This window comes from Pseudomonas cannabina, from assembly GCF_900100365.1.
In the GTDB taxonomy this organism is placed as follows: Bacteria; Pseudomonadota; Gammaproteobacteria; order Pseudomonadales; family Pseudomonadaceae; genus Aquipseudomonas; species Aquipseudomonas cannabina.
Map to the genome: position 1 here is coordinate 3734773 of NZ_FNKU01000001.1, position 113614 is coordinate 3848386.

Annotated in this window: 117 protein-coding genes, 4 tRNA genes and 3 pseudogenes (2 of these 124 running past the window's edge); 41 read left to right on the forward strand and 83 right to left on the reverse strand. The window is 57.7% G+C overall.

Annotated elements, in window-relative coordinates:
* Positions 1-596, reverse strand: partial view of an RNA helicase RhlE1 gene (gene rhlE1, locus BLT55_RS17540; protein WP_054999832.1) — the start only. It extends 733 nt beyond the left edge of the window; only the first 596 of its 1329 coding nucleotides appear in the window; its start codon is at positions 594-596; its stop codon lies beyond the left edge, outside the window.
* A gap of 61 nt (positions 597-657) precedes the next feature.
* The gene (gene yedA / locus BLT55_RS17545) at positions 658-1572 is read right to left on the reverse strand and encodes a drug/metabolite exporter YedA (RefSeq protein WP_007252495.1); all 915 of its coding nucleotides are present in this window, start codon (positions 1570-1572) and stop codon (positions 658-660) included.
* A 167-nt stretch (positions 1573-1739) separates the two neighbouring features.
* Between yedA and BLT55_RS17550 the strand changes: the two genes are divergently transcribed.
* Entirely contained in the window at positions 1740-2225 is a 486-nt protein-coding gene (locus BLT55_RS17550; protein ID WP_007252496.1) for an Lrp/AsnC family transcriptional regulator, read from the forward strand.
* Here the strand turns inward: BLT55_RS17550 and BLT55_RS17555 are convergent.
* From BLT55_RS17555 to BLT55_RS17570, 3 genes are all read right to left on the reverse strand, one after another.
* Positions 2203-2814: a 3'-5' exonuclease gene (locus tag BLT55_RS17555; RefSeq protein ID WP_007252497.1), complete on the reverse strand. Its 612-nt coding sequence runs from the start codon at positions 2812-2814 to the stop codon at positions 2203-2205. The genes BLT55_RS17550 and BLT55_RS17555 overlap by 23 nt on opposite strands.
* A gap of 21 nt (positions 2815-2835) precedes the next feature.
* Positions 2836-3312, reverse strand: a complete 477-nt coding sequence (locus BLT55_RS17560) for an NYN domain-containing protein (RefSeq protein WP_003313837.1) — start codon at positions 3310-3312, stop codon at positions 2836-2838.
* Positions 3313-3550: 238 nt separating this feature from the next.
* Positions 3551-4246: a DUF2076 domain-containing protein gene (locus BLT55_RS17570; protein WP_054999831.1), complete on the reverse strand. Its 696-nt coding sequence runs from the start codon at positions 4244-4246 to the stop codon at positions 3551-3553.
* Between the two features lie 199 nt (positions 4247-4445).
* Between BLT55_RS17570 and BLT55_RS17575 the strand changes: the two genes are divergently transcribed.
* Together BLT55_RS17575 and BLT55_RS17580 are read left to right on the forward strand one after the other, a co-directional pair.
* Positions 4446-5108, forward strand: a complete 663-nt coding sequence (locus BLT55_RS17575; RefSeq protein WP_054999830.1) for a YciC family protein — start codon at positions 4446-4448, stop codon at positions 5106-5108.
* 39 nt (positions 5109-5147) lie between these two features.
* Positions 5148-6287: pseudogene (locus BLT55_RS17580) on the forward strand (endonuclease/exonuclease/phosphatase family protein).
* A 64-nt stretch (positions 6288-6351) separates the two neighbouring features.
* Here BLT55_RS17580 and BLT55_RS17585 read toward each other — a convergent pair.
* On the reverse strand, positions 6352-7227 hold the full coding sequence (locus tag BLT55_RS17585; RefSeq protein WP_054999828.1) for a LysR family transcriptional regulator: 876 nt from the start codon (positions 7225-7227) through the stop codon (positions 6352-6354).
* A 168-nt stretch (positions 7228-7395) separates the two neighbouring features.
* On the opposite strand from BLT55_RS17585, the gene BLT55_RS17590 reads away from it, so the two are divergent.
* From BLT55_RS17590 to BLT55_RS17600, 3 genes are all read left to right on the forward strand, one after another.
* The gene (locus tag BLT55_RS17590; RefSeq protein WP_054999827.1) at positions 7396-8265 is read left to right on the forward strand and encodes an NmrA/HSCARG family protein; all 870 of its coding nucleotides are present in this window, start codon (positions 7396-7398) and stop codon (positions 8263-8265) included.
* A 172-nt stretch (positions 8266-8437) separates the two neighbouring features.
* Complete coding sequence (locus BLT55_RS17595; RefSeq protein WP_054999826.1) at positions 8438-8794, forward strand: MmcQ/YjbR family DNA-binding protein; 357 nt, start codon at positions 8438-8440, stop codon at positions 8792-8794.
* A gap of 250 nt (positions 8795-9044) precedes the next feature.
* On the forward strand, positions 9045-9302 hold the full coding sequence (locus BLT55_RS17600; RefSeq protein WP_042914133.1) for a hypothetical protein: 258 nt from the start codon (positions 9045-9047) through the stop codon (positions 9300-9302).
* A 156-nt stretch (positions 9303-9458) separates the two neighbouring features.
* Here BLT55_RS17600 and BLT55_RS17605 read toward each other — a convergent pair whose 3' ends face one another.
* The 6 genes from BLT55_RS17605 to BLT55_RS17630 are packed head-to-tail and all read right to left on the reverse strand — an operon-like array spanning position 9459 to position 15620.
* Positions 9459-10454 carry a DMT family transporter gene (locus BLT55_RS17605; RefSeq protein ID WP_223862755.1) on the reverse strand — a complete coding sequence of 332 codons (996 nt, stop codon included), beginning with the start codon at positions 10452-10454 and terminating at the stop codon, positions 9459-9461.
* A gap of 3 nt (positions 10455-10457) precedes the next feature.
* On the reverse strand, positions 10458-11666 hold the full coding sequence (locus tag BLT55_RS17610) for an ATP-grasp domain-containing protein (RefSeq protein ID WP_223862754.1): 1209 nt from the start codon (positions 11664-11666) through the stop codon (positions 10458-10460).
* A gap of 51 nt (positions 11667-11717) precedes the next feature.
* A complete protein-coding gene (locus tag BLT55_RS17615; protein ID WP_054999824.1) occupies positions 11718-12593 on the reverse strand; it encodes a TauD/TfdA dioxygenase family protein in 876 nt (291 codons plus the stop codon).
* Positions 12584-13738 carry an NAD(P)/FAD-dependent oxidoreductase gene (locus tag BLT55_RS17620; RefSeq protein ID WP_169790197.1) on the reverse strand — a complete coding sequence of 385 codons (1155 nt, stop codon included), beginning with the start codon at positions 13736-13738 and terminating at the stop codon, positions 12584-12586. The genes BLT55_RS17615 and BLT55_RS17620 overlap by 10 nt, the downstream gene beginning before the upstream one ends.
* A gap of 11 nt (positions 13739-13749) precedes the next feature.
* Positions 13750-14877: a pyridoxal phosphate-dependent aminotransferase gene (locus BLT55_RS17625; protein WP_054999822.1), complete on the reverse strand. Its 1128-nt coding sequence runs from the start codon at positions 14875-14877 to the stop codon at positions 13750-13752.
* Positions 14878-14909: 32 nt separating this feature from the next.
* Entirely contained in the window at positions 14910-15620 is a 711-nt protein-coding gene (locus tag BLT55_RS17630; protein ID WP_054085993.1) for an iron-containing redox enzyme family protein, read from the reverse strand.
* 298 nt (positions 15621-15918) lie between these two features.
* Here BLT55_RS17630 and BLT55_RS17635 point away from each other — a divergent pair, with 298 nt between their 5' ends.
* The gene (locus BLT55_RS17635) at positions 15919-16476 is read left to right on the forward strand and encodes a helix-turn-helix domain-containing protein (RefSeq protein ID WP_074800714.1); all 558 of its coding nucleotides are present in this window, start codon (positions 15919-15921) and stop codon (positions 16474-16476) included.
* A gap of 150 nt (positions 16477-16626) precedes the next feature.
* Here the strand turns inward: BLT55_RS17635 and hrpB are convergent, their stop codons facing one another.
* The 4 genes and pseudogenes from hrpB to BLT55_RS17655 form a co-directional block, all read right to left on the reverse strand.
* Positions 16627-19161: an ATP-dependent helicase HrpB gene (gene hrpB / locus BLT55_RS17640; protein WP_054999821.1), complete on the reverse strand. Its 2535-nt coding sequence runs from the start codon at positions 19159-19161 to the stop codon at positions 16627-16629.
* 166 nt (positions 19162-19327) lie between these two features.
* Positions 19328-19645 (reverse strand): annotated as a pseudogene (locus BLT55_RS34535) (pyridoxal-phosphate dependent enzyme); the annotation flags it as partial.
* Positions 19646-19765: 120 nt separating this feature from the next.
* Entirely contained in the window at positions 19766-20869 is a 1104-nt protein-coding gene (locus BLT55_RS17650; RefSeq protein ID WP_004663854.1) for an IS5-like element ISPsy19 family transposase, read from the reverse strand.
* Between the two features lie 207 nt (positions 20870-21076).
* Positions 21077-22054 carry an IS5 family transposase gene (locus BLT55_RS17655; protein WP_007247761.1) on the reverse strand — a complete coding sequence of 326 codons (978 nt, stop codon included), beginning with the start codon at positions 22052-22054 and terminating at the stop codon, positions 21077-21079.
* A gap of 53 nt (positions 22055-22107) precedes the next feature.
* On the opposite strand from BLT55_RS17655, the pseudogene BLT55_RS17660 reads away from it, so the two are divergent.
* Both BLT55_RS17660 and BLT55_RS17665 read left to right on the forward strand, forming a co-directional pair.
* Positions 22108-22809: pseudogene (locus tag BLT55_RS17660) on the forward strand (tRNA (adenine(22)-N(1))-methyltransferase).
* A 71-nt stretch (positions 22810-22880) separates the two neighbouring features.
* Positions 22881-23420 (forward strand): DsbA family protein, encoded by a 540-nt coding sequence (locus BLT55_RS17665; protein WP_054999662.1) that lies wholly within the window; start codon positions 22881-22883, stop codon positions 23418-23420.
* A 9-nt stretch (positions 23421-23429) separates the two neighbouring features.
* Here the strand turns inward: BLT55_RS17665 and BLT55_RS17670 are convergent, their stop codons facing one another.
* On the reverse strand, positions 23430-24398 hold the full coding sequence (locus tag BLT55_RS17670) for an alpha/beta hydrolase (protein ID WP_054999661.1): 969 nt from the start codon (positions 24396-24398) through the stop codon (positions 23430-23432).
* 74 nt (positions 24399-24472) lie between these two features.
* A complete protein-coding gene (locus BLT55_RS17675) occupies positions 24473-25399 on the reverse strand; it encodes a Gfo/Idh/MocA family protein (protein WP_054999660.1) in 927 nt (308 codons plus the stop codon).
* 319 nt (positions 25400-25718) lie between these two features.
* Between BLT55_RS17675 and BLT55_RS17680 the strand changes: the two genes are divergently transcribed.
* Both BLT55_RS17680 and BLT55_RS17685 read left to right on the forward strand, forming a co-directional pair.
* A complete protein-coding gene (locus BLT55_RS17680; protein ID WP_007251049.1) occupies positions 25719-26138 on the forward strand; it encodes a hypothetical protein in 420 nt (139 codons plus the stop codon).
* Between the two features lie 25 nt (positions 26139-26163).
* On the forward strand, positions 26164-27057 hold the full coding sequence (locus tag BLT55_RS17685) for a cation diffusion facilitator family transporter (RefSeq protein WP_007251050.1): 894 nt from the start codon (positions 26164-26166) through the stop codon (positions 27055-27057).
* Between the two features lie 6 nt (positions 27058-27063).
* On the opposite strand, the gene BLT55_RS34540 is transcribed toward BLT55_RS17685, so the two are convergent.
* Entirely contained in the window at positions 27064-27555 is a 492-nt protein-coding gene (locus tag BLT55_RS34540) for a DUF6515 family protein (RefSeq protein WP_310886925.1), read from the reverse strand.
* A 168-nt stretch (positions 27556-27723) separates the two neighbouring features.
* On the opposite strand from BLT55_RS34540, the gene BLT55_RS34545 reads away from it, so the two are divergent.
* The 3 genes from BLT55_RS34545 to BLT55_RS17700 all read left to right on the forward strand — a co-directional run bounded on the left by BLT55_RS34545 (position 27724) and on the right by BLT55_RS17700 (position 30718).
* Positions 27724-28266 (forward strand): hypothetical protein, encoded by a 543-nt coding sequence (locus BLT55_RS34545; protein WP_310886924.1) that lies wholly within the window; start codon positions 27724-27726, stop codon positions 28264-28266.
* Between the two features lie 148 nt (positions 28267-28414).
* Positions 28415-29839 (forward strand): IS1182-like element ISPsy6 family transposase, encoded by a 1425-nt coding sequence (locus BLT55_RS17695; protein WP_055001182.1) that lies wholly within the window; start codon positions 28415-28417, stop codon positions 29837-29839.
* 399 nt (positions 29840-30238) lie between these two features.
* Positions 30239-30718, forward strand: a complete 480-nt coding sequence (locus BLT55_RS17700) for an Lrp/AsnC family transcriptional regulator (protein WP_007251053.1) — start codon at positions 30239-30241, stop codon at positions 30716-30718.
* 13 nt (positions 30719-30731) lie between these two features.
* On the opposite strand, the gene BLT55_RS17705 is transcribed toward BLT55_RS17700, so the two are convergent.
* From BLT55_RS17705 to BLT55_RS17720, 4 genes are all read right to left on the reverse strand, one after another.
* Positions 30732-31364, reverse strand: a complete 633-nt coding sequence (locus tag BLT55_RS17705; protein ID WP_007251054.1) for an rRNA large subunit pseudouridine synthase E — start codon at positions 31362-31364, stop codon at positions 30732-30734.
* 79 nt (positions 31365-31443) lie between these two features.
* Positions 31444-32940: an AMP nucleosidase gene (amn, locus tag BLT55_RS17710; RefSeq protein ID WP_162234961.1), complete on the reverse strand. Its 1497-nt coding sequence runs from the start codon at positions 32938-32940 to the stop codon at positions 31444-31446.
* A gap of 18 nt (positions 32941-32958) precedes the next feature.
* On the reverse strand, positions 32959-34608 hold the full coding sequence (locus BLT55_RS17715) for an acyl-CoA dehydrogenase family protein (protein ID WP_055000017.1): 1650 nt from the start codon (positions 34606-34608) through the stop codon (positions 32959-32961).
* A 124-nt stretch (positions 34609-34732) separates the two neighbouring features.
* A complete protein-coding gene (locus BLT55_RS17720; RefSeq protein ID WP_055000016.1) occupies positions 34733-36727 on the reverse strand; it encodes a 7TMR-DISM family protein in 1995 nt (664 codons plus the stop codon).
* Between the two features lie 364 nt (positions 36728-37091).
* On the opposite strand from BLT55_RS17720, the gene BLT55_RS17725 reads away from it, so the two are divergent.
* The 4 genes from BLT55_RS17725 to BLT55_RS17740 all read left to right on the forward strand — a co-directional run bounded on the left by BLT55_RS17725 (position 37092) and on the right by BLT55_RS17740 (position 40992).
* The gene (locus BLT55_RS17725) at positions 37092-37889 is read left to right on the forward strand and encodes a hydroxymethylpyrimidine/phosphomethylpyrimidine kinase (RefSeq protein ID WP_007251059.1); all 798 of its coding nucleotides are present in this window, start codon (positions 37092-37094) and stop codon (positions 37887-37889) included.
* A 23-nt stretch (positions 37890-37912) separates the two neighbouring features.
* Positions 37913-38530 carry a thiamine phosphate synthase gene (gene thiE / locus BLT55_RS17730; RefSeq protein WP_055000015.1) on the forward strand — a complete coding sequence of 206 codons (618 nt, stop codon included), beginning with the start codon at positions 37913-37915 and terminating at the stop codon, positions 38528-38530.
* Positions 38531-38863: 333 nt separating this feature from the next.
* Positions 38864-40147 carry a glutamate-1-semialdehyde 2,1-aminomutase gene (hemL, locus tag BLT55_RS17735; RefSeq protein WP_055000014.1) on the forward strand — a complete coding sequence of 428 codons (1284 nt, stop codon included), beginning with the start codon at positions 38864-38866 and terminating at the stop codon, positions 40145-40147.
* Positions 40148-40443: 296 nt separating this feature from the next.
* Positions 40444-40992, forward strand: a complete 549-nt coding sequence (locus BLT55_RS17740; protein WP_074800720.1) for a tetratricopeptide repeat protein — start codon at positions 40444-40446, stop codon at positions 40990-40992.
* Positions 40993-41034: 42 nt separating this feature from the next.
* On the opposite strand, the gene BLT55_RS17745 is transcribed toward BLT55_RS17740, so the two are convergent.
* Complete coding sequence (locus tag BLT55_RS17745) at positions 41035-41361, reverse strand: DUF1820 family protein (RefSeq protein WP_003313868.1); 327 nt, start codon at positions 41359-41361, stop codon at positions 41035-41037.
* 130 nt (positions 41362-41491) lie between these two features.
* On the opposite strand from BLT55_RS17745, the gene miaB reads away from it, so the two are divergent.
* From miaB to lnt, 5 genes are all read left to right on the forward strand, one after another.
* Positions 41492-42820 carry a tRNA (N6-isopentenyl adenosine(37)-C2)-methylthiotransferase MiaB gene (gene miaB / locus BLT55_RS17750; protein ID WP_055000013.1) on the forward strand — a complete coding sequence of 443 codons (1329 nt, stop codon included), beginning with the start codon at positions 41492-41494 and terminating at the stop codon, positions 42818-42820.
* A 194-nt stretch (positions 42821-43014) separates the two neighbouring features.
* Positions 43015-44037, forward strand: a complete 1023-nt coding sequence (locus BLT55_RS17755; protein WP_054086322.1) for a PhoH family protein — start codon at positions 43015-43017, stop codon at positions 44035-44037.
* On the forward strand, positions 44030-44530 hold the full coding sequence (gene ybeY / locus BLT55_RS17760; RefSeq protein WP_007251065.1) for an rRNA maturation RNase YbeY: 501 nt from the start codon (positions 44030-44032) through the stop codon (positions 44528-44530). Before BLT55_RS17755 ends, ybeY begins: the two co-directional genes overlap by 8 nt.
* A 5-nt stretch (positions 44531-44535) precedes the next feature.
* Entirely contained in the window at positions 44536-45378 is an 843-nt protein-coding gene (locus BLT55_RS17765; RefSeq protein ID WP_055000012.1) for an HlyC/CorC family transporter, read from the forward strand.
* Positions 45379-45419: 41 nt separating this feature from the next.
* Positions 45420-46940, forward strand: a complete 1521-nt coding sequence (gene lnt / locus BLT55_RS17770; RefSeq protein WP_055000011.1) for an apolipoprotein N-acyltransferase — start codon at positions 45420-45422, stop codon at positions 46938-46940.
* 45 nt (positions 46941-46985) lie between these two features.
* Here the strand turns inward: lnt and BLT55_RS17775 are convergent, their stop codons facing one another.
* Both BLT55_RS17775 and BLT55_RS17780 read right to left on the reverse strand, forming a co-directional pair.
* Positions 46986-47756, reverse strand: coding sequence for a YdcF family protein (locus BLT55_RS17775; RefSeq protein WP_055000010.1), 771 nt, complete (start codon positions 47754-47756; stop codon positions 46986-46988).
* A gap of 118 nt (positions 47757-47874) precedes the next feature.
* On the reverse strand, positions 47875-48225 hold the full coding sequence (locus tag BLT55_RS17780; RefSeq protein WP_007251069.1) for a hypothetical protein: 351 nt from the start codon (positions 48223-48225) through the stop codon (positions 47875-47877).
* Between the two features lie 309 nt (positions 48226-48534).
* On the opposite strand from BLT55_RS17780, the gene leuS reads away from it, so the two are divergent.
* The 6 genes from leuS to BLT55_RS17815 all read left to right on the forward strand — a co-directional run bounded on the left by leuS (position 48535) and on the right by BLT55_RS17815 (position 55284).
* The gene (gene leuS, locus BLT55_RS17785) at positions 48535-51141 is read left to right on the forward strand and encodes a leucine--tRNA ligase (protein ID WP_055000009.1); all 2607 of its coding nucleotides are present in this window, start codon (positions 48535-48537) and stop codon (positions 51139-51141) included.
* 89 nt (positions 51142-51230) lie between these two features.
* Positions 51231-51842 (forward strand): LPS-assembly lipoprotein LptE, encoded by a 612-nt coding sequence (locus BLT55_RS17790; protein WP_055000018.1) that lies wholly within the window; start codon positions 51231-51233, stop codon positions 51840-51842.
* Positions 51843-51883: 41 nt separating this feature from the next.
* Positions 51884-52921, forward strand: a complete 1038-nt coding sequence (gene holA, locus BLT55_RS17795; RefSeq protein WP_003368796.1) for a DNA polymerase III subunit delta — start codon at positions 51884-51886, stop codon at positions 52919-52921.
* A gap of 5 nt (positions 52922-52926) precedes the next feature.
* A complete protein-coding gene (locus BLT55_RS17800) occupies positions 52927-53139 on the forward strand; it encodes a hypothetical protein (RefSeq protein WP_055000008.1) in 213 nt (70 codons plus the stop codon).
* Positions 53140-53707: 568 nt separating this feature from the next.
* The gene (gene arfA / locus BLT55_RS17810; RefSeq protein WP_003376569.1) at positions 53708-53863 is read left to right on the forward strand and encodes an alternative ribosome rescue factor ArfA; all 156 of its coding nucleotides are present in this window, start codon (positions 53708-53710) and stop codon (positions 53861-53863) included.
* A gap of 83 nt (positions 53864-53946) precedes the next feature.
* Complete coding sequence (locus BLT55_RS17815; RefSeq protein ID WP_055000007.1) at positions 53947-55284, forward strand: lytic murein transglycosylase; 1338 nt, start codon at positions 53947-53949, stop codon at positions 55282-55284.
* Positions 55285-55359: 75 nt separating this feature from the next.
* On the opposite strand, the gene BLT55_RS17820 is transcribed toward BLT55_RS17815, so the two are convergent.
* The 3 genes from BLT55_RS17820 to BLT55_RS17830 all read right to left on the reverse strand — a co-directional run bounded on the left by BLT55_RS17820 (position 55360) and on the right by BLT55_RS17830 (position 59636).
* A complete protein-coding gene (locus BLT55_RS17820; protein WP_055000006.1) occupies positions 55360-56289 on the reverse strand; it encodes an NAD-dependent epimerase/dehydratase family protein in 930 nt (309 codons plus the stop codon).
* Positions 56282-57166, reverse strand: a complete 885-nt coding sequence (locus BLT55_RS17825; protein WP_074800723.1) for a sugar nucleotide-binding protein — start codon at positions 57164-57166, stop codon at positions 56282-56284. Before BLT55_RS17825 ends, BLT55_RS17820 begins: the two co-directional genes overlap by 8 nt.
* A 163-nt stretch (positions 57167-57329) precedes the next feature.
* Entirely contained in the window at positions 57330-59636 is a 2307-nt protein-coding gene (locus BLT55_RS17830; protein WP_055000004.1) for a mechanosensitive ion channel family protein, read from the reverse strand.
* Positions 59637-59956: 320 nt separating this feature from the next.
* On the opposite strand from BLT55_RS17830, the gene BLT55_RS17835 reads away from it, so the two are divergent.
* The 3 genes from BLT55_RS17835 (at position 59957) to BLT55_RS17850 (ending at position 63956) form a co-directional block, all read left to right on the forward strand.
* Positions 59957-60775, forward strand: coding sequence for an alpha/beta fold hydrolase (locus BLT55_RS17835; protein ID WP_055000003.1), 819 nt, complete (start codon positions 59957-59959; stop codon positions 60773-60775).
* Positions 60776-61201: 426 nt separating this feature from the next.
* On the forward strand, positions 61202-63508 hold the full coding sequence (locus tag BLT55_RS17845) for a TonB-dependent receptor (RefSeq protein WP_055000002.1): 2307 nt from the start codon (positions 61202-61204) through the stop codon (positions 63506-63508).
* 208 nt (positions 63509-63716) lie between these two features.
* Positions 63717-63956 (forward strand): hypothetical protein, encoded by a 240-nt coding sequence (locus BLT55_RS17850; RefSeq protein ID WP_005768979.1) that lies wholly within the window; start codon positions 63717-63719, stop codon positions 63954-63956.
* 378 nt (positions 63957-64334) lie between these two features.
* Here the strand turns inward: BLT55_RS17850 and BLT55_RS17855 are convergent, their stop codons facing one another.
* The 4 genes from BLT55_RS17855 to BLT55_RS17870 all read right to left on the reverse strand — a co-directional run bounded on the left by BLT55_RS17855 (position 64335) and on the right by BLT55_RS17870 (position 67838).
* The gene (locus tag BLT55_RS17855) at positions 64335-64913 is read right to left on the reverse strand and encodes a hypothetical protein (protein ID WP_055000001.1); all 579 of its coding nucleotides are present in this window, start codon (positions 64911-64913) and stop codon (positions 64335-64337) included.
* A 10-nt stretch (positions 64914-64923) separates the two neighbouring features.
* The gene (locus BLT55_RS17860; RefSeq protein WP_055000000.1) at positions 64924-65361 is read right to left on the reverse strand and encodes a DUF3592 domain-containing protein; all 438 of its coding nucleotides are present in this window, start codon (positions 65359-65361) and stop codon (positions 64924-64926) included.
* A gap of 218 nt (positions 65362-65579) precedes the next feature.
* Positions 65580-66350 (reverse strand): SDR family NAD(P)-dependent oxidoreductase, encoded by a 771-nt coding sequence (locus BLT55_RS17865; protein ID WP_054999999.1) that lies wholly within the window; start codon positions 66348-66350, stop codon positions 65580-65582.
* Positions 66351-66713: 363 nt separating this feature from the next.
* Positions 66714-67838 (reverse strand): ROK family transcriptional regulator, encoded by a 1125-nt coding sequence (locus tag BLT55_RS17870; RefSeq protein WP_054079755.1) that lies wholly within the window; start codon positions 67836-67838, stop codon positions 66714-66716.
* A gap of 165 nt (positions 67839-68003) precedes the next feature.
* Here BLT55_RS17870 and BLT55_RS17875 point away from each other — a divergent pair, with 165 nt between their 5' ends.
* From BLT55_RS17875 to BLT55_RS17900, 6 genes are read left to right on the forward strand one after another with little or no spacing between them, the layout of a single operon-like run.
* Positions 68004-69320 carry an extracellular solute-binding protein gene (locus BLT55_RS17875; RefSeq protein WP_054999998.1) on the forward strand — a complete coding sequence of 439 codons (1317 nt, stop codon included), beginning with the start codon at positions 68004-68006 and terminating at the stop codon, positions 69318-69320.
* A complete protein-coding gene (locus BLT55_RS17880; protein WP_054999997.1) occupies positions 69317-70210 on the forward strand; it encodes a carbohydrate ABC transporter permease in 894 nt (297 codons plus the stop codon). The genes BLT55_RS17875 and BLT55_RS17880 overlap by 4 nt, the downstream gene beginning before the upstream one ends.
* On the forward strand, positions 70207-71100 hold the full coding sequence (locus tag BLT55_RS17885; protein ID WP_054999996.1) for an ABC transporter permease subunit: 894 nt from the start codon (positions 70207-70209) through the stop codon (positions 71098-71100). The genes BLT55_RS17880 and BLT55_RS17885 overlap by 4 nt, the downstream gene beginning before the upstream one ends.
* Positions 71097-72203 (forward strand): ABC transporter ATP-binding protein, encoded by a 1107-nt coding sequence (locus BLT55_RS17890; protein WP_054999995.1) that lies wholly within the window; start codon positions 71097-71099, stop codon positions 72201-72203. The genes BLT55_RS17885 and BLT55_RS17890 overlap by 4 nt, the downstream gene beginning before the upstream one ends.
* 6 nt (positions 72204-72209) lie before the next feature.
* Positions 72210-72971, forward strand: a complete 762-nt coding sequence (locus tag BLT55_RS17895) for a glycerophosphoryl diester phosphodiesterase (RefSeq protein WP_054999994.1) — start codon at positions 72210-72212, stop codon at positions 72969-72971.
* Positions 72968-73711, forward strand: a complete 744-nt coding sequence (locus tag BLT55_RS17900) for an inositol monophosphatase family protein (protein ID WP_054999993.1) — start codon at positions 72968-72970, stop codon at positions 73709-73711. Before BLT55_RS17895 ends, BLT55_RS17900 begins: the two co-directional genes overlap by 4 nt.
* A 117-nt stretch (positions 73712-73828) precedes the next feature.
* On the opposite strand, the gene BLT55_RS17905 is transcribed toward BLT55_RS17900, so the two are convergent.
* Entirely contained in the window at positions 73829-74863 is a 1035-nt protein-coding gene (locus BLT55_RS17905) for a fatty acid desaturase (RefSeq protein ID WP_054999992.1), read from the reverse strand.
* Positions 74864-75106: 243 nt separating this feature from the next.
* On the opposite strand from BLT55_RS17905, the gene BLT55_RS17910 reads away from it, so the two are divergent.
* Positions 75107-75406, forward strand: a complete 300-nt coding sequence (locus BLT55_RS17910) for a hypothetical protein (protein WP_007251097.1) — start codon at positions 75107-75109, stop codon at positions 75404-75406.
* Positions 75407-75573: 167 nt separating this feature from the next.
* Entirely contained in the window at positions 75574-76038 is a 465-nt protein-coding gene (gene alaE, locus BLT55_RS17915; protein ID WP_054999991.1) for an L-alanine exporter AlaE, read from the forward strand.
* 211 nt (positions 76039-76249) lie between these two features.
* Here the strand turns inward: alaE and BLT55_RS17920 are convergent, their stop codons facing one another.
* Both BLT55_RS17920 and BLT55_RS17925 read right to left on the reverse strand, forming a co-directional pair.
* Entirely contained in the window at positions 76250-76819 is a 570-nt protein-coding gene (locus BLT55_RS17920) for a single-stranded DNA-binding protein (RefSeq protein WP_024646123.1), read from the reverse strand.
* A 9-nt stretch (positions 76820-76828) separates the two neighbouring features.
* Positions 76829-78223 carry an MFS transporter gene (locus BLT55_RS17925; protein ID WP_054086299.1) on the reverse strand — a complete coding sequence of 465 codons (1395 nt, stop codon included), beginning with the start codon at positions 78221-78223 and terminating at the stop codon, positions 76829-76831.
* A 129-nt stretch (positions 78224-78352) separates the two neighbouring features.
* On the opposite strand from BLT55_RS17925, the gene uvrA reads away from it, so the two are divergent.
* On the forward strand, positions 78353-81187 hold the full coding sequence (gene uvrA, locus BLT55_RS17930) for an excinuclease ABC subunit UvrA (protein WP_054999990.1): 2835 nt from the start codon (positions 78353-78355) through the stop codon (positions 81185-81187).
* Positions 81188-81280: 93 nt separating this feature from the next.
* Here uvrA and bfr read toward each other — a convergent pair whose 3' ends face one another.
* The 47 genes from bfr to BLT55_RS18165 form a co-directional block, all read right to left on the reverse strand.
* Entirely contained in the window at positions 81281-81745 is a 465-nt protein-coding gene (gene bfr, locus BLT55_RS17935) for a bacterioferritin (RefSeq protein WP_005614296.1), read from the reverse strand.
* 262 nt (positions 81746-82007) lie between these two features.
* Positions 82008-82394, reverse strand: a complete 387-nt coding sequence (gene rplQ / locus BLT55_RS17940; protein ID WP_003317096.1) for a 50S ribosomal protein L17 — start codon at positions 82392-82394, stop codon at positions 82008-82010.
* A gap of 41 nt (positions 82395-82435) precedes the next feature.
* Positions 82436-83437: a DNA-directed RNA polymerase subunit alpha gene (locus BLT55_RS17945; protein ID WP_054999989.1), complete on the reverse strand. Its 1002-nt coding sequence runs from the start codon at positions 83435-83437 to the stop codon at positions 82436-82438.
* Positions 83438-83459: 22 nt separating this feature from the next.
* Positions 83460-84080 carry a 30S ribosomal protein S4 gene (gene rpsD / locus BLT55_RS17950; protein ID WP_002555465.1) on the reverse strand — a complete coding sequence of 207 codons (621 nt, stop codon included), beginning with the start codon at positions 84078-84080 and terminating at the stop codon, positions 83460-83462.
* 18 nt (positions 84081-84098) lie between these two features.
* The gene (gene rpsK, locus BLT55_RS17955) at positions 84099-84488 is read right to left on the reverse strand and encodes a 30S ribosomal protein S11 (RefSeq protein WP_002555466.1); all 390 of its coding nucleotides are present in this window, start codon (positions 84486-84488) and stop codon (positions 84099-84101) included.
* A gap of 30 nt (positions 84489-84518) precedes the next feature.
* Positions 84519-84875 carry a 30S ribosomal protein S13 gene (gene rpsM, locus BLT55_RS17960; protein ID WP_002555467.1) on the reverse strand — a complete coding sequence of 119 codons (357 nt, stop codon included), beginning with the start codon at positions 84873-84875 and terminating at the stop codon, positions 84519-84521.
* A 130-nt stretch (positions 84876-85005) separates the two neighbouring features.
* On the reverse strand, positions 85006-85122 hold the full coding sequence (rpmJ, locus tag BLT55_RS17965) for a 50S ribosomal protein L36 (RefSeq protein ID WP_002555468.1): 117 nt from the start codon (positions 85120-85122) through the stop codon (positions 85006-85008).
* Positions 85123-85150: 28 nt separating this feature from the next.
* Positions 85151-86485, reverse strand: coding sequence for a preprotein translocase subunit SecY (gene secY / locus BLT55_RS17970; RefSeq protein ID WP_002555469.1), 1335 nt, complete (start codon positions 86483-86485; stop codon positions 85151-85153).
* Complete coding sequence (gene rplO, locus BLT55_RS17975) at positions 86486-86920, reverse strand: 50S ribosomal protein L15 (protein ID WP_002555470.1); 435 nt, start codon at positions 86918-86920, stop codon at positions 86486-86488.
* Between the two features lie 3 nt (positions 86921-86923).
* Positions 86924-87100 (reverse strand): 50S ribosomal protein L30, encoded by a 177-nt coding sequence (gene rpmD, locus BLT55_RS17980; RefSeq protein ID WP_002555471.1) that lies wholly within the window; start codon positions 87098-87100, stop codon positions 86924-86926.
* 2 nt (positions 87101-87102) lie between these two features.
* A complete protein-coding gene (rpsE, locus tag BLT55_RS17985; protein ID WP_003317099.1) occupies positions 87103-87603 on the reverse strand; it encodes a 30S ribosomal protein S5 in 501 nt (166 codons plus the stop codon).
* A 3-nt stretch (positions 87604-87606) separates the two neighbouring features.
* Positions 87607-87957 carry a 50S ribosomal protein L18 gene (gene rplR, locus BLT55_RS17990; protein ID WP_054999988.1) on the reverse strand — a complete coding sequence of 117 codons (351 nt, stop codon included), beginning with the start codon at positions 87955-87957 and terminating at the stop codon, positions 87607-87609.
* A gap of 10 nt (positions 87958-87967) precedes the next feature.
* On the reverse strand, positions 87968-88501 hold the full coding sequence (gene rplF / locus BLT55_RS17995; RefSeq protein WP_016982032.1) for a 50S ribosomal protein L6: 534 nt from the start codon (positions 88499-88501) through the stop codon (positions 87968-87970).
* Between the two features lie 12 nt (positions 88502-88513).
* On the reverse strand, positions 88514-88906 hold the full coding sequence (gene rpsH / locus BLT55_RS18000) for a 30S ribosomal protein S8 (RefSeq protein WP_002555475.1): 393 nt from the start codon (positions 88904-88906) through the stop codon (positions 88514-88516).
* A 215-nt stretch (positions 88907-89121) separates the two neighbouring features.
* Entirely contained in the window at positions 89122-89427 is a 306-nt protein-coding gene (rpsN, locus tag BLT55_RS18005) for a 30S ribosomal protein S14 (RefSeq protein WP_003400428.1), read from the reverse strand.
* A 13-nt stretch (positions 89428-89440) separates the two neighbouring features.
* Positions 89441-89980: a 50S ribosomal protein L5 gene (gene rplE, locus BLT55_RS18010; RefSeq protein WP_002555477.1), complete on the reverse strand. Its 540-nt coding sequence runs from the start codon at positions 89978-89980 to the stop codon at positions 89441-89443.
* 20 nt (positions 89981-90000) lie between these two features.
* Positions 90001-90315, reverse strand: a complete 315-nt coding sequence (gene rplX / locus BLT55_RS18015) for a 50S ribosomal protein L24 (RefSeq protein ID WP_002555478.1) — start codon at positions 90313-90315, stop codon at positions 90001-90003.
* A gap of 11 nt (positions 90316-90326) precedes the next feature.
* On the reverse strand, positions 90327-90695 hold the full coding sequence (gene rplN / locus BLT55_RS18020) for a 50S ribosomal protein L14 (protein WP_002555479.1): 369 nt from the start codon (positions 90693-90695) through the stop codon (positions 90327-90329).
* A gap of 23 nt (positions 90696-90718) precedes the next feature.
* Positions 90719-90985 carry a 30S ribosomal protein S17 gene (gene rpsQ, locus BLT55_RS18025; protein ID WP_002555480.1) on the reverse strand — a complete coding sequence of 89 codons (267 nt, stop codon included), beginning with the start codon at positions 90983-90985 and terminating at the stop codon, positions 90719-90721.
* Between the two features lie 2 nt (positions 90986-90987).
* Complete coding sequence (gene rpmC / locus BLT55_RS18030; protein ID WP_002555481.1) at positions 90988-91179, reverse strand: 50S ribosomal protein L29; 192 nt, start codon at positions 91177-91179, stop codon at positions 90988-90990.
* A complete protein-coding gene (gene rplP, locus BLT55_RS18035) occupies positions 91179-91592 on the reverse strand; it encodes a 50S ribosomal protein L16 (RefSeq protein WP_002555482.1) in 414 nt (137 codons plus the stop codon). Before rplP ends, rpmC begins: the two co-directional genes overlap by 1 nt.
* 12 nt (positions 91593-91604) lie before the next feature.
* Positions 91605-92291 (reverse strand): 30S ribosomal protein S3, encoded by a 687-nt coding sequence (rpsC, locus tag BLT55_RS18040; RefSeq protein WP_003176422.1) that lies wholly within the window; start codon positions 92289-92291, stop codon positions 91605-91607.
* A gap of 13 nt (positions 92292-92304) precedes the next feature.
* Positions 92305-92637, reverse strand: coding sequence for a 50S ribosomal protein L22 (rplV, locus tag BLT55_RS18045; protein ID WP_002555485.1), 333 nt, complete (start codon positions 92635-92637; stop codon positions 92305-92307).
* Between the two features lie 13 nt (positions 92638-92650).
* A complete protein-coding gene (gene rpsS, locus BLT55_RS18050) occupies positions 92651-92926 on the reverse strand; it encodes a 30S ribosomal protein S19 (RefSeq protein WP_002555486.1) in 276 nt (91 codons plus the stop codon).
* Positions 92927-92942: 16 nt separating this feature from the next.
* Positions 92943-93767, reverse strand: coding sequence for a 50S ribosomal protein L2 (gene rplB, locus BLT55_RS18055; protein ID WP_024646118.1), 825 nt, complete (start codon positions 93765-93767; stop codon positions 92943-92945).
* 14 nt (positions 93768-93781) lie between these two features.
* Positions 93782-94081, reverse strand: a complete 300-nt coding sequence (gene rplW, locus BLT55_RS18060; RefSeq protein WP_054999987.1) for a 50S ribosomal protein L23 — start codon at positions 94079-94081, stop codon at positions 93782-93784.
* Positions 94078-94680 carry a 50S ribosomal protein L4 gene (gene rplD / locus BLT55_RS18065; protein ID WP_002555489.1) on the reverse strand — a complete coding sequence of 201 codons (603 nt, stop codon included), beginning with the start codon at positions 94678-94680 and terminating at the stop codon, positions 94078-94080. The genes rplW and rplD overlap by 4 nt, the downstream gene beginning before the upstream one ends.
* Before the next feature lie 12 nt (positions 94681-94692).
* A complete protein-coding gene (rplC, locus tag BLT55_RS18070) occupies positions 94693-95328 on the reverse strand; it encodes a 50S ribosomal protein L3 (RefSeq protein ID WP_007253310.1) in 636 nt (211 codons plus the stop codon).
* A gap of 81 nt (positions 95329-95409) precedes the next feature.
* Positions 95410-95721 (reverse strand): 30S ribosomal protein S10, encoded by a 312-nt coding sequence (gene rpsJ / locus BLT55_RS18075; protein WP_054999986.1) that lies wholly within the window; start codon positions 95719-95721, stop codon positions 95410-95412.
* A gap of 141 nt (positions 95722-95862) precedes the next feature.
* A complete protein-coding gene (gene tuf, locus BLT55_RS18080; RefSeq protein WP_007245455.1) occupies positions 95863-97056 on the reverse strand; it encodes an elongation factor Tu in 1194 nt (397 codons plus the stop codon).
* Positions 97057-97087: 31 nt separating this feature from the next.
* Positions 97088-99193, reverse strand: coding sequence for an elongation factor G (gene fusA / locus BLT55_RS18085; protein ID WP_007253312.1), 2106 nt, complete (start codon positions 99191-99193; stop codon positions 97088-97090).
* A 30-nt stretch (positions 99194-99223) separates the two neighbouring features.
* Entirely contained in the window at positions 99224-99694 is a 471-nt protein-coding gene (gene rpsG / locus BLT55_RS18090) for a 30S ribosomal protein S7 (RefSeq protein WP_002555493.1), read from the reverse strand.
* A 122-nt stretch (positions 99695-99816) separates the two neighbouring features.
* Entirely contained in the window at positions 99817-100188 is a 372-nt protein-coding gene (gene rpsL, locus BLT55_RS18095; RefSeq protein WP_002555494.1) for a 30S ribosomal protein S12, read from the reverse strand.
* A gap of 197 nt (positions 100189-100385) precedes the next feature.
* Complete coding sequence (gene rpoC / locus BLT55_RS18100) at positions 100386-104585, reverse strand: DNA-directed RNA polymerase subunit beta' (RefSeq protein ID WP_054086296.1); 4200 nt, start codon at positions 104583-104585, stop codon at positions 100386-100388.
* 63 nt (positions 104586-104648) lie between these two features.
* Positions 104649-108722 carry a DNA-directed RNA polymerase subunit beta gene (gene rpoB / locus BLT55_RS18105; RefSeq protein ID WP_054999985.1) on the reverse strand — a complete coding sequence of 1358 codons (4074 nt, stop codon included), beginning with the start codon at positions 108720-108722 and terminating at the stop codon, positions 104649-104651.
* A 221-nt stretch (positions 108723-108943) separates the two neighbouring features.
* Positions 108944-109309 (reverse strand): 50S ribosomal protein L7/L12, encoded by a 366-nt coding sequence (gene rplL, locus BLT55_RS18110; RefSeq protein WP_002555497.1) that lies wholly within the window; start codon positions 109307-109309, stop codon positions 108944-108946.
* A 79-nt stretch (positions 109310-109388) separates the two neighbouring features.
* The gene (rplJ, locus tag BLT55_RS18115) at positions 109389-109889 is read right to left on the reverse strand and encodes a 50S ribosomal protein L10 (RefSeq protein WP_054999984.1); all 501 of its coding nucleotides are present in this window, start codon (positions 109887-109889) and stop codon (positions 109389-109391) included.
* 193 nt (positions 109890-110082) lie between these two features.
* Positions 110083-110778 carry a 50S ribosomal protein L1 gene (gene rplA / locus BLT55_RS18120; protein ID WP_007253317.1) on the reverse strand — a complete coding sequence of 232 codons (696 nt, stop codon included), beginning with the start codon at positions 110776-110778 and terminating at the stop codon, positions 110083-110085.
* Complete coding sequence (rplK, locus tag BLT55_RS18125; RefSeq protein WP_002555500.1) at positions 110778-111209, reverse strand: 50S ribosomal protein L11; 432 nt, start codon at positions 111207-111209, stop codon at positions 110778-110780. Before rplK ends, rplA begins: the two co-directional genes overlap by 1 nt.
* 118 nt (positions 111210-111327) lie before the next feature.
* Complete coding sequence (nusG, locus tag BLT55_RS18130; protein ID WP_003186097.1) at positions 111328-111861, reverse strand: transcription termination/antitermination protein NusG; 534 nt, start codon at positions 111859-111861, stop codon at positions 111328-111330.
* A gap of 9 nt (positions 111862-111870) precedes the next feature.
* Positions 111871-112239, reverse strand: coding sequence for a preprotein translocase subunit SecE (gene secE / locus BLT55_RS18135; protein WP_005887064.1), 369 nt, complete (start codon positions 112237-112239; stop codon positions 111871-111873).
* Positions 112240-112285: 46 nt separating this feature from the next.
* Positions 112286-112361 (reverse strand) — tRNA-Trp (locus tag BLT55_RS18140).
* 167 nt (positions 112362-112528) lie between these two features.
* Positions 112529-112604: transfer RNA gene (locus BLT55_RS18145), tRNA-Thr, on the reverse strand.
* Positions 112605-112630: 26 nt separating this feature from the next.
* Positions 112631-112704, reverse strand: a tRNA-Gly gene (locus tag BLT55_RS18150).
* Between the two features lie 24 nt (positions 112705-112728).
* Positions 112729-112813 (reverse strand) — tRNA-Tyr (locus BLT55_RS18155).
* Positions 112814-112955: 142 nt separating this feature from the next.
* On the reverse strand, positions 112956-113384 hold the full coding sequence (locus tag BLT55_RS18160; protein ID WP_054999983.1) for a hypothetical protein: 429 nt from the start codon (positions 113382-113384) through the stop codon (positions 112956-112958).
* 7 nt (positions 113385-113391) lie between these two features.
* Positions 113392-113614, reverse strand: the final stretch of a protein-coding gene (locus BLT55_RS18165; RefSeq protein ID WP_054999982.1) for a pantothenate kinase. 527 nt of this gene lie beyond the right edge of the window; the window shows 223 of its 750 coding nt (coding positions 528-750); its start codon lies beyond the right edge, outside the window — the gene reads right to left on this strand; the stop codon is at positions 113392-113394.

Sequence of the window (113614 nt, forward strand, 5' to 3'; positions counted from 1 at the left end):
TGCGCGGCCAGCAGGCGAATCTCGTCGGAGAAGGTCGCGGAGAACAGCAGCGTCTGGCGCTGCTTGGGCAGCACGGCATAGATGCCGCGCAATTCCTCGGCAAAGCCCAGATCGAGCATGCGGTCCGCTTCGTCGAGAATCAGGGTTTGCAACTGAGAAAACTTGATCGCTTTCTGGCGGTACAGATCGAGCAGGCGGCCCGGCGTCGCGACCAGCACGTCCACGCCCTTGCGCAGCTTCATCATCTGCGGGTTGATGCTCACACCGCCGTAAGCGGCATAGGTGCTCAGCGGCAGGTGCTCGGCGTACTGACGAATACTCTCGTGAACCTGATCGGCCAGCTCGCGGGTCGGTGCCAGCACCAGCGCACGAATCGAGTTGGGTGCAACCTTGGGGCCTTCCATGGTCAGGCGTTGCAGCAGCGGCAGGGCAAAACCGGCGGTCTTGCCAGTGCCGGTCTGGGCCGCAGCCATCAGATCGCGGCCCGCCAGTACCGGAGGAATGGCCTGTGTCTGTACAGGCGTCGGAGTCTGGTAACCGAGCGCTTCGAGGGCGCGCAGCAAGGGTTCGATCAGGCCGAGAGAGGCGAATGTCATGGGGATACCGTAAGAAAAATTCACGCAAGGCGCGCAGTTTACCCTGTCCGGCCCGCCTCGGTTAGCGTGTGCGTGTCGATCCGGCTTCGCGCGGCGGCGACCTGCGCCATTGCGGCAGGCCAATCAGCACCACACCGCTGATGATCACCACCATCGCCATGCACTCTTCAACACCAATAATCTCGCCCGCAAACACCACCCCCAGCATCACCGCCACTGCCGGATTGACATAGGCATAGCTAGTGGCAGCCGCCGGGCGCACATTCTTTAGCAGGTACATGTAAGCACTGAACGCGACGATGGAGCCAAACACCACCAGATACAGCAGCGCGCCCCAGCCCGCCGCCGTCGGCATGTGCGTCAGGCGCTCGCCACTGAGTGCGCTGCCGATCAGCAGCGTCGCCCCGGCAGTCAGCATCTCGGCAGCACTCGCCATCGGTCCTTTGGGCAGCGGCATATGCTTGCTCAAGACCGAGCCGAACGCCCATGACGCAGCAGCAAAAATCACCAACGCCGCACCGTAGGGGCTGGATTGCAGGTTGGAACCGAGATTCAACAGGCCGATGCCGATCAGGCCCAGCACAATCCCCGCCCATTCAAGGTTTGTGGTGCGATTGCCCCAGAACAGGCCGAAAAGCAAGGTAAACAGCGGCATGGTCGCCACCGCCAACGCTGTAACGCCCGAAGCGACACCCGCATGCTCGGCCAGCGTCACGCCGCCATTGCCGCACGCCAGCAGCAGGAAACCGATCACGAACGCAGCTTTCCACTCGGCCCAGGTCGGCGCAGGCACGCCACGAAAACGCAAAAAGCCATACATCAGGCACCCGGCAATCATGAAACGCACGCCAGCCATCATCAACGGCGGCCATGACTCAACGCCAATGCGGATCACCAGATAGGTAGACCCCCAGATCAGATACAACGCCAGAAAGGCACCGATGAGCAATGGCGAAATACGAAGTGACTGCGGCATGGTCAGGCTCTGGGATCATTATTATGGTTGACCTATTGTATGAAGGCCAAAAGCGGATATTAAGCAGAAAACCCTGTTTAATCCGCTCCATAACTTTTGAATCAATGCTTGTCAGGCACCATGACCTTTTATTTGAAAATCATTCACTGCGCTGTGAGAGGCACCCCATGACACTGGATAAATACGACCGGATTCTGCTCGATGAGCTGTTGAAAAACGGCCGGGCTTCTTTTGCGCAACTGGCTAAACAGGTCAACTTGTCCGCCCCGGCGGTAGCCGAACGGGTCGCCAAGCTGGAAGCCAGTGGCGTGATCACTGGCTACGAAGCCAAGGTTGATCTGTCGAAAGTCGGTTTGCCGATCCAGTGCATCATCGAACTGCGCATGGGCAGTCACGGCAATCAGCAGGCGTACAAAGAATTGTGGAAGATTCCCGAACTGATCCAGTGCTACCGGGTAACGGGCGACCCATGCGTGATCATGCGGGCGGCAGTTGATTCGATGCCGCATCTGGAGGACCTGATCAACCGGATCGCGAAGTTCGGTTTCAGCAAGACATCAATCGTGCTTTCCACCGCAGTCGAACGCAGCCTGCCGTCCGATTACCTGACGAGGCAAGAGAAGCCCGAAATCAAAAACCGCGCTGACGCTTGAGGGTTTCGCTGATTTTGGCGGCGGGGACTTTCTGCAGCGAGCACAGCATCTGGTGGGAAATACCGGCAATACCGTGGGTATTGCGCAGTTCGTTGGTCAGGTACGCCGTCAGGTTGGCGGCCATTTCCGCATCGGCCATGGCCCGGTGAGCCTTGCCGGTGTTGGGCAGGCGCGCATAGCTGGTCAGCGTGCCGAGCTTGTGATTCGGGGCGCCGGGCATCAGGCGGCGGGCCAGCAGCATGGAACAGGCGAAGCTCTGTTCGCGTTTGCGCTGGATACGGGAGAGTTCGTAATCCCAGAATTTCTGGTCGAACGAGGCATTGTGCGCCACCAGCGGCGTCGCGCCGACGAAGTCCGCCACATCACCCATCACCCGCTCGGCACTGGGCGCGGTGCGAATCATGTTGTTGCTGATCCCGGTCAACCCTTCGATGAACGCCGGGATTCGTACACCGGCATTCATCAAGCTTTGAAAGCGCTCGACGATACGCCCCTGCTCCATGATCACCACCGCAATCTCGGTCGCCCGGCAGCTGTGGTTCGGAGAGATTCCGGTGGTTTCAAAGTCGATGACTGCAATACGTTCCAACACTGGCCTGGTCCTATGAATTCATTTCAGCAACAACGCGCCTTCGATGGGCACATACCGGCTGGCCGCACGGATCAACGAGTTCGCGGTCAGCCCCGGCACCCCGTAGGCCACCGCTTCGACGCCGTGTTTGCTGATCACGCGTTCGAGCAGCATATCGAAGTCGCCATCACCTGACGCCAGCACTATTTCGTCGACTTGCGGCGCGAAGTCCATGATGTCGATGGTGATGCCCACATCCCAGTCGCCTTTGGCCGAGCCGTCGCTGCGCTGAATGTAAGGCTTGAGCCTGACAGTGAAGCCCAGATTGCGCAGGATCTGCTGGAACTGCTGCTGCTTGCTGTCGCCCCGGTCGATGGCGTACGCAAAGGCGTGAACAATCTCGCCGCGCTTACTGATATCCGCCCACAGTGCGGCGTAATTGAAATGACAGCCATGCGCCTGGCGCACGGTGTAGTACAGGTTCTGCACGTCGGCGAACACCGCAATCTTCTTCACCGCAATTCCTCATGGCGGGCAATGCCCACTGGTTACAGCGATCCGGAATGTGAATCGGCGACCAGTATGCCAGCTTGAGAAAGGAAGTGAGCTTCAACTATCGTGCGACGCTCCGCGTCGCATGCATTTCTGGACGCTCCGCGTCCGGTCTCAAGTATGCGGCGCAGCGCAGACCTGTGACGCGGAGCGTCACCCAGGGCATTCCCACACTGGAGCGAGCGGAACGATCATCGCCGTCTCAAACGAACGAATCGTCATCCGAAAACAGGTCACCGCCATCATCGAAGCTGTCATCGGCCGTGAACTGCTGATCCGGCTGGCCCCAGTTGCCTTGATCATTGAACGAGCCGGTGTCCTGCACGGGCGGCGCGTCATGAATGACTTCGACAATCTCCTGCGGCTGGCTGTGATGGCTGAACATACTGCTGATACCTTCGGCCAACAGCACGCCACCCGCGACACCGGCCGCTGTCTTCAATGCGCCGCCAAGGAAACCGCTACCGGCAGCAGGCGCGGCATACCCGCCCTGTGGCGCTGCGGGTGCAGGCGCTGGATTGAACCCGCCGCCATCACGCCAGCCGCCGGTAGCCTGACTCGGTTGCGATTGAGGTGCACGCGCGGTGCTGCCGCCAAAAATATTCGACAAAAACCCGCCACTGGCTGGTGCCGATGAGGATTGCCCCTTGGCTTGCTGAAGCTCGGCCTGCAATTGCTGAATCTGCTCGTCGCGCTGTTTGACCTGCTGATTCAGCTGATTGACCGCGGCTTCCTGCACCAGAATCGCCTGCGTCATGTAATACGGCGCGGCGGGCTGGCGAGCCAGATGTTCCTTGATACGCGCCTCGGCCGCCGCATCGCGCGGGGCCGATGCCGCTTCGGCATCTTTCAGTTTCGAAAAAAGACCGTCGATCAGGGTTTGCTCTTCGCTGTTCATGACCACCTCACTGAGTTGCCACTTAACTTCTTCCCTGCCGCGATGACAGGACCATGCTCAGGAAATGGGGCCTCCTCCACGCGCTTCAATGACATGAAAAAAAAGATAACCAGCCGCGCCGCCGCACGCCCGCTGCGCTTGGTTCGGCCAGGGTCATGGGCTAAAGTGGCGACCTGCTTTTAGCCTGTGATCTATCCACATGAACCCGTTGACCGTCATCCAGGATTCGCTCTACTTTTTCCGCCGCCACCTAGGCGGCATTCTGGTGCTGTGCCTGCCGCTGGTGATTCTCGAAGTCCTCGCCAAGCAAGCCTTGAGCAGCGCCATGTCCGCCGAAACCTCACCGGCCTACACCCTGGTGATCGGGTTGTTCTTCTACCCGATCTACACCGCCGCGCTGATCCTGTTTCTCGACGCCCGCAGCCGCGGCGAAGAGGCGCAAACCCGCGACCTGCTGGCCATGGCCTTGCTCCTGTGGCCAACTTTCGCGGTGCTCTCGGCCATGAGCACCCTGCTGATCATGTTCGGTCTCTCGCTGCTCGTCGTCCCCGGCCTCTGGGTGATGGTCAAACTGGCGTTCAGCGAATACTTGCTGGTCCTGCGCAAACTCACACCGTTCATGGCCATGCGCGAAAGCATGCAGATGACCAACGGGCATTTCACGCGCATTCTGGTCTGCGTACTGGGCGTCTACATTCCGCTGTGGCTGCTCGAAGGCGTCAGCCTGTACGTGTTTCCCGAACCACAGAGCCTGCCGGTTTCGGTGGCCATCGACAGCCTCAGCAGCTTTCTGCAACTGTTCACCACCATCGTGATGTTTCGCTTGTTCATGCTGGTCAGCGAGCCTGTGCACAGGGCCTGAGTCATAGGCAAGGGCTGACGTCAGACGCACCGATTCGGTATGCTCGACGCCGAATCCCTCACCGAGCGCCAGGCGCTCCAAGTCGAGCCGATGCCCCGTGTCCTGATACGTCTGACTTTGTCCTTTCTGCTGTTGATCGTCGTGTTGCTGGTGCTGGTTTACCAGATGACCTAGCGCCCGCCCGCGCACGAGTTACTCGCCGCCACCTGTAACCCGGCGGTTCAGGCCCCGAAGCTGGTGCCCGGCCAGGCCCTGAAAGTCATGACCTGGAACATTCAGTATCTGGCGGGCAAGCGCTACGTGTTCTGGTACGACATGGCCGACGGCAGCGGCCCGGACGAACGCTCGACGCCTGAGGACCTGGCCTACAACCTGGATGAAGTCGCCCGGGTGATCCGCGATGAACAGCCGGACATCGTGCTGCTTCAAGGCGTCGATGACGGTGCCAAAAACTCTGATTATCAGGACCAGTTGAAGCTGCTCGAGGAGCGCCTGATCGACCTCTACCCGTGCAGCACCCAGGCGTTCTACTGGAAAGCGGAATTCGTGCCCAACCCGCATATCTGGGGCAGCGTCGGCAGAAAACTCGCCACCCTCAGCCGCTTCCACATCGACAGCGCCGAACGCCTGCAACTGCCGGTGCCCGACGCCAACCTCGTCAGCCGTCAGTTTCAGCCTCGGAATGCCCTGCTGGTCAGCTATCTGCCCCTGCGCGACGGAGGAAAACTGGCCGTCATCAATACCAGCCTGACCACCACAAAACGCGACGGCGCCGCGCAAAAGCAGATCGCCGCCACCGAAACACTACTGGACAAACTGGAAGGCGGCGGCACCCCCTGGCTGATCGGCGGCGACTTCAACCTGCTGCCGCTGGGCCAGTACCAGCGCCTCCCCGAACCGCAGCGCCTCGGTTATGCAGCCGACAGCGAGCTGCACAAGCTGTGGGAAAAATACCCGATGATCCCCTCCAATGCAGAGTCCAGCGGCATTGATCGCAGCAAATGGCTGACCCGCTTTCCCAACGACAGCCGCATCAACGGGCCGGACAGGACAGTGGATTATCTGTTTTACAGCCCGGCCTTGAAGCGCGTCAGCGCAAGAGTGCGCAGGGATGACACGCTGCTGATATCTGATCACTTGCCGGTGATCGGGCGGTTTTTGTTGCCGGTTTTGCCTTGAAACGTTAACAGGCAGTACGACGTTTGCAGCATGCATACAAAAACTGCGAAGAACGGTAGTACCGCTATCCGTCCAGGACCAGAGACAGGTCCGGGTAACGGGCGCACATGAAATCGACAAACGCACGGACCTTTGGAGCCGCCAGGCGCCTGGACGTGTGCAGGACCCAGAGCGCCGGCTCGACACCCAACACCGTGCCCCACTGAACCAGCTCACCCTGGGCAAGCTGTTTCCATGCAATGGACTGTGGAATGAGAGCGGCACCACCCCCGGCGATGGCAGCGTCGCGGACCATCAGCAACGAAGGGAACTGCAGCTTCGGGAGAGGCTCCAGAACCAGCGCCCCGTCATCAAGCGTCCAGTAAACAGGCTGGAAACTCGACGTGACGATGCCGGGGACTGACCGGATCGAGCACGGCGACGGCTTGATCACCTCAGGCGCGGCGACCACCACCATCCGGTCCTTTGCGAAGCAGCGCCCGACCAGATTGCTGTCCTGACTCGGGTTGATCCGAATGGCGACGTCAAATTGCTCTTCAACAAGGTCCACCATACGGTCTTCCGCTACGACTTCGATCACGACTTCAGGGTAGGCCGCACAAAAATCAGCGCCGATGCGGCCCATCGCAAGCTGAGAAAACAAAATGGGGGCGGCGACACGCAGACGTCCACGCGGCGTCAGAACACCCTCCCTCGCCGCGACCATTGCGTCAGCCACCTCGCTCAGAGGGCCTTCCGCGCGTGACACCAGCAACTCGCCGGCTTCGGTGAGTTTCAGCCCGCGAGCGCTGCGCTCGATCAGCCTGACGCCCAGTTGATTTTCAAGGTCGGCGATGCGGCGCGACAACGTGGCTTTGGAAATACCGCTCGCACGGCTCGCCTTTCCAAGCCCCTCGTTGGTTGCGACAAGCATGAAGTCGATCAGCGCGTTGAGGTTCATGGTGTTCCATTTATGAAACGAGGTGTCTGAATTTTGTGGTCTTCGTTTTATTAGTGCAACGGAATACTTTCTCTTCAGCGGAACGCACTCACACCGTTTTATAGACGGACCAGATTGTTGCGGCCGTTATTCGCTGCTCCCTCACTCTTTCATACCGGAGTTTCAACTATGAGCATTCTTGTTATTGGTGCCACGGGCACTATTGGCGCCCTCGTCACCCAACGCCTTGCTGACGCAGGTGCCGAAGTCAAAGCCCTGGTACGCCAGGCCGGTAAACGTGAATTCCCTGCGGGTGTCACTGAAATCGTTGGCGACCTGACCGATGTAGCGTCGATGCGCGTTGCCTTGTCGTCGGTGCGCACGTTGTTCCTGCTCAACGCAGTAACGCCTGACGAAGTGACCCAGGCGCTCATCACGCTTAACCTCGCTCGCGAAGCGGGCATTGAGCAGATCGTTTACCTGTCGGTGATTCATGCCGATACGTTCACCAACGTCCCGCACTTCACCGGCAAGTACGCGGTCGAGCGCATGATCGAGCGTCTCGATATTCCGGCAACGATTCTGCGTCCCGCTTACTTCATGCAGAACGACCGCATGGTCCAACAGACCATTCAGAACTACTCGGTATACCCGATGCCGATCGGTTCGGTCGGCGTTTCGATGATTGATACACGCGATATCGCAGATGTCGCCGTTGCAGAGTTACTGCGACGTGACAAGGCATCGTCTGCACTGGACCGCGTGACGCTGGAGTTGGTGGGGCCGCAGGCGCTTACCGGTGCATCGGTAGCCAGGGTCTGGAGTTCGGCTCTGGGTCGCGAGGTCGCTTACGGGGGTGATGATGTCGCCGCTTTCGAAGCGCAACTGGCCTCATACGCCCCCAATTGGCTGGCTTATGACATGCGCTTGATGATGGCGGGCATCCAGACCTTTGGCATGCAGTCAGTTGACGGAACCGTCGAAAAGCTCCAGACCCTCATCGGACACCCGCTGCGCACTTACGAAGCATTTGTGCACGAGGCAGTCGCCAACGTTTGAACGGGCAAGCCAGACAGGGTGGAGTCGACTCCGTTAGTGCACTGCACACGCCAACGGTAATAAGCGAAGCCTTGTCCCCTGCCAGGAATTTAGCGTACCTGGCCTTGTCACAATTTCCGTGGCAGGAGTAATCTCGCCAGCGGTCGACTCACCCCCATCACAGGAGAAGCGTGTGACCTCCAGACAATCCTTATTGAATCATGTCGCCAAAACGCTCGATACTCGGCCCGATTTCCCTTGGAGTAAATTTCCGGATTATGCCGTTCTTCGGCATGCTGGCTCCGAGAAGTGGTTTGGAATAGTGATGAACGTCCCGAAAGAAAAACTCGGGCTCAAAGGCGAGGGAGAGCTTGATATTCTGGATGTGAAATGTCGTCCGGAAAAAGCCGGCTCACTGCGTCAAATGGAAGGAATTTACCCTGGCTATCACATGAACAAAGAGCACTGGATCAGCGTAGCGCTGGACGGCTCGGTGCCAGCCAAACATATACATGAGCTTATTCAGGATAGCCATGATCTGACCAGATAGCAGGAAGCCGGGCAATACAGGCGTATGCCCGGACGCGTAGCGCTGACGGTATGATCATTGGCTCGGAAATCTGTCCAGATTAGTCGGCCTTGAATACCTTGGTGAGCTGACCAGGCGCCAACCATCTGAATGTCGTCCTCGCGCAGCCAATGTGACAAAACAGTTTGAACCGTTTCTGGACGCGCTCGCCTAATGATTAGCCTGCGGATACTTCCATAGGCTGCGTGCCAATATCGGCATACTTCAAAGGGTGATGAACGTGGCTAAAGACGAAAAGAAAAGCAAAGGTGAAGCCTCGAAAGCCAGCAAGGACTTGAAAGACAAAAAGGCCTCCCCGGAAAAGAAATCAGCAGCAGCCTCGACGCTTTCTAAATCCTCCGAAAAGAAAGACAAGAAAAAAGATGCTGAGCCAAAGAAAACTGCAAAAAAAGCTGACAGCAAGCCAGAAAAGGCCAAGAAGTCAGACAAGGTAGAGAAAGCAGAAAAGCCGGCGAAAAAGAAAAAGTGATGTCTGCTGCCTGCCAGGGCGTTACGCCCTGGCGTCTTCCGGGTCTGTTGCCCCGAGTCTGTTGCCCCGGGTCTGTTGCCATAGATATCCAACATCATGCGTTTGCTATTGCCAATGCTGACTTGAGCGGCACCCTGAACACCTGAAGTTTCAACGTTACTTCGGAGCCACTGCCAAAGGTGCCACAACGCTCGGTGTGCGGCTGACGCGTGTGAACCAGACGTTTGACAAAAACACCGCGACGCAGACCGCGGTCACCAGAAATGGAACCCAGAACGTGTGCCAGGCGGACAACATGAACTCGGCGGCGAGTGCAATGACAGGCACGCAAGGCGTCAGAATCGAGACTCGCCCTCCTCCCAGTTGCTGGATTGAATACTGAAGGCTGAACACCGGGATCAATACCGAAACGACGGCCAGTCCGACTAACTGGAACAACATCTGTGTATCAAGCGTAAACAGTTGGACAAGCCCTTCCCTGCCGACCCATCCGGTAACGAGCATCAGCAGAAAAAACCGCGTACAGAGGATATCCATGGCGCTGTACTGCTTGCCAAGGTTAAGACGTCCCGAACAATACACATAAACACCACCGGTAATCCCTGCCACTGTTGCCAGCGCAATGCCCTCATACAGACGTTCGACGCTGACCATCGCAGTCGCCCCTAGAAGCACGCGAACGATCACCAGCCCCAAAAGTGAGGCAAGTATCAACAGCGCGCCTATCCAGCGGAAACGACTGATCGGCGTCTTCAAGGCGATGGCTTCGCAGATCAATACAACCAACGGCATCCACCCTTGATAAATCGCCGACTCGACGGAAGCTTCTATTCGTTGAAGGGCCATGAACATGAACCACCAGCTGAACAGCGTCAGGACATTGATCAATACCACCGCACGCCATTTCTCTCGCAGAAGACGAAGCGGATCATGACCTCGCAGCAAATGAACGATATAGAACGTCGCCCATGCCATCAGAAAAGTGATGAATGTCAGTGTCGCACCGCTGATGCGAGAGAACGCAAACATTACCCACACTGCTGAAAGGGCAGTCGACAGGCAGTACACCGCCATGCTGAAAGCCCCAAGATACCCTGCGTTCATGATCCCTCCCGGTGCGCGATTCTGGTAGTCAACACGTTGTTCATCCAACCCTTAAAGTGCTTCGACCTGGGTGGGCTGATAACCCTGAAGCGCATCGAAATCCGCACGTAGAGACTTGGGATCAAGGTTATAGAACGTCAGAATTCCCGCGTTATCCGCCAGTGATTTCGAATCAACCACCATGCCGGGAGACACTTTCCACTCAATGACGAATTCACTGGAAATCGGCGGATTGTTCAAATGGCTTATCTTGCCCTTGCGCAAAGGCAACAATGCGGACACGACATTGTTTTTCGAATGCGGCTGGATGGTGTTCAGTTTTTCAGAGCCTGCCGTCAGGTAAAGGTTGGCGTCGATCAGATTGATGTCACTGTTTTTCTCGTGGTAAGGCACACCGATACCACCCGGAACTCGCGCGGCTATTTCAAGAAAAACAGGTTCGCCACTCTCATGATCGACAAAGACTTCGTGATGCGTCGAGCCGTTACGAAAATTCAACGACGCAATCACATCCCGGTTGAATGCCTCCAGACGGGACTTCAGCGCCGGGTCGAGTACAGGAATGACGCTCAGCGGTTTACCCTGAACAAAGTCAAAGTTGGTGCAGCCCAGTTCAAGCACGCCGCAGTACCTGACTTCGCCGTCTACAACGAACGAATCGCACTGGAACATCTGCCCATTGATGAACTCGTCGACCTCGTATTCAAAGTGAAACAGCGAAGCCGTTATCTGGTCGCGAGTCGCCAGAAAACCGGATTTGTCGTGAACGATGGAAACTTCAAAGCTGCCGGCAGAGTTCACAGGTTTGATCACCAGTGGCAACCCGAAAGCAGCACACAGCTCGGTGTAATAGCCATCGGGATCTTGCGTCAGACGTGCCTGGTCCAGCTTTGCAAACGCCGGGATACGAATGCCTTTGCTGCTGACCGCACCTTTCATACGTACTTTGTCACGGAAGTTTGATACGACGTCCAGAGTGTCGCCTTCAATACCGAACTCTTCTCTGAGCAGCGCAGCCAACTCGACATGGCATTCTTCCTGGCAGAAAATCCTGATCGCCGACGAATCTCCCCCGAGCCTGCGCAACTCGTCACTGACAACAAGACGGCACTGTTCATGGTCCAGCAGTGTACGAATGTTGCGATGCGGATCGCCGTCGGCACGAATAACCACCGACATATGCGACTCGATCTTGTCGAGCAAGACATCCGCACGATCGGCGACCAGTACCGTTCTGCACGTGTCATGCAGCGTTTTCAAGGCCGTGACACTGGCGAAGTTCAGGTAGTGGGGGTCAGGAAAACAATTGTTTTAACCATGATGGCTGTCCTCGATAAAGTCGACGTTCATGCGGTAGAGAAGACGAGCGTCATCGCCGCCCACACTTTTGGGAATGACCGGGCCTCGGTGCATCGTCGAAAGGTTGTCCCAGATGACGATATCGCCGGGCTGATATTTGTGCTCGTAACGAGGGGCGTGAAGCACCAGAAAGTCCAGTAATGTATCCAGAACCCGGTGGGCAAGAGCATCCGGCAAGCCCTTGATACGCATTGAAGTCCCGGCAGTGGCGTACAGGGAATGCGCGCCGGAGAGAGGATGTACCGTGACCAGTGGATGCAGAACTGCGCCGTTTACGTGCTGAATCTCACTGTCATTCAAGGACTGCGATTTGGCATCGGTGTTACGTAGCACGTCGCGGTTGCCGAAGACGTGATAAACATCCAGCGCATCGAGATCCAGCGCCTGAATGAATTCCGGGCATTCACGACTGTTCATCCATTGCTGCACCGCTTGCAACCCGGCAACACAATCCATGAACTCGGTCTGGCCGCCCAACACAGGAACATGCACCGATAACATGGAGGTGAACACCGTGTTTGCGCTCTTGTACGACATGTCCGTATGCCAATAAGCCCCGCCGTCATGCACACCCAGTGGCTGGTCGTCTTTGTAGACGTTGGTAATGGCCAGCACTTCGCGATAATCGCTCAGGCAGAACTTCTCCAGAACATGCAGCACTGGCGTTCCCAAGCGACGGATCAACCTCACATAGGGCTCAACGGCAACATCCTTATTCGCAATGACAACGACTTTGCTTTGAGCGACCTCGTGACGCAACTCTGTATCCGACATGTGTAGCGCGTCACCTAGCTGCAAGCGCAGTGGTGCGAACTCTCTCACGCCCATGACACACGCTCCTGCGCCCGAGGCTGCCCGATACTCGCGTTAGCGGAGGGAATCATTGTATTGACCGATGCATACCCTGACGCAGCACCTGCCACGTAAAGTCCATCGACAGGACTTTGGCCGTTCTGATGTGCGGCGAAGCCGGTGCCTTGATCCAAAAGATGCGGCCAGTCCGTCGCCGGCAACTGCGCGGTAATACCTGTCGCGGAAACCAGGCTGCAATCGTCTCTCAGGTAATCAATGCGCAATTCGTATCCCGGCGCGTCACTCAGGCGGCTCAACAGCCCCTCATTGGCCGACGCTTCACAGGAGCCTTTCAACAGCGGATGACTGTTCAGCTCTTCAGTCAGTATCAGCCTCAACGAGCTGTCCACTGCCTGGAGTTCGCTGTAGGCGTGCAACCAGAGACGCGCCCGGCTGGCGGCCGAATGATTATTGAGCGGGCCTTCACACGTGTTCAGGGTGGACTTGGCAATCATTTCCAGCGTGCGCTGACTAAGCGAGCGCAAGGCAAAACGATTGTCGGTCTCCTGCGGATAAAGCCCGAGGTAAGACTTGACCAGAATGGTGATATTGCGAGCCAGGGGCGCCAGTAACAGGGCAATTTGAAACGCACTGTTACCGCTCCCGAATATGAAGACGTCTTTGTCCCGGTAATTTTCTATCTGTTCGCAACTGGCTTCGCTGTAAACGTCGAAACAGCTTTTCCATGGCTTCCCTTCCAATGGGATCGGCACAGACTTTGGCCTTATGCCGGTGGCCAGAATGACCCGAGAGGCCCTGAGAATACGTTTGTTTGGGGTGTCGCCCAGCACCATCTCGAATACATCGGCATTTTTCTTCAACCTCAGCACACGGTCCTGAACAAGGACGAAGGGCAGCGCTTCAAAGTTGCCTTTGATGTAATCGGCATATTCTCTGCCGGTCGGGCTGATCGACAGATGCTGCATGAAATTCTTGAGCGGAAGCGGAGCGCCCGCTATTTCCAGCTCATTGCAATACGACTGCAACGGCAAATCCCCCATCATGCCCATGCAACCGCCGAAGAAATCACTGACTACAGCGACCTTCAGATCTTTGCCAAGCAGTCTTATCGACTCACTCAGACCTGCCGGACCACCACCAATTACGATGACATCGAACATGCACTGATCCATTACATTGCCTCCATACGTCTGCAGGCCTCGTCCAGAACGGGTCTCGACGCTGAGAATGAAAATCTGACTTGGCTATGGCTGCCTTCCACATAAAACGGACTTGCCGCCAGCGGCATGACCCCCACGTGCTCGGCCATGTGCTGGCTGAATCGATGGGCATCCATCTGCGGCGCAATGTGTGAGTAGTCGGCCATGATGTAATGGCCGCCTGCAGGAAGGCCGATCTGGAAGCCCGCAGCTGTCAGCGTTCGGGCCAGACGGTCACGCTTGTCTCGATAAAGTTTTTGCAGTTCATCAACTCGCTGTGGAGTCAACTTGTCCAGTAACAGCGCAACAGCACCCTGCAGCGGACGAGGCTGGCAGTAGCTGAGATACAGGTGACATGCATAAGCACTTTCTACCAGTTGAGTATCCCCGAGCAGCCAGCCGATACGAACGCCTGTCATGGACAGCATTTTGGATGCGCTCCCCGCACTCAACCATTTGAATGTTCTTTCGGGAAGGTCGCCGGAATCTATCGTTTCATAGCTGTAATATTTGTAGGCCTCGTCCAGAATGACCAGAAAATCATAGGTAGCCGAGAACATCTCCAGTTGCTTCCAGTCTTCATCGCCCATGCACCAACCGGTAGGGTTGTGCGGCGTGTTGAGCAACAGGATTCGGACGCCGTCACGAAGTTGTGCTTCGACCTGCCCCCAATCAGGACCACCACCCGAGGACACAGACGCAAGCGGTACGGTGACGAAATCCATTCCGCAGAGACTGGCGAGCCCCGGATAATAAGGATAAAACGGCTCGAAAAAGATGATGCTATTGCCAAACTCTGATCGCGCCGCCATCAGCGCAAGAAATAATGCTTCCGTGCATCCCGACGTGACCAATACACCTGTATCAGTACCGCCTTCCGGTAAAAAGCGCCGTGCAATTCGTTCACGAAGCATCCCCTCCCCGCGAGGGTCGGCGTATTGCCAACCCTCTACAAGTTGGGTGACCAATACACTATTCATTTCATCGTCAAACAGCGGTTCAGGAAGCCCTTGGGACAAGTTTACCGCGTGCATCTGACGGGCGTAGTTGCTGGCCTCTTTAAACAAGGCAGCACGGCCGACTAACTCCAAGAGTTCCATAGTGCCTGGCTTCCTTCACATGAATAACGAACTTATGAATGCGTGGCGATGCGATCGAGCCCCTTCCAGAACTGTGTCAGCAGCCCGAGTACATCGTGAGCGCCCTCAAGAATGTCACCGCCTCTGTCACTGTATTTGGCTGCTTCCATCACCGCTTCGCTGATCCATTCCACATGATCCGTTTCGACCAGCATGTGCAGGTAGAAATACGTGAAGTCTTCATGCTTCCAGCCCTCGTAGAGCCTGAAACCCTCGTAAAGATTGGCGATCATGGGGAAGCCGAACTCTTCGATGATGTAGTGGGCACCGATGGCATGCTCAGTCGACCCTTCGAGGAAAATCCGCTTCAGGCCATCCACGAGCTTGTGAGCCTCGGGAATGTAATCGACGGTTTGCCAATCATCGAGTTCGACGCCTACCCCTTTGAGCACACGTTGGAACATCAGAAAATGTGGCTCGCCTACCCCATCGCCCAACTCGGAAACGACGGTACGCGCCAGTTTCATTCTGATTAATTCATTCTCAGTACGGTGAGAAGTGCCCGCCAGAATCTGAGGGAAGGTACGAATGTAATAAAAGTACTGTTGAAAGACGCGCTTTAAAACAGGCTGAGCCAAGGGGGCTTTGCGAAAAGTCTTGTAGAAGACATTTTCATTGATCCCTGACTCATCAATCATTTGCTTCATCGAAAGAATGATTTCTTCACCGGTAAGACTGTCCGACTCTTTTCTCTGGGCCAGCATAGGTACCTCCAGTAGGATAAGGTTGTCTGAATGGCTGAGACGACGGTCACCGCTTGTTTCATATAGCAAACATCGCTATGCTTAGAGCCAATTGATTGTTGCAATGGTCAACGAGTTACCGATATACAAAATCTGAAATTGGATCCTCTTTTTCATTTTTATCTTTTCAAATCAAAAGCTTGAAAATAATAGGGCGCGGAGCAGCTCGCACAAAAGGTAAGCTTGCTAACCTTTTAAAATAAAGGACGCACGAGGGGAATACCTTCAAAAGCCTTTGAATTAACTGGGATTTCTTATAGTGAACAAGAATTTTGTAGATATCGCGTGCGTCATCAGGACGGAGCGCGCTGCGCGAGGCTGGTCAATCGGGACCCTGAGCGAGAATTCAGGCGTTTCCAAGGCGATGATCAGCAAGATCGAAAATGCCCAGACAAGCCCGACCTCCAGCATTCTGGGCAAGCTCTCCGGAGCGTTCGGGTTGCCTCTCTCCACACTGCTTCACCGAGCAGAAGGCCGCTCCGGACTGCTGTCAAAGGCAAGTGAGCAACCCATCTGGGTCGACCCCGAAACCGGCTATAGCCGCCAGAAGGTTTCACCCCCTGAAGGATGGCCGCTCGAACTGGTCAACGTGAAAATCCCGCCTGGCGTCAGCATCAGCTACCCGGCAACCGCCTACGCGTTCCTCCACCAGCAGGTATGGGTCACTCAAGGGCAGTTGACGTTTACCAAGGGACAGATCACGTACCTGCTTGAAAAGGGCGATTGCCTGCAACTGGGCTCGCCCGAGGAGAAGTGCACGTTCAGTAATGAGACTGACGAGACGTGTGAGTATGTGGTGGCGCTGGTTTATCGGTGAGTGAGGAGGCGGATCGGTTATCGCATCAGGTGGCTGAGCCACCTCGCCAGTGACAGCCGCATCAATGTCCGGATCCCGGCGAGGATGACTCGTTGTGTGGTCGAGGTTGAAGCGGTCTGTGCGATATAGAGCGCTCACCCTGACACACTGTTACGTCCCCCTCGGCTTAACCCGCGCCGTCGCTTCCGCCACCAACGGATCATCCGGCCAGTAATGCTTCGGATAGCGCCCCTTCAAATCCTTCTTTACCTCAGTGTAAGTAGACCGCCAAAAGTTAGCCAGGTCCTGTGTAACCTGCACCGGACGACGCGCCGGGGACAGCAGATGCAGCTTCAGCACTTGCCGCCCATTGGCAATGCGTGGCGTATCGGACAATCCAAACAGCTCTTGCAGCCGCACCGACAAAATCGGCGGGTGTTCGCTGTAGTCGATGCGGATATTCGAGCCGGAGGGCACTTGCAAGGTCTGCGGGGCCTGTGCTTCCAGTTGTTGCGGCATGGGCCATGGCAGCAAGTTGCGCAGGATGGATGACAGGTCGAGCTGGCTGAAATGGCTGAGCCGGGTGACTTTGCCGAGGTAGGGCATCAGCCAGTTTTCGAGTGTCGCCAGCAGTTGCGGGTCGCTCAGATCGGGCCATTCGCTCGGGCCGTTTTTGTCGATGTCCAGGTTGCGCAGCAGCGCGATACGCGCCTGCCACTGACGCAGTTCCGGGGTCCATGGCAGCAGTTCCAGGCCTTTGCGACGCACCAGTGCGAGCAGCGCCTGGCTGCGGGCTGCGTCGTCGAGGCCGGTGAGTGGTTCGCGGCTGATAATCAGCTCGCCCGCTTTGCGCTGTCGCTCGGCGCGGAACACGCCTTCGCGTTCGTCCCAGTCTATCTGGTCAACGGTGATGACCTGCTCGGCCAGTACGGACTCGAACAGCGCCGGATCGAACTCGGCGGCAAGGTAGATGCGTTCTTCGCGCTGGCCCTGACGACTGCCCAAATCTGCGATGACCAGCCACGGCTGTTTCATCAGTGCGTCGGCCTCGGCAAACAGTGCCGCACGACCATTGGCCAAGCGATATTCAGCACCGCCGGGGCGACGTTGTTGTGCCACGCGATCCGGGTAGGCCAGCGCCAGCAGAGCGCCCAGCCAGCGTGAATGATCAGGATCGCTGACCGGGCTTTTCGCAGTGCCGCGCAGGTATCCGCGATATTGCCGTGCCAGCTGTTTAGCTCGCTGCACGCCGCCCTGTGCGCCACGCGCAGCACGCTCGGTGCCCGCCAGCAAGGTCAGGCGGCTGTGCAGGTCCGCGCCGCCACCGCGCAGGATGTCGCGTTCGCCCAACAGCGCAGCCACGTCACAGGCCAGTTCGCCCAGGCCCAAGGCATGGCCGCGCAACAGCAAATGAGCGATACGTGGATGGGCAGGCAACTCGGCCATCGCCTGACCGTGGGGCGTCAGCGCTGGCGGTTGACCCGGTTGATTGCTCAGCGCCTCAAGCCGCACCAGCAGGTCCTGCGCCTGTGCATAAGCTGCTGCGGGCGGCACGTCGAGCCACACCAGTTGCGCAGGCGTAACCCCCCAGCGCGCCAGTTGCAGGGCGAGCCCGGCGAGGTCAGCCTGCAGAATTTCAGCCGCCCCGTAGGCGGCCAGTTGATCGTGTTGCGCCTCGGACCACAGCCGGTAACACACACCCGGCTCCAGTCGCCCTGCCCGCCCGGCCCGCTGGGTGGCGCTGGCGCGGGAAATGCGCTGCGTGTCGAGGCGCGTCATGCCACTGCCCGGATCGAAACGCGGCACTCGCGCCAGCCCGGCATCAATCACCACACGCACACCGTCGATGGTCAGGCTGGTTTCCGCGATATTGGTCGCCAGCACCACCTTGCGCGTGCCCTTGGGCGCCGGTTCGATGGCCGCACGCTGCGCACTGAGATCCAGTTCGCCATGCAACGGGCAGAGCAGAATATCGGCGCGCTCGCCCAACGCTTCCGCCAGTTGCTGGTTGACCCGACGAATCTCGGCCTGCCCCGGCAGAAAAACCAGCAGGCTGCCGGACTCGCTGCCCAGCGCATCCAGCACCGTCTGCACGACGCGCGGTTCGACAAACTCACCGGGCTGAAAAGGACGTCCCCACTGCATCGTCACGGGAAACATCCGCCCGTCGCTGCGTACCACCGGCGCATCGTCCAGCAACGCTGCCAGTCGCTCGCCTTCCAGCGTTGCCGACATCAGCAGAATCTTCAGCGGCTGGTCGTCACGAAACAACTCGCGACCATTGAGGCTCAGGGCCAGCGCCAGATCAGCGTCCAGGCTGCGCTCGTGAAATTCGTCAAAAATCAACAGCCCGACGCCTTCCAAAGCCGGGTCGTCCTGCAAGCGACGCGTAAGAATCCCCTCGGTGACCACTTCAATACGCGTCTTCGGGCCGACTCGGCTTTCCAGACGAATGCGATACCCCACGGTTTCGCCCACCTTCTCCCCCAGCTCACTGGCCAACCGTTCCGCCGCCGCACGCGCGGCAAGACGGCGCGGCTCCAGCATCAGAATGGTCTGCCCGGCCAGCCAGGTTTCCTCAAGCAGCGCGAGCGGCACACGCGTGGTCTTGCCCGCGCCGGGAGGGGCTTCGAGCACGGCTTCATGGCGTGTGGTCAGGGCCTGGCGCAGGGCTGGCAGGACGGCATCGATGGGTAACGAAATCATGGGGGCTCCCGGAGAGACGCGGGGAGTATACCGAGTGGGGATTCTGGGGGAGTGAGTAACCCGCTGGCGGGGGAGTAAAAAAAGCGGGCGAATGACAGATTCCTGTTAACCGTCCCGCCTACACAAGCCAACGCACTGTAGTTCAATCTGACTCATTCAGCGTCAGCTACGGTGCAATAAAACAGCGGTCAGCCTCACAGTTTTTTTGCAAATCTGGATACCAAAGCCCCGCGTCGTAGGCAATGGTTACCAGAGTTGTATCAGAATACTCAGGACGCCTAGCCAGACTCCGAGCAACTGACAGACAAGCAGCGGAGGTATTACCAACGAAAGTGCCACTTTGCATATAGAACCATCGCTGCGCAGATAGCATCTCAGCATGTTTTACATGGCTTCGAGCGCTCACTAAAGACCAGTCCAGAAAAGGCGGACAGACGCCAACCGCCACGCCTTCAAGACGATGATCCAAAAAAACACCTTCCTTAGGGAGGCGCTGATTTATTCGATTTTTCGTCCCTGCAACGCTCTGGAGGCCTTGATTTATCTGGGGGCAACAGCTGGGTTTTAGAATAAATCAGCGTCTCCTTAGAGGGTGTAGACAAAATCATGTAGTGAGTCGGCGCGCGAGTATTCGAGCCTCGGCCAACCAAACCCATGCCTCGCTTACCGCAAAAAGGCGATCATGATGCATGATCAGTCGCCGAGCTCTCTCATTCCAGGCATGAGTTCGCTCCACTACCCATCGCTTGGGCATGACCACAAATCCAGTCTGAACAGGCTCCACGGAAAATAGATCGCCTTGTTCAGAGTGCCATTGCCCTGTTCTTCTGTTATTCGGGCCACGGATCACTTGAACATCGATAGCGTGCAGTTGATGGGTGCGCTGTGCCCATTTTCCTGCGTACGCACTATCAACAAAAAGCGTGCTCAGTGACGGATATTTTTCCTTCGAGTACGCCACCGCATCATCCGCCGCGTCACGATCCTGCACGCTTGCAGCACTGATACTGACAGCCAGCAGCAGGCCCAATGTATCGACAATCAGACTTCGTTTACGCCCCTTCACTTTTTTGCCTGCGTCGTAGCCGCTGTCACCGCCTTGAGGAGAACTGCGGGTCGACTGTGAATCCAGGATCGCTGCTGACGGGCTGTCAGCGCGTTCTTCCCGCTCACGCCATTGAGCTCGCAAGCGATCATGCATTTGCTCGAACTTGCCTTGAGCGCTCCACCGGCGGAACGTTTTGTAGACATTGTCCCAATGAGGAAAATCGCGGGGTAGCATTCGCCATGAGCACCCCGTGCGTACGACATAGCAACAGGCTTCCAGCAACGTGCGCCGAGAGTGAAGCGGTGGCACTCCTCGTCCGCCCTGGCTTTCAAACAGGTCGGCGACCAGTGCCCACTCGGTATCTGTCAAGCAACTCGGATATAGCTGCTCCGGCAGTTGGCGGCGATGGGTTTCATTGTAGCCATAGGCTTTATTAGGTTCAGGTGACTGAAAACTTCCCTTGGCCCGCTGCTTTACACGCGTAATCCCTGCCATTTTCAACGCTTTTGCAAAGGTGTCGGGATGCGCAGTGATACCGGTTTCGGCGAAGAATACGAGCGCCAATTCGGCCTGGCTGGAATAGGGCTGTGCATGAGCGAGTTTCACCAGCACGGGATAGTGCTCGGCGGCAATCGAGCGAGGACGTCCGGTTTTAGGCATGGCTTGAGGGCTATTCAGACAAGGGAGTGAAAGTTTAATTTATTTTGTCTACACCCTCTTAGGGAGACGCTGAACAATTAACCCGTTCGCACCGTCCCCATTTCCAAGCCGGTTTTTTTCAACCTGCCGGCCTTATTTTACGTTTCTCGAGCAGATTTCTGCCCTCATTTTGCTGAAAGGCGGGCCAGTCCCGCCTTTCAGACGGATTTATCCTGCCGTCTGTTGTAAATACCGCTTGGCCAGCATCAGATTGGCCAACCCAAACAAACTGAACAACTGCGCTGTATTCTTTTCCAGCCCACGGTAGCGAACCTTGCGATGATTGAAGCGCACCTTGATTACCTGGAAGGGGTGCTCGACCTTGGCACGCAGTTGCGCCTTGGCATATTCAATTTTGCGCTTGACCCGATACAGCACGCTGCCTTCGCCGTGCTGCTTGTAACTGCTTGGCCGTTCTGCAATCGACCAGATAACGTCCCGTTCAGCATGCTCCGGTCGCTTGGCCGCACCGGTGTATCCAGCGTCACCCGAAACATAGGTTTCGTCACCGTGAAGCAACTGGCCAACCTGGGTGACATCCGCCACGTTAGCGGCCGTCCCTACTACGCTGTGCACCAGCCCCGACGTGGCGTCTACACCAATGTGGGCCTTCATCCCAAAGTGCCATTGATTGCCTTTCCTGGCCTGATGCATCTCAGGATCACGCTTGCCTTCTCGGTTCTTGACCGAGGGCGGCGCGGCGATCAGAGTAGCGTCGACGATAGTGCCTTCCTTGAGCAGCAGCCCCCGGCTGGCCAGATGCTGGTTAATCGTTTCAAACAGCAGCCGGGTTAGCTGATGGACTTCCAGCAAGCGGCGAAAACGCAGCAAGGTGGTGGCATCCGGTGCAGACTCGCGACCCAGGTCGATACCCATAAAACCGCGGATGGCCTGGCTGTCGTAGACGGCATCTTCGCAACCTTCATCGGAGAAACCGAAACACTGCTGCACGACGTACATGCGCAACATGCGCGACACCCCTATCGCAGGGCGTCCGCGCTTGCCTGCGGTGTTGCTATAAAACGGCGCCACTTGCGCCTCCAGCAGGGCCCAGGGCACCAACTGTTCAAGGTCAGCCAGGAAGCGATCTCGGCGAGTCTGCTTTTTCTTGCCGGTATATTCGAGTTCGGAGAAGGTCTTCTGCACGCGCGTAACGCTCACGGAGAGGGAGGCTGTTGAAGGAACTTAGTGTGCCAAGGGTGGGGACAGTTGGCTATTTTTGCAGCGCCTCCCTAGAGCGCGTCGCCTCGCATGTGCCGACCGGTGCGCGATTGGCCGATATCGGCTCAGACCACGGCTATCTGCCAGTGGCGCTGATGAAGCGTGGCGTCATCACGGCGGCGGTGGCGGGCGAAGTCGCGTTGACACCGTTCTGTGCGGCCGAGCGCACCGTGCGTGAAAACGACCTTGATCAGCGGATCATTGTGCGCCTGGCCAATGGCCTGGCGGCAATCGAACCGGGCGATGGCATCACGGCGGTGAGCATCTGCGGCATGGGCGGTGAGACGATTCGTGACATTCTCGACAGCGGCAAAGCACGGCTGAATGGGAGGGAACGGCTGATCCTGCAACCCAACGGCGGCGAACAACCGTTGCGTGTGTGGCTGATGGAAAATGGCTACCGCATCGTCTGCGAGGAAGTGCTGCGGGAAAACCGTTTTGACTACGAGATCATCATCGCAGAACCTGAGGGGCCTGTGACGTAAACTGCTCAAGAGCTGTACTTCGGCCCGCTGCAGATGCAGGCTCGCAGCCCGGCGTTCCTGCTCAAGTGGCAGCGCTTGCTGGGCAAGAAGCAGAAGACCCTGAGCGGCTTAGCCCGAGCGCAGAAAACTGTACCGGAAGAAAAACTGCTGAGCATCGCGCAGAAGGTGCAATGGATTACCGAGTTGCTGGGTTGAGCATGCCAATCGAACTCATGCCCCGACCCGCTCTCAAAACGGCATGATCAACCGACGGGAGCAACACGACCATGCATTCAGACACACTTTCCTGGGGCCACGGGCCTCGTCTGTTCGAAGTGTTTCTCGAACCCACCTGCCCTTTTTCAGTGAAGGCGTTCTTCAAGCTCGATGACTTGCTGGCGCAAGCCGGCGAAGACAAGGTCACGGTCAAAATCCGCCTGCAATCGCAGCCCTGGCATATGTTTTCAGGCGTCATCGTGCGCTGCATTCTGGCGGCAGCAACGCTGGAAAGCGGCAAGGAAAGCGCCAAGGCGGTCATGACGGCGGTTGCGTCACACCGCGAGGAGTTCGAGTTCGAACACCACGCGGGCGGACCGAATCTCGACGCCACACCCAATGACATCATTGCGCGCATCGAGCACTACAGCGGCCTGGCGCTGGCTGAGGCGTTCACCAACCCCGACCTTGAGCACGCAGTGAAATGGCACGCCAAATACGCGCGACAGAACGGTATTCACGTTTCACCGACCTTTATGATCGATGGTCTGGTGCAGCCCGCGTTGAGCAGTGGCGATCCGGTGTCCAAGTGGGTGTCGGAGATTGGCTGAAGCGCAGGCTCACACTGCCGCAGTGATCCGCTCATTGATCCACTCATGACTGCGCGCCAGTGCCTTGCGCGCCAATGCTGTCGGGAAGTGTATGAAACCGTGCGGAGACTCCGGCATAAGGTGCATTTCCACGTCTGCCGAGTTCGCCCAACGCTTGGCCATTTGCAGTGTGTCGTCCAGAAGAGGATCGATCTCCCCGACAAACATCAGCGCTGGCGGCAGGTCGGTCAAATCGCCATACAGCGGTGAAAGTGGCGCTTCGCGGCGTTTTTCGTCACTGATGTCAGGTGTCAGCAAGCGCATTGCGCTGACCATGCCGGGGCCGTCCAGCACCAGTGTGTCCGGGCCCGCAGTGCGGACGCTCGGCGTACCTGTCAGGTCGTAAACGCCGTAATACAGGACCGTACCCACCACACGTTCAAGCAGTTCAGGTCTGGCTTTCAACTTCAGCAGAGTCGCGGCGGCAAGATGCCCACCCGCCGATTCGCCGACGACGATGACAGGCAGCCCGGCAAACTCTTCGCAGTCGTTCAGTAGCCAGCACGCGGCAGAGAAACAGTCGTCCATCAGGCCTTCGACCGGGGTCGACACGGCAAGCCGGTAATCCACGGACACGATTGCCACGTCGCACTGATTGAGCATGCCGATGTTCAGATCGTCATTCATCTGCGCGTTGCCGATCACCCAGCCGCCGCCATGGATGTCGAATACGACGCCTTTGGGTTTGCCTTTCGGCCTGATGATGCGCACGGGCACCGGCACCCTGTTGGCGCTGATAATTCTTTTTTCAGCCCGAAGCCCTTGCTTGCCGAGCTTGAACGCTCCTCCCACCTGCCCCACTCGCAACAGCGCCTGAATCACCAGCGGTGCGACGCGATTGCGGATACGAAAACGTGGCAGGCGCGCGAGGGTCTTGTTGAACCGTCGCACTTGCGCCAACTCCTCCTCGCTGGAAGGCCAAAGCTTTTTAGTGTCCAATTTCTGCTCTCTCGTCAGGCTCGGATGTGCGCGAGCATGTGCAGCACGTGCCCCCGCTTATACCTGAGAGGTCGCTAATCGTAGAACGGTTCAACCGCCGCACGACTGCCGACAAAAAAACTGTCCGCAACCAGGCGTAACGGCTGCAGATCAAGATCGCTGGTTTTGGTGGCAATCAACTGGTGAAAGTGTCGATACACCGCCGCGTACTCGCCTTCCTCCGAAACCGTCTGGCGCACACCCTCGATGCTCAACAGCGCACCGCCGTTGTCCAGACGCAACGTACCTTCGGCGCAGCGAATTTCGATGCTCCAGAGTTCGTCATGACCGTGGTCGAAATCGAACTCCGCGCGGATATCGAGGTGGCGTGCGTCAGACATCTTGATCGATGCGGCGATAGGCGACTGGCAGTTGCCGGGTACGCGCAGTTCGGCAGATTCCACGAACATCGGCAATGGCAACAGATGGGTCGCGATCGACAAGGCGTTGATACCCGGATCGAATACGCCGAGGCCGCCAGGCTGCCAGATCCATGCCTGACCCGGATGCCATTTGCGCACGTCTTCTTTCCAGTCGATCTGTACGCTTTGCAGGGTACGCGTGGCGAGCCATTCGCGGGCAACTGCAATACCGGGCGCGTAACGCGAGTGCCAGGCGAACAGACCGCTGACGCCCTGCTCCGCTACCTGATCGACCAGTGCCATCGCTTCGCCCAGCGTGGCGCACGGCGGCTTTTCCACCAGCACATGCTTGCCAGCAGCCAGCGCCTGTTGCACCAAAGCGAATCGGCCTTGCGGCGGCGTGCAGAACGCAATCGCATCGACATGCAACCCGCTTTCGAGCAACTCACCCAAAGACTTGAAATTCTCTACCCCGGCGCAGGGTTGCCCTTGTGTTGCGACGGCCACCAGCTGAAAAGCGGGGTTAGCGCGGATGGCAGGCACGTGCTGATCCTGAGCAATCTTGCCGTAACCCACCAGACCGAGACGAATCGGTTGCATACATGACTCCTGCGTTTTTGTAATTATCGTGGGGCACAGTAAACCAGATGTTAATCGTGGTCGGTAAGAGGCATCAGCCGGACGATGTGCAGACAGCATTTAAAACGGAATCTTGGTTAAGCCTGATACCGTGCACAGCTTCAGATCTGTGACGCGGAGCGTCACGGGATGCATTGCCAATGCATTGGCAAGAGAGTCCGGTGATTTTATGTACAACAGGCACGATGATCAATTCACGCAGAACCACCCCATCACTCAATAGTCTTAGCCTGGCAGCCATTGCCTTGTATAGTTGCCCTCTTCATCTCAGGAGCTTTCCATGCGCATTCCTTCTCGCTTGATCGGTGGCGTTCTGGTCGCCACGTTGCTGACTCAGCTTTCTGCCTGCGGCAGTATTTTCTATCCGGACCGTCGTGGTCAGATCGATGGCAAGGTTGATCCGGCCATTGCGGCGCTGGATGCGTTTGCGTTGCTGTTCTACATCGTGCCGGGCGTGATCGCGTTCGCGGTGGATTTTGCCACCGGGGCGATCTATTACGGGCCGGGCGAGCATGCGCAGATCGATCCGCAGAAGCTGCAACCAGCGATCAAGGCGGACGGCAGCGTCGACAACATCAAGCTGCAAGCCATCATTGAAACCGAGCTGGGCCGATCCTTGCCGCTGAATGACCCGCGCCTGATCCAGCACAAAGGCAGCGTCGAACAGCTGGCTGCGCTGGGCCTGGTTCCTGCGGCCTGATCACCCTACGACTCAAGGAAGCGTCATGAGCACCACTGCCGAACATTCCCGACTGTTGCGTCTGGCGACGCGGGCCTCGCTGTCGGTTGCCGTGACGCTGATTCTGGCCAAGGGCGTAGCCTGGTGGCTGAGCGGTTCGGTGAGCCTGTTGGCGGGACTGACCGACTCGCTGCTCGATGGCGCGGCTTCTTTTCTCAATCTGTTAGCGGTGCATTACGCGTTGCGGCCGGCCGACGATGATCATCGCTATGGTCACGGCAAGGCGGAAGCCCTGTCGGGCATGGCGCAAGCACTGTTCATCACCGTCAGTGGCGTGCTGATTGCCGTTCAGGCCGTCGAGCGCATCCAGAACCCGGAGCCACTCGGCGCGCCACTGCTGGGCATGGTGGTGATGGTCGTGTCTATCGGTCTGACGCTTGCGCTGCTTACCCTGCAATACCGGGTGATTAAGGCGACGGGGTCGGCGGCGATTCGTGCTGACTCGCTGCACTACCGCTCTGACCTGCTGCTCAATGCCAGCATTCTGGTGGCCCTGACGTTGGCGTATTTTGGTTGGCAACAACTGGACGCTTATTTCGGGCTGGGCATCGCGGTTTACATTCTGTGGAGCGCCTTGCAGATTGCCCGTGAAACGGTGTCAGTGTTGATGGATGAAGAGCTGCCGACCGACGTCAGCGCGCGCATGCTGGAGCTGGCGTGCAGTGTGCCGGGCGTACTCGGCGCCCATGATCTGCGCACGCGGATTTCCGGTAATCGCTGGTTTGTGCAGATGCACCTGGAACTGCCGGGAACGCTCACCCTGTCAGTGGCCCACGCGCTCTGCGACAGGGTGGCCGACGCCATTCATGAGCAGTTCCCGAAGGCCGAGGTGCTGGTGCACGCCGACCCTCAGGAAGTCGTCATGAAAACCGACGCCTGACCGACCTCAGTTGACGCTGTAACCACGCCCGGCCAGACAGGCGCTCATCGACCGGCGATACTCGTCCACCACCTCAGGCGGCGGTTGGCCTGAGAAATTGGCCGGATCAAAGCCACTCTCATCGGCGGCCCAGCGATAGCACTGGTAACGATCCAGTTCGACCTGCTGCGGGCTCTGGCCGTTGGCAGGATAGGCAACCGGGTCGTAGCCATTGCCCTGCTGCTGAGGCGCGGACTGATAAACCGTTTCGTTCTGCGGCGGATTGACCACCACATATTCCTGAGTTTCAGGCTGATAAGCGTAATAAGTACCCGCCGCCAGAAACAGCAGGCTGCTGCCGATCCACACTTCCTGAGAATACGACGGCAGCCTGCTCACCCGAACGCCATAAGGCGGGTTCACCACCACATAGCGCGGGCCCTCCGGGCGATACCAATAGCCTTGCGAATAGAAATAATCCTGACCGCGATAAGGAATGCGCGAATATCCGCCCGGCACACGATCTATCGCATAGCCCGGTCGGTACTGCGGGCCCGGTCCCCAGCCATTGCCATGCCCGTCCGGACGACCTTCCCAACGATCGTTGGGGCGACCGTTGCCAGCCTGCCAGTTGCGGTTGTTGCCACGCGGGATGTCCTGATAGTAGCCCTGACGCGGCGGCTGGGTTTGCCGGGCCTCTCTCGGTCCACCCTGGATCGGCAGGTTGTCCTGATTTTGTTGCAACTGCTGACGCTGCTGATTTTGCTGCTGAATCTGACGCTGCTGGTCACTTTGCTGCTGCTCGATCTGCTGTTGTTGCTGACGCTCGACATTGCGCTGCTGGCGTTGTTGCTGCTGGATCTGCTGCTGTTGCTGGCGTTCGACCTGACGCTGCTGGTTCTGCTGTTCCTGAATCTGGCGTTGCTGATTGTTCTGCTGCTGGTTGATCTGCTGTTGCTGCTGACGCTCGACCTGGCGCTGCTGATTCTGTTGTTGCTGAATCTGACGCTGCTGGTTGTTCTGCTCTTGCCGAAGCTCTTGTTGCTGACGCTGTTGCACGTTCCCGGCTGGACCGCCGTTGGGCGGGTTCTGCCGAGAATCATCACGCTCGTCGGCCAGCGCCTGAGCACTGATGCTCAAACTCAGCAGACTTACACCCGCAAACTGCCAGATGCCAGATTTCATGCTTTCCTCACTAGGACGCGGGTCGATGTCATTAAGACTGCGTAAGCGTAGCGCCGTTCTCGCACTTTATCAGCAGACCACTTGTTCAGCAGACAAAGAAAAGGGGACCAGAACAGACTGTGTGAAAACCTAGCAATCTGCGCAGCGCTCAAAGAAAATGCTCCGTATCGAAAGATACAGAGCATTTTTCGTTATGGCCTACATCCAAGGTGAGTCCCGCAGCCAGACCAGCCTATTCCCGGTCTCGCTGGAAGAGTTGATCCCCGAGGATCACCTCGTTCGTGTCATTGACCTGTACGTTGCCAGGCTCGATCTGGTGCAACTGGGCTTCGATAAAGCGATTCCAAAAAGCACGGGGCGCCCTGCTTATGATCCCGCCGATCAGCTAAAACTCTACCTCTACGGCTATTTTCAGCGGATTCGCTCATCGCGACGTCTTGAAGCCGAGTGTCAGCGCAACATCGAAGTGATGTGGCTGATCAACCGGCTCAAGCCCGACTTCAAGACCATCGCCGATTTTCGCAAGAACAATAAACCCGCCTTCATCGCGACCTGCCGTGCTTTCGTTCGGTTTTGTCGCACGGCAGGCTTGATCGCCGGTGAGTTGGTGGCCATCGACGGCAGCAAGTTTCAGGCGGTCGCATCCTCACGGCGTCATGTGAATTTGAAGCAGCTCAAGCGCCAGGAAGAAAAACTGGATAAGCGCATCGCTCAGTATCTGGCCGAGCTGGATGAGGCCGACAAGGCTGAAACCACAGATTCAATTGATCGCAGCGCAATCAAGGTAGCCCTGGCACAGCTTGAGGCTCGACAACAGGATAATCAGAGTTGCCAGGCACTGATGCGTTCGATGGGCATCGAGCAGTTCAACACCCATGAAAGCGATGCCCGAATGATGCGCACGGCCAAAGGGCCACGTGTGGCCTACAACGTGCAAACCGTCGTGGACGCCGAGCATTGCCTGATTTTGCATCATGAGGTCACCCAAGATGGCGATGACCGAAAGCAACTGGAGCCGATGGCCAAGGCCGCCAAAGCAGAGTTACAGCAAGATGATCTGACGGTCACTGCCGATGCCGGCTACTCCAATGGCAAGCAGTTTCAGGCCTGCGAGGATGCTTCGATTACGGCCTATGTACCGCCCAATCGTTCGAAAAACCCTGGCAGTCAGGAAGAGCAGCTCTTTGAGCGAAAAGACTTTATCTATGAGACCGGACACGATCGTTTCCAGTGTCCGGCAGGCAAATGGTTAACGCTAAAACAGCACAACAAAGGTGATCGGATCTATCAGGCTGAGGTCGATGACTGCGCCAACTGCGCGCTGAAAACGCAATGCACTCGAGCCCGGCGCCGTTATGTCTCACGACATGCCCATGAAGAGGCTTTCGAGCGGATGGAGCAAAGAATGCAGGCGCATCCTGAGATGATGGCCAACCGAAGATCCATCGTTGAGCACCCCTTCGGCAACCTCAAGCAATGGCTATTTGGTAATGGCCGTTTCTTGCTGCGACAACTGGAGGGTACAAAAGCTGAAATGGCCTTGGCGGTGAATGCCTATAACCTGAAACGAGCGATTAAAGTGCTCGGTGTGCGCCATCTGATGGCTTTGATGGGCTGAGCGGACATTTTTTTCGTCTGCTGCCAATACAAAAAAAACGCCCCGAACAAGTCGGGGCGTTTGCTTGGGCCTTCATCAGTGTGTTTTCACACAGTCTGAGAAGGCCCCCTTGAGATATTTCGTCGTCCTGCGCAACGCTTTTGACGTTGGCTCACCGCATGCCGTCTTCTGGACAGTATGTAGCCCGGGGGCCTGGCACACCCGGTGGGGTGGGAGGCCGCGACCGGCCTGATTGGGCGGGTCGCGCTGGACGCTGTGTCCGGGCAGTGATTCTGTTTAAAAGAATAGGCCTGAGGCGGTGGCGGAAGATTGCTAATATTGCCGATTAAAACATCACTTGCGCAATTTTTGACTTCAGATGAATAATCCAGCGCAATTGAACTCATTAAGGGATGCATCGTGAGCAAGCTCGACAGATATGACCTGAGCATTTTGGCGGAACTGCAACGTGACGCGCGTATTTCCAACCAGGAATTGGCCGAGCGCATTGGTCTGTCACCGTCGCCATGCTCGCGCCGGGTCAAACAACTTGAAGACGATGGCTACATCGTGCGCCAGGTCGCACTGCTGGATCGCAAGAAACTCGGCCTGAACCTGACCGCCTACGTACTGATCGGCATGGACCGGCACACGCCAGAGCGCTTCGAGAACTTCGAGCAGCACATCCGCAACCTGCCGCAGGTGCTGGAATGCAGCCTGGTCACCGGTATGGACGCGGACTATCAGCTGAAAGTGGTGGTGCCGGACATGGATCATTACCAGAAACTGCTGCTGGGGCACCTGACCCGCATCGAAGGCGTGACCAGCGTCAAATCGAGCTTCGTGCTCAATCAAGTGCTGGCCAGTACGGAAATGCCGCTGACTCATTTGCGCAACTGAGCGGCCACGGACCTCACAGCTTTGCGACGACTTCCCGATACTGGCCCTGATCCAGACCGTCGAGCGTCCAGTCGCCAATCCTGACCCGTACCAGCCGCAAGGTAGGCAGCCCGACGGCTGCGGTCATGCGCCGCACTTGCCGGTTGCGGCCTTCCTTGATGACCAGCTCCAGCCAGCTGGTCGGCACGCTCTTGCGAAAGCGCACCGGCGGATTGCGCGGCCAGAGTTGCGGTTCGTCCAGTTGCCGCGCTTCGGCGGGCAAGGTCGGGCCATCATTGAGTTGTACGCCGTCGCGCAATTGCTGCAACTGCTCCTCGCTCGGTTCGCCCTCGACCTGCACCCAGTAAGTCTTGGCCAGTTTGTGTTTCGGGTCGGCAATCCGCGCCTGTAACTGGCCATCATTGGTCAGCAGCAACAAGCCTTCGCTGTCTCGGTCCAGCCGCCCGGCCGGGTAGATACCGGGAATATCGATAAAGTCCTTGAGCGTGGCCCGCCCGCCTTCGTCACTGAACTGTGTCAGCACGTCGAACGGCTTGTTGAACAGGATCAGTTTCGGTTCGGCCGGGGGTGCTTTGGCGACGCGACGGGCAGCACTCGCAGGGCCGGGGGCAGGACGACGGGAGGTGGGACGTTGAATGCGGGACATGGGAATTCGGTAATCGGAAAACAGAAAGGGCCACTTTAGTGGCCCTTTCGGCAAATACCAATCTATTAACGAGCGGCCATCAACGGAATGGCGGCTCGTCGAAGCTGCGCAGTTTGCGTGAGTGCAACGAGTTCAGTTGCGTGCGCATCAGGTCCAGCGCGGCGATGCCGATCTTCAAATGCTGGCTGACTGCACGTTCGTAGAACGCGTTGGCCGAACCCGGCATCTTGATCTCGCTGTGCAATGGCTTGTCGGAAACGCAGAGCAGCGTGCCGTAAGGCACCCGCAAGCGATAACCCTGAGCCGCAATGGTGCCGCTTTCCATGTCTACGGCAACTGCGCGCGACAGGTTGATCAGCGGTCGCTCCTGTGCCCAGCGCAATTCCCAGTTGCGGTCGTCGTAAGTCAAAACGGTGCCGGTGCGCAGGCGATTCTTGAGCTCTTCGCCCCGTTCGCCAGTGATCTGCGCTGCGGATTCCTGCAAGGCCAGTTGCACCTCGGCCAGGGCCGGAATCGGGATATGCGGCGGCAGCACGCGGTCGAGAATCCCGTCGCGCCGCATGTAGGCGTGGGCCAGCACGTAATCGCCAATGGTCTGCGACTGCCGCAGGCCGCCGCAGTGGCCGATCATCAGCCAGCAATGCGGACGCAGCACGGCCAGGTGGTCGGTGATGTTCTTGGCATTGGACGGGCCGACGCCGATATTGACCAGGGTCACGCCGTGACCGTCTTCGGCGATCAGGTGATAGGCCGGCATCTGAAAGCGATGCCAGACCACACTGGCAACGATCGCCTGCGCTTCGTCGACGACCATACTCTTGTCGACCACCACGTTGCCCGGCAAGACCATGCGCACGAAACGCGGGTCTTCGCGGAGTTTTTCCAAGCCATGCAGAATGAACTGGTCAACGTAACGGTGATAGTTGGTCAGCAGAATCCACGGCTGTACGTGGCGCCAGTCGCTGCCGGTGTAATGCACCAGACGGCGCAGCGAGAAATCCACCCGTGCGGCGTCGAACAGCGCCAGTGGCAGCGGATCGACATTGGCCCAGTCATACAGGCCGTCGGCAATACCGTCGGTTGCGGCCGACAGGTCGGTGCTCGGAAACACCCGCGCCAGCGCCGCAGCGGTCACGCCGGTGCCCGCCAGCTCATCGCCCTGCTCGACCACGTAGGGGTAAGGAATACTCTGCGCGCTCATGCCGACTTCGACCGTCACGGTGAAATCGCTCATCAGCGGAACAAGCTGCTCCAGCAGGTACTTTTTGAAGGCTTTCGGTTGCGTGACGGTGACGCTGTACGTGCCGGGCAGTTGCACCTTGGCGTAGGCGCGAGTGGTCAGCGGCACTTCACCGTGGCATTTGTAGACCAGACGCAGTTCCGGGTAATTGAACTGCGCTCGCTCTTCGGCAGTTGGCTCGACGCGGTCTTTCAGGTAGCGCTTGAGCGCCTGACTCAGCGCGCTGGTGGCGCGCTCATGCAGCTCGGCAAGCCGCTCGACGGCTTGCTCGGCAGTGTCTACGACAACAAAGGCTTGGGTCACGATTATGTCCTGTGTGATCTGGCAGACGTGCATCGTAACGGGTTCGTGTGCTCATGCCACCTGTGGCGACGACCTTCGCAGCAATGTTTCGACCTCGACGCCTCTGGGCAATGCGCCATACACCCGCCCGCCGGACGCAATCCGACCGGCAATGAAGCCATCACTGACCGCCGCGTTGCCCGCTTCCAGCAGCAGCTTGCCCTGCAAGGCGACGGCGATGTCTTCGGTCAGTTGCCGGGCGCGATACTGGATGTCGCGGGTGTCCTGAAACGCAGCCTTGAGGTTGTTGATATGCGCCGCCAGGTGGCGGTTGCCGTGCCCGTCACCCAATTCGTCAAACAGTGCATCAAGCGCGCCGGGCTCTTTGGACAGGGTGCGCAGCACATCCAGGCACTGCACGTTGCCGGAGCCCTCCCAGGTCGAGTTGACCGGTGCCTCGCGATACAGCCGGGGCAAAATGCTGTCTTCGACATAGCCCGCGCCGCCCAGGCACTCGGCCGCTTCGTTGATCATGGCCGGGGCGCGTTTGCAGATCCAGTATTTGCCCACCGCCGTGACCAGCCGGACCAACCGTTTTTCGTGATCATCGTACAGGTGATCCAGCGCCCGGCCCATGCGCAAGGTCAGGGCCAGCGCGGCTTCGCTCTCAAGCGCTAGATCGGCCAGCACGTTCTGCATCAACGGCTGTTCGGTGAGCACTCGGCCACTGACGGAGCGGTGCGCGCAATGATGAACGGCCTGGGTCAGCGCCTGACGCATCAAGGCGCTGGAGCCGATCATGCAGTCGAAGCGGGTCATGGCGACCATTTCGAGAATCGTCGGCACGCCACGCCCTTCCTCACCGATCATCCACGCCAGCGCGCCGCGAAACTCCACTTCGCTCGAGGCGTTTGACGCGTTGCCCAGCTTGTCTTTCAGCCGCTGGATATAGAACTCGTTGCGGGTGTCGTCCGGACGATGACGCGGCAGCAGAAAACAGCTCAGCCCTTGGTCAGTCTGCGCCAGGGTCAGAAACGCATCGCACATCGGTGCGGAGCAGAACCACTTGTGCCCGACCAATTCGTAGGCCTGACCGGGCCCGCCTGCGCCCACGGCGAACGCGCGGGTGGTGTTGGCGCGCACATCGGTACCGCCCTGCTTTTCGGTCATTGCCATGCCGAGGGTTGCACCGGTCTTGTGCGCAATGCCGATGTTGCGAGGGTCGTAGCGGGTGGACAGCACTTTGGGCAACCAGATTTCAGCCAGATCCGGTTGCAGCCTGAGCGTCGGCACGCTGGCGAAGGTCATGGTCAATGGGCAGCCAGTCCCGGGCTCGGCCTGCGTGTGCAGGTAACTCATGGCGGCGCGCGCGACATGCGCACCGGGCTGTGGATCGGTCCACGGTAATGACGGAATGCCATGCTCGATGGCGGCGCTCATCAACTGGTGATACGCCGGGTGAAACTCGACCAGATCGATGCGATGGCCATAGCGGTCATGGCTGGCGAAGACGGGCTTGTGCCGGTTGGCCAGAAAACCTGCTTCCATCAACGGGCCGCCCGCCAGCGCGCCATAGGCGTCGATCCGCGACTCTGCCCAGCCTGCGCCGAAGCGCTGGCTCCATTCCTGAAGCGGCACGTCGATACGGTAGAGGTTTACCTCGCCCAACGGCGGCGGCTGGTTAGTCACCTCGTGGGTTTCGGCGAAAGCTTTCAGGTTCATGTTCATCTCCTGCCTGCGAGCACGCGCAGCCTGACAGGCAGTGAATCACGCACGCGTCCCGGGCAAAAGTGCCGTAGCCGCCTAAACAGCGGCGTGATTGCTCTGGCGCTTATTCAACGCTTGTTCAACGGCCCCACTGGGCTTTCAGCTCCGGGGTTTTGCGCACAGCCCCCGGCACGACCATCAGGACCGGCAGACTCAGGGTAAAGCAGCTACCCTTGCCAGGCTCCGAACGATGGCTCAGTTCCCCGCCCTGCAATTCGACCAGTTTCCGGCAGATCGCCAGGCCGATGCCCAGCCCGCCGTATTCGCGGGTCATGGAGCCGTCGACCTGAAAGAAGTGCTGATAGAGGACGGCTTCGTCGAGGTGCCCGAAGCCGATACCGCTGTCCATCACTTCGATGCGCAAGTGCATGCGCTCCAGATCCTGCGGCTGACCACTGAAGCGCACCTGCACCGCGCCTTTACGGGTGAACTTGATCGCGTTGTCCACCAGGCACTCGATACACTGGTACAACTTGCCGACATCCCCGCGCACGCTGGGCGGCAGCTTATCGTTAAGGTCCAGCGTCAGAATCAGGCCCTTGGCGTGCGCAGCAGTGCTGAAACGCTCGCGCAGTCTGTCGACCAGATCGTCGAGCACAAACGCGTCGCACTCGGCGTACAGCACGCCGGCCTGCAGTTCGGTCAGGGTCAGGATACCGTTGATCATGGTCATCATGTCCCGCGCCGAACTGGCCGCAGTCTGGTGATACATCTCCACTTCGTCGTCCATGTCGAGCGTCTGCATGACTTCCAGCGAACCGATCACGCCGTTCATGGGCGTGCGCAATTCGTGGGTCAGGGTGGCGAGAAACTCGTCCTTCAGGCGGTTACTGGTGGCCAGTTGCTTGTTCAGGCGCTCCAGATCCTGACCGGCTGCCAACAACGTTTGCGCCTGCTGACGCCGGGCGTTATTGATACGGTCTGCCAGCGCCATGGAAAGAAAGGCCATTTCCAGCACGGTGCCGATGTGAATGGCATACATGGTCAGGAACGTATTGGGCAGATAGCCAAGCAACATCAGCGTGAACACGACGCCGCTGCCCAGGAATACCGACCAGGCGAGCACAAAGTAGCGGCCGACCCGCTCGCCCTTGACCACGGCGACGATACCCGCCAGATAAATCGATAAGGTTCCCGTCAGAATCAGATAGGTCGCAGCGCGCAACGCAGGTCCATAAACGAGAAACAAGGCAATGCCCATCACCAGCAATGCCGCGCCGATAATAGCCATCAGTAACCGGTCAAGCCAGCGGCTCAAACGGGCGGTCATCAGAAAGCTGCGCGTGAACTGACAGGCGAATAGCATGGCCATTGACATCAAAAATGGCGTGGACGCATTGGCCCACCACGGGCTGTCAGGCCACAGGTATTCGATTGCGACCCCGTTGATCGACATCTGATACAGCCCGAACGAGGCGACATACAGCAGGTAATAAAGGTAATCCGCTTCGCGGACGCTGATGTAAATGAACAGGTTGTAGACCAGCATCCCCAGCAACACACCGTAGATCAGGCCGAACACGTAGATCTTGGTCGGTTGCGCCTCGATGTAGGCGTGGGTGGACCAGAGATTCAGCGGTGCCTGAACCGACCCGGCGCTACTGACGCGCAAATACAGGGTGCGCGTCTGGACCGGCGGCAGATCCAGCTGGAACAGGTAGTTGTTCTGGGCGAACTGACGAGTGGAGAACGGCAGCATGTCGCCGGTCCGCCAGGCGAGTTTCAGGTTGCCATCAGCATCCGGCTCGTAGAAGTCGATGCGATCCATCGGCGGATAGGCCAGCTCCAGCAGCCAGTCGTTGTGCTTCTGAGCGTCCACCGGGTTATAGGTGAGTTCGACTTTCAGCCAGAAAGCAGATTGCGAATAGCCGGCATTGAAGGTGCCTGCATTCAAATCGCGAAATGCACTTTTCCCGGCCGCAGAGCTGACGCTCTCGATGGTGGCCTCACCGGTCTTGTCTTCAAACACCTGAATGGCACGCCCCAGAGGCATGAACCGGGTGCTCTCATCAAACTCGACCGCGTGCACCTGCAACGGCAGCCAAAGAGCCAGAATGATCAACAGATAGCGCATTGAAGCCCCAAGGTAGGTCGTCGATTTCAATCCATCCGTTGATTACGACGTCCGCTAATTTCTATCCTTGAAACAGGCTAATGATTCAAAACAGACCTTTTAACGTGAACAGGCAGGCTTCAGCACAAGAGAAGTTACAAACTCGCTACATTCTGCCTCACCGGTGAAGCATAGCCGCTAATAGCTTAAAGCCATTATCGTCTTCAAAATCAAAGCAATAGCTCTATATCGGCCATTTCAAAGCAAACATGAAATTTTTTTCCGGTCCGTACGGGAATCGGGACAAGCCTGAGCCATTGATCCGCGCAATAAAAAGCGGGGCCGGCAAGCGGCTTACGAAAGGTTAGTGATAAGCTCGCACACCATGAATATCTATAGCTCCCGCCCCGTTGTCCTCTGCCTCTCCGGCCACGATCCCAGTGGTGGTGCCGGTTTGCAGGCTGATATAGAAGCCCTGCTCGCCCAGGGTTGCCACGCCGCTCCGGCGATTACCGCGCTGACCGTGCAAGACACCGTGAATGTCAGTGACTTCCGGGTGCTCGATCGTGAATGGGTGATGGCTCAAGCCAACGCCGTTCTCAACGATTCATGTGTGGCAGCCGTCAAGCTGGGCATGCTCGGTTCTCTGGAGATGGTCGACACGGTGGTCGAACTGCTGCTGGCTCACCCGCATCTGCCGATGGTCTGCGATCCGGTATTGCGGGCCGGGGGCGGCGGAACGCTGGGCAAGGATGAAGTCGGTTACGCCATGCGTGAACGGCTGCTGCCGCTGTCGATCATCGCCACGCCGAACCTGCCTGAAGCACGCATTCTGGCGGAGCTGCCGGAGGGCACTGCGGATGAATGCGCGCACAAGCTGCTGCCCTTCTGCGAACACCTGCTGATCACCGGCGGGCATGGCGACGAACAGCAGATCCACAACCGCCTGTACGTGCGCAACGGGCAGACGCACACCTTTGTCTGCGAACGTTTGCCGGGCAGCTATCATGGCTCGGGTTGCACACTGGCCAGCGCGCTAGCCGGGCGTATCGCGCAGGGCGAAGAACTGGTCAGCGCCGTGAAGTCGGCGCTGGATTACACCTGGCGAACATTGCGTGACGCCGAACAGCTGGGCAAGGGGCAATTTGTGCCTCGTCGTCTGCCACTGGACTTTTGTTCGTAACACGCTGCCATGGGGCTTGATTGATGAAACTACGTGGCCTGTATGCCATTACCGACAGCCAGTTGCTGAGCGGGAAATTTCTTTCCTACGTTGAAGCGGCACTCGATGGCGGCGTTACCCTGCTGCAATACCGTGACAAGACCGGCGATGACTCGCGCCGCCTGCGCGAGGCCACTGAACTGCTCAAGCTGTGCGAGCGCTACAAGACCCGTCTGATCATCAACGACGATGCCGAACTGGCTGCACGATTGGGCGTCGGCGTGCACCTGGGCCAGACCGACGGCTCGCTGGCGGATGCCCGCGCACTGTTGGGTCACAAGGCGATTGTCGGGGCGACCTGTCACGGCCAGCTGGAGCTGGCGGAACGCGCCAAGGCCGATGGCGCGACCTACGTAGCGTTCGGCAGGTTTTTCAACTCCCAGACCAAACCCGGCGCACCGGCGGTGCCGCTGGACCTTATCGCTCAGGTTCGCGCCAAGGTCCACCTGCCCATCGCCGTGATCGGCGGTATCACCTTGGAAAACGCCCCGCAGCTGGTCGAGCACGGCGCGGATTTGCTTGCCGTGGTTCACGGCTTGTTCGGTGCCGAAAGCACTCAGGAAGTCACCCGCCGGGCGAAAGCGTTTATGGCATTGCTGTAGAGCGGAATCGCTGTGGGAGCCAGGTAATTCGGTGCCCATGTGGGAGTGAGCTTGCTCACGAAGAGGCCCTTGGGACCGCCGAAGATTTATGCTGATGCCAGTCCGCCTTCCAGAGCAAGCGAAGCGTCGCCCGGCTCGCTCCCACAAGACTCGTGCTCACATGCTCGAAGCATTGGCATGAGAGTCATATGTGTGCGCAGCATTTGATATAGTGCGCGTTCCTACGCCTGCTCTGGCTCATGCCACTCAATAAAGCAGCCCGCCTTGAAGCTGCCCGCCTCGGCTGACCCCAGCGTAGACACGAATTCCCCGTTTCAAAGCAGAGACCCGATCATGTCCCGTTCCGAAACACTGTTCGCCAACGCCCAAAAACACATCCCCGGTGGTGTCAATTCGCCGGTTCGCGCTTTCAAGAGTGTGGGTGGCACGCCGCTGTTCTTTAAGCATGCTGCTGGCGCTTACGTGACTGACGAAGACGACAAACGCTACGTTGACTACGTCGGCTCGTGGGGCCCGATGATTCTCGGCCACAGCCATCCGGACGTGCTCGACGCCGTGCGCAGCCAACTGGAGCACGGCCTGTCGTATGGCGCGCCGACCGCGATGGAAACCGAAATGGCCGATCTGGTCTGCGAACTGGTGCCGTCCATGGAAATGGTGCGCATGGTCAGCTCGGGCACCGAGGCGACCATGAGTGCGATTCGTCTGGCCCGTGGTTTCACCGGCCGCGACAGCATCATCAAGTTCGAAGGCTGCTACCACGGCCATTCCGACAGCCTGCTGGTCAAGGCCGGTTCCGGCGCGCTGACCCTCGGCGTGCCAAGCTCACCGGGCGTGCCGGCTGCGTTCGCCAAACACACCCTGACCGTACCGTTCAACGACCTGAATGCCGTGCGTGAACTACTGGCCGAAGTCGGTCAGGAAGTTGCCTGCATCATCGTCGAACCCGTGGCTGGCAACATGAATTGCGTACCGCCTGCGCCGGGCTATCTGCAAGGGCTGCGCACTCTGTGCGACGAGCATGGCGTGGTGTTGATCTTCGACGAAGTGATGACTGGCTTCCGCGTGGCCCTTGGCGGCGCGCAGGCTTATTACGACGTGAAACCCGACCTGAGCACGTTCGGCAAGATCATCGGTGGCGGCATGCCGGTCGGCTGCTTTGGCGGCAAGCGCGAGATCATGTCGCACATCGCCCCGCTCGGCCCGGTCTATCAGGCGGGTACGTTGTCCGGCAACCCGCTGGCCATGGCCGCTGGCCTGACCACCCTGCGCCTGATTAGCCGTCCAGGCTTCCACGCTGAACTGAGCGACTACACCCGTCGCCTGCTCGAAGGCCTGCAGCAGCGCGCCGACGCCGCCGGCATTCCGTTCGTGACCACTCAGGCGGGCGGTATGTTCGGCCTGTACTTTAGCGAAGCGCGCGAAATCGTTACGTTCGAAGACGTGATGACCAGCGACGCAGAGCGCTTCAAACGTTTCTTCCACTTGATGTTGGACGGCGGCGTGTACTTGGCGCCCAGCGCGTTCGAGGCTGGTTTCACTTCCATTGCCCATGGCAATGCCGAATTGCAACTCACCCTGGATGCTGCTGAAAAGGCCTTTGCCGCTCTGAAATAAACCCGCCGGATTCACGTGTGCCGGGTGTCATTGAACCGGCACCTGTGATGTCCACACATGAAACAGCGCGATAACCCCGTATTTTCCTTCTACAATGCACTGCGATAACTGCAAACGCGGGGTTGCTGGAAGTTTTGTTTCGGGTCACAGCCTGGTAAACAAGGTTATTTCGCAGCCGCGCAGCAGAAAATCCGTAAAGACTTTGTAAGGTTGGCTCTGCTTATTTCATAATGCGCAGCCAGCACGTTTAGCTGGTCGGGCCTGCCCGCACCTTTTTCAGAGGTAAGTCGACTCCCATGAACCGCACCGGCCGCACCCTTGTATTGGGCTGCCTGTTGCTTGTCTATCCCCTGCTGGCGACTGCCGGCGGCAACTCGTTGCTAGTCCCGGCGATGGGCCGTTGCACCCTGAATACTCAGCCCGAAAACCTGCCCGCTGCCCTCGCAGCCTGTCAGCAGGCCGCTCAGGGTGGGGATGCGCAGGCGCAATACGAGTTGGGTGAGTTCTATTACGAGGGCAAGAATGCACCTCGCGATTTGCCGCAGGCGCTGAATTACTTCGAACAGGCTTCCTTGCAGGGCCATGCCCAGGCGCAGTATCAACTGGGCCTGATGTTCAGCCGTGGCGAGGGCGTGCAGGCCAATAACATTCAGGCGTACATCGTGCTGAAAATGGCTGCGGTCAATGGCTCGGAAGATGCGCTGGACGCTGCCGACGAAGTATCGGCGAAGATGAAGCGCGATGAACTGGAAGTTGCCACTCAGGTACTGAGCCAGATTTTCCGCAAGTACCTGCTCGAACTGCAAACCGCCGAAGGTCGCAGTCCGTTCTCCCTATTGCCCTGATCCGGTTTCGCTCAGGGCAATCGCTGTTCAGTTCCCCGTTATCTATTTTTCCGGCATCGGCATGGGAAACGGCATCACGTTGCTGGTGCCGCGCGCCTCGCTGATCTTCGGCGTGCCCATGCGCTCGACTTCGTCGATGCGCACAATCGAATGCATCGGCACAAAACTGCGCACCACGCCTTCGAACTGCGCCTTGAGTTTCTCTTCGCTCGGGTCTACCACAACGGTCGTGCGCTCGCCGAAAACGAACTCTTCCACTTCCAGAAAGCCCCACAGATCACTTTGATAGATCTGCTTGGCGTACATTTCGAACACCTGTCCCTGGTTGAGAAAAATCACCTTGTAGATTGGAGCTTCGCGTTTGGTCATAACGGGCGGGTAACGATCAGAGATGAAAAAGGGGCGCGGACTATAGCATGTCCATCAGACAGCCAACGCTAGGAACCCGAGCCCTTCGTCCCTATAATGCGCGGTTCACTGAATCGGTTGATGATCACGCATGGCCAAAAAGCTTTACATCGAAACCCACGGTTGCCAGATGAACGAGTACGACAGCTCGCGCATGGTCGACCTGCTGGGCGAACATCAGGCTCTGGAAGTCACCGCGCGCGCGGAAGACGCCGACGTGATCCTGCTGAACACCTGCTCGATTCGCGAACGCGCCCAGGACCGAGTGTATTCGCAGCTCGGCCGCTGGCGTGAGCTGAAGCTGGCCAACCCGGAGATGGTGATTGCCGTCGGCGGCTGTGTTGCCAGCCAGGAGGGCGCGGCCATCCGCGACCGCGCGCCCTATGTAGACGTGGTCTTCGGCCCGCAGACCCTGCACCGCCTGCCGGAAATGATCGACGCGGCACGCATCACCCGCCTGCCGCAGGTCGATGTTTCATTCCCCGAAATCGAAAAATTCGACCACCTGCCTGAGCCGCGCGTCGATGGCCCGAGCGCCTACGTGTCGGTGATGGAAGGCTGCAGCAAGTACTGCACGTTCTGCGTGGTGCCTTACACCCGCGGCGAAGAAGTCAGCCGCCCGTTCGACGACGTGCTCAGCGAGGTCATCCACCTTGCAGAGAACGGCGTGCGTGAAGTCACGCTGCTCGGGCAGAACGTCAACGGCTATCGCGGCACCACCCATGACGGGCGGGTCGCGGACCTGGCCGATTTGATCCGCGTCGTTGCCGCAGTCGACGGTATCGACCGCATTCGTTACACCACCTCGCATCCGCTCGAGTTCTCCGACAGCCTGATCCAGGCTCACGCCGAAGTGCCGGAGCTGGTCAAGCACCTGCACTTGCCGGTGCAATCGGGCTCGGACCGCATTCTGGCGGCGATGAAGCGCAACCACACCACGCAGGAATACAAGTCCAGACTGCGCAAGCTGCGGGCGGCAGTGCCGGGGATCAGTATCAGTTCCGATTTCATCGTCGGCTTCCCCGGCGAGACCGAAAAAGACTTCGACAACACCATGAAGCTGATCGCGGACGTGGGTTTCGACTTCTCTTTCTCGTTCATCTACAGCCCGCGCCCCGGCACACCGGCCGCCGATTTGAAAGACGACACGCCGGAAGCCCTGAAAAAAGAGCGGCTGGCCGCCTTGCAGCATCGCCTCAACCAACAGGGTTTCGAGATCAGCCGACAGATGGTCGGCAGCATCCAGCGCATTCTGGTCACCGATTACTCGAAAAAAGACCCCGGCGAGCTTCAAGGCCGGACCGAGAACAACCGGATCGTCAATTTCCGCTGCAATAATCCAAAACTGATCGGGCAATTTGCCGACGTGCACATCGATGACGCGCAACCGCACTCATTGCGTGGCTCGCTGCTACAGTAACCTTGCGTGGCTGCATGAGCCTCGCGTCCCGCGCAGAGACGAAGATCCGAATGAATTCGTTTCTGCGCGGTCCCTACTCTTGAGCACGGTGAAACCTCCAGCGCGGCCTGTAACAAGGCAAAGCTTTCGCACGACCACCGCTAGAGGTATTCTTCAACACATCTCAATTGCCGCCGGACGGCCATTAAAAAACCTTGAACGCACCCATAGAACCTCATCGTTTCACCCTCGAACCTTTCGAGGCCCATCGTTTCGCCAATCTGTGCGGGCAACTCGACGAGCACTTGCGCCTGATCGAACAACGCCTGGACATCGAGATCCGCAATCGCGGCAATCAATTCGAGCTTATTGGCGCGACCACTCAAACCCAATCCGCCGAAAACCTTCTGCGCCGCCTGTACCGGGAAACCAAAGGTACCGAGCTGACGCCGGACATGGTTCACCTGTTTCTTCAGGAATCAGGCGTTGACGGCCTCGACAATCACCCTGCCGCCGAAGTCGGCGTCTCGCTGCGCACCAAAAAGGGCATGATTCGCCCGCGCGGCCTGAATCAGCAGCGTTACGTCAAGGAAGTCCTCAGCAACGATATCAACTTCGGCATCGGCCCTGCGGGTACCGGCAAGACCTATCTGGCCGTCGCCTGCGCAGTCGATGCGCTCGAACGCGAGCAGATACGCCGTATCCTGCTCGTGCGACCGGCCGTCGAGGCGGGCGAGAAGCTCGGCTTCCTGCCGGGTGACCTGGCGCAGAAAATCGACCCGTACCTGCGCCCGCTGTATGACGCGCTGTACGAGATGCTCGGCTTCGAATATGTCGCCAAACTGATCGAGAAACAGGTTATTGAAGTGGCACCGCTGGCTTACATGCGCGGACGCACCCTTAATAACAGCTTCATCATTCTCGACGAAAGTCAGAACACCACCGTAGAGCAGATGAAGATGTTCCTGACCCGTATCGGCTTTGGCTCTACCGCCGTGATCACCGGCGACATCACTCAGGTCGACCTGCCCAAGGGCACCCGGTCGGGCCTGACGCATGTCATCGATGTGCTTAAGGACGTGCCAGGCATCAGTTTCACGCATTTCAAGCCAAAGGATGTAGTTCGCCACCCGCTGGTGCAGCGCATCGTTGAAGCCTATGAGCGCTTCGATGACCAGCTCAGCGATGGCCCGTCGGGCAACAACGGTTACTCACGGGACAAGAATCGCAATGCTTGAGCTGGACCTGCAGGTTGCGAGCGAAACGCCAGCCCCCCGTGAAGACCAATTGCGCCTGTGGTGCGAGATGGGCCTGCGCCAGCGCAGTGCCGATTCCGAGCTGACGATCCGGCTGGTTGACGAAACCGAAGGCCGTGAGCTCAATCACACCTGGCGGCACAAGGACTACGCGACCAATGTGCTGTCGTTCCCGGCCGATGTTCCGGATGACATGCTGGATATCCCGCTGCTGGGTGATCTGGTCATCTGTGTGCCGGTGGTGAACCGCGAGGCGGCGGAACAAGGCAAACTGATCGATGCGCATTGGGCGCACATGGTCATTCATGGCTGCCTTCATCTGCTGGGTTACGACCACCTCGACGATGAAGAAGCCGAAGAAATGGAAGCGCTGGAACGAACGTTGCTTGAGGAGCTGGGCTACCCCGATCCTTACGCCGACGACGAAAGCGCCGACCTCCCACATTCAGACACACCCAGCAAGGACCACGAGTAAGGGCTATGAGCGAAGACCGATCGAGCAACGGACAAAAGTCATGGTTGGGTAAACTCACCCAGGCCTTTGTCCATGAGCCGAAAAACCGCCAGGAGCTGCTTGAGCTGCTGCGCGAAGCCCACCAGAACAAACTGCTGGACAGTGAAGCGCTGGCCATCGTCGAAGGGGCCATTCAGGTGGCTGACCTGCAAGTACGCGACATTATGGTGCCGCGCTCGCAGATGATCAGCATCAGGGCCACCCAGACACCCCGCGAATTCCTGCCCGCTGTCATCGATGCCGCGCACTCGCGCTACCCGGTGATCGGCGAGAGCCACGACGACGTGCTCGGCGTGCTGCTGGCCAAGGATCTGCTGCCGTTGATCCTCAAGGCCGACGGCGACAGCGATGACGTCAAGAAGCTGCTGCGCCCGGCCACCTTCGTGCCCGAGTCCAAGCGCCTCAACGTGCTGCTGCGTGAATTCCGCGCCAACCACAACCACATGGCCATCGTCATCGACGAGTACGGCGGTGTGGCCGGTCTGGTGACCATTGAAGACGTGCTGGAACAGATCGTCGGCGATATCGAAGACGAGCACGACGTCGAGGAAGACAGCTACATCAAACCGCTGCCCAGCGGCGACTTCCTGGTCAAGGCCCTGACGCCGGTCGAGAACTTCAACGAGTTCTTCGACAGCAGCTTTTCCGACGACGAGTTCGACACGGTCGGCGACCTGGTGATGAATGCCTTCGGTCATCTGCCCAAGCGCAACGAAATCACCGAGATCGGCGCCTATCGTTTCCGCATCCTGAGCGCTGACAGCCGTCGCATCCACTTGCTGCGCGTGAGCCCTATTTCACGTCCGTAATCATTGTCCGCAAACACCTGATGTCGCTCTAAGGAATTTACATGCGCTGGATAACCCGCCCCGGCTGGCCCGGTAACCTGCTGGCCCTGGCGGCTGGCGGACTGACGACCCTGGCCTTGGCGCCCTTCGACCTCTGGCCGTTGGTGCTGGTGGCGGTAGCGATGTTCTATCTGGGTTTGCGCGAGCTGAGCCCGCGCCAGGCCCTCGCTCGCGGCTGGTGCTACGGCTTCGGCCTGTACGGCGCGGGCACCAGCTGGATCTACGTGAGCATCCACACCTACGGCGGCGCTTCGGCGTTGCTGGCGGGCTTGTTGATGCTGCTGTTCATCGCCGCCATCGCGCTGTTCTTCGCCCTGCCCGCCTTTGTCTGGGCGCGCTGGTTACGCCGCAACGAAGCCCCGCTGGCCGACGCGCTCGCGTTTGCTGCCCTGTGGCTGGGCCAGGAAGCGTTTCGCGGCTGGTTTCTCACCGGGTTCCCGTGGCTTTACTCCGGTTACAGCCAGCTCGACGGACCGCTGGCCGGGCTTGCCCCGGTGGGTGGCGTATGGCTGATCTCGTTTGCACTGGGCCTGACTGCCGCCTTGTTGTGCAACCTGCACCGCTTGCGGGCGCGCACATCGTTTCTGGCCATGGCCGTGCTGTTGCTGCTGGCACCGTGGATCGCAGGGTTGGCACTGAAGGATCATGCCTGGACGTCACCGTCCGGCCCGCCGCTGAAAGTCGCGGCGCTGCAAGGCAATATCGAACAAAGCATGAAATGGGACCCGCAGAAGCTCAATGATCAATTGGCGCTGTATCGGGACATGACCTTTCGCTCCCGACAGGCCGATCTGATCGTCTGGCCGGAAACCGCAGTCCCGGTGCTCAAGGAGAGTGCCGAAGGTTACCTGTCGATGATGGGCAAGTTTGCCTCGGACCGGGGCGCGGCGCTGATTACCGGGGTTCCGGTGCGCGAGCCGAACGGGCGTGGCGAGTACCGTTATTACAACGGCATCACGGTCACGGGTCAGGGCGACGGCACCTATTACAAGCAGAAGCTCGTTCCGTTCGGTGAATACGTGCCGCTGCAAGACCTGCTGCGCGGGCTGATCTCGTTCTTCGACCTGCCGATGTCGGACTTCGCACGCGGCCCGAACGATCAGGCGCTGTTGCAGGCCAAGGGTTATCAGATCGCGCCGTTCATCTGCTACGAAGTGGTCTATCCGGAGTTCGCTGCGGGCCTTTCAGCACAAAGCGACCTGCTGCTGACGGTCAGCAATGACACGTGGTTCGGCACCTCGATCGGCCCTTTGCAGCATTTGCAGATGGCCCAGATGCGCGCGCTTGAAGCGGGCCGCTGGATGATTCGCGCCACCAACAATGGCGTGACGGCGCTGATCGACCCGTTCGGCAAAATCACGGTACAGATTCCGCAATTCGAACGCGGCGTGCTGTACGGCGAAGTGGTGCCGATGCATGAACTCACGCCTTACCTGCACTGGCGTTCGTGGCCACTGGCGATTGTCTGCCTGCTGCTGTTTGGCTGGGCGCTGATGGCGGCACGGATTTCCAAGACGGCCTGAGCACAAAGCCGATTCCGCCTGTTCTCAGGCGGGATCTACTCCCGTTCAATGGCCGCTCCTGTAGATCCATGGATAAACCAGCAAACCTGCCGCTTCATTGAGCAGCACCCCACTCTGCGTAAATACCCGACTTTCCGGCAACCAGCCGCCGAAAGGCCGGGCATTGTCTACGCCAAGAAAGCCGACCGGCGCGCCCACCACCGTGAAACCCGCCTGTTCGAAACTCCAGCGCGCCCGCGGCATGTGCCAGGCCTGCGTGACCAGTACCACGCGCTTGATACCCAACGGCTGCAACACGTTGGCGGTCAGGGTGGCGTTTTCCCAGGTCGTGCGACTCAATCCCTCCTGCCAGCGCACGGTCACACCGAAGTCCTGTTGCAGCGACTGCGCCATGATGGCCGCCTCGCTCGGCGGCTGGTCAAAGTGCAAACCGCCGGTGGTCAGGATCGGCAGACCGGATTCTTTCGCCAGGCGCGCCGCCAGCCGCAGCCGTTCCAGCCCGAGACCGGTCGGTGTATCGGCGCCCCAAGTGGGTGAATTGCGCTCGCGACCGTTACCAAGCACCACAATCGCGTCAGCCTGCTGCGCCAGTATTGCCCATTGTCGCTGCGGCAAGGGCGGCACCTGCTCCAGTTGGCGGGCGGAAAACTCCACGACCACGGGCAGGCTCATCAACCATAACCCGCCCAGCCCGAGAACAAAGCAGCCAGCCGCCAGACGCGGACGTGAACGACGCAGCCACCAGGCAGCGAGCAGCAGCAGAAACAGGATGCCAGGCGGCAACAACAGGGTTTTGAGCAGATAGCGCAACGGCATCAGGGCATCTCCAGAGATGCCCGCAGCCTAAAATGTTTGAAGCCTGACAACAATGTCCAGGCAACGCCTGGCAAGCAAACAGTCCCGCGCGCCTGCGTATGAAAGCAGGCATGGGGCGCTAGCTGCTGCGGCCTAATCTGAGAGAGGCTTTAGCCCGCCGCTTGTCTTTCAGCCAGATAATGGTCGCTGATTGCCTCGGAGCCCTGAGCAATCGGTCATGCTCCGGCACAATCGCCTCAGTGGCCGCTGACGCAGTCGTGAAAGCGTTGTGCGCCATCACAGAATCCTTCTCAAGATAGGCCTCTATCAGCTCGAACTCGGCCGAACTCAAGCCCTTGAGCTCAAGCTCGGCGGGCGACTCGTTGCGCAGCCGAACCGATGTGCTCGCCGTTTCAAGGGCAAGCCCCAGACGATCGATCAAACGCCCATACAGCTCGGATGTGCTGACTACGTGCTGCAACTCTGTCATCCGCTCACCTCCTCGAAGATAATCATCACCCTCGGGTTGAGCTTAGCGCCGCTTTAAAAACAGGTCGGAGGCTGCGACCAACGGCCAGATAGAGCGGTCAGGCGGGCTTTGCCTTCGCGAGAGGCAATCAGGGTTTCCCTCGGTAGACGGCCCTCATGTATGCTACGGCGCTTCCTGTAATTCCACTTCCGCGCGCTTGAGCCCGAACGCACCGCACAGACAGATACAATTGTCCGGCAAGCGGTGCCAACCTGACTCGGCAAAGCAACGAAGGGGTCAAGGGTCACTAATCTTTAGCAAAAAGTAGCCATGCACGAACTCTATCAGCCCCGCGAAATCGAAGCCGCCGTCCAGACCTTCTGGGATGAGCAAAAGTCTTTTGAAGTCAGTGAACAGCCAGGCAAGGACACGTTCTATTGCCTGTCGATGTTTCCTTACCCGAGCGGCAAGCTGCACATGGGCCATGTGCGCAACTACACCATTGGTGACGTGATCTCCCGCTATCAGCGCATGCTGGGCAAGAATGTCCTGCAACCGCTGGGCTGGGATGCGTTCGGCATGCCGGCGGAAAACGCCGCGATCGACAACAATGTCGCACCGGCCAAGTGGACCTACGAAAACATCGCCTACATGAAGAACCAGCTCAAGAGCCTGGGTCTGGCGGTCGACTGGTCTCGCGAAGTCACTACCTGCAAGCCCGATTACTATCGCTGGGAACAATGGCTGTTCACTCGCCTGTTCGAAAAAGGCGTGATCTACCGCAAGAACGGTACCGTCAACTGGGACCCGGTCGACCAGACCGTACTCGCCAACGAGCAGGTCATCGACGGCCGTGGCTGGCGTTCCGGGGCGCTGATCGAAAAGCGCGAAATCCCGATGTACTACTTCAAGATCACGGCCTACGCCGACGAGCTGCTGGAAAGCCTCGACGAGTTGCCGGGCTGGCCTGAACAGGTCAAGACCATGCAGCGCAACTGGATCGGCAGATCGCGCGGCATGGAAGTGCAGTTCCCCTACGATCAGGCGTCAATTGGCGAAGCCGGCGCGCTTAAAGTGTTTACCACTCGCCCTGACACGCTGATGGGCGCGACTTACGTCGCCGTTGCCGCCGAGCACCCGCTGGCCACCCTCGCAGCGCAAGGCAACTCTGCACTGCAAGCGTTCATCGATGAATGCAAGGGCGGCAGCGTCGCCGAAGCCGATGTCGCCACGCAGGACAAGAAAGGTCAGCCGACCTCGCTGTTCGTCGAACATCCACTGACCGGTGAAAAACTGCCGGTGTGGGTCGCCAATTATGTGCTGATGCACTATGGCGACGGCGCCGTCATGGCGGTACCTGCGCACGATGAGCGTGATTTCGAATTCGCCACCCAGTACGGCCTGCCGATCAAGCCGGTTGTACGCACCAGCGCGGGCGATGAAACGCCTGCACCGTGGCAGGCTGCGTATGGCGAACACGGCGAACTGATCAATTCCGGCGAATTCAACGGCCTGAATTTACAGGACGCGTTCGATGCTATCGAAGCTGCGCTGGTCAAGAAATCTTTGGGCCAGTCCCGCACCCAGTTCCGTCTGCGTGACTGGGGCATCAGCCGTCAGCGTTACTGGGGCTGCCCGATCCCGATCGTGCATTGCGACACCTGTGGTGACGTGCCGGTCCCGGAAGACCAGTTGCCTGTCGTGCTGCCGGAAGACGTCGTACCCGACGGCGCCGGCTCGCCGCTGGCGCGCATGCCTGAGTTCTACGAGTGCAGTTGCCCGAAATGCGGCGCACCGGCCAAGCGTGAAACCGACACCATGGACACCTTCGTCGAGTCCTCCTGGTACTACGCACGTTATGCCTCGCCGCATTACGAAGGTGGTCTGGTCGAGCCAAACGCGGCCAACCACTGGTTGCCGGTCGATCAATACATCGGCGGTATCGAACACGCGATTCTGCACCTGCTTTACGCGCGCTTCTTCCACAAGCTGATGCGCGATGAAGGCCTGGTGACCTCGAACGAACCGTTCAAGAACCTGCTGACCCAGGGCATGGTCAACGCCGAAACCTATTTCCGCATGGAAACCAGCGGCAAGAAGACCTGGATCAACCCGGCCGACGTGACCCTCGAAAGAGACGCCAAGGCCAAGGTCATCAGCGCCACGCTGACCAGCGACGGTCTGCCGGTGGAAATCGGTGGCACGGAAAAGATGTCGAAGTCGAAGAAGAACGGCATCGACCCGCAGACCATGATCGATCAGTACGGCGCAGACACCTGCCGTCTGTTCATGATGTTCGCTTCCCCGCCTGACATGAGCCTGGAATGGTCCGACTCGGGCGTCGAGGGTTCGCATCGCTTCCTGCGTCGCGTCTGGCGTCTGGCCCAGAGCCATGTTGCTCAAGGTCCGGCGACCGTGCTGGACATTGCTGCGTTGACCGATGAGCAAAAGGCGATCCGCCGTTCGATCCATCAGGCCATCAAGCAGGCGAGCCAGGATATTGGCCAGAACCAGAAATTCAACACCGCTGTCGCGCAAGTGATGACGCTGATGAATGTGCTGGAAAAGGCCCCGCAAGCTACGCCGCAAGACCGTGCGCTGCTGCAGGAAGGCCTGGAAACGGTCACTCTGCTGCTGGCACCGATCACGCCGCACATCAGCCATGAGCTGTGGACCGAGCTGGGCCATAGCGAACCCGTCATCGATGCAGGCTGGCCGGTTTTCGATGCCAGTGCGCTGGTGCAGGACAGCCTGCAACTGGTCATTCAGGTCAACGGCAAGCTGCGCGGCCATATCGAAATGCCCGCCAGTGCCAGCCGTGAAGAAGTCGAAGCGGCCGCACGCCTCAACGAAAACGTATTGCGCTTCACTGATGGCCTGACCATTCGCAAGGTGATCGTCGTACCTGGCAAGCTGGTCAACATCGTCGCAAGCTGATTGGATCGGGCGCTCGGCAGATGCCGGGCGTCGAACATATTTTCAGGGTACGCCATGTCGGCCCAAACGGATTCAAGGGGAGCATCAAGATGATCAAACGCAATCTGCTGGTAATGGGCCTGGCCGTTCTGTTGAGTGCCTGTGGCTTCCAGCTGCGTGGCACCGGCACCACCGAGCTGGCGCTCAAGGAGCTGGACGTCAGCGCACGAAATGCCTACGGCGAAACCGTGACCCAGCTCACTCGCCTGCTGACCAGTTCAGGCGTCAAGGTCTACACTGGCGCGCCTTACAAGCTGATCCTGACCAACGAAGCTGAAAACCAGCGCACCGCCAGCTATTCCGGTTCGGGCCGTTCGGCAGAGTATCAGTTGACCACCACGCTCAACTACGAAATCCACGGCGACAGAGACCGCCTGCTGCTGGACAGCAAGGTCACCGCAGACCGCTCCTACGTGCATGATGGCAACAACCTGACCGGTTCTGACCAGGAAGCGGCGCAGGTTCGTCAGGAAATGCGCAACGACCTGATCCAGAAGCTGATCGCGCGCCTGCAACAACTGACGCCGGCCCGTCTGGAAGAGCTTCAGGCCAAGGCCGACGCGGTTGCCAAGGCCGAAGCCGAAGCCGATGCACTGGAAGCCGCTCAGCGCATCCGCGACGCGACGCCTCAGCAGTCGCCTGTCGAAATTCCAACCAGGTAAGTGTCCGGGGCCAGGCATCTGGCCCCGACATCCTCTGACTCATGAAACTCGCCCCCGCCCAACTCGGCAAGCACTTGCAAGGCACGCTCGCGCCCGTCTACGTGATCAGCGGCGATGACCCGCTGCTCTGCCAGGAAGCCGCCGACGCCATCCGCGCGGCTGCGCGCCAGCAAGGCTTCGACGAACGTCAGGTATTCAGCGCCGACGCCAGCTTCGACTGGGGCACCTTGCTCCAGGCGGGTGCCAGCATGTCGTTGTTTGCCGAGCGCCGGCTTCTGGAGCTGCGTCTGCCTTCTGGCAAACCCGGTGACAAAGGTGCTGCGGCGCTCATGGAATACTGCGCCAGACCCGCCGAAGACACCCTGCTGCTGATCAGCCTGCCCAAGCTTGACGGCAGCGCGCAGAAGACCAAATGGGGCAAGGCGCTGGTTGAAGGCGCACAGACTCAGTTCGTGCAGATCTGGCCGGTGGATATCGGCCAGTTGCCGCAATGGATTCGTCAGCGTCTTTCTCAGGCCGGGCTGGCTGCCACGCAGGATGCCGTCGAACTGATCGCCGCCCGGGTCGAGGGCAACCTGCTGGCTGCCGCGCAAGAAATCGAAAAGCTCAAACTGATGGCCGAAGAAGGTCAGATCACTGTCGAAACGGTGCAGGCGGCAGTGGCCGACAGTGCACGCTTCGACGTCTTCGGCCTGACCGATGCGGTGCTCAATGGCGAGGCAGCCCACGCCCTGCGCATGCTGGAAGGCCTGCGCGGCGAAGGAGTCGAAACGCCCGTGATTCTCTGGGCGCTGACCCGCGAGCTGCGGGCGCTGGCCAACATGTCCCAGCAATTCAGCCAGGGCGTGCCACTGGACAAAGTGTTCAGCTCGGCACGCCCGCCGATCTGGGACAAGCGCAAACCGTTGATGAGCAAAGCCCTGCAACGCCACTCGGCGAAACGCTGGAGCCAGTTGCTGATGGACGCGCAGCGCATCGACGCGCAGATCAAAGGCCAGGCGGCAGGCTCGCCGTGGAGCAGCCTGAGCCGGCTGGCGCTGCTGATGGCGGGACAGAGGCTGGCGTTGCCTGCGGAGTGAGCCCCATGTGCGACATACCAGCAGGTCTGTTTGAAGTCGTCGGTCGTGCCATTTTCTATCCTGTCGGATGGCCGATCGTAAAACTCCTGACGCTTGGCAAATACCCCTTGAAAGACTCCTGGTTCAAAGAAACCCCGGATGCAAACTGGACCGTTGCGATAGGCCTCGCCGTCCTGGTCATCACCATGATGGCCTTCTTCCACCAATTCGATTTTTGATCGACGCCCATCCTTGTGGGAGCGAACTTGTTCGCGAAGACGGTGTTTCAGACGACGAATTTTCGGCGATTATAGGGGCCCTTTCGCGAACAAGTTCGCTCCCACGGCCTCCGGCCAGCATCAAAAGCTGAGTTGTATAACGCTGAGCAACTCTGCGCCCACCCTTGTGGGAGCGAACTTGTTCGCGAAGACGGGGTTTCAGACGACGAATTTTCAGCGATTATAGGGCCCTTTCGCGAACAAGTTCGCTCCCACGGCCTCCGGCCAGCATCAAAAGCTGACTTGTATAACGCTGAGCAACTCTGCGCCCACCCTTGTGGGAGCGAACTTGTTCGCGAAGACGGTGTTTCAGACGACGAATTTTCGGCGATTATAGGGCCCTTTCGCGAACAAGTTCGCTCCCACGGCCTCCGGCCAGCATCAAAAGCTGACTTGTATAACGCTGAGCAACTCTGCGTGGTAGTGCATTTCAAGGCGCTCAGCGCCATAGCACACCACTATTGGACACGACCGCCAGTCTGCCCGATGATTTGCGTTGCGTTACAACCCCCATCAGGAGCACCTCGCCATGAGCAAGCCAAAGCGGCCGAACAAGGCCAAATCCATCATCGCCCAGCCCTTGTTCCGCAGTCGTCAGGAACAACCTTCCAAGGGCAAAGGCAGCTACCGCCGCGAAGCCTTCCAGTCTAAAAGCTGGGAGGCTTCCTGCTTTATGGCGGCCTGATATCGAGCAACATCTCCGAGGCGCTTTCAACCGCTTAGCCGTGTTATGGTCTGCACCTAACGGTAATACCCTTGGACTCAAGCATGCCTTCTCGTTTTACCCATCGCCCGCAGCTGCGCCAACTCATCGCTGCCTCCAGTCTGATTGCCCTGGTAGCCTGCGCAGAAAAACCCACTGCAGCCGATGCCACGCCTCTTCAACCCGGCAAAGTACAGACCAACCCTCCCGCTGTAGCGCCTACGCCAGCGTTGATCGTTGATGACTCCCTCACGATTCAGCCCGCCGTCAGCTTCAGCGAGTGGCAGGCCGGTTTTCGTGCCCAGGCACTGAAGGCCGGGATTCGAGCGGATGTGTTCGATCAGGCGTTTGCCGGCGTCACGCCGGACATGAGCGTCGTGAAGGCCGACCGCAGCCAGCCCGAGTTCAGCCGCCCGGTCTGGGAATACCTCGACGGCGCCATCTCTGCGGCCCGCGTGCGCAAGGGTCAGGCATTGCTGTCGCAGTACGCTGACGATCTGCAGAAGATCGAACAGCAGTACGGCGTGGACCGTCAGGCGCTGGTCGCGGTGTGGGGGATGGAGAGTAATTTCGGGTCGTTCCAGGGTACGCAATCCGTCATTCGCTCACTGGCAACGCTGGCCTACGAAGGTCGTCGTCCCGGCTTCGCGCAAAGCCAGTTGCTGGCCGCACTGGAGATCATCCAGCATGGCGATATCACCCCAGACAAGATGCTCGGCTCGTGGGCCGGCGCAATGGGTCAGACCCAGTTCATCCCGACCACCTACAACACCCACGCCGTGGACTTTGACGGCGATGGCCGTCGCGATATCTGGAACACCCCGGCTGACGCCCTCGCCTCCACGGCGCATTACCTGCAAAGCTCCGGCTGGCAGCGTGGTCAGCCTTGGGGCTTCGAGGTGGTGCTCGGCACGGGCTTCGATTACTCGCTGGCCAATTCGACGACGCGCAAGAGCCTCGCTGAATGGCAGCAAATGGGCCTGAAACAGCCAGACGGATCGGCAATTCCGGTCGCCGCCAGCCAGCAACAGGCCGCATTGCTGTTGCCCGCCGGTTACCGTGGGCCAGCCTTCCTGGTGCTGGACAACTTCCGCGCGATCCTCAAGTACAACAACTCCACGTCCTACGCGCTGGCGATCAGTCTGCTTTCCGACCGATTCAAGGGCGCCGGGTACGTGGTAGGTGCGTGGCCACGTGGAGACCTGCCGCTGAGTCGTTCTGAGCGCATCGAGTTGCAAACCCTGCTATCGGCCCGCCAATACGATGCAGGCGCGCCAGACGGCATTATCGGCGCCAATACGCGCAAAGCGATCCGCAGCGCCCAGCAATCATTCGGCTGGCCGGCAGACGGTTATCCGACGCATGAACTGCTGGAAAATCTGCGCAAACCCGTTGGGCAGTAATCAGCGATTGCCTTGAAACCGGAATGACGCCCGGTGGGGACAACCATCAGGCGTGTATCACGGAGAGCGTCAGGCTCACTGCCCCATCAACAGCCCAAGCCCGCGCTTCAAGGGAGTTGGCGCGTCGAGGGTGAAGTGTTCCAGCAAGCGCTGGTTGCTGGCGCGGGAGTGCTTGATGTCGCCCGAGCGCGGTGCCTGATAGGTGACGTCCGGTTTTTTACCCACCACGTCCGCAAGCGCTGACAGCAACTCATTGAGCGATGTGGTCTGGTTCAACCCGACATTGATTGCGCCTTCGATGGCGTTTTCCCGCGACAAGGCTTGCAACAGCAGTTTGAGCAAGTCACCCACGTAGAAGAAATCGCGCGTTTGCTCGCCGTCGCCAAACACACTGATCGGCAGGCCGTTCTGAAGGCGTTCGGCGAAGATGCTGATCACGCCGGAGTACGGCGAAGACGGGTCCTGGCGCGGCCCGAAGATATTGAAGAAGCGAAAGATCACCGATTCCAGACCATGCTGGCGACGGTAGAAGTCCAGATAATACTCACTGGCCAGCTTGTCAGACGCGTAAGGGGTCAACGGGGCTTTGGTGGTGTCTTCGGTGATCGCCTCACCTTCGCCATTGTTGCCATAGACCGCTGCGCTGGAGGCGAAGATCACCCGCTTGATGCCGGCTTCACGCATCGCTTCGCAGACATTCAGCGTACCGATGAAGTTACTCTGGTGAGTCCGCACCGGGTCATCCACCGACGCTTGCACCGACGCCACAGCGGCCAGATGCACAACGGCCTGGCAACCCTGCGCCGCACGCTTGACCAGCGCGGCGTCGGCGACGTCACCGACGATCAGCTCTAGCCGCGGGTTGTCGAGCGGCAGATTGCTGCGCTTGCCCGCCGAGAGATTGTCGAGGACACGCACGCTGTGCCCGTTTGCGAGCAACGCGTCAGCCAGGTGCGAGCCAATGAAACCAGCGCCTCCGGTGATCAGAACAGGAGCGTCAGACATGTCGATAATACCGATCCAGAAGGCTTGGCAAGCCGGCCCGCCAGGCGCGGGGCTTGATGCCGAAAGTATGAAGAATTTTCTTGCAGGCCAGCACCGCGTGTTGCGGTTCTTCGGCTGCGTCGGGACGTGCAGCGTGTGCCTGCGCGTTCGGCGATTCAATCGCCAGTTCGCGCAACAGGCGCGCTTCGGTGAGTACTGCCTGGCCAAGCGCCAGCGGCGTGGTCGCCTCGTGCCCGGCGTAGTGGTAAGTGCCCCACAGCGGCGCTTCGCAGTCGAGTTGCTTGACGATTGAAATGATCACCCGCGCCGCGTCATCGACCGGCGTCGGGTTGCCCCGTCGGTCATCGGCAAGCAGCAACTCTCCGGGGTCTTTGGCGCGCGACAGAAAGCGCCCCAATACGCCGTCGGCGCTGTCATCCAATAGCCAGCCGAAGCGGACCAGCACATGTTGCGGGCATGTGGCGCGCACGCTTTGTTCGATCCGCCACAATGCCTGGCCGCGCAGCCCCAACGGCACCGGCTCGTCCTTTTCGCTGTAGGCGGTCGCCCGCGAACCATCGAAAACACGATAACTGGACGGCTGAACCAGCGTGATGTTGTGGTGCTGACACAGTTCGGCCAAGCGCTCGACGGAGCGTTCCTGGTGAGTCAGACGCGCTTCGCTCACGGTCTCCGCCTGAAACCAGTCGAAGTAGTAAGCAAGGTTTATCAGGGCATCGGGACGGGTGTCATCGAGCAGTTGCGTCAGGCTTGCCACGTCCCAGCCGTCTTGCGGGGGACGTGGTGCGAGAAAGCCAATGTCTTCCTCGGCACCCAGACGAATCAGCGCCTGCCCGAGGGCATTCCCGCCGCCCAACAGCATAAGGCGCATACGCATAGAGTCAGCAGGCTCGGTATCAGAGTAATCAAACGAACAATTGAAAAACGCCTGCAAACATAACACGTTGGCTGCCAACCCCCAACAGTTGCGCAGCCTGTCCGGTCATCGACGCCGCAACAAGGCGTTGCAGCGTCTCACGCCTGAGGTCTTGCCGGATCAACTACTGAGCAGCAGGCCCCGGCGGGTTGGCACCCTTGGGCAGACCGAGCGGTGCAGGTGCCGGCGCTGAAGGCGTGGCCGCAGCCGGGTCCGACGGCGCAGGCGGCCCTTCGGCTTCCGTGCCCGCCTGCGGGTTATTCAAGCCCGGCGCCATGACCATCTGTGGATAAGTCTGCGCAAAGCGCACGTTCGGATTCTTATCCACAAGCCGCTTGAGACGCTCGTTGAATGCGCGCCCCACAGCGTACTGACCGCCGGAGGAGGTACGGAACTGCGCGGTCAACACCATGCCGTTGAGGTCCATGCTGTCGACACCGAACACTTCCAGCGGCCCTTGCAGGTTGTGCTTGAGCAGGATGTCTTCGCTGATCGACTGACCGGTTTCACGGATCAGCGCCAGTGCGTCGTCAATGTCGGAGTCATAGGTAAACCGCACCGAGAAAAACGCATACGCAAATTGCCGAGACTGATTGGTAACCGCCTTGATCTGCCCGAACGGCACCGAGTGCACAAAACCCTTGCCGTCGCGCAGGCGCACGGTCCGGATCGTCAGGCTTTCGACCGTCCCGGAATGGCCGGTGCTGAGTACCACCCAGTCGCCGACCGAGAAGGTGTCTTCAATGATGATGAACAGCCCGGTGATCACATCCTGAACCAGTTGCTGTGAACCAAAGCCGATGGCCAGACCGACCACACCGGCACCGGCCAGCAGCGGCGCGACGTTGATCCCCAGATTGGCCATGGTGGTGATGGCGCAGATCACCACCAGGATGATTTTCACCGCATTGCGCAGCAGCGGCAGAATGGTCTTGATGCGCGTGCTCGGCTGGCGCCCGCTGCGTTGGTTTACGGGCGGTTTGAGGGCTTCTTGAATCGCCGTGTCGAGCACCACCCACAACAGCCAGGTGATCACGAATATCAGGCCGATGCTGCTCAGCGAATCACTGATCACCCGGCCAAGGGTATTGCGCTGGGCGAACTCGAACATCGAGAAACCCCAGATACGCCCCAGCACTTCGATGAACGTGATCGCCAGCGCGATGCGCAACACTGCGTACACAAGGCTCAGCAGCCGCGCCTTATAGACGTGCCCGCCGCGCCCAAGGGATTCGGCCGGTTTGAACATGTGCTGAAACACAGTGCTCAGGAACACCGTTGCGATCAGCAAAATGGTGGTGAACAGCGCGCAGCGCAGCGCTTCCTGGCTGTCTTCGCCGGCACCGATCAGGTTGATCGCCGAGACCAGAATCATCAGCAGGATCGGCAAGTGCCACAGGTTCGAAAATATCTTCAGCGATTGTTGCAGCGCAGGCCGGTGCAGGCGACTGCTCAGTGAGCGGTTGCGAATCAGGTGCGCCACCGGGCGACGCACTTTGATGATCAGCATGCAGAACACCACCGACGCGAACAGCCCGGTAAACACCGCGACGCTGGTGGTGACGTTGCTGCCCAGTTGGCGGGCGATCTGCGGGCTGGTCAGCGCATCGCTGAGCGCCGCCAGGAAGCCCACCACGAACAACGGCTTTGGCGCGTAGCGACGAATCATGCGCACGGCTGCGCGCTTGTGACCGGAGTTGAACATCACGATCACGCACAGCAGCACCGACGTCGAAACGATGCCGCTGCTGGTGGCGTAAGCGAAACACAGCGCCAGCGCCCGGCCGACCGAGGACGGCATGAAGTGGCTGACGTACAGCGTCAGCGGCAAGCAGATGATCGCCGGCAAGGTGAACGGCAATACGTATTTGAGCAGCGCCTGGCTGCGTTCACGCACCCGGATGAACGCCGTCCGGCACAAGCGCACGGCGGCGAAGCGGCCCAACGTTGTCAGCACCGCGAACGACCCGATCCACACGAACGACAGGGCCAGGAAGTCGCCGACCACGCTCCAGGGAGAACGCGTGGTGCGCTTGTTGACCAGCTTTTCCAGCTCGTCGGCCGCACGGTCGGCGCGCAAACGCCAGGCGTCGAACAGGTTGTCGTCTAGATTGAGCTTCTGCTGGACGTCATCGATGCTGGTACTGATCGCACCCAGCAGACCGCCCCGCACAAGCAACTCCGCCGCAGGATCAGCCGCAGCCGGGTCGGCCGCCGCGTCTGACTTGGCATCGGTTTTGTCAGCGGCTTTTTCATCCGGTTTGGCGGCGGGTTTGTCCGCCGCCTTGCTGTCGGCCTTGTCCGCTGCCTTGTCGTCGGCAGGCACCGCAGCGCCCATTGGCAACGCGGGAACATCGGCCGCCTGAAGATTGAAGCTGCCTGCGAATAACAATAGACCCGACAGGATCAAGATTTTCAGCTGAGACGCCACGCAGTTCTCCTTCAATGGTCAGGTCCAGGGAGCTTCAAACCCAAGGAACTGATTCCGGTTTGCCCGGCAAGTTCGCTTTGCCCAGCGAAATACAATGAGCCGATGTTTCAAGAAACGTCTCTATAACAGCCATCGAGTATGGCCTCTGCGACGTTCCGACTGAACTATGCCCCACGCCCAATGCCGGAAAACATGAGCATGAAGCTATCAGAGCGATGTTACGCGCCTGCACGCGATCAAAACGCTCGACTAGAGTGAAACCTGATTTACAAACCGCACAATAGCGCTTGCCTGACCCACCTGACACGAGAGGAATCTGCATGAGCACGTTCACCACGCAAGACGGAACCGAGATCTACTACAAAGACTGGGGCACGGGCAAACCGGTACTGTTCAGCCACGGCTGGCCACTGGATGCGGACATGTGGGAATACCAGATGGAATACCTCAGCAGCCGGGGCTACCGCACCATCGCCTTCGACCGCCGTGGCTTTGGCCGTTCCAGCCAGCCGTGGACCGGCTACGATTACGACACGTTCGCTGACGACATCGCAGCCCTGATCGAGCACCTCGACCTGCGCGACGTGACACTGGTCGGTTTTTCGATGGGCGGCGGCGACGTGACACGCTACATCGCAAAATATGGCAGCGCACGGGTTGCCAAACTGGCCCTGCTAGGCGCAGTCACGCCGTTTTTCCTCAAGACTGAAGACAACCCGGAAGGCGTTGACGCGTCGGTATTCGAGGGCATCAAGCAAGGCCTGCTCAAGGACCGAGCTCAGTTCATCAGCGACTTTGCCACGCCGTTCTATGGCCTCAATAAAGAGCAGAAAGTATCCGGGGGCGTGCTGACCCAGACCCTGAACATCGCCCTGCTCGCCTCGCTCAAAGGCACGCTGGACTGCGTCACGGCGTTCTCCGCGACCGATTTCCGTCCAGACATGGCGAAGATCGATGTACCGACGCTGGTTATTCACGGCGATGGCGATCAGGTGGTGCCGTTCGAGGCATCGGGCAAGCGCGCAGCTGCAATGATCAAGGACGCTGAACTGAAGGTTTATCCGGGTGCGCCACACGGTTTTGCCGTGACGCATGCGCAGCGTTTGAACGAGGATTTGCTGGCGTTCATCGAGGGCTGATACAGGATATCCAGAAGCCCCGCGTACTCGCGAATGGAAGAAATCACATGACCGTATGGCAGCGGTCATAATTAATACACACGATGAGTATTAATATCGGCAGCAGTTGAAACGGGCTCGTCGCCACCGCGTCGGGCCCGCCTTCCTTCAATGGTGAGCTGAACTCATGCCAACGCTGATCCTGCCCCATCGACTGCCCCCGCACGAACGTCGCTCCTGGCCTGAACGGTCTGCGGGCACGCGCTCCAACGCGCCCTCTTCTTTGTTGATGGCGCCGCACAGCAGCGCCGATCACGTGCCGACCGGTGTGCAGACAGCCGGCATCAGTCGACTGTCGGTCCTCACTGAAAGCCCCTGAAACAAAACCGTCGTTTACCTCACTGACCCGCGCAAGCGTGGCCCCCTGACGCCCAAGGAAAACTGTCCATGAACACTCGATCGACTTCGCGCGCCTCTCGATTTCCGCTAACGCGTCTCGCGCTGCTGATTTCATTGAATTCACTGTGCCTGATCAGCCCGTTCATTCAGGCCGATGACACCCTGCCTGCTCCTGTCACGCCGCCCGCCAGCGACGACACATCAGCCACGACGCTGGGCACTGTTTCGGTGATCGGCCAGGGCGAAACCCGTCAGGTGCAACGCGTTACGCAAAAAGACGTGCAGGCTTACTCCGCAGGCACCAGCCCGATGAAAGTCCTGCAACGCTTGCCGGGGGTGAATTTCCAGTCCGGTGACCCGCTGGGCCGTGAAGAAGGCAGCCAGCGCATCAGCCTGCGCGGCTTCGACATGCACCACTTGGGGTATACGCTGGATGGCGTCACGCTGGGCAACATGAGCTTTGGCAACTTCAACGGCCTGAGCATTACCCGGGCGATCATCGCGGAAAACATTGCCGCCAGCGAAGTGGCGCCCGGTATCGGCTCACTGGGTACGGCGTCGAACAGCGACCTGGGCGGCACGATCCAGTTCACCAGTGCCAACCCGGACAAGGAGTTCGGCGCACGCCTCTCGCAAACCATGGGCAGCTATGCCACTTCGCGCACGTTCATGCGCGTCGATACGGGCGAATACAACGGTCTGTCGGCTTATGTGTCGGGAGAAAAGTACGACGCCGACGCCTGGAAAGGCCACGATAACCCGCAGAAGTCCGACGCCGTGAACGCCAAGCTCAATTACAACTTCGGCAATAACCGCGTGAGCTTCTTTCACAGCACTTCGTCGCACGATGAAGCGAACCTGCCGAGCTTGTCGAAGAGCATCATCCAGCGCCTTGGCTACAACTGGAGTTATTACACGCCAAACTGGACCCGTGCCGTCAACGCCGCCAACGGCATTTATAGCGGCGGCGTGACCAGCGCAGCAGATGCGACTTATAACGCCAGCAGCCTGCGTGATGACGAGCTGGATATTCTCAACGGCAACTTCTCGCTGACCGATGATCTGGTACTGGACGCCACCGTCTATCACCATCACGACTCCGGCCGGGGCAACTCTTACTACCCGTTCATCTACACCAGCGGCGCGACGAGCGTGCCTAGCAACTCGATTCGCAGCACTCAGTACGGCATTGATCGAACCGGTTTTCAAAGTTCACTGACTTATTATCTGGGGCAGCATGAAATTCAGGGCGGGTTCTGGATTCAGTCCAACAAGAACGACATCGCCCGTTACCTGTTCGACACCACCAACGCATCGCCGCAAAACCATATCGTCAAGACTGACGGCCTGCCACTGGCCGCCACGGTACTGGAACAGCATTACAACGATCTGACCCGGCAGTTCTATGTGCGCGACACCTACACCCTGCTCGATGATCGCCTCAAACTGGAATTCGGTGCGAAAAACACCGTCACAACGTCGACCGCCGAAGGCAAAGGGGGCGGCTACGCCAGCGGTTCACTGGAGGCGCGAGACCGGTTCTTGCCGCAGATAGGCGCGACCTACAAACTGGATGAGGACGACGAAGTCTTCACCTCCTACTCGGAAAACATGGCAGCGTTCCCGAGTGGCGGTTACAGCCCGTTCTTCACGACGCAGGCCGCCGTCAATGCACAGAACGGCTTCAAGGATCTCAAGCCCGAAACCTCGAAAACCGTCGAACTGGGCCTGCGCCGCAGCACCCGACTGTATTCAGCCTCGGCGGCGGTCTACAGCACGAAGTTTGACAATCGACTGGTCGCGATCACCAACTGCACCGGCATCGTCATCTGCCAGAACGGCGTCGCCAACGTCGGCTCGGTCAGCAGCCGTGGCCTGGAACTCTCGTTCGGCCTGACGCCCGACGAACACTGGCGCTGGTCCAACTCCATGTCCTATAACCGCAGCACCTACGACGATGACTACGTCAGCGGCGGCAGAACGGTGCATGTGAAAGACAAGACCGTGGTCGACACCCCAAAACTGATGTACTCGAGCAACCTGGACTGGAACCGGGACCACTGGAACGCCGGCTTGCAAGGCAACTACGTCAGCAAGCGCTATTATACCTACACCAACGACGCCAGCGTCAGCGGCTACTGGCTGGCGAACGCCAACCTCGGTTACGACTTCGGCAAATTCGGCGCCCTGAAAGACACTACCGTCTCGCTGAACATGGTCAACCTGTTCGACAAACGCTACCTCTCCACCCTCAATACCGACGCCAGCGCGGCCGCCGATCCATCAGGCAACCTGCAAATTCTGCAGGTAGGAACACCGCGCAGTGCGTTCGTGACGCTGGGGGTGAAGCTTTGATTTTTTCTGACGCTGAGCGGGCGAAGGATCGCCCGGTCCACTGTTGAGTCAGCTGCGCGACTGACTGCTGTGGGAGTGAGCTCGCTCGCGAAGGCGATCGTTCAGTCGATGTGCATTAAGCGTTGGTTGCTAGCCCGACTGACGACGAATAGCGCACCGTGCTGCATACTCCACACCTACACAGCGCTGACCTTTATCCGGAACTCACATGACACCTAATGCAGAACTTTACAACCCGTCCACCGAATACGCCGACAAACTGATCTCGCGCATCGGCCAGACCCCTTCGTGGATCGCCAAGCGCATCGGCGTGACGGACAAGCGCATTCGCTACATCCTTGATGGCGAAAGAACCGTAAAAGGCGAGACCACGCCGATTCAGATGACGTACACCGAGCAGTTTGCACTGGAGTGTCTGGTGGCTGAGGCGATAGCGCTGAGGAGGTAGGGTTTTGTGATGGCGTGGTGCGCGTCGGAATATCGCTTCAGCGCTGCTGAATGTTGTCCGGACGCACCACCTCCAAGACTGCCATTGGCTTGAACATTCGAACCGCATGGAGCATCCATTTTGAATCTATCCTCGCCATCTCTCAATGCACTGCTCGGCGCCAGCCTCCTGATACTCCTCAGCGGTTGTGGAACGGCCGAACCGGTACGGTTGAGCGAGAGTAAAATGTGTCGATGGAAGGACAATTTTTAAGGTGTCAGAGCGGGTCTGATTCTTGATTGGTTCGACACTTTTGGAAACCCTGGCGAGCACCGCGCGCACGCTCAGGCCTTGATAGCGAGCTGAATGCAAAATCTGTTGGAGTAATCGGGTCGGCGATCAGAACAACCCGCCCAACGAAATCGTCGCACCAGCTCCGGCCTGCAGCCCGACGTTAAGACCCGCCGCGACGATGACGCCTTTGGCCGAGCGCAGCAGGCGCGCGGTGCTGTCGTGGGGCAGAAGCATGCTGCCCATCGGCGTCAGCGTGGCGGCGGCCATGGCCAGCAGCTTGGGGTCCAGACCGAACAGCATGGCCGAGCCGCTGGCCCCACCAAGCAAGCCCACACCTCCTTCGATGAACACACAAGCGCCCTGAAAGTCCTCGCGGACCAGGCCTCGGGCAGCGATCGAGTCTGCAACCAGCACTTGGCCGAACGCCGGAAAGTCTTCGCTTGCGCCAGCCGCCCCGACGCTTTTGCCCCGCACGTGCAAGTTGACTTTGCCGAACCGCGGCAGACGCGCGCCGACGCCCAGCCCTACACCGACCGAGCCATAACGAAACTGCTGGTCGACCCCTTTGGGATCAATCAGGGTCAGAGCACCGCCCGCAGCGGCTGCGAACACGACGGTCAATCCGCCGCTGCTGGCAGTCTTGTAGCGCCAATCGCTGACAGTGACAGGTAACGGGATTTGCATGTGAATATCCTTATTGAGACCGTGCCATCAGGCACCGGCGAATCCAGGCGGCCATGTGGTAGCCGCCCCCTGCGGTGAACACGATGGCGAACAGGCCCGCCAGTAGGCTCGCGCCCCACAACGCGCCATTATCTTCAATGATCGCGGTACGGGAAGGTGCTTCAGCGCGGTAGAACACCGCCACTGGGTCGCCGACCGCGTAACCGAATATAAACCCGCTCTCGGGGTAGCTGATCACGCTGCCCGTGGCGTCGGTGAAATCGATTTGCGGGTGACTACCGCCCGAATTCAAAGCGCTGACATGCCCTTCGGCGCGTTGCGCCTGAGCCAAAAAACCCAGGCGGTCATCGACCAGCCTGAAGGTGATATAGAGCAGGCACAGGCCCAGCGGAATGAAAACCAGCGCGCGTAGCAGATCGCCCCGGCCGGAAGGTGGCGTCTTGGTCATGGCAGATCCCTTGCGTTGTCCGTAAGCGTCGGCCATTACAATGAGCCGGGGGGATTCTGTCAATTGGGTGGGGAGGAATGCGCGTGACGGTGTCCGGATTTTGGGGCGATTACAGCGCAAACCAGCCGCGAGCTTTTTCAAGCCGTTTTTGATTTGATGTGGGTGAAAGGTGAACGTCCGTTTCTGGATAGGTCTCTTGTTTTCGCAAGTGAAACAAGTCACCAGACAATGGGTTTGTCGTTCCAGTCCCAGAACGTTCCGCTGTCGGCCGGTCCATGTGCGCCGACCACCTCAATAATGCGATCTGCCGAGAACGCCGGTTCGAATAGTTGTCCATCAGGCACGTTCGCCTGAAATGGCTGAGACAGATCCGTGTCAGTCGTGCCTGGGTGTATTACCAGGACAGTAGAGGCAGGGTTCAGGCGTTTCAATTCGATACTGGCCGTGTGCAGCAACTGATTGAGCGCCGCTTTGCTGGATCTGTAGCTGTACCAGCCACCCAGTCGGTTATCGCCAATAGAGCCAACCCTCGCGGACAGCGCCGCGAAGGTAGAAGGTTGTTTGCGCACTAACGGGAGCAGGTGTTTAAGCAGCAGGATCGGAGCAAAAGTGTTGGTCGCGAAGCTCGCTTGCAGGCTCGCAAGCGTCAGTTGCGCCAGCCCCTTTTCTGCTTTTGCGCCGTCCTGATGAAGAATGCCCAGCGTACTGATGACAAGGTGCAGATGATCGCAGCCTTCAAGCGTCTCGCTCACGAGTGCTTCGAGGGATTGTTCGTTGCGCGCGTCGCAGTCGACTCGTTTCAGGCGCTGACCATAACGCTCTGCAAGTTTTGTCAGCTCTGTGGAAGTGCTGGCTTTTCGCGCTACCGCCCACACCAGAGCAACATCATCGCGAGCAAGCAAAGCCGCGCACAGCGCCAAGCCGATACCTCGGCTGGCTCCGGCTATCAGCACGTGAGCTTCGCTGTTCAGTTCGGGTATCAAACTCATAAGGCACCTTGAGGAGCGTGACTGAAGTATTCTTTGTGACTTCGCAGCAGGACACGACGTTCATTTGGGCGGTGCATTTGGTCGATATCGGGTCATATCGCCAGACTGCTGTAAGTAAGCATCTGGATGCTGCTTCACGCGTCGACTTGAGCACAAACATAGACGCTGGACGCCGTCCCTCCCCCATCCAATTGACAGAGTCCCGCCGGATCATTGTACTGGCCGACGCTTACGGACGATGTAAGGGACCTGCCGCTTCTGCTTCTTCAGCCAGCTTCATCGACAGTTAACAACCCTTATGTGTTAGCGACACTGCTGCTCTTGTATCGCACGTCATCCAGGACGGATTACATCACCCCAGCATCAAACAAAAAACCGCTCCTTCAACGGCACCAGCGCGGCCCCGATCGCCGCCGCATTCCCATTCGTCTCACTCAGTAATAACTGAGGACGCGGCGGTGGTGAGTTGTAGCGATGAGTGCCCCAGAAGGTCGTCGCGGCGATCAGGCGTCTGCCCAGTTCGGGTGGCATCTGACCGCCGAACACCACGGCCTGTGGGTCGAACAGCCCGGCCAGCGCATTGACCAGTCGGTCAAGCGTTGGCTGGACGCGTTTCAGCCAGGTGTCTACACCAGGCCAGTCGGGGTCGAAGCGCGCGCGCAGGTCTTCGATTGAATCCACCTGTACGCCGTTCTTGTGCAATTCATCCAGCAGAAAACGCATGGCCGGGCGGTTTATTGATTCTTCGTCGTTAAACAGGGTGATCTCGCCCGCATTGCCGTGGCTGCCGAAGTACGGTTTGCCGTTGATGACCACGCCTGCGCCGAACCCGAAGTTGAATGACAGGTAGATGAAATTGCTGGCCCAAGCGCCGACGCCTACCAGGCTTTCGCCGATGGCTGCGGTGGTGGCGTTGTTTTCCAGCCAGACCGGCAGGCCGAAGCGTTCTTCGAGGACCGGCTGCAAGTCCATCAGTGACCAGTCACGCAGCGGCTCGGGCGCGTTGATCTGGCGGTTTTGCAGAAAGAAACCGGCGATGGCGAAGCCGATCCCGATGACCCGGTCTGCGTCGATGCCATTGCGTTGCAGCATCTGTTCGATGGCGTTTTCCAGCGAATCCAGCGTGCTGTTGCGGCTCAACGGCGGCGTGCGCAGGGTGATCTGTTCCAGCACGTTGCAGCCCAGATCGGCGATGCACACCACTGCCGAGTCAGTGTTGATCGACACGCCAATGGCATACACGGCCTCGTTGACCAGTTCGATACGCGGGCTGGGCTGACCACGGCCGTTCTTCACGCGCTCGCCGCTGCGCAGCAGCCCGTGACTGATCAGCTCTTCGATCAGTCGATGAACCGACTGCTGGGCCAGATCCATTTCGGTGGAGACCGTGGCGCGCGTGATTGCGCCGCGCCGCCGAAGGATATCCAGCAGTTTGCGTTCGTTGAGGCTCAGTAGCGGGTGCGGCTGCGTCTGGAGATCGAGGGGCATGGAATCAACATGTCAGAGGAGGATTAAAACAGTCGGCGTGTAAAGCAGTGTATCGCCCGTCGTCGATTACACCTTTCAATCATGAAAATTTAATAAAAGTCCCACAGGTCACAAATACTACACACAACCTGTATTAACTGACACTCAGTTTCTGTGAGTGCTCTCATGCCTGCGATCAATAAAATCCTGTCCGTGCTGGCTCTGCTGCCGCTTGCCGCACAGACCCTCGCTGCGCCAGCCGAGTTCTGGTACAGCCACAGCGGCGCGGCGGCCGCTGCCATCGCCGACCTGTGCAAAAGCTTCAACGCCCAGCGTGAAGAAGGCGATCGCTTGCACTGTATTCGCCAAGGAACCTACGAGCAGACGTTGCAGAAAACCGTGGCCGCCTATCGGGCAGGCATTGGCCCGGCACTGGTGGAGATTTACGACGTCGCCACACCGGACATGTTGCAGGGCGGCGCCACACAGCCCGTCGAAACATTGATGGCCGATCATCAGCGGGCCTACGCGGGCGACACTTTTCTGCCGGCGTTGCGCCGCTACTATGCGGACGATCATGGCGTGCTGGCGGCCCAGCCGTTCGCCGCCTCAACGGCGGTGCTGTATACCCATCGAAACGCGCTGGCTGCAGCCGGTATCTATCAGCCGCCCGCGACCTGGGAGGCGTTTGCCACGGCGCTGCGGGCGCTGAAGAAAAACGGACATGCCTGCCCTGTCGTCACTCAATTCGCGCCGTGGATCTGGCTGGAACAAATCAGCGCAGCGCAGGGTACCGAGGTCGCGACCCGCGTTGACGGGACGGACCGTTACCAGTTCGACAAGGGCCCGCATGCGCGCCTCATGAATGATCTTGCGCGATGGACGGCTGAAGGGCTGGTTCGCTACGAGGATTCGACCCGCGGCGGTCAGCAGGCGCGGGCGTTCGCCACGAATGACTGCGCGATGCTGGTGGACTCGACCGGTGCATGGAGTGTCATGCACGGCGAGCTGGAGTCGGATATCGACGTGACCCCGCTGCCGGTCTACGCCGGTACAACGCGCAGTTCCAATGTGCCCGGCGGCTCGTCGCTGTGGGTGATGCGTGGGCATTCCGCGCGGGATTATCGGTTGGTCTCGGAGTTTCTGGCGTTCGTGCTGTTACCGGAAAACCAGCTGACTTTCAGCGCACGAACAGGCTACCTGCCGGTCACTCAAGCGGCTGCAACGACGCTGCAATCCAGCGCACGCAGACCCTCGGCGGTGACGGCTGGCATCGCGGCGCTCAACGACATCGAGGGTCAGCCCTCCATGCCCTTGCGTTGCGGGTTCATCACATTGATGCGCCTCATCTGGTTGCAGGAAATGGAAAATGCGCTGGCCGGCCGACAAAGCGTTGATCACGCCTTGCGTCAGTCAACCCTGCGCGCCAACGAGCTGCTGAGCCTGTTTCAACAAATGCATCGCACGCCCACCCGCACTCCATCCGACAAGGCGAAACCATGAAGCCCCGCGCGCACTTTCCCCAGCCGCGCATGGCGCTGCTGTTCGCCCTGCCGCAATTGCTGGCGCTCGGGCTGTTTTTCTACTGGCCTGCGGTCCAGGCGCTCTGGTGGTCGTTTCATCTGGTGCCGCCCTTTGGTGGCAATGAGGTATTTGTCGGCCTGAGCAATTACTGGCGCGTGCTGAAGGACCCCGGCGTCCTCGCATCGTTGGGCTCGACGCTGGTGTTCAGCCTGTCGAGCGTGGTGCTTTCGATCGTCATCGCGCTGGTGCTTGCCTTGTGTCTTGAGCTGAAACTGCGTGGCAATGCGCTGTTTCGCAACCTGCTGATCTGGCCCTACGCGGTCTCGAGCGCCACCATCGGTATCGTCTTTCATGTGTTGGCCAATCCGGTGATGGGCATTTTTTCCTGGTTCAACGCGATAGCACCCGGTACCTGGGCGCCCTACGCCAACCCGATGCAGAGCATGCTGCTGTTGATCGTGGCTTACGCGTGGTGCCTGGTGCCGTTCAACTTCGTGATGCTGGTCGCCAGCCTGAAGTCAGTGCCGGACGATTACCTCGCCGCCGCAGCGCTGGACGGCGCCGGTCCGTTACGGCGCATGCTGGATATTCAGTTGCCGCTGATCGCGCCGTATCTGCTGTTCGTGTTCGTCATCGGCTTGCTGGAAAGCCTGTCCAACAGTTTCGGCCTGGTCGACACCCTGACGCACGGCGGGCCGGGCGATACCACCAACGTGCTGGCTTACAAAATCTACACCGACGGTTTCATGGGGCTGGACCTGGCGGGCTCGTCGACACTTTCGGTGCTCATGCTGCTGGCGGTCGTGGTGCTGAGCGTTGTCCAGTTCAAACTCATGTCGCACTTCAAGCGCCGTGGGGTGAAAGCATGATCGAGCACAATCGGCTGTTCAACGCGGTCGCCTACCTGCTGCTGACACTGGGCTTGATATTCGCGTTGGGGCCGCTGTATGTGGCGGTCTGCTCGGCAACGGTCAGCAACTCGCAGTTGTTCAGTCAAGGCCTTGCGATGATTCCCGGTGACCAGTTGCTGGCGAATCTGCAACAGGTCACCCGACGGCTGGACCTGTTGCGCTTGTTGGGCAACAGCCTGCTGGTCGCCACCCTGGTAGTCATCGGCAAGCTGACGCTTTCAGCATTGACCGCCTTCGCGGTGGTGTACTTTCGCAGCCGTTTCACCTCGGTGATTTTCTTCGCGGTGCTGGGTGCGCTGTTGCTGCCGCTGGAAGTGCGCATTATCCCGACCTACGCCGTGGCCAGCGATCTGTTCGGCCCTGTACGCACCGTTCTGCAATGGCTGGGCATTCAGTGGCTGCCGATACCCACGATCAATCTGCTCGACAGCTACCCCGGCCTTGCCCTGCCGCTGATTGCCTCGGCTACCGGTACGTTTCTGTTTCGCCAGTTTTACCAGACCCTGCCCGCCGAACTGGTCGAAGCGGCGCGCATGGATGGCGCCGGACCGTGGCGCTTTTTCGTCGATATTCTGCTGCCCTTGTCCAAGACCAACTTCGCAGCGCTCGGCACGCTGGTGTTCATCGGTGCCTGGAAAGACTACCTGTGGCCGTTGGTTGCGACCAATCGCGAGGGCATGCGCACGCTGGTGCTGGGTGTCGCCACCTTCCTGCCAACCGACGCCACGCAAATCCCCGAATGGAACCTGCTGATGACCGCCGCCGTGGTCAGCATGCTGCCCCCTGTCCTCGTCATTGCATTCATGCAGCGATGGTTCGTCAAAGGCCTGATTGGAGTCGGTAAATGAGCTCGCTCACCCCCATTGCCTGCGCCCCGCATATCGTCCTCAAAGGTCTGCACAAAAGTTACGGTGCCGGGCAGATCCTTCACGGGCTCGACCTGACGTTCAAGGCCGGCGAACTGAGCGTCATCCTTGGCCCGTCCGGCTGCGGCAAGTCGACATTACTGCGCCTGGTGGCCGGCCTGGAAGATGTCAGCGAGGGGCAAGTACTGATGGGCGGTCGGGATGTGACCCTGCTGCCGCCCAAAGAACGCGGCTGCGCCATGGTGTTCCAGAATTACGCGCTCTACCCGCACATGAGCGTGGCCGAAAACATCGGTTACGCACTCAAGCTGGCCGGTGTTTCCCGCAAGGATCGAGCGCAACGCATTCAGGCGTGCGCAGCATCGCTGGGGCTGGAAGATCTGCTGCAACGCAAGCCCGGCGAGCTGTCGGGAGGTCAGCGCCAGCGGGTCGCCATTGGTCGCGCGCTGATCCGCAAGCCGCCGGTGCTGCTGTTCGATGAGCCGCTGTGCAATCTGGACAGCGCCTTGCGTCATGAGATGCGTTTGTTGATCCGTAACCTGCATCAACAGACCGGCGCCACGATTCTCTATGTCACCCACGATCAGACCGAAGCCATGACGCTCGCTGACCGAGTGATGATTCTCAATAAAGGGCACGTCGAACAAGTGGGCACGCCCGCTGATATTTATGCGCAACCGGCCAGCACCTTTGTTGCCGGTTTTATCGGCACACCGCCGATGAACCTGCTGCCTGTGCATTGCCTAGACGACAAGGTGCTGATGCTCGCAGATGGACAGCGCCTGCCCGTCAAGCTTGGCATTGCCTCCAACCGGGCGGGCAAATGGTTGATCGGGCTGCGGCCGGAAGCCTTGACGCTGAACCAGGAGGGCATGACGGCCATCGTGGAGTCCGTGGAAAACCTGGGCAGCCACAGTTTGCTGTATTGCCAACTGGCCGGCACGCGCTGCGTGGTCAGCCTCGCCGGACGCCAGCACCTGACGCCAGGCACCCAGGTTCGACTGGCAATCGGTTCCACCCCCCTGTTGTTCGATATCGAGACCGGCCAACGCCAACTCGCCTCTTTTTCCCAACCCGCCAAGTGACCGTCCATGTCAAAACAATCGCCTCTCGTCCGCTCGCCGCTGATCGCTCATCGCGGCGCCAAGGCCTACGTGCCTGAAAACACCCTGCTGGCCCTCGAAAAAGCTGCCGAATGCGGCGCCGAGTGGGTCGAGATCGATGTGAAACTGACTCGCGACGGCCAGCCGGTGGTCATTCATGACGACCTGTTGGACCGAACCAGCAACGGGCGCGGCGCAGTGGTACTGCATGATCTGGATGCCATTCGCAAGCTGGACGCGGGCAGTTGGTTCGCACCTGAATTCGCGGGCCTGCAGATCCCCACGTTCGAAGAAATCGTGGCCTGCGCCTTGCGCCTGAACCTTGGCCTGCAAGTGGAACTCAAGCCAACCATTGGCGACGACGTGGAGACCGCAGAGGTCGTCATGCCGATCCTCAAGCGACTGTGGCCGACCGACAACGACCAGTTATTTGTCTCCAGTTTTTCGGTACGCTCACTCACCGCCGCGCGCCGGTTGTGGGCCGAGGTGCCCCTGGCAATCGCCTCTGTCGTCACGCCCGCTGACCCGGCCGCCTTGCTCGCCGAATATGACTGCCGGATCCTTCATGTACTTGACGACATGCTCGATGACCATCACCTTGGTCGCCTGAAAAGCAGCGGCATCGAATTCGCCGTCGCTACCATCAACAGCCCGGAACGCGCGCGCTACCTGCTTGAACACGGCGCGCAGTCAATTCTCAGCGACTACCCGGACCTGCTGAGCCTGCCCAATGGAGACCGTCTGCAATGAACAACCGACTCAGCGTCGCGATGCAAGCCGTAGAAAATGCCACCGGCCTGGCCATGGCTTACTTCAACGACCGCCACACGCTCGACGTCACCACCAAAAACCCGCAAGACCTCGTCTCCCGTGCCGACTTTGAAGTGGAACAACTGCTCCGCGCAGAACTGAGCAAACACTTCCCCGACGACGCCATCCTCGGCGAAGAAATGGGTGGCGGATTCATCACCGACGGCTGGGTCATCGACCCTATCGACGGCACCGGCAACTACCTGCGCGGCACCCCGCTGTGGGGCATCGCCGTAGCCTACATGTCGGTCGGCGTGCCAGAAATCGGCGTCGTCGCCTACCCGGCCCTGGGCTACACACTGGCCGCCCGCACCGGCGATGGCTTGCTGCGCAACGGCGTCCCTTTCGTCCGCCCGCAACCGCCAGAACACCTGCGCATTGCCGGCGTGGGCGAAAACACCCGCTGGGACGCCGAAGAGCTGGGCAAGCTGCAATTGAACCTCCGCCAACAAGGCTGGGGCCTGGCCGGCTACCGCTGCGCCACCATCGGCCTGGCCTTCGCCGCGCTGGGTCAAACGGATGGGTACATGGAGAAATTCACCAGCCTGTGGGACATCGCTGCGGGTGCGGTGATTTGTCGTGAGGCGGGGTTGTTGTGTGAGATTGAAGGCGAACAGAAGCAAGGCTCGATGACAGTGATGGTCGGGGGTGAGGAACTGATGGGGATTTTTGCGGGGTGATCGGTTAGAACGCACATCAGGCCAGTTGACGTCTGCAGTCATTAGTGCAGCCAAAGCTCGATAAAGAAAATGCTTTATCGAGCCCCTTGCTGTGCATCGAACGTAGCGATAACCGCATCAGGGGGTTTCTGCAACGCCCCAGCGGTTCGCACGAAAGAACGAAGCAACATCATTGAACCTGACGCCCATTTCGCGCATCGCCTGATGCGCGTGTCTGGCCGTCAGTTGCCGGACATAAAAAGGCTCGCCGACCACAAAGTGATGAATCCCATGAGTCGAACCGAAATTGAAGCAAAATAATTGCAACGGCCAGAACCATGGATTATTCAAAACCTGTGTCTGAGTTATAAAGTTTTTAGGATCGACATCACCATAATAATGAATATTTGAAGTAATGAAGTGGAGACAAAAGCTTCTCAGTACATTGGGGGCAATGAGCACGACGACCAGCGTATTCATTACGGCCACCAGCGTACTTAGCCCATGCGTTGCAGCATAGAGCCCCGGCGCGCCATTGAAGTAATCCACGGTATGGAACACAAGAAAAACATACCACATACTCCAGCTCAACACGGTAAGCGGAACATATGCCTTGGCCCCCGCCAGCAGAAGCCTGACCTTGCTTTTCCACCCGGTCTCGCGCGCGATCATCACTGAGGTTGAAAGCATCAGATCGCAGATCATGAAAAATCGCAGAATACCCCACGGCGTGCCATTCGACAGCGTACGCTCCTCCAGATCAGCCTCAGTGCCCGAAAACTTATGGTGATTGAAATGGTGCTGGCGTCGAACCCACGGGTTGATCGTCGTCGGCCTGGCGAGCCACGCCAACCCGAGCATCAGGTTATGGGCGATGCGGTTTTTGCGGAAATACAGGTAGTGAATCAGGTCGTGCTCCAGCTCATGCGTCAGCGAGGCAAAGAAAGCATTTGCCAAAACGCATACCCACCAAGGAATGACCTGATTGATATAAAGAGCCGTGCGGGTTGTCATTAGCAATAAGGCGAAACACAGAATGCTTGCACCTATCGCGTTTTGCTTTTCCAAAACCGGATGATTCTTTCTAAGGTCAACTGACGCGACTTTTATTGCGTTTTGAATATAAGCCGTTTTTGCTGCTGGGGTGGCAGCAATGCTTTCTGAAGAATCCATGTCAACTCCTTCGCTCCATGCCAATGGGGAGCAGATGTGAAGACTAGACCGGTGGCTTTTTTTCGGGAAATACTTGTTTGGAATAAAGCATTCGGCGTTACGAGAACTTTGAAAAGCCAGACTTACATGTTGAGTCCGCGACACCAAGTTACTACCGGTGGCGCAATCGAACCGCCGAAACCGGGAACGACGCGCTGCGCCTGTACGTCAGACCTGTATCGACTCACTGAAAGGTACAGCGCAATGGACAAGACGATCACGCCGGACCAACTGGCGACCACCGACCTCAGATCAATCAACGAGATATGGCTCGGCGGCACGCATACCCAGTTATGCCTGTGGCGGGGCGAACAAGTCTTCACCCACGACATGCTCAGCGAAGGCACCCATGATCAGAATGTCCGGCGCCTGTGCTTGCAGCTGGTCAACCCTGACGATCAGGCCGCTGTGGCCAGCGTCGAGGCGATCGTGCGCGAACGGCTGGAAAAGATGGGGAGCGAGGGCGAGTTTTATCCGGCTGAGAATGTGGATACGCATCAATAGGCGCGCGTCTGCCGAATCCACCATGCGTATAACATCTGCTCCCCATCTGAGTGTAGGGCACCGCTATTATTCAAAAACACCGGGTGACTTGGCACAGCGAATCGGGATCGGGGCTTGAAGCTCATGTCTTCAGACATGGCGCTCTGAAAGAAGCAGGAGGTAGGCGATTGTCTTATTCAACTGAAGATCGAAGCGATCGTTGGCGATCTTTCGCTGCGGATACGCTGGCGCTGATCCTGTTTTTTACCGTTACAGGCATCCTTAACGAGCGATTCATTGCCGGGATGGCTTGGGAGCAGGTGCTTCATACCCGATTTTTAGGTGCCGGGCTTATGGTTCTGACTGGCCGCCCATATGGGCTTTGGCGAGACTGGTTCATGCGGTTTTCCGGTACGAGCCGAAGCTCCCGGATCGTGTGGGACTCGCTCGCTCTCGTAAGCTTCCAGGTCCCCATCTATGCAGCCATATTGGCAATTTGCGGGGCTAACGGCGAAGAACTGCTGTATGGATCGCTTGGTGTGACGGTAATCATGTTAACGCTGGGGCGCCCCTATGGAGCTTTCCTGAACTTCGTCAGAGGTCGTTTCGGCCTCCCGGACGGAGGAGAAAAGCCAATGTCGTTGAACATGTGATAGCCATTTGTGACTTCGGGGCCCTGTAAGCGTCTGCCGAAGCCAGGCAGGCACCCACTGATACGGCAGCAGTTGCCCGATCACTGCGATTAGACGTACACGCTGTTCGGCACGGTGCATGTCCTTTTTGGTCCGGATGTAAAAAGGCCCCAAGCGCTTACGCCTTGGGGCCTTCCGGAGGAAACTTTACCTGGTCATTCCAGGCCTTTTCCTAGAACGGAATATCATCATCAAAGCTATCAAAATCAGCAGCAGGCTGTGGCGCTTGTTGTTGCGGCGCTGGTCGGGAGTCGCGCTGTTGTGGCGGCTGCTGGTTGTAATTTTGCTGAGGTGCGGACTGCTGCGGCGCCGATTGCTGAGGGCGCGACTGCTGTGGACGAGGTGCGGACTGGTTGTAGTTGCCGCCACCGCCCTGACCTTGTTGAGCGTCGCCCTGTGGACGGCCGCCCAGCAGTTGCATGGTGCCTTGCATGTCGACGACGATTTCAGTGGTGTAACGCTTGATGCCGTCTTTTTCCCACTCGCGGGTCTGCAGCTTGCCTTCGATGTAGACCTGCGAACCCTTGCGCAGGTATTCGCCAGCGATTTCGGCAACCTTGCCGAACATCGAAACACGGTGCCATTCGGTCTTTTCGACCTTCTGGCCGGTCTGCTTGTCAGTCCATTGTTCGCTGGTTGCCAGACTCAGGTTGGTCACGGCGTTACCGTTAGGCAAGTAGCGAACTTCGGGATCCTGGCCGCATGTACCGACCAATATGACTTTGTTAACCCCACGGGCCATAACGTTCTCCTAGGCTTCGCACGCTTCTGATGCTGGATTGACCAGCTTTTCGAGAGAGGCACGATCCAATAATTTTGTGTCGAGTTTTATGTAGATGGCCGCCTCTTCGGCAACCACCACTGCATCTGTCACGCCTGCTACGGACATCAAACGCTCTGCCAGGCCTGCTTCACGCTGCGCCTGCGGCGACAACGGCAGACGAAGGCTGGTCACGTAAGGCGGTTCGCGCATGGTTACTGCGAAGGCGAGCCAGACGGCGGCCATGGCTGCACCGCCAAGGAACACCACATCGAGCCCACCGTGCTGGAACAACCAGCCGCCCAGTATCCCACCTGCGGCCGAACCAAGAAACTGGCTGGTGGAATAAACCCCCATCGCCGTGCCTTTTCCGCCGGCCGGTGAAACCTTGCTGATCAGCGACGGCAAGGACGCTTCCAGCAAATTAAATGCCGTGAAGAATACCACTGTTCCGATGACCAGTGCCCGCAACGTGTCTCCGAATGCCCAGAAGAATAGCTCAGCCAGCATCAAAACGGTGACGGCGCCGAGCAGAACGCGCTTCATTTGACGCTTCTTCTCGCCATAGATGATGAACGGAATCATCGCGAAGAAGGAAATCAGCAAGGCAGTCAGGTAGACCCACCAGTGTTCTTCCTTGGGCAAACCGGCTTTTTCGACCAGCGCCAGTGGCAATGCCACGAAGCTGGACATGAGCATGGCGTGCAACACGAAGATACCCAAATCCAGGCGCAGCAGGTCCGGGTGCCGCAAGGTTGCCCCCAGCGCCTGTTTGGCGACGCCGGACTCCCGATGCAGCAACGGACCGTTGGCCTTGGGCACCACGAAGGCGACGATCAGGATACCCAGCAGCGCCATGCCGCCGGTTGCCAGGAACAGGCCTGACAGTCCGAACGCGCCGGTGATCACCGGGCCGATGACCATGGCAACAGCGAACGACAGGCCAATGGTCATGCCGATCATGGCCATCGCTTTGGTGCGATGCTGCTCGCGGGTCAGGTCGGAGAGCAAGGCCATGACCGCGGCGGAAATGGCCCCGGCACCTTGCAGGACGCGGCCGGCGATAATGCCCCAGATCGAGTCCGCGTTGGCGGCCACCACGCTGCCGATGGCAAAGATGATCAGCCCGAAATAAATGATCGGTCGCCGGCCGATCCGGTCGGAAAGTATTCCAAACGGGATCTGCAACACCGCCTGTGTCAGGCCGTAGGCGCCGATTGCCAGGCCAATCAGAGCAGGGCTCGCGCCCGCCAGGTCCATGCCATAGGTTGCCAGAACCGGCAAAACCATGAACATGCCAAGCATGCGGAACGCGAACACCAGGGCCAGACCGCCTGCTGCGCGGGTCTCGCCGCTACTCATACGCTCGCTGTGGGTATCGTGCATGGAATAACCTCGTGTGAACCGGCGGCGATTCTACCAGTCCCATCGTTGTACAGCACATACGCGACGCTTTGCCGCGTATTGGCTCGGAGCCTTATACTCCGTCGTTTATGCCCGCCAAGCGAGGCCGCAGTGGACAAGATCCTGATACGTGGGGCACGAACCCACAACCTGAAAAATATTGACCTGACACTTCCCCGCGACAAACTGATCGTTATTACCGGGCTCTCCGGCTCAGGCAAGTCTTCGCTGGCTTTCGATACGCTGTACGCCGAAGGGCAACGCCGCTACGTCGAATCGCTGTCGGCCTATGCCCGGCAGTTTCTGTCGATGATGGAAAAACCGGACGTCGACACGATTGAAGGTCTGTCGCCTGCGATTTCCATCGAGCAGAAGTCGACGTCGCATAACCCGCGCTCGACCGTGGGCACGATCACCGAAATTTACGACTACCTGCGCCTTCTGTACGCGCGGGTTGGGCAGCCACGTTGCCCGGATCACGATATTCCGCTGGAAGCCCAGCCCGTCAGCCAGATGGTTGATCTGGTACTGACCCAGCCTGAAGGCAGCAAATTGATGCTGCTGGCGCCGGTCATTCGTGAGCGCAAAGGTGAACACCTTTCGGTCTTCGAAGAGCTGCGTGCTCAGGGTTTCGTCCGGGCGCGGGTGAACGGCAAGCTGTGTGAGCTGGATGAGCTGCCGAAGCTGGACAAGCAGAAGAAGCATTCCATCGATGTGGTGGTGGACCGCTTCAAGGTTCGCGCAGACCTGCAACAGCGTCTGGCTGAATCTTTTGAAACCGCACTGAAGCTGGCAGATGGCATTGCCTTGGTCGCGCCGATGGACGACGAGCCGGGTGAGGAAGTGATTTTCTCCGCGCGCTTCGCGTGTCCGATCTGCGGCCATGCGATCAGCGAGCTGGAGCCGAAGCTGTTCTCCTTCAACAACCCGGCCGGTGCATGCCCGACCTGCGATGGCTTGGGTGTGAAGCAGTTCTTCGACATCAAGCGTTTGGTGAATGCCGAGCTGACCCTGGCCGAGGGCGCGATACGAGGCTGGGACAGGCGTAACGTCTATTACTTCCAGATGCTGGGTTCGCTGTCCAAGCACTATGGCTTCAGCCTTGAGGTGCCGTTCAAAGAGCTGGGCGCCGACATGCAGAAGATCCTGCTCAACGGCAGTGGCTCGCAAAATGTCGACTTCCGCTATCTGAATGACCGCGGCGATATCGTCAAGCGCGCGCACCCGTTCGAAGGCATCGTGCCGAATCTGGAACGTCGCTATCGGGAAACCGAATCGGCAACCGTGCGCGAAGAGCTGGCCAAGTTCCTCGGTACACAGCCCTGCCCTGACTGCCGTGGCACTCGCCTGCGTCGCGAGGCACGTCATGTGTGGGTGGGTGAAAAGACCTTGCCAGCGGTGACCAACCTGCCGATTGGCGATGCAACGCAGTATTTCGACACACTGAAACTGACCGGACGACGCGGTGAAATTGCCGACAAGATCCTCAAGGAAATTCGTGAGCGCCTGCAATTTCTGGTGAACGTCGGCCTGGACTACCTGACGCTGGATCGCAGTGCGGACACGCTGTCTGGCGGCGAAGCCCAGAGGATTCGTCTGGCCAGCCAGATTGGTGCGGGTCTGGTCGGGGTGATGTACATCCTCGACGAACCGTCGATTGGCCTGCATCAGCGCGATAACGATCGTCTGCTGGGCACGCTCAAGCATCTGCGCGATATCGGCAATACGGTGATTGTGGTCGAGCACGACGAGGATGCGATTCGTCTGGCCGACTATGTGGTCGACATCGGCCCGGGTGCCGGCGTGCATGGCGGTCATATCGTCGCAGAAGGTACACCGGACGAAGTCATGGCGCACCCTGACTCACTGACCGGCAAATACTTGTCAGGCCGGGTGAAGATCGCCGTGCCGGCCAAGCGTACACCGCGCAATAAAAAGCTCTCGCTGACCCTCAAAGGCGCACGTGGCAATAACCTGCAGAACGTGAACCTTGAGATACCGATTGGTTTGCTGACCTGTGTGACGGGTGTTTCCGGATCGGGCAAGTCGACGCTGATCAACAACACCTTGTTCCCGCTCAGCGCCACGGCACTTAACGGCGCAACGACGCTTGAGGCTGCGACTCACGACAGCATCAACGGCCTGCAGCACCTGGACAAGGTCGTGGACATCGATCAGAGCCCTATCGGTCGTACGCCACGTTCCAACCCGGCGACCTACACCGGGCTGTTCACGCCGATTCGCGAACTGTTCGCCGGCGTGCCGGAATCCCGCTCGCGAGGCTACGGGCCGGGCCGGTTCTCGTTCAACGTCAAGGGCGGTCGCTGCGAGGCATGCCAGGGCGACGGTCTGATCAAGGTCGAGATGCATTTTCTGCCGGACATCTACGTGCCGTGCGATGTGTGCAAGAGCAAGCGTTACAACCGCGAAACGCTTGAGGTCAAGTACAAGGGCAGGAACATCCACGAAGTGCTGGAGATGACCATCGAGGAAGCCCGCGAGTTCTTCGACGCCGTTCCCGCCTTGGCGCGCAAGCTGCAAACCCTGATGGATGTGGGGCTCTCCTACATCAAGCTGGGGCAGTCGGCGACGACGTTGTCGGGGGGTGAGGCGCAGCGGGTCAAGTTGTCGCGCGAGCTGTCCAAGCGCGATACCGGCAAGACGCTGTACATTCTCGACGAGCCGACTACCGGCTTGCACTTCGCCGATATTCAGCAATTGCTGGATGTTCTGCATCGTCTGCGCGACCACGGCAACACGGTGGTGGTGATCGAGCACAACCTGGATGTGATCAAGACTGCGGACTGGCTGGTTGATCTTGGGCCGGAAGGCGGGTCGAGGGGTGGACAGATCATCGCGACGGGTACACCTGAACAGGTCGCCGAGATGAAGCAGTCTTACACCGGGCATTACCTCAAGCCGCTGTTGATCAGAGACAAGGCATAACCAATGCGTTGAAAACGGGCCTGGGTTTGGCCAGGCCCGGATACAAAAAGGCTCCTGTCACGTACGTGCAGGAGCTTTTTTGTGAGCGCTGAATCAGAACTGCGATTGCAGGTAGTTCTGCAGACCGATGGATTTGATCAGCCCCATTTGCTGTTCCAGCCAATAGGTGTGGTCTTCTTCCGTGTCGGCCAACTGCACGCGCAGTATCTCGCGGGTCACATAGTCACCGTGCAGCTCGCACAGCGCGATACCCTTGCACAGGGCGGCACGGACTTTGTATTCGAGACGAAGATCGCTGGCGAGCATCTCAGGCACCGTGGTGCCGACGTCCAGGTCATCCGGACGCATACGTGGCGTGCCTTCCAGCATCAGAATGCGGCGCATCAGCGCATCAGCGTGTTGCGCCTCTTCTTCCATCTCGTGGTTGATACGCTCATAGAGCTTGGAAAAGCCCCAGTCTTCGTACATACGCGAGTGAACGAAATATTGGTCACGAGCTGCCAATTCGCCCGTGAGCAACGTGTTGAGATAATCGATTACTTCCGGGTGGCCTTGCATCGCAACAGACTCCTGCTTCAAAGACGTTAGTTTGAACCAAGCGATGCGTGAGGTCACTGGAAAAAACGCAATAAACAGACAAAAAGCATCGATATTACGCCGTTAAGAAGCGAAAAAACGCCCAAATGAGGGCGGTTCTGTTTCTCACTTCGAGTCAGCCCGACGATTCAATGTATGCTGACTGACACACCGGTTTGGCCTGCCTGAATCGCGGACAACAAAAAACCGGGCCTGGGCCCGGTTTTATGTTCAAACTTATGTCTTATTCAGCGGCTTCTACAGAGCCACCGATAGGACGATCAACCAACTCGACGTACGCCATAGGCGCGTTGTCGCCAGCGCGGAAACCGCACTTGAGGATACGCAGGTAGCCGCCCTGACGGGTTGCATAGCGTTTGCCCAGATCGTTGAACAGTTTGCCGACGATTTCTTTCGAACGAGTACGGTCGAAAGCCAGACGACGGTTGGCAACGCTGTCTTCCTTGGCCAGGGTGATCAGCGGCTCGGCAACGCGGCGCAGTTCCTTGGCTTTCGGCAGGGTAGTTTTGATCAGCTCGTGCTCGAACAGCGACACCGCCATGTTTTGAAACATGGCTTTACGGTGAGAGCTGGTACGGCTCAGGTGACGTCCACTTTTACGATGACGCATGGTTCATTCCTTACCAAACTCGCGTTCGGTGATTACGACGATCAGGCCGTAGCCTTGTCGTCCTTCTTAAGACTTGCCGGCGGCCAGTTGTCGAGGCGCATGCCGAGGGACAGACCACGAGAAGCCAGAACGTCCTTGATCTCGGTCAAGGATTTCTTGCCCAGGTTCGGAGTCTTCAACAACTCTACTTCGGTGCGCTGAATCAGGTCGCCGATGTAGTAGATGTTCTCCGCCTTAAGGCAGTTGGCCGAACGCACGGTCAGTTCCAAATCGTCAACCGGACGAAGCAGGATCGGATCGATCTCGTCTTCCTGTTCGATTACCACTGGTTCGCTGTCGCCTTTGAGGTCCACGAACGCAGCCAACTGCTGTTGCAGGATGGTTGCAGCGCGACGGATTGCCTCTTCAGGGTCCAGAGTACCGTTGGTTTCCAGATCAATAACCAGCTTGTCCAGGTTAGTACGCTGCTCGACACGGGCGTTTTCCACCACGTATGCGATACGGCGAACCGGGCTGAACGAAGAGTCGAGCTGCAAGCGACCAATGCTGCGGCTTTCGTCTTCATCGCTTTGACGCGAGTCTGCCGGCCCATAACCACGACCACGAGCTACGGTGAGCTTCATGTTCAAGGCGCCGTTAGACGCCAGGTTAGCGATTACGTGATCGGGGTTAACGATCTCGACATCATGATCCAGCTGAATATCGGCAGCGGTAACCACCCCCGAACCCTTCTTCGACAAGGTCAGCGTAACTTCGTCTCGACCGTGCAGCTTGATAGCCAGACCTTTAAGGTTCAACAGGATTTCAATGACGTCTTCCTGTACACCTTCGATGGCGCTGTACTCATGGAGCACACCGTCAATCTCGGCCTCGACTACTGCACAGCCGGGCATGGAGGACAACAAAATGCGGCGAAGCGCGTTGCCCAGGGTATGGCCGAAACCACGCTCGAGAGGCTCGAGAGTGATCTTGGCGCGGGTTGGACTGACAACCTGCACATCAATGTGGCGGGGTGTCAGGAACTCATTTACCGAAATCTGCATGGATGCACCTATTTTCTAGCCCTTACTTGGAGTAGAGCTCGACAATCAGGCTTTCGTTGATGTCGGCGGACAGATCACTGCGAGCTGGTACGTTCTTGAAAACGCCCGATTTCTTCTCAGTGTCTACTTCTACCCATTCTACGCGGCCACGTTGGGCACACAGATCGAGAGCCTGGACAATACGCAGCTGGTTCTTAGCTTTTTCGCGGATAGCAACAACGTCGCCAGCACGAACCTGATAAGAAGGAACGTTAACGGTTTTGCCGTTTACGCTAACCGACTTGTGCGAAACCAATTGACGGGATTCTGCACGAGTGGAGCCGAAGCCCATACGGTATACAACGTTGTCCAGACGGCATTCGAGCAGTTGCAGCAGGTTCTCGCCTGTTGCACCTTTCTTGCCGGCGGCTTCTTTGTAGTAGCCGCTGAACTGACGCTCGAGAACGCCGTAGATACGACGGACTTTTTGCTTTTCACGCAGCTGAGTACCGTAATCGGACTGGCGACCGCGGCGTTGGCCGTGGATACCTGGAGCTGCTTCGATGTTGCACTTGGATTCGATAGCGCGAACGCCGCTCTTCAAAAAGAGATCGGTGCCTTCACGACGAGCAAGTTTGCATTTTGGACCAATGTAACGAGCCATTTCTTACAGTCTCCTGGATTACACGCGGCGCTTCTTCGGCGGACGGCACCCGTTGTGCGGGATTGGCGTCACGTCGGTGATGCTGGCGATCTTATAGCCACAGCCGTTCAATGCACGGACAGCGGATTCACGACCTGGGCCTGGACCCTTGACATTGACGTCGAGGTTCTTCAGACCGTACTCCAGCGCAGCTTGACCAGCACGTTCAGCAGCTACTTGAGCAGCGAACGGGGTGGACTTGCGAGAACCACGGAAACCCGAACCGCCGGAGGTAGCCCAAGAAAGCGCATTACCTTGACGATCGGTGATGGTGACGATTGTGTTGTTAAACGACGCGTGGATGTGGGCGATGCCATCAACCACTGTCTTTTTAACTTTTTTACGAGGACGAGCAGCAGGTTTTGCCATGACTAAATTCCTGTCGTTGCGCTGGAGCGATTACTTGCGGATCGGCTTACGCGGACCTTTGCGAGTACGCGCGTTGGTCTTGGTACGCTGACCGCGCACTGGAAGACCACGACGATGACGCAGACCGCGATAGCAGCCCAAGTCCATCAAGCGCTTGATTTTCATGTTGATTTCGCGACGCAGGTCACCTTCAGTGGTGAACTTCGCCACTTCGCCACGCAGCTGTTCAATCTGCTCGTCGCTCAGATCTTTGATTTTCACCGCCGGGTTGACCCCGGTGGTTGCACAAATTTTCTGTGCAGTGGTGCGACCAACACCATAGATGTAGGTCAGCGAGATAACAGTATGCTTGTTATCTGGAATGTTAACGCCTGCAATACGGGCCATTCAGTGGGACTCCAATTGACAGCTACCTACGCCCCGGAAGCCAAGAAATAGGGCGCGAGATAATATCGCTGTAGTAACAAATAATCAACCCAGCAGCGCACTAGCTGCTGGGCTTAAGCACAAATCACAATCAGCCTTGGCGCTGCTTATGACGTGGTTCCGCGCTGCAAATTACTCGAACAACACCTTCGCGGCGAATAATCTTGCAGTTACGGCACAGCTTTTTCACCGATGCACGAACTTTCATCACCAACTCCTCGAACCTTAGGGGTGCTTCAGCGCAGCATACCGCCGCTGCCACCGTAGCCCTTCAGGTTGGCTTTCTTCATCAGGGATTCGTACTGGTGCGAAACGAGGTGAGATTGCACTTGCGACATAAAGTCCATCACGACCACGACCACGATCAGCAACGAGGTCCCGCCAAGGTAGAACGGTACGTTTGCCGCGACCACCAGAAACTGGGGAAGCAGACACACGGCCGTCATATATAGAGCACCGAACATGGTCAAGCGAGTCAAAACGCCATCAATGTAGCGCGCCGACTGCTCACCTGGACGAATACCCGGAATAAAGGCACCGGACTTCTTCAGGTTTTCCGCTACGTCTTTCGGATTGAACATCAACGCCGTATAGAAGAAGCAGAAGAAAATAATCCCTGCACTAAACAGCAGAATATTCAACGGCTGACCAGGAGCGATCGACTGCGAGATGTCCTGCAACCAGCCCAAACCTTCAGACTGACCGAACCAGGACCCCAACGAAGCCGGGAACAGCAAAATGCTGCTTGCGAAAATGGCCGGAATTACACCAGCCATGTTCACTTTCAGCGGCAAGTGACTGGTCTGCGCAGCGAAGACCTTGCGGCCCTGCTGACGCTTGGCGTAGTGAACAGCAATACGACGCTGACCACGCTCAATGAACACCACAAAACCGATGATCGCTACTGCCAGCAATCCGATTGCGACCAGAGCGAAAATATTGATATCACCCTGACGTGCAGACTCGAAAGACTGCCCTATCGCTCTCGGAAGACCGGCGACGATACCTGCGAAAATCAACATCGAGATACCGTTGCCGACACCGCGCTCGGTAATCTGCTCGCCCAGCCACATCATGAACATCGCACCAGCCACGAAGGTGGTAACGGCCACAAAGTGGAAACCCAGGTCTCCAGAAAACGCGACGCCCTGACTAGCCAGGCCAACGGACATGCCGATAGCTTGAACCAATGCCAGGACAACGGTGCCGTAGCGGGTGTACTGGCTAATCTTGCGACGGCCAGCTTCACCTTCCTTCTTCAACTGCTCCAGCTGTGGGCTGACGGCGGTCATCAGCTGCATGATGATCGATGCCGAAATATACGGCATGATCCCCAATGCAAAGATGCTCATCCGCTCCAGCGCACCGCCGGAAAACATGTTGAACAAGCTAAGAATGGTCCCCTCATTCTGTCGAAACAGTTCTGCGAGTCGGTCCGGGTTGATACCTGGAACCGGGATGTGTGCGCCTATTCGGTAGACGATAATCGCCAGGAACAGAAAACGCAGACGAGCCCAGAGTTCAGACATACCGCCTTTGCCGAGCGCAGAGAGAGCACCTTGCTTAGCCATTTATTCCTCGAACTTGCCGCCAGCTGCTTCGATAGCCGCACGCGCACCTTTGGTGGCGGCGATACCCTTGATAGTGACAGCGCGAGTAACTTCGCCCGACAGCATGATTTTCACACGCTGCACGTTCTGGTTAATCACGTTGGCATCTTTCAGGGACTGCACAGTTACGATGTCGCCTTCCACTTTAGCCAGCTCGGACAAACGCACTTCTGCGCGATCCATGGCCTTCAGGGAAACGAAACCGAATTTTGGCAGGCGACGATGCAGCGGCTGTTGGCCGCCCTCAAAGCCCGGAGCAATAGTGCCACCGGAGCGGGAGCTTTGACCTTTGTGGCCACGGCCACCGGTCTTACCCAAACCGCTACCGATACCACGGCCCGGACGATGCTTTTCGCGACGGGAACCCGGCGCTGGACTCAGATCATTGAGTTTCATCGATTAACCCTCGACTCGCAGCATGTAGTAAGCCTTGTTGATCATCCCGCGATTCTCGGGAGTATCCAGGACTTCTACAGTGTGACCGATGCGACGCAGACCCAAACCCTTAATGCACAATCTGTGATTAGGGATGCGGCCGGTCATGCTTTTGATCAGCGTTACTTTAACGGTAGCCATGATCAGATGATCTCCTCAACACGCTTGCCACGTTTGGCAGCGATCGACTCAGGAGACTGCATGCCCTTCAAACCCTTGAACGTAGCGTGAACCACGTTTACCGGGTTAGTCGAACCGTAGCACTTGGCCAATACGTTCTGGACACCAGCAACTTCCAGCACTGCGCGCATTGCGCCGCCAGCGATGATACCGGTACCTTCAGAAGCAGGCTGCATGTACACCTTGGAGGCACCATGAGCAGACTTCATTGCGTACTGCAGCGTCGTACCGTTCAGATCAACCTGAATCATGTTGCGGCGAGCAGCTTCCATCGCTTTCTGGATTGCAGCAGGCACTTCACGTGACTTGCCACGGCCGAAGCCAACGCGCCCTTTACCGTCACCCACTACGGTCAACGCAGTGAAAGTGAAGATACGGCCGCCTTTTACGGTTTTGGCCACGCGGTTAACTTGAACCAGTTTCTCGATGTAGCCTTCGTCGCGTTTTTGGTCGTGATTTGACATAACTTAGAACTCCAGCCCGCCTTCACGAGCAGCATCAGCCAGCGCTTTGACACGGCCGTGGTACTTGAAGCCAGAACGGTCGAAAGCGACTTGCGATACACCCGCGGCTTTCGCGCGCTGGGCGACCAGCTTGCCAACCTTAGTGGCCGCGTCGATGTTGCCAGTGGCGCCATCACGCAGTTCTTTGTCCAAAGTCGAGGCGCTTGCCAGGACTTTGCTGCCGTCGGCCGAGATGACCTGGGCATAAATGTGCTGCGAAGAGCGGTGCACGCAGAGACGCACGACTTCTAGCTCGTGCATTTTCAGGCGTGCTTTGCGAGCGCGACGCAGTCGGGTAACTTTTTTGACGGTCATTTGCTATGCCCTACTTCTTCTTGGCTTCTTTACGGCGGACGACTTCGTCCGCGTAACGCACACCTTTGCCTTTGTAAGGCTCAGGACGGCGGAAGTCGCGGATCTCAGCGGCCACTTGACCAACCAACTGCTTATCGATACCGCGAATCAGGATATCGGTCTGGCTGGGGGTCTCAGCGGTGATGCCATTCGGCAATTCGTAGTCCACCGGGTGCGAGAAGCCAAGTGCAAGGTTCAATACCGTGCCTTTTGCTTGCGCCTTGTAACCAACACCGACCAGCTGGAGCTTACGCTCGAAGCCTTGGCTTACGCCTTGGACCATGTTATTTACCAGTGCACGAGTGGTGCCTGCCATTGCGCGGGTTTGTTGATCGCCATTGCGAGCAGCGAAACGCAGCTCACCAGCTTCTTCAACAATCTCAACGGACGAATGGATGATCAGTTCTAGAGTGCCCTTGGCACCCTTCACCGAAAGCAGCTGTCCGACGAGTTTGACTTCGACGCCGGATGGCAACTTAACGGGGTTCTTAGCTACGCGTGACATGCTTATCCCCCCTTAGAACACAGTGCAAAGCACTTCGCCACCGACACCGGCAGCGCGCGCAGCACGATCCGTCATCACACCTTTACTGGTGGAGACGATAGACACACCAAGACCGCCACGAACTTTTGGCAGATCATCGGAGGACTTGTACTGACGCAAGCCTGGGCGGCTGACGCGCTTAACCTCTTCAATGACCGGACGGCCCTCGAAGTACTTAAGCTCGATGGACAGCGACGATTTAACTTCGCTGCTGATCTGATAACCCGCAATGTAGCCTTCGTCCTTCAGGACTTTTGCTACAGCAACCTTCAACGTGGAAGATGGCATGCTGACGACGGGCTTTTCAGCCATCTGGGCATTACGGATACGAGTTAGCATGTCCGCTAACGGGTCCTGCATACTCATGGGCTAGACGCTCCTAAAACAAAATAATTAGCCTTGCGGCTACAGCTTGATCGCCGAGAACTTCCGGGCAAGTAAAAAACACGGGCTCAGGCGAGCCGGCAATTCTAGTCCTACCCCAGAAATGAATCAAGCCCCAAAAGGGGCTTGATTCAAATTCAGGCTTCATCCCGACCAGTGACTTGCGTGACCGGCCGGAAAGAAACGAGAGGTGCGCCTTACCAGCTGGCTTTGACCAGACCTGGAACGTCGCCACGCATAGCTGCTTCACGCAGCTTGTTACGGCCGAGGCCGAATTTGCGATAGACGCCGTGTGGACGACCAGTGATGCGGCAACGGTTACGCATGCGCGCAGCGCTTGCGTCACGTGGTTGCTTCTGCAGGGCTACGGTAGCTTCCCAACGCGCTTCTGGACTTGCGTTCAGATCGACGATGATAGCTTTCAGCTCTGCACGCTTCTTGGCGTACTTGGCAACAGTGAGCTGACGCTTCAGCTCACGGTTTTTCATGCTCATCTTGGCCATTGTCCTACTCCAATCAGTTGCGGAACGGGAATTTGAAAGCACGCAGTAATGCGCGACCTTCATCATCGTTCTTGGCAGTGGTGGTCAGGGTGATGTCCAGACCGCGAAGAGCATCGATCTTGTCGTAGTCAATTTCCGGGAAAATGATCTGCTCTTTGACGCCCATGCTGTAGTTACCACGACCATCGAAGGACTTGGCATTCAGGCCGCGGAAGTCGCGAACCCGAGGCAGGGAGATCGACAGCAGACGATCCAGGAACTCATACATACGATCGCGGCGCAGGGTCACTTTGACGCCGATCGGCCAACCTTCGCGGACTTTAAAGCCAGCGATGGATTTCCGAGCGTAAGTCACAACGACCTTTTGACCGGTGATCTTTTCCAGATCAGCAACAGCGTGCTCGATGACTTTTTTGTCTCCGATCGCTTCGCCCAGACCCATGTTCAGGGTGATTTTGGTAACGCGCGGAACTTCCATCACGTTCGAAAGCTTAAGTTCTTCCTTAAGTTTCGGAGCGATTTCCTTCCGGTAAATCTCTTTTAGTCGTGCCATGGTCTTCTACCTAGCAGTGTTCAAGCATCAACCGCTTTTTGGGTCGACTTGAAGACACGAATTTTCTTGCCGTCTTCAACTTTGAAACCAACGCGGTCAGCCTTGTTGGTTGCGCCGTTGAAAATGGCGACGTTGGAAGCGTGCAGTGGCGCTTCTTTCTCGACGATACCGCCCTGTACGCCCGACATCGGGTTTGGCTTGGTATGACGCTTCACCAGGTTAATCCCACCAACGACCAAACGGTCGTCAGCGAGAACCTTGAGCACCTTACCGCGCTTACCTTTGTCTTTGCCGGCGATCACGATGATCTCGTCGTCACGACGAATCTTTTGCATGTCGGATCTCCTTAAAGCACTTCAGGGGCGAGCGAGACGATCTTCATGAACTTCTCAGTACGAAGTTCACGGGTCACTGGCCCAAAAATACGGGTACCGATCGGCTCTTGCTTGTTGTTCAACAGAACAGCAGCGTTGCCATCAAAGCGGATGATGGAACCGTCTGCACGACGGACACCATGGCGAGTGCGGACTACAACTGCAGTCATCACTTGGCCTTTTTTCACCTTGCCGCGCGGAATTGCTTCCTTGACGGTCACTTTGATGATGTCACCGATACCAGCGTAACGACGATGGGAGCCACCCAGCACCTTGATGCACATAACGCGGCGAGCGCCGCTGTTATCGGCCACATCGAGCATGGATTGAGTCTGAATCATATAATTTCTCCGACCCCTAGTCCTTAGACTTCCACAGCGCGTTCGAGGATATCAACCAACGCCCAAGATTTAGTCTTGGCTACCGGACGAGTTTCACGAATAGTGACCTTGTCGCCGATATGGCATTGATTGGTTTCGTCGTGCGCGTGCAGCTTAGTCGAACGCTTAACGTATTTACCGTAGATCGGGTGCTTTACGCGACGCTCGATCAGAACGGTGATGGTCTTGTCCATCTTGTCGCTGACAACACGGCCAGTCAGCGTACGGACAGTTTTTTCGGCTTCAGCCATGATTACTTACCTGCCTGCTGGTTGAGCACAGTTTTCACGCGAGCGATGTCACGCTTAACTTGCGAGAGCAGATGAGACTGCCCCAACTGGCCAGTTGCTTTCTGCATACGCAGATTGAACTGGTCGCGCAGCAGGCCGAGCAGTTGCTCGTTCAGCTGCTGTGCTGATTTTTCACGAAGTTCATTCGCTTTCATCACATCACCGTCCGCTTAACAAAGGAGGTGGCGAGCGGCAGCTTTGCAGCAGCCAGGGCGAAAGCCTCACGCGCCAGCTCTTCAGTAACACCCTCGATTTCATACAGGACTTTGCCTGGCTGAATCTGGGCAACCCAGTACTCCACGTTACCCTTACCTTTACCCATCCGAACTTCGAGTGGCTTTTTGGTGACAGGCTTGTCCGGGAATACACGGATCCAGATCTTGCCGCCACGTTTAACGTGACGGGTCAGAGCACGACGCGCTGACTCGATCTGACGAGCGGTGAGACGACCACGAGCTACAGACTTCAGCGCGAACTCGCCGAAGCTGACTTTGCTACCGCGCAGTGCCAGACCACGGTTGTGGCCGGTCATCTGCTTGCGGAACTTCGTACGCTTTGGTTGCAACATTTGGCGTACCCCTTACTTAGCAGCTTTTTTACGAGGCGCTGGTGCTTGTGGTTTCAGTTCTTCTTGGCGACCACCAATTACTTCGCCTTTGAAGATCCAAACCTTTACACCGATCACACCGTAAGTGGTGTGAGCTTCGTAGTTGGCATAGTCGATGTCGGCACGCAGGGTGTGCAGTGGCACACGACCTTCGCGATACCATTCAGTACGTGCGATTTCAGCACCGCCGAGACGACCGCTCACTTGGATTTTGATGCCTTTGGCACCAATGCGCATGGCGTTCTGAACAGCGCGCTTCATAGCGCGACGGAACATTACGCGACGCTCCAGCTGCTGAGCTACGCTCTGCGCAACCAGCATACCGTCAAGCTCCGGCTTACGGATCTCTTCGATATTGATGTGCACAGGCACACCCATTTGCTTGGTCAGGTCCTGACGCAGTTTCTCAACATCTTCACCTTTCTTCCCGATAACGATACCTGGACGAGCGGTGTGGATGGTGATACGTGCTGTCTGAGCCGGACGATGGATATCGATACGGCTGACGGACGCGCTTTTTAATTTGTCTTGGAGGTACTCACGCACTTTCAGATCAGCGAACAAATAGTCCGCATAAGTCCGACCGTCTGCGTACCAGACGGAGGTGTGCTCCTTGACGATTCCCAGGCGAATGCCAATGGGATGTACTTTCTGACCCATCTCTTCGACTCCGTTACTTGTCAGCAACCTTGACAGTGATATGGCAAGACCGCTTGACGATGCGATCAGCACGGCCTTTAGCACGTGGCATGATGCGCTTCAGCGAACGCCCTTCGTTGACGAAAACGGTGGAGACCTTGAGGTCATCAACGTCTGCGCCTTCGTTATGCTCGGCGTTGGCTACAGCCGACTCCAGCACTTTCTTCAGGATCTCGGCGGCTTTCTTACTGCTGAAAGCCAACAGGTTGAGCGCTTCGCCCACCTTCTTCCCGCGGATCTGGTCGGCGACCAAGCGGGCTTTCTGGGCGGAGATTCGAGCGCCCGACAACTTAGCGGCTACTTCCATCGTTCCTTACCCCTTAACGCTTGGCTTTCTTGTCTGCCACGTGCCCACGATATGTGCGGGTACCGGCAAACTCGCCCAGTTTATGGCCGACCATGTCTTCGTTCACGAGAACAGGGACATGTTGACGACCGTTATGCACTGCAATGGTCAGACCGACCATTTGTGGCAGGATCATCGAACGACGCGACCAGGTTTTCACCGGTTTGCGATCGTTCTTTTCCGCCGCCACTTCGATCTTCTTCAGTAGGTGAAGATCAATAAAAGGACCTTTTTTCAGAGAACGTGGCACTGTCGTATCCCTCTATTTACTTGCGACGACGGACGATCATTTTGTCGGTACGCTTATTACCACGAGTCTTCGCGCCCTTAGTCGGGAAGCCCCACGGCGATACCGGATGACGACCACCAGAGGTACGACCTTCACCACCACCATGTGGGTGGTCAACCGGGTTCATGGCAACACCACGAACGGTTGGGCGAACGCCACGCCAGCGTTTGGCACCTGCTTTACCCAGCGAACGAAGGCTATGCTCGGAGTTCGAGACTTCGCCCAGCGTTGCACGGCACTCAGAAAGTACTTTACGCATTTCACCGGAGCGAAGACGCAAGGTTACGTACACACCTTCACGTGCGATCAGCTGTGCAGAAGCACCAGCGGAACGAGCGATCTGTGCGCCTTTACCTGGCTTCAGTTCGATGCCGTGTACGGTGCTACCAACTGGAATGTTGCGCAGCTGAAGAGCGTTGCCCGGCTTGATTGGTGCCAGGGCACCTGCAATCAGCTGGTCGCCAGCACTCACGCCTTTAGGGGCGATGATGTAGCGGCGCTCGCCGTCTGCGTAAAGCAGCAGAGCAATGTGAGCAGTACGGTTTGGATCGTATTCGATACGCTCGACGGTGGCAGCGATGCCATCCTTGTCGTTGCGACGGAAATCGACCAGACGATAATGCTGCTTATGGCCACCACCGATATGACGGGTAGTGATACGACCATTGTTGTTACGACCACCAGTCTTCGATTTTTTCTCGAGCAGCGGTGCGTGAGGAGCGCCTTTATGCAGCTCCTGATTGACCACCTTGACCACAAAACGGCGGCCAGGGGAAGTCGGTTTGCATTTAACGATTGCCATGATGCACCCCTTCCTTACTCATCACTGCTGCTGAAATCGAGATCTTGGCCTGGCTGAAGGGAGATAACTGCCTTCTTCCAGTCATTACGCTTGCCCAGACCGCGAGCAGTGCGCTTGCTCTTACCCAGAACATTCAAGGTAGTAACACGCTCTACTTTCACGCTGAACAGGCTTTCGACGGCCTTCTTGATTTCCAGCTTGGTTGCGTCAGTAGCAACCTTGAAAACGAACTGACCTTTTTTGTCTGCGAGAACCGTAGCCTTTTCGGAAACGTGCGGGCCAAGCAGAACTTTAAATACGCGTTCCTGGTTCATCCCAGCAGCTCCTCGAATTTCTTCACGGCCGACACAGTGATCAACACTTTGTCGTATGCGATCAGACTAACTGGATCGGAACCTTGAACGTCACGTACATCAACGTGCGGCAGGTTGCGAGCAGCCAGGTACAGATTCTGGTCAACAGCATCGGACACGATCAGGACGTCAGTCAGGCCCATGCCAGTCAGCTTGTTCAGCAAATCTTTGGTTTTCGGTGCTTCAACAGCGAAGTCCTGAACCACGACCAGACGATCAGTGCGAACCAGTTCAGCAAGGATGGAGCGCAGTGCTGCGCGGTACATCTTCTTGTTGAGCTTCTGAGTGTGATCCTGTGGACGAGCTGCGAAAGTGGTACCACCGCCGCGCCAGATTGGGCTACGAATAGTACCGGCACGAGCACGGCCAGTACCTTTCTGACGCCAAGGGCGCTTACCGCCACCACGAACGTCGGAACGGGTCTTTTGCTGCTTGCTACCTTGACGACCGCCAGCCATGTAGGCCACGACTGCCTGGTGAACCAGCGTCTCGTTGAACTCGCCGCCAAATGTCAGTTCGGAAACTTCGATTGCCTGAGCGTCATTTACATTTAATTGCATGTCAGCTTCCCCTTAACCGCGAGCCTTGGCTGCCGGACGTACAACCAGGTTGCCGCCAGTAGCGCCAGGAACAGCACCCTTGACCAACAACAGATTGCGTTCAGCGTCCACGCGCACTACTTCGAGGGACTGCACGGTCACGCGCTCAGCGCCCATATGACCGGACATTTTTTTGCCCTTGAATACACGACCAGGAGTCTGGCACTGGCCGATAGAGCCCGGGACGCGGTGGGAGACGGAGTTACCGTGGGTATTGTCCTGACCACGGAAATTCCAACGCTTGATCGTACCCTGGAAGCCTTTACCCTTGGACTGACCGGTTACATCAACCAGTTGACCAGCGGCGAAGATTTCAGCGTTGATCAGATCGCCAGCCTGGTAGTCGCCTTCTTCAAGACGGAACTCCATGACAGTACGACCGGCGGCAACGTTCGCTTTAGCGAAGTGGCCAGCCTGAGCGGCTGTGACACGCGAAGCACGACGCTCGCCGACAGTGACTTGCACTGCACGATAGCCATCGGTTTCTTCGGTTTTGAACTGAGTGACGCGATTCGGCTCGATCTCAATGACCGTGACCGGAATGGAGACACCTTCTTCGGTGAAAATACGGGTCATACCGCATTTACGACCGACTACACCAATAGTCATGTTGTAAACCTCATGAGTGTACGGGGCTTTCACCCGCTATGGCCGCCCATTTCAGAGCGTTACACGACTAAGACCCAAGTCTTAGCCGAGGCTGATCTGAACTTCCACACCGGCCGCAAGATCAAGCTTCATAAGCGCGTCAACAGTTTTATCCGTTGGCTGGACGATGACCAGAACACGCTTGTGAGTACGGATCTCATACTGGTCGCGCGCATCTTTGTTGACGTGCGGAGAAACCAGAACGGTTAACCGCTCTTTACGAGTCGGCAGTGGAATCGGACCACGCACCTGTGCACCAGTACGTTTCGCGGTTTCCACGATTTCCTGGATTGATTGGTCGATCAGGCGATGGTCAAAAGCCTTCAACCTGATACGGATTTGCTGGTTTTGCATTGGATTCAGACTCCAGATTGCTGTTCCCTCCGAGCGCAATACGCCCGTTAAAAGGAGGCGCAATTCTATAGACGTGCTAACAGGGTGTCAACCCAATAAAAAAGCCCCCGCAGTGCGGGGGCTCTTTTTGGGAATCAACGCTTACGCGATGATTTTGGCTACGACGCCAGCGCCGACGGTACGACCGCCTTCACGGATTGCGAAACGCAGACCATCTTCCATTGCGATTGGCTTGATCAGGGTAACGGAAACTTTAACGTTATCACCTGGCATAACCATTTCTACGCCTTCCGGCAGTTCGCAGCTACCGGTTACATCGGTAGTACGGAAGTAGAACTGTGGACGGTAGCCTTTGAAGAACGGAGTGTGACGACCGCCTTCTTCTTTGCTCAGAACGTAGATTTCAGCTTCGAACTGAGTGTGCGGCTTGACGGTGCCTGGCTTGACCAGAACCTGGCCACGCTCAACGTCGTCACGCTTGGTACCACGCAGCAGAACGCCGCAGTTCTCGCCAGCACGACCTTCGTCGAGCAGCTTACGGAACATTTCAACACCGGTGCAGGTGGTGACAGTAGTGTCACGCAGACCAACGATTTCCAGTGGATCCTGAACCTTGACGATACCGCGCTCAACACGACCAGTCACAACAGTGCCGCGACCGGAGATCGAGAATACGTCTTCGATTGGCATCAGGAACGGCTTGTCGACAGCACGCTCTGGCTGAGGAATGTAGCTATCCAGAGTCTCAACCAACTTCTTGACGGCAGTGGTGCCCATCTCGTTGTCGTCTTTGCCTTCCAACGCCATACGGGCAGAGCCGATGATGATTGGAGTGTCGTCGCCCGGGAAGTCGTAAGTGCTCAGCAGATCGCGCACTTCCATTTCAACCAGTTCCAGCAGCTCAGCGTCGTCTACCAGGTCAGCCTTGTTCAGGAAGACCACGATGTACGGAACGCCAACCTGACGGGACAGCAGGATGTGCTCACGGGTTTGTGGCATCGGACCATCAGCAGCCGAACAAACCAGGATAGCGCCGTCCATCTGCGCAGCACCGGTGATCATGTTCTTCACGTAGTCGGCGTGACCTGGGCAGTCAACGTGCGCGTAGTGACGCGTAGCCGAGTTGTACTCAACGTGAGCGGTGTTGATGGTGATACCGCGAGCTTTCTCTTCTGGTGCGCTGTCGATCTTGTCGAAATCAACACGAGCCGAACCGAAAACTTCGGAGCAGACGCGAGTCAGAGCAGCGGTCAGCGTGGTCTTGCCATGGTCAACGTGACCAATGGTGCCGACGTTGCAGTGCGGGAGGGAACGATCAAATTTTTCTTTAGCCACGACAAATAACTCCTAGCCTAAAGGCGCTGAATCAGCCTTGTTTTTTGGTTACAGTTTCGACGATGTGCGACGGCGCTGTATTGTATTTTTTGAATTCCATAGAGTAGCTTGCGCGACCCTGAGACATGGAGCGGACATCGGTCGCATAACCGAACATCTCACCCAACGGAACCTCGGCACGAATCACTTTGCCGGAAACCGTATCTTCCATACCCAGAATCATGCCGCGACGACGGTTAAGGTCGCCCATCACGTCACCCATATAGTCTTCAGGCGTAACAACCTCTACCGCCATGATCGGCTCAAGCAACTCACCACCGCCCTTCTGGGCCAGTTGCTTGGTCGCCATGGAAGCAGCCACCTTAAACGCCATCTCGTTCGAGTCGACGTCATGGTAGGAACCATCAAACACGGTAGCCTTCAGGCCGATCAGCGGATAACCGGCAACAACGCCGTTCTTCATCTGCTCTTCGATGCCCTTCTGGATAGCCGGGATGTATTCCTTGGGAACAACACCACCCACCACTTCGTTTACGAATTGCAGACCTTCCTGACCTTCGTCAGCAGGTGCAAAACGGATCCAGCAATGACCAAACTGGCCACGACCGCCGGATTGACGAACGAACTTGCCTTCGATTTCACAGTTCTTCGTGATGCGCTCACGATAGGAAACCTGAGGCTTGCCGATGTTGGCTTCGACGTTGAACTCACGGCGCATCCGGTCAACCAGGATGTCCAGGTGGAGCTCGCCCATGCCAGAGATGATCGTTTGACCAGTCTCTTCATCAGTCTTGACGCGGAAAGACGGGTCTTCCTGAGCGAGCTTGCCCAGTGCGATACCCATTTTTTCCTGGTCATCCTTGGTTTTAGGCTCAACGGCAACCGAAATAACCGGCTCCGGGAAGTCCATACGAACCAGGATGATTGGCTTGTCAGCGTTGCACAAGGTTTCACCAGTGGTGACGTCCTTCATGCCGATCAGGGCCGCGATGTCACCAGCGCGTACTTCCTTGATCTCTTCGCGAGCGTTTGCGTGCATCTGAACCATACGACCCACGCGCTCTTTCTTACCCTTGACCGAGTTGATCACGCCGTCGCCGGATGCCAACACGCCCGAGTAAACGCGGACGAAAGTCAAGGTACCCACGAATGGGTCGGTAGCGATCTTGAACGCCAGAGCCGAGAACGGCTCGTTGTCGTCTGCATGACGCTCCATCAGCACTTCTTCGTTATCAGGATCGGAACCCTTGATAGCTGGAATGTCGATTGGAGCCGGCAGGTAGTCGATCACGGCGTCGAGAACCAGGGGAACGCCCTTGTTCTTGAAGGAAGAACCGCAAACAGCAAGAACGATCTCACCAGCGATAGTACGCTGACGCAGAGCAGCCTTGATTTCCTCGTTGGTGAGTTCTTCACCTTCAAGGTATTTGTTCATCAGCTCTTCGTTGGCTTCAGCCGCAGCCTCAACCATGTTGCTGCGCCACTCGTTAGCCAGCTCCTGCAGTTCAGCAGGAATAGGCTCGCGACGTGGAACCATGCCTTTGTCAGCATCGCTCCAGTAAACAGCTTCCATGGACATCAGGTCGATTTGACCCTGGAAGTTGTCTTCAGCACCAATAGCCAGCTGGATCGGCACCGGAGTGTGACCCAGACGCTGCTTGATCTGAGCGATTACGCGCAGAAAGTTGGCGCCGGCACGGTCCATCTTGTTCACGTAAACGATACGCGGAACACCGTACTTGTTGGCTTGACGCCATACGGTTTCGGACTGAGGCTCTACGCCGGAAGTACCACAAAACACAACGACCGCGCCGTCGAGCACACGCAGGGAACGCTCAACTTCAATGGTGAAGTCAACGTGACCCGGGGTGTCAATGACGTTGAAACGGTATTGGTCTTTGTGTTGCTTCTCGGAACCCTGCCAAAAGGCAGTAATAGCAGCAGAAGTAATGGTAATACCACGCTCCTGCTCCTGAACCATCCAGTCCGTGGTCGCGGCGCCATCATGCACCTCGCCCATTTTGTGGCTTTTGCCGGTGTAAAAAAGGACGCGCTCGGTGGTGGTGGTTTTACCAGCATCCACGTGAGCGACGATACCAATGTTACGGTAGCGGCCAATCGGAGTAGTACGAGCCATAAAGCCCTCGCAAAATTAGTGACGCTGAAATTAGAAGCGGTAGTGCGAGAACGCTTTGTTGGCCTCAGCCATACGGTGCACGTCTTCACGCTTCTTGACTGCAGCACCTTTACCTTCAGCAGCGTCCAGCAGTTCGCCAGCCAAACGCAGAGCCATGGACTTCTCACCGCGCTTGCGCGCGAAGTCTACCAGCCAACGCATTGCCAGAGCATTACGACGGGACGGACGAACTTCGACAGGAACCTGGTAAGTAGCACCGCCTACACGGCGCGACTTTACTTCGACCAGCGGAGCGATGGCGTCGAGAGCTTTCTCGAAGATTTCCAGGGGATCGCTGTTCTTACGTTCTTTAACCTTTTCCAGCGCGCCATAAACAATACGTTCGGCAACGGCTTTCTTGCCGCTCTCCATCACGTGGTTCATGAACTTGGCCAGAATCTGGCTGCCGTATTTTGGATCGTCAAGCACTTCGCGCTTGGCTGCTACGCGTCTTCTTGGCATGGATAAGCCCTCAAACGGTCTTCAGGTTAGCTCGGGACCACCATCCCGCTAAGGATGCGCCCGACCTTACTCTTATCGACTCAGAAAAATAGAAATCTGCAATTTCAAACAGAAGCCAAAGACTACTTAGGCTTCTTGGTACCGTATTTCGAGCGACCCTGGTTACGGCCTTTAACGCCGGAAGTATCCAGAGAACCACGAACGGTGTGATAACGAACACCTGGCAAGTCTTTTACACGACCGCCACGGATCAGTACCACGCTGTGCTCTTGCAGGTTGTGACCTTCACCACCGATGTACGAGGAAACCTCGAAACCGTTGGTCAGGCGCACACGGCAGACTTTACGCAATGCCGAGTTAGGTTTTTTCGGCGTGGTGGTATACACACGAGTGCACACACCACGACGTTGCGGGCAATTCTGCAGCGCAGGCACGTCGGATTTCTCGACGATACGCTTACGCGGCTGACGTACCAGCTGGTTGATAGTTGCCATCTACTAGCTCCACTGTTGTCTTGCGACGCTATTGTCTTACAAGAAAAGCAAATGACAGGGCATAGGCCCCGCCAAATTTAGGGGTACAAGAGTCTAAAGAGGATCCCGCCCCCAGTCAAGACAAAGCCCCGGCCGCTTCGTCTGGCAAACAGCACAAAATGTGCCGCCTGCCGAATGAAAATGCCGAGGCTTTGGTCTTAGTTACCGCTGGAGTTCAACGCTTCCGTCAGAGCCGCTTCTACTTCGCTGGCGCTGACACGGGTTGGTTTGTCCATTTCACGGCGACGCTTACGCTCGCTGTGATAAGCCAGACCAGTACCGGCCGGGATCAAACGACCCACGACCACGTTTTCCTTCAGGCCGCGCAGGTAATCGCGCTTGCCTGTCACAGCAGCTTCGGTCAGTACGCGGGTTGTCTCCTGGAAGGAGGCCGCGGAGATGAACGACTCGGTGGACAGCGATGCCTTGGTGATACCCAGCAACACACGAGTGAACTTGGAAACAAACTTGTCTTCCGTGCTCAGACGCTCGTTTTCTACCAGTACGTGAGTCAGTTCCATCTGGTCGCCCTTGATGAAACTGGAATCGCCAGACTCGGCAATCTCAACTTTACGCAGCATCTGACGCAAGATGGTCTCGATGTGCTTGTCGTTGATCTTCACGCCTTGCAGACGGTATACGTCCTGAATCTCGTTGACGATGTACTTGGCAAGCGCACTCACACCCAGCAAACGCAGGATGTCGTGTGGATCGCTCGGGCCGTCGGAGATAACTTCGCCGCGGTTCACTTGCTCGCCTTCGAAGACGTTCAGGTGACGCCACTTCGGAATCAGCTCCTCGTACGGATCGCTACCGTCGTTCGGGGTAATGACCAGACGGCGCTTGCCTTTGGTCTCTTTACCGAATGCGATGGTACCGCTGACTTCTGCAAGGATCGACGCCTCTTTCGGACGACGCGCTTCGAACAGGTCGGCAACACGCGGCAGACCACCGGTGATGTCACGGGTCTTCGAAGTTTCCTGCGGAATACGAGCGATAACATCACCGATCGCGATCTGCGCACCGTCAGCTACACCAACCAGGGCGTTAGCCGGCAGGAAGTACTGGGCCGGTACATCGGTACCTGGCAGCAGCAGATCCTTGCCATCCAGACCGACCATCTTCACGGCAGGACGGATGTCCTTGCCAGCAGCCGGGCGGTCTTTGGCATCAAGCACTTCAATGTTGGTCATACCGGTCAGTTCGTCTGTCTGACGCTTGATCGTGATGCCTTCTTCCATGCCGACGTAGGTAACAGTACCTTTCATCTCGGTGACGATTGGGTGAGTGTGCGGATCCCACTTGGCCACGATCGAACCAGCGTCGACCTTATCGCCTTCCTTCACCGAAATCACTGCACCATATGGCAGTTTGTAACGCTCACGCTCACGACCGAAGTCATCAGCGATTGCCAGCTCACCGGAGCGGGATACCGCAACCAGGTGACCATCGACACGCTCTACGTGCTTCAGGTTGTGAAGACGGACAGTACCGCCGTTCTTCACCTGAACGCTGTCGGCTGCCGAAGTCCGGCTTGCCGCACCACCAATGTGGAACGTACGCATTGTCAGCTGGGTACCTGGCTCACCGATCGACTGTGCAGCGATAACGCCTACAGCTTCACCGATGTTGACCTGGTGACCACGAGCCAGGTCGCGACCGTAGCACTTGGCGCAAATACCGTAGCGGGTTTCACAGCTGATTGGCGAGCGAACGATGACTTCGTCGATGCTGTTCAGCTCGATGAACTCAACCCATTTCTCGTCAACCAGAGTGCCTGCAGGCACGATGATTTCTTCTGTACCCGGCTTGAATACGTCACGGGCGATGACTCGACCCAGCACACGCTCACCGAGCGGCTCTACAACGTCACCGCCTTCAATGTGCGGTGTCATCAACAGACCATGCTCGGTACCGCAGTCTACTTCGGTAACGACCAGATCCTGAGCCACGTCTACCAGACGACGAGTCAGATAACCGGAGTTAGCGGTTTTCAACGCGGTATCCGCAAGACCCTTACGAGCACCGTGAGTAGAGATGAAGTACTGAAGTACGCTCAAACCTTCACGGAAGTTCGCAGTGATCGGCGTTTCGATGATGGAGCCGTCAGGCTTGGCCATCAGACCACGCATACCGGCCAGCTGACGAATCTGGGCAGCAGAACCACGCGCCCCGGAGTCAGCCATCATATACATCGAGTTGAAGGATTCCTGATCAACTTCGACGCCGTGACGGTCGATAACGCGCTCTTTAGACAGGTTCGACATCATCGCTTTCGAGACTTCGTCGTTCGCCTTGGACCAAAGGTCGATCACCTTGTTGTACTTCTCGCCCTGGGTTACCAGGCCGGAAGCGTACTGGCTTTCGATCTCTTTAACTTCTTCGGTGGCCGCGTCGATGATGCGAGCTTTCTCATCCGGGATAACGAAGTCGTTAACGCCGATGGAAACACCCGAAATGGTCGAGTAGGCAAAACCGGTGTACATCAACTGGTCAGCGAAGATAACGGTCTCTTTCAAACCAACCACGCGGTAGCACTGGTTGATCAGTTTGGAGATCGCTTTTTTCTTCATCGGCTGGTTGACGACGTCGTAGGACAGGCCGGCCGGAACCACCTGGAACAGCAACGCACGGCCGACAGTGGTGTCGACGATACGAGTGTTCTTGACGCTGCCACCATCACGATCATTGACCGTTTCGTGGATACGAACCTTGACCTTGGCGTGCAGAGCCGCTTCGCCGGCGCGGAATACGCGGTCGACTTCCTGCAGATCCGCAAACACACGACCTTCGCCTTTGGCGTTGATCGCTTCACGAGTCATGTAGTACAGACCCAATACAACGTCCTGCGAAGGAACGATGATTGGCTCACCGTTGGCTGGCGACAGGATGTTGTTGGTCGACATCATCAGTGCGCGCGCTTCGAGCTGGGCTTCCAGCGTCAAAGGCACGTGAACGGCCATCTGGTCACCGTCGAAGTCGGCGTTATACGCAGCGCAGACCAGCGGGTGCAGCTGAATAGCCTTACCTTCAATCAGAACCGGCTCAAAGGCCTGGATACCCAGACGGTGAAGCGTTGGGGCACGGTTCAGGAGCACTGGGTGTTCGCGAATCACTTCAGCAAGAACGTCCCAGACTTCTGGCAGCTCGCGCTCGACCATTTTCTTGGCAGCTTTGATGGTCGTGGCCAGGCCACGCATTTCCAGCTTGCCGAAAATGAACGGCTTGAACAGCTCGAGGGCCATTTTTTTCGGCAGACCGCACTGGTGCAGACGCAGGGTCGGACCTACGGTAATTACCGAACGACCCGAGTAGTCAACACGCTTACCGAGCAAGTTCTGACGGAAACGACCCTGCTTACCCTTGATCATGTCAGCCAGGGATTTCAGAGGACGCTTGTTCGAACCAGTGATGGCGCGACCGCGACGACCGTTGTCGAGCAGTGCATCAACCGCTTCCTGCAGCATGCGCTTTTCGTTGCGCACGATGATATCGGGAGCAGACAGATCCAGCAGACGCTTCAAACGGTTGTTACGGTTGATCACTCGACGATACAGATCGTTGAGGTCGGACGTCGCGAAACGGCCACCGTCAAGCGGAACCAGAGGACGCAGATCTGGCGGCAGAACCGGCAGAACGGTCAGCACCATCCACTCAGGGAGGTTGCCGGAACCCTGGAAGGCTTCCATCAGCTTCAGACGCTTGGACAGCTTCTTGATCTTGGTTTCGGAATTGGTTTGCGGAATCTCTTCACGCAGACGGCCGATTTCGTGTTCCAGATCGATAGCGTGCAGCAATTCGCGAACAGCTTCAGCACCCATACGGGCGTCAAAGTCATCACCGAACTCTTCGAGCGCTTCGAAGTACTGCTCGTCGTTCAGCAGCTGGCCTTTTTCAAGGGTGGTCATACCTGGATCGATAACGACATAGCTCTCGAAGTAGAGAACGCGTTCGATATCACGCAGGGTCATGTCCATCAGCAAGCCGATACGGGACGGCAGCGATTTCAGGAACCAGATGTGAGCAACCGGCGAAGCCAGTTCGATGTGAGCCATACGCTCGCGACGAACCTTGGCCAAAGCCACTTCAACACCGCATTTTTCGCAGATGACGCCGCGATGCTTCAGGCGCTTGTACTTACCGCACAGGCACTCGTAATCTTTTACCGGGCCAAAAATCTTGGCGCAGAACAGACCGTCACGCTCAGGCTTGAACGTACGGTAGTTAATGGTTTCCGGCTTTTTAACTTCACCGAACGACCAGGAACGGATCATCTCAGGCGATGCAAGTCCGATACGGATTGCGTCGAACTCTTCGACCTGACCCTGGTTTTTCAGCAAATTCAGTAAGTCTTTCAAGGCTTTCCTCCTGGCGGAGCAGGGAGCAGGCATGACCGCCCTGCCCCCGATTCACGTCACGTGTTATTCGGTTTCCAGATCGATATCGATACCGAGCGAACGGATTTCTTTGATCAACACGTTGAAAGACTCGGGCATGCCCGGCTCCATACGGTGATCGCCGTCCACGATGTTTTTGTACATCTTGGTACGACCGTTCACATCGTCCGACTTCACTGTGAGCATTTCTTGCAGAGTGTACGCCGCGCCGTATGCTTCCAGCGCCCACACTTCCATCTCCCCGAAACGCTGACCACCGAACTGGGCCTTACCACCCAGCGGCTGCTGGGTAACCAGGCTGTACGAACCAGTGGAACGCGCGTGCATCTTGTCGTCCACCAAGTGGTTCAGCTTCAGCATGTACATGTAGCCGACCGTTACCGGGCGCTCAAACTTGTTGCCAGTACGACCGTCAAACAGCTGCATCTGGCCGCTTTCCGGCATATCTGCAAGCTTGAGCATTGCCTTGATTTCGCTTTCTTTAGCACCGTCGAACACCGGTGTAGCCATTGGCACACCGTTGCGAAGGTTCTTCGCAAGATCGAGGATCTCCTTGTCGGAGAGGTCTTCCAGACTTTCCTGGCGACCACCGATCTCGTTGTAGATCTCGTTCAGGAACTTGCGCAGCTCAACCACTTTACGCTGCTCTTCGAGCATGCGGTTGATCTTCTCGCCCAGACCTTTGGCGGCGAGGCCAAGGTGAGTTTCGAGAATCTGACCCACGTTCATACGCGAAGGTACGCCCAACGGGTTGAGGACGATATCTACCGGTGTGCCATTGGCATCGTGCGGCATGTCTTCAACCGGCATGATCACGGAGACCACACCCTTGTTACCGTGACGACCGGCCATCTTGTCGCCCGGCTGAATGCGACGACGGATTGCCAGGTAAACCTTGACGATTTTCAGCACGCCTGGAGCCAGGTCATCGCCCTGCTGCAGCTTGCGCTTTTTGTCTTCGAACTTGTCATCCAGAAGACGACGACGATCAACGATGTAAGCCTGCGCTTTCTCAAGCTGCTCGTTCAGAGCATCTTCAGCCATACGCAGCTTGAACCACTGACCATGCTCAAGACCGTCGAGCACTTCATTGGTGATTTCCTGGCCTTTCTTCAGACCGGCACCGCCTTCTGCTACACGACCCACCAGCGCAGAACGCAGACGTTCAAAGGTAGCGCCTTCGACAATACGGAACTCTTCGTTCAGGTCCTTGCGGATCTCGTCGAGTTGCGACTTCTCGATGGACAGGGCACGTGCGTCACGCTCCACGCCATCACGGGTGAAGACCTGAACGTCAATGACAGTGCCTTTGGTGCCGGTTGGCACGCGCAGGGAGGTATCTTTAACGTCGCTGGCCTTCTCACCGAAGATCGCGCGCAACAGTTTTTCTTCCGGCGTCAGCTGGGTCTCGCCTTTCGGAGTGACCTTGCCCACCAGGATGTCGCCAGCACCAACTTCAGCACCTACATAAACGATACCGGCTTCGTCCAGCTTGTTCAGAGCAGCTTCACCCACGTTCGGGATGTCAGCTGTGATTTCCTCAGGCCCAAGCTTGGTGTCACGCGCCACACAGGTCAGTTCCTGAATGTGGATTGTGGTGAAGCGATCTTCCTGAACCACGCGCTCGGAAAGACAGATGGAGTCTTCGAAGTTGAAACCGTTCCAGGCCATGAACGCGATGCGCATATTCTGACCCAGTGCCAGCTCACCCATATCGGTGGACGGGCCGTCGGCCATGATGTCGCTGCGCTGAACACGATCACCCTTGCTGACCAGCGGACGCTGGTTGATGCAGGTGTTCTGGTTCGAACGGGTGTATTTGGTCAGGTTGTAGATGTCTACACCCGCCTCACCTGTTTCAACTTCGTCATCGGCGACGCGAACAACGATACGGCTGGCATCAACCGAATCGATCACGCCACCACGACGGGCCACGACGCAAACGCCGGAGTCGCGGGCAACGTTGCGCTCCATGCCGGTACCCACGAGCGGCTTGTCGGCACGCAAGGTTGGTACAGCCTGACGCTGCATGTTCGAACCCATCAACGCACGGTTGGCGTCATCGTGCTCGAGGAACGGGATCAACGAAGCCGCTACCGAGACAACCTGCTTGGGCGAAACGTCCATCAGGGTGACGTCGGCTGGCGCCTTGACGGTGAATTCGTTCAAGTGACGCACAGCAACCAGCTCGTCGATCAGCTCTTGCTTGTCGTTCATTGCAGCCGAAGCTTGGGCAATGACGTGGTCAGCTTCTTCGATCGCCGAAAGGAACACGATTTCGTCGGTGACCAGACCTTCCTTCACCACACGGTACGGGCTCTCGAGGAAACCGTACTGGTTGGTGCGGGCATAGGCCGCCAGGGAGTTGATCAGACCGATGTTCGGGCCTTCCGGCGTTTCGATCGGGCACACACGACCATAGTGAGTCGGGTGAACGTCTCGAACTTCAAAGCCGGCACGCTCACGAGTCAGACCGCCAGGGCCGAGTGCAGAAACACGACGCTTGTGGGTAATCTCGGAAAGCGGGTTGTTCTGGTCCATGAACTGGGAAAGCTGGCTGGAACCGAAGAACTCTTTGACCGCTGCCGCAACAGGCTTGGCATTGATCAGGTCCTGAGGCATCAGGCCTTCGCTTTCCGCCATGGACAGACGTTCTTTGACAGCACGCTCGACGCGGACCAGACCTACACGGAACTGGTTCTCGGCCATCTCGCCTACGCAGCGAACGCGACGGTTACCGAGGTGGTCGATGTCATCGACGATGCCTTTGCCGTTACGGATATCAACGAGGGTCTTGAGAACCGCGACGATATCTTCCTTGCACAACACGCCCGAACCTTCGATTTCGGTACGACCGATACGACGGTTGAACTTCATCCGGCCTACAGCAGACAGGTCATAGCGCTCTGGGCTGAAGAACAGGTTGTTGAACAGGGTTTCAGCAGCATCCTTGGTCGGTGGCTCGCCAGGACGCATCATGCGATAGATCTCGACCAGCGCTTCCAGTTGGTTGCTGGTGGAGTCGATCTTCAACGTATCGGAAACGAACGGGCCGCAATCGATGTCGTTGGTGTACAGCGTTTCGATGCGAACAACCTGAGCCTTGGCGATCTTGCCGAGGATTTCAGTGTTCAACTCGGTGTTGCACTCGGCAATGATCTCGCCGGTTGCCGGATGCACGATGACCTTGGCAGTCGTACGGCCCAGGACGTAGTCCAGAGGTACTTCCAGCTCTTTGATCCCGGCCTTTTCCAGCTGGTTGATGTGACGGGCAGTGATACGGCGACCTTGCTCGACAATGACCTTGCCCTTGTCGTCCAGGATGTCCAGAACGGCAATTTCACCACGCAGGCGCTGAGGCACCAGTTCCAGGCTCAGGTTTTCGCCGCGCACATGGAAGACGTTGGTGGTGTAGAAAGCATCGAGCACTTGCTCGGTGGTGTAACCCAGCGCGCGCAGAAGTACAGACGCAGGCAGCTTGCGACGACGGTCGATACGGACGAATACGCAGTCTTTCGGATCGAACTCGAAGTCCAGCCACGAACCGCGGTAAGGAATGATACGAGCGGAGTAAAGCAGCTTACCGGAGCTGTGCGTCTTGCCACGGTCGTGGTCGAAGAATACGCCTGGCGAACGGTGCAGCTGAGACACGATAACGCGCTCGGTGCCATTGATTACAAAGGTACCGTTTTCAGTCATCAGGGGGATTTCACCCATGTAGACTTCTTGCTCTTTGATGTCCTTGATCGCTTTGTTCGACGATTCTTTGTCGAAAATGATCAGACGGACCTTGACCCGCAGAGGTACTGCGTAAGTCACACCGCGCAGCACGCATTCCTTGACATCAAATGCCGGTTCGCCCAAGCGATAACCTACATACTCCAGCGCAGCATTGCCGGAGTAGCTGATGATCGGGAAAACGGATTTGAAGGCTGCATGCAGACCGACGTCGCGGAACTGATCTTTGGTCGCTCCCGCCTGCAGGAATTCGCGAAACGAATCCAGCTGAATTGCCAAGAGATACGGCACATCCATTACGTCCGGCAACTTGCTAAAGTCCTTGCGGATACGTTTTTTCTCAGTATATGAGTAAGCCATCAGCGTTCCCCAGCTTGGTCACCTGCTTGTTTGGCTCCCTCCCGACGGAAGCAGCCAGAAAATCTTGCAAACCCCGTGGTTTGCGCCACCGCCATCGGTGGATACCGCACGCTACAAACGTCGACAGCGCCAATCGTCTATAACGGAAAAAGGCCGGTGGCAAAAGCCACCAGCCATCAGCCTTTCGCTAAACGCGTGGGCTGGACACTCAAAATCGATGCTTATTTCAGCTCGACTTTGGCGCCTGCTTCTTCCAGAGTAGCTTTGGCTTTGTCAGCTGCGTCTTTGGCAACAGCTTCCAGAACCATGGCTGGAGCGCCGTCAACGACTGCCTTGGCTTCTTTCAGGCCCAGACCGGTCAGTTCACGTACAGCCTTGATCACGTTAACTTTCTTCTCGCCAGCTTCCAGCAGCATGACGTTGAATTCAGTTTGTTCTTCAACAACAGCTGCAGCAACAGCTGGGCCGGCGGAGCCAGCAGCAGCAGTAACGCCGAACTTCTCTTCGAAAGCCTTGATCAGCTCTACAACCTGCAGAACGGACATTTCAGCTACGGCGTTAAGGATATCGTCTTGAGAGATGGACATGACTCAATTTCCTGAATTGGGGGACGGCCTACGCGACCATCAAAATAAACAAAAATACGCGAAAAGATCTGACTCAGCCTTAGGCTGCAGCTGCTTCTTTTTGGTCGCGAACAGCCGCCAGAGTACGAGCCAACTTGCTGGTAGCGCCTTGAATCACGCTCATCAGCTGAGAAATTGCTTCGTTACGGGTCGGCAGGCTTGCCAGTACATCGATCTGATTAGCTGCGAGGAACTTGCCCTCGAACGCAGCTGCCTTTATCTCGAACTTGTCCTGACCTTTCATGAATTCCTTGAACAAACGGGCAGCAGCGCCAGGATGTTCGTTGGAGAACGCGATCAAGGTCGGGCCGGTGAACACGTCGTTGAGAACACTGAATTCAGTGTCAGCAACAGCGCGCTTGAGCAGGGTGTTACGTACAACGCGTACGTAAACGCCAGCTTCACGAGCCTCTTTACGGAGTCCGGTCATAGCGCTAACCGTCACACCACGGGCATCAGCCACGACAGCGGACAGACCAGCTTTGGCAGCCTCGTTGACTTCAGCGACGATGGCCTTCTTGTCTTCGAGTTTAATTGCCACGGGTTTAACTCCTGCTTGTTACCGTTTCATCCGACCGAAGCCAGATGTCGTTTTGGTGTCTGATTCGGTAAGGAACCGGGAGCACCATCTGCGTAGGCTTGAGGTTTAAGACTTGCGTCGCCTACGGTCTTGGATAGCCCCCGCCAGGCAGGGACCCCAATCTTTCAAACGGCACAGACCATGCCGCTTTGTCTTACGCTTCCAGCGAACCCTGGTCGATGACCAGGCCCGGGCCCATGGTGGTGCTCAGGGTGATGCGCTTGACGTAAATACCTTTCGAGGAAGCCGGCTTGATACGCTTCAGATCAGCGATCAGGGCTTCAACGTTTTCCTTCAGTTTGACAGCGTCGAAACCGACCTTGCCGACGGAAGTGTGGATGATGCCGTTTTTGTCGGTGCGATAACGAACCTGACCAGCCTTGGCATTCTTGACAGCGTTAGCCACGTCAGGAGTAACAGTGCCGACTTTCGGGTTAGGCATCAGGCCGCGAGGACCGAGAATCTGACCCAATTGACCTACAACGCGCATCGCATCAGGAGAAGCGATAACGACGTCATAGTTCAGATCGCCAGCTTTCATTTCGGCAGCCAGATCGTCCATACCAACGCGATCAGCACCAGCAGCCAGAGCAGCTTCAGCAGCAGGACCCTGGGTGAAAACTGCAACGCGTACAGTTTTACCGGTGCCGTGCGGCAGTACGGTAGCGCTACGAACAACCTGGTCGGATTTACGAGGATCAACGCCCAGGTTGACAGCAACGTCTACAGACTCGCTGAACTTGACAGTCGACAGCTCAGCCAGCAGAGCAGCAGCGTCTACAAAGTTGTAAGACTTGCCAGCTTCGATTTTGCTGGCGATTGCCTTTTGACGCTTGGTCAGCTTAGCCATTACACACCCTCCACGTTAAGGCCCATGCTACGAGCGGAACCGGCGATGGTACGCACGGCCGCTTCCATGTCAGCTGCAGTCAGATCCGCATTTTTTGCTTTAGCGATATCTTCCAGCTGAGCACGAGTCACGGTGCCAACTTTAACGGTGTTCGGGCGAGCCGAGCCGCTGGTCAAGCCTGCAGCTTTCTTCAGCAGAACCGATGCAGGGGTACTTTTTGTTTCGAAAGTGAAGCTACGGTCGCTGTATACAGTGATGATCACTGGAGTCGGCAGACCTGGCTCAATACCCTGAGTACGGGCGTTGAACGCTTTGCAGAATTCCATGATATTCACACCGTGCTGACCCAGAGCAGGACCAACTGGCGGGCTAGGGTTAGCCTGAGCGGCTTTCACTTGCAGCTTGATGTATGCGGTTATCTTCTTGGCCATGAGGCACTCCAATTACGGGTTCAAGCGCCAATAAAGGCTCCCCGGTTACTTACGCGTATATCCCAGTGACGAAAAAACCCCACAGCCTTGGGCTGCGGGGTATGGGATTGCAGATCAGCTAGACCTTTTCGACCTGGCTGAACTCTAGCTCTACCGGAGTAGAACGTCCGAAAATGAGCACCGCCACCTGGATACGGCTCTTTTCGTAGTTAACTTCTTCAACCGTACCGTTAAAATCAGCGAACGGACCGTCAGTGACACGTACAACCTCACCCGGCTCGAACAGTGTTTTTGGCTTCGGCTTATCGCTACCGTCAGCAACACGGCGCAGAATCGCTTCTGCTTCCTTGTCAGTGATCGGTGCCGGCTTATCGGCAGTACCGCCAATGAAGCCCATGACACGCGGGGTATCCTTGACCAAGTGCCAAGTACCCTCATTCATGTCCATCTGAACAAGCACGTAACCCGGGAAGAACTTGCGTTCGCTTTTGCGTTTCTGGCCATTACGCATTTCAACCACTTCTTCAGTGGGAACCAGAATTTCGCCGAAGCCATCTTCCATGCCTGCCAGCTTCACACGCTCGACCAACGAGCGCATGACATGCTTCTCGTAACCCGAGTAAGCATGCACTACGTACCAACGCTTAGCCACGGGACACCCTTAGCCAACTATCAAAGAAACAAGCCAGCCGAGCAGGGAATCTAGCCCCCACAACAGCAACGCCATAACCAGCACAACAGCCACAACAATCAAAGTGGTTTGCGTGGTTTCCTGGCGAGTAGGCCATACGACTTTACGAATCTCAGCGCGAGCTTCTTTCGCCAAAACGAAGAAAGCTTTACCTTTACCCGTCTGCAGCGCTACAAAAGCAGCAGCAGCGGCAATCACAAGGAGAGCGAGAACACGGTACAGGATCGGCTCAGCAGAATAATACTGATTACCGACAACACCCACGACAACCAAAACGACTACCAGGAGCCATTTCAGCAAATCAAAGCGAGAGTCTGATGCTTCAGCCTTGGGATTCATCTACGGAGATCCTGTGAAAAGAAAGCCAGATTACATCTAGGAAATCTGGCAGGTCAGGAGGGAATCGAACCCCCAACCTACGGTTTTGGAGACCGTCGCTCTGCCAATTGAGCTACTGACCTAAAAGCGAAATCAGGCCGACCATTATGCGGACCTGACGAGAGTTTTTCAACACTTCATTCAGCGCGGCTCTGCCCCAAAAGCAGAAACCGAACAAAGCATCAGGCAGATCAAGCACAGCCGACCCACCTAAAACAAAGGCAGATATTTTCATATCTGCCTTTAGCAATGGAGCTCTTGAGCGGATTTGAACCGCTGACCTCACCCTTACCAAGGGTGTGCTCTACCAACTGAGCTACAAGAGCAAAACACAATGCATAAGCTGCAAGCTTGGAGCGGGTAGCGGGAATCGAACCCGCATCATCAGCTTGGAAGGCTGAGGTTCTACCACTAAACTATACCCGCGCAATTTGCAGCTTGCGCTAAATCTGGTGGAGGGGGAAGGATTCGAACCTTCGAAGTCGTAGACGTCAGATTTACAGTCTGATCCCTTTGGCCGCTCGGGAACCCCTCCTAAGCGAGGCAGCATTCTCAACTCATGCTACCCTTCTGTCAACCTTTTTCTCATTAAAAACCTGAGGTTACATGCGTTGACAACTTTTGCCTCGTTCGCAAGACTTTCAGCTCGCTGCGAAGCGGGCGCCATTCTATGTAAACTACTGCGTAGTTGCAATGCCCTCGCACGACATTATTTGATTTTTTAATTGCGGGAAATCCTTGCCCATCTGAGCGATCAGATCAGACTCCACCAGACGCCTGCTTTCCGGGGCAATTTTTATCCAGTAAACGGCAGAGCCGTTCACCTGCTGAACCTGAAATTTCGACTGAATATCCAGACTGTTCAGACGCTGCTCAACCATGCGTACATCTTCCTGCCGCGCGAGCCCACCCAGATACAGACAATTACTGTCGACATCGCGCGACGGGCGCCCCGCGTCGGACTCACTCAGCAGGCGGATATCCTGCTGTGGAGCCCGATTAAGCGATAAAGGCATGATCTGTTTGGCCTTGAGCGGCGCCTCCTGCTGGTGCCACATGTAGTAAAAGCCATTGAGCATCAACAGCAGAAGAAATAACCAACGCATAAAGACCTCAATGCAAAGGGCAAGCGAGAGCCAGGCCAACGAATATCAGATCGGGCACGACGCGAGCTCCTGGTACTACATCAGAAACCAGAGGAGCGTCTCCTCCGGTCACGAAGACAGTAAAGTCATCACCCCAATACCCGCGTGCTATTTCAATCTGGGTCAGAACAAAACCGCGCAGCATCAGCGAACATCCTCGCTCTACGGCTTCAGCCGTAGCTCGCCCCGGA

Excerpts from the sequence above, each read along its gene's own strand:
- yedA (WP_007252495.1), bottom strand. The coding sequence starts at position 1,572 with ATGCCGCAGTCACTTCGTATTTCGCCATTGCTCATCGGTGCCTTTCTG.
- BLT55_RS17550 (WP_007252496.1), top strand. The coding sequence starts at position 1,740 with ATGACACTGGATAAATACGACCGGATTCTGCTCGATGAGCTGTTGAAA.
- BLT55_RS17570 (WP_054999831.1), bottom strand. The coding sequence starts at position 4,246 with ATGAACAGCGAAGAGCAAACCCTGATCGACGGTCTTTTTTCGAAACTG.
- BLT55_RS17575 (WP_054999830.1), top strand. The coding sequence starts at position 4,446 with ATGAACCCGTTGACCGTCATCCAGGATTCGCTCTACTTTTTCCGCCGC.
- BLT55_RS17585 (WP_054999828.1), bottom strand. The coding sequence starts at position 7,227 with ATGAACCTCAACGCGCTGATCGACTTCATGCTTGTCGCAACCAACGAG.
- BLT55_RS17590 (WP_054999827.1), top strand. The coding sequence starts at position 7,396 with ATGAGCATTCTTGTTATTGGTGCCACGGGCACTATTGGCGCCCTCGTC.
- BLT55_RS17615 (WP_054999824.1), bottom strand. The coding sequence starts at position 12,593 with ATGGGCGTGAGAGAGTTCGCACCACTGCGCTTGCAGCTAGGTGACGCG.
- BLT55_RS17620 (WP_169790197.1), bottom strand. The coding sequence starts at position 13,738 with ATGTTCGATGTCATCGTAATTGGTGGTGGTCCGGCAGGTCTGAGTGAG.
- BLT55_RS17625 (WP_054999822.1), bottom strand. The coding sequence starts at position 14,877 with ATGGAACTCTTGGAGTTAGTCGGCCGTGCTGCCTTGTTTAAAGAGGCC.
- BLT55_RS17630 (WP_054085993.1), bottom strand. The coding sequence starts at position 15,620 with ATGCTGGCCCAGAGAAAAGAGTCGGACAGTCTTACCGGTGAAGAAATC.
- hrpB (WP_054999821.1), bottom strand. The coding sequence starts at position 19,161 with ATGATTTCGTTACCCATCGATGCCGTCCTGCCAGCCCTGCGCCAGGCC.
- BLT55_RS17650 (WP_004663854.1), bottom strand. The coding sequence starts at position 20,869 with ATGCCTAAAACCGGACGTCCTCGCTCGATTGCCGCCGAGCACTATCCC.
- BLT55_RS17665 (WP_054999662.1), top strand. The coding sequence starts at position 22,881 with ATGCATTCAGACACACTTTCCTGGGGCCACGGGCCTCGTCTGTTCGAA.
- BLT55_RS17675 (WP_054999660.1), bottom strand. The coding sequence starts at position 25,399 with ATGCAACCGATTCGTCTCGGTCTGGTGGGTTACGGCAAGATTGCTCAG.
- BLT55_RS17680 (WP_007251049.1), top strand. The coding sequence starts at position 25,719 with ATGCGCATTCCTTCTCGCTTGATCGGTGGCGTTCTGGTCGCCACGTTG.
- BLT55_RS17685 (WP_007251050.1), top strand. The coding sequence starts at position 26,164 with ATGAGCACCACTGCCGAACATTCCCGACTGTTGCGTCTGGCGACGCGG.
- BLT55_RS17695 (WP_055001182.1), top strand. The coding sequence starts at position 28,415 with ATGGCCTACATCCAAGGTGAGTCCCGCAGCCAGACCAGCCTATTCCCG.
- BLT55_RS17705 (WP_007251054.1), bottom strand. The coding sequence starts at position 31,364 with ATGTCCCGCATTCAACGTCCCACCTCCCGTCGTCCTGCCCCCGGCCCT.
- amn (WP_162234961.1), bottom strand. The coding sequence starts at position 32,940 with ATGCACGTCTGCCAGATCACACAGGACATAATCGTGACCCAAGCCTTT.
- BLT55_RS17715 (WP_055000017.1), bottom strand. The coding sequence starts at position 34,608 with ATGAACCTGAAAGCTTTCGCCGAAACCCACGAGGTGACTAACCAGCCG.
- BLT55_RS17720 (WP_055000016.1), bottom strand. The coding sequence starts at position 36,727 with ATGCGCTATCTGTTGATCATTCTGGCTCTTTGGCTGCCGTTGCAGGTG.
- BLT55_RS17725 (WP_007251059.1), top strand. The coding sequence starts at position 37,092 with ATGAATATCTATAGCTCCCGCCCCGTTGTCCTCTGCCTCTCCGGCCAC.
- thiE (WP_055000015.1), top strand. The coding sequence starts at position 37,913 with ATGAAACTACGTGGCCTGTATGCCATTACCGACAGCCAGTTGCTGAGC.
- hemL (WP_055000014.1), top strand. The coding sequence starts at position 38,864 with ATGTCCCGTTCCGAAACACTGTTCGCCAACGCCCAAAAACACATCCCC.
- BLT55_RS17740 (WP_074800720.1), top strand. The coding sequence starts at position 40,444 with ATGAACCGCACCGGCCGCACCCTTGTATTGGGCTGCCTGTTGCTTGTC.
- BLT55_RS17745 (WP_003313868.1), bottom strand. The coding sequence starts at position 41,361 with ATGACCAAACGCGAAGCTCCAATCTACAAGGTGATTTTTCTCAACCAG.
- miaB (WP_055000013.1), top strand. The coding sequence starts at position 41,492 with ATGGCCAAAAAGCTTTACATCGAAACCCACGGTTGCCAGATGAACGAG.
- ybeY (WP_007251065.1), top strand. The coding sequence starts at position 44,030 with ATGCTTGAGCTGGACCTGCAGGTTGCGAGCGAAACGCCAGCCCCCCGT.
- BLT55_RS17765 (WP_055000012.1), top strand. The coding sequence starts at position 44,536 with ATGAGCGAAGACCGATCGAGCAACGGACAAAAGTCATGGTTGGGTAAA.
- lnt (WP_055000011.1), top strand. The coding sequence starts at position 45,420 with ATGCGCTGGATAACCCGCCCCGGCTGGCCCGGTAACCTGCTGGCCCTG.
- BLT55_RS17775 (WP_055000010.1), bottom strand. The coding sequence starts at position 47,756 with ATGCCGTTGCGCTATCTGCTCAAAACCCTGTTGTTGCCGCCTGGCATC.
- BLT55_RS17780 (WP_007251069.1), bottom strand. The coding sequence starts at position 48,225 with ATGACAGAGTTGCAGCACGTAGTCAGCACATCCGAGCTGTATGGGCGT.
- leuS (WP_055000009.1), top strand. The coding sequence starts at position 48,535 with ATGCACGAACTCTATCAGCCCCGCGAAATCGAAGCCGCCGTCCAGACC.
- BLT55_RS17790 (WP_055000018.1), top strand. The coding sequence starts at position 51,231 with ATGATCAAACGCAATCTGCTGGTAATGGGCCTGGCCGTTCTGTTGAGT.
- holA (WP_003368796.1), top strand. The coding sequence starts at position 51,884 with ATGAAACTCGCCCCCGCCCAACTCGGCAAGCACTTGCAAGGCACGCTC.
- BLT55_RS17800 (WP_055000008.1), top strand. The coding sequence starts at position 52,927 with ATGTGCGACATACCAGCAGGTCTGTTTGAAGTCGTCGGTCGTGCCATT.
- arfA (WP_003376569.1), top strand. The coding sequence starts at position 53,708 with ATGAGCAAGCCAAAGCGGCCGAACAAGGCCAAATCCATCATCGCCCAG.
- BLT55_RS17815 (WP_055000007.1), top strand. The coding sequence starts at position 53,947 with ATGCCTTCTCGTTTTACCCATCGCCCGCAGCTGCGCCAACTCATCGCT.
- BLT55_RS17820 (WP_055000006.1), bottom strand. The coding sequence starts at position 56,289 with ATGTCTGACGCTCCTGTTCTGATCACCGGAGGCGCTGGTTTCATTGGC.
- BLT55_RS17825 (WP_074800723.1), bottom strand. The coding sequence starts at position 57,166 with ATGCGTATGCGCCTTATGCTGTTGGGCGGCGGGAATGCCCTCGGGCAG.
- BLT55_RS17835 (WP_055000003.1), top strand. The coding sequence starts at position 59,957 with ATGAGCACGTTCACCACGCAAGACGGAACCGAGATCTACTACAAAGAC.
- BLT55_RS17845 (WP_055000002.1), top strand. The coding sequence starts at position 61,202 with ATGAACACTCGATCGACTTCGCGCGCCTCTCGATTTCCGCTAACGCGT.
- BLT55_RS17850 (WP_005768979.1), top strand. The coding sequence starts at position 63,717 with ATGACACCTAATGCAGAACTTTACAACCCGTCCACCGAATACGCCGAC.
- BLT55_RS17855 (WP_055000001.1), bottom strand. The coding sequence starts at position 64,913 with ATGCAAATCCCGTTACCTGTCACTGTCAGCGATTGGCGCTACAAGACT.
- BLT55_RS17860 (WP_055000000.1), bottom strand. The coding sequence starts at position 65,361 with ATGACCAAGACGCCACCTTCCGGCCGGGGCGATCTGCTACGCGCGCTG.
- BLT55_RS17865 (WP_054999999.1), bottom strand. The coding sequence starts at position 66,350 with ATGAGTTTGATACCCGAACTGAACAGCGAAGCTCACGTGCTGATAGCC.
- BLT55_RS17870 (WP_054079755.1), bottom strand. The coding sequence starts at position 67,838 with ATGCCCCTCGATCTCCAGACGCAGCCGCACCCGCTACTGAGCCTCAAC.
- BLT55_RS17875 (WP_054999998.1), top strand. The coding sequence starts at position 68,004 with ATGCCTGCGATCAATAAAATCCTGTCCGTGCTGGCTCTGCTGCCGCTT.
- BLT55_RS17880 (WP_054999997.1), top strand. The coding sequence starts at position 69,317 with ATGAAGCCCCGCGCGCACTTTCCCCAGCCGCGCATGGCGCTGCTGTTC.
- BLT55_RS17885 (WP_054999996.1), top strand. The coding sequence starts at position 70,207 with ATGATCGAGCACAATCGGCTGTTCAACGCGGTCGCCTACCTGCTGCTG.
- BLT55_RS17890 (WP_054999995.1), top strand. The coding sequence starts at position 71,097 with ATGAGCTCGCTCACCCCCATTGCCTGCGCCCCGCATATCGTCCTCAAA.
- BLT55_RS17895 (WP_054999994.1), top strand. The coding sequence starts at position 72,210 with ATGTCAAAACAATCGCCTCTCGTCCGCTCGCCGCTGATCGCTCATCGC.
- BLT55_RS17900 (WP_054999993.1), top strand. The coding sequence starts at position 72,968 with ATGAACAACCGACTCAGCGTCGCGATGCAAGCCGTAGAAAATGCCACC.
- BLT55_RS17905 (WP_054999992.1), bottom strand. The coding sequence starts at position 74,863 with ATGGATTCTTCAGAAAGCATTGCTGCCACCCCAGCAGCAAAAACGGCT.
- BLT55_RS17910 (WP_007251097.1), top strand. The coding sequence starts at position 75,107 with ATGGACAAGACGATCACGCCGGACCAACTGGCGACCACCGACCTCAGA.
- BLT55_RS17920 (WP_024646123.1), bottom strand. The coding sequence starts at position 76,819 with ATGGCCCGTGGGGTTAACAAAGTCATATTGGTCGGTACATGCGGCCAG.
- BLT55_RS17925 (WP_054086299.1), bottom strand. The coding sequence starts at position 78,223 with ATGCACGATACCCACAGCGAGCGTATGAGTAGCGGCGAGACCCGCGCA.
- bfr (WP_005614296.1), bottom strand. The coding sequence starts at position 81,745 with ATGCAAGGCCACCCGGAAGTAATCGATTATCTCAACACGTTGCTCACG.
- rplQ (WP_003317096.1), bottom strand. The coding sequence starts at position 82,394 with ATGCGTCATCGTAAAAGTGGACGTCACCTGAGCCGTACCAGCTCTCAC.
- BLT55_RS17945 (WP_054999989.1), bottom strand. The coding sequence starts at position 83,437 with ATGCAGATTTCGGTAAATGAGTTCCTGACACCCCGCCACATTGATGTG.
- rpsD (WP_002555465.1), bottom strand. The coding sequence starts at position 84,080 with ATGGCTCGTTACATTGGTCCAAAATGCAAACTTGCTCGTCGTGAAGGC.
- rpsK (WP_002555466.1), bottom strand. The coding sequence starts at position 84,488 with ATGGCAAAACCTGCTGCTCGTCCTCGTAAAAAAGTTAAAAAGACAGTG.
- rpsM (WP_002555467.1), bottom strand. The coding sequence starts at position 84,875 with ATGGCCCGTATTGCAGGCGTTAACATTCCAGATAACAAGCATACTGTT.
- rpmJ (WP_002555468.1), bottom strand. The coding sequence starts at position 85,122 with ATGAAAGTTCGTGCATCGGTGAAAAAGCTGTGCCGTAACTGCAAGATT.
- secY (WP_002555469.1), bottom strand. The coding sequence starts at position 86,485 with ATGGCTAAGCAAGGTGCTCTCTCTGCGCTCGGCAAAGGCGGTATGTCT.
- rplO (WP_002555470.1), bottom strand. The coding sequence starts at position 86,920 with ATGAAACTCAATGATCTGAGTCCAGCGCCGGGTTCCCGTCGCGAAAAG.
- rpmD (WP_002555471.1), bottom strand. The coding sequence starts at position 87,100 with ATGGCTACCGTTAAAGTAACGCTGATCAAAAGCATGACCGGCCGCATC.
- rpsE (WP_003317099.1), bottom strand. The coding sequence starts at position 87,603 with ATGTCAAATCACGACCAAAAACGCGACGAAGGCTACATCGAGAAACTG.
- rplR (WP_054999988.1), bottom strand. The coding sequence starts at position 87,957 with ATGACCGTCAAAAAAGTTACCCGACTGCGTCGCGCTCGCAAAGCACGC.
- rplF (WP_016982032.1), bottom strand. The coding sequence starts at position 88,501 with ATGTCACGCGTAGCTAAGAACCCCGTTAAGTTGCCATCCGGCGTCGAA.
- rpsH (WP_002555475.1), bottom strand. The coding sequence starts at position 88,906 with ATGAGTATGCAGGACCCGTTAGCGGACATGCTAACTCGTATCCGTAAT.
- rpsN (WP_003400428.1), bottom strand. The coding sequence starts at position 89,427 with ATGGCCAAGATGAGCATGAAAAACCGTGAGCTGAAGCGTCAGCTCACT.
- rplE (WP_002555477.1), bottom strand. The coding sequence starts at position 89,980 with ATGGCACGACTAAAAGAGATTTACCGGAAGGAAATCGCTCCGAAACTT.
- rplX (WP_002555478.1), bottom strand. The coding sequence starts at position 90,315 with ATGCAAAAGATTCGTCGTGACGACGAGATCATCGTGATCGCCGGCAAA.
- rplN (WP_002555479.1), bottom strand. The coding sequence starts at position 90,695 with ATGATTCAGACTCAATCCATGCTCGATGTGGCCGATAACAGCGGCGCT.
- rpsQ (WP_002555480.1), bottom strand. The coding sequence starts at position 90,985 with ATGGCTGAAGCCGAAAAAACTGTCCGTACGCTGACTGGCCGTGTTGTC.
- rpmC (WP_002555481.1), bottom strand. The coding sequence starts at position 91,179 with ATGAAAGCGAATGAACTTCGTGAAAAATCAGCACAGCAGCTGAACGAG.
- rplP (WP_002555482.1), bottom strand. The coding sequence starts at position 91,592 with ATGTTGCAACCAAAGCGTACGAAGTTCCGCAAGCAGATGACCGGCCAC.
- rpsC (WP_003176422.1), bottom strand. The coding sequence starts at position 92,291 with ATGGGTCAGAAAGTACATCCCATTGGCATTCGCCTGGGAATCGTCAAG.
- rplV (WP_002555485.1), bottom strand. The coding sequence starts at position 92,637 with ATGGAAGTAGCCGCTAAGTTGTCGGGCGCTCGAATCTCCGCCCAGAAA.
- rplB (WP_024646118.1), bottom strand. The coding sequence starts at position 93,767 with ATGGCAATCGTTAAATGCAAACCGACTTCCCCTGGCCGCCGTTTTGTG.
- rplW (WP_054999987.1), bottom strand. The coding sequence starts at position 94,081 with ATGAACCAGGAACGCGTATTTAAAGTTCTGCTTGGCCCGCACGTTTCC.
- rplD (WP_002555489.1), bottom strand. The coding sequence starts at position 94,680 with ATGCAATTAAATGTAAATGACGCTCAGGCAATCGAAGTTTCCGAACTG.
- rplC (WP_007253310.1), bottom strand. The coding sequence starts at position 95,328 with ATGACTATTGGTGTAGTCGGTCGTAAATGCGGTATGACCCGTATTTTC.
- rpsJ (WP_054999986.1), bottom strand. The coding sequence starts at position 95,721 with ATGCAAAACCAGCAAATCCGTATCAGGTTGAAGGCTTTTGACCATCGC.
- fusA (WP_007253312.1), bottom strand. The coding sequence starts at position 99,193 with ATGGCTCGTACTACTCCGATTGGCCGCTACCGTAACATTGGTATCGTC.
- rpsG (WP_002555493.1), bottom strand. The coding sequence starts at position 99,694 with ATGCCAAGAAGACGCGTAGCAGCCAAGCGCGAAGTGCTTGACGATCCA.
- rpsL (WP_002555494.1), bottom strand. The coding sequence starts at position 100,188 with ATGGCAACTATCAACCAGCTGGTACGTCAGCCGCGTAAGCGTATCGTC.
- rpoB (WP_054999985.1), bottom strand. The coding sequence starts at position 108,722 with ATGGCTTACTCATATACTGAGAAAAAACGTATCCGCAAGGACTTTAGC.
- rplL (WP_002555497.1), bottom strand. The coding sequence starts at position 109,309 with ATGTCCATCTCTCAAGACGATATCCTTAACGCCGTAGCTGAAATGTCC.
- rplA (WP_007253317.1), bottom strand. The coding sequence starts at position 110,778 with ATGGCTAAGCTGACCAAGCGTCAAAAGGCAATCGCCAGCAAAATCGAA.
- rplK (WP_002555500.1), bottom strand. The coding sequence starts at position 111,209 with ATGGCCAAGAAGATAACCGCATACATCAAGCTGCAAGTGAAAGCCGCT.
- secE (WP_005887064.1), bottom strand. The coding sequence starts at position 112,239 with ATGAATCCCAAGGCTGAAGCATCAGACTCTCGCTTTGATTTGCTGAAA.
- BLT55_RS18160 (WP_054999983.1), bottom strand. The coding sequence starts at position 113,384 with ATGCGTTGGTTATTTCTTCTGCTGTTGATGCTCAATGGCTTTTACTAC.